Source organism: Dehalogenimonas etheniformans (assembly GCF_014672715.2).
GTDB lineage: Bacteria > Chloroflexota > Dehalococcoidia > Dehalococcoidales > Dehalococcoidaceae > Dehalogenimonas > Dehalogenimonas etheniformans.
The window spans coordinates 170,611-285,190 of record NZ_CP058566.2; the positions used below are offsets into that span (position 1 = coordinate 170,611).

116 protein-coding genes, 1 tRNA gene, 1 rRNA gene and 1 pseudogene (2 of these 119 running past the window's edge) are annotated in these 114,580 nt (G+C 52.6%); 56 read left to right on the forward strand and 63 right to left on the reverse strand.

The genetic code is table 11. The features are described 5' to 3' along the window. A protein-coding gene (gene dnaK, locus HX448_RS00930) for a molecular chaperone DnaK (protein ID WP_102331241.1) crosses the window boundary here: on the forward strand, positions 1–366 show its 3' end. Its footprint begins 1,548 nt before the window's first position; only the last 366 of its 1,914 coding nucleotides appear in the window; its start codon lies beyond the left edge, outside the window; the stop codon is at positions 364–366. Positions 367–466: 100 nt separating this feature from the next. Here dnaK and HX448_RS00935 read toward each other — a convergent pair whose 3' ends face one another. Beyond that, the gene (locus HX448_RS00935; protein WP_102331242.1) at positions 467–1,651 is read right to left on the reverse strand and encodes an aminoacetone oxidase family FAD-binding enzyme; all 1,185 of its coding nucleotides are present in this window, start codon (positions 1,649–1,651) and stop codon (positions 467–469) included. A gap of 83 nt (positions 1,652–1,734) precedes the next feature. Between HX448_RS00935 and argC the strand changes: the two genes are divergently transcribed. Further along, on the forward strand, positions 1,735–2,754 hold the full coding sequence (gene argC / locus HX448_RS00940) for an N-acetyl-gamma-glutamyl-phosphate reductase (RefSeq protein WP_102331243.1): 1,020 nt from the start codon (positions 1,735–1,737) through the stop codon (positions 2,752–2,754). A gap of 63 nt (positions 2,755–2,817) precedes the next feature. Here the strand turns inward: argC and HX448_RS00945 are convergent, their stop codons facing one another. The 10 genes from HX448_RS00945 to aroF are packed head-to-tail and all read right to left on the reverse strand — an operon-like array spanning position 2,818 to position 12,491. After that, positions 2,818–4,023, reverse strand: coding sequence for a hypothetical protein (locus tag HX448_RS00945; RefSeq protein WP_102331244.1), 1,206 nt, complete (start codon positions 4,021–4,023; stop codon positions 2,818–2,820). Between the two features lie 28 nt (positions 4,024–4,051). Beyond that, entirely contained in the window at positions 4,052–4,945 is an 894-nt protein-coding gene (locus HX448_RS00950) for a prephenate dehydrogenase (protein WP_102331245.1), read from the reverse strand. Then, entirely contained in the window at positions 4,945–6,024 is a 1,080-nt protein-coding gene (pheA, locus tag HX448_RS00955) for a prephenate dehydratase (RefSeq protein ID WP_102331246.1), read from the reverse strand. The genes HX448_RS00950 and pheA overlap by 1 nt, the downstream gene beginning before the upstream one ends. Then, positions 6,021–7,118, reverse strand: coding sequence for a chorismate synthase (aroC, locus tag HX448_RS00960; RefSeq protein WP_102331247.1), 1,098 nt, complete (start codon positions 7,116–7,118; stop codon positions 6,021–6,023). Before aroC ends, pheA begins: the two co-directional genes overlap by 4 nt. Then, positions 7,111–8,373 carry a 3-phosphoshikimate 1-carboxyvinyltransferase gene (gene aroA / locus HX448_RS00965; RefSeq protein ID WP_102331248.1) on the reverse strand — a complete coding sequence of 421 codons (1,263 nt, stop codon included), beginning with the start codon at positions 8,371–8,373 and terminating at the stop codon, positions 7,111–7,113. Before aroA ends, aroC begins: the two co-directional genes overlap by 8 nt. Next, complete coding sequence (locus tag HX448_RS00970) at positions 8,354–8,884, reverse strand: shikimate kinase (protein WP_102331249.1); 531 nt, start codon at positions 8,882–8,884, stop codon at positions 8,354–8,356. Before HX448_RS00970 ends, aroA begins: the two co-directional genes overlap by 20 nt. Beyond that, positions 8,881–9,711 carry a shikimate dehydrogenase gene (locus tag HX448_RS00975; protein ID WP_102331250.1) on the reverse strand — a complete coding sequence of 277 codons (831 nt, stop codon included), beginning with the start codon at positions 9,709–9,711 and terminating at the stop codon, positions 8,881–8,883. The genes HX448_RS00970 and HX448_RS00975 overlap by 4 nt, the downstream gene beginning before the upstream one ends. Next, positions 9,708–10,361, reverse strand: coding sequence for a type I 3-dehydroquinate dehydratase (aroD, locus tag HX448_RS00980; protein WP_102331251.1), 654 nt, complete (start codon positions 10,359–10,361; stop codon positions 9,708–9,710). Before aroD ends, HX448_RS00975 begins: the two co-directional genes overlap by 4 nt. Beyond that, a complete protein-coding gene (gene aroB / locus HX448_RS00985; RefSeq protein WP_102331252.1) occupies positions 10,361–11,437 on the reverse strand; it encodes a 3-dehydroquinate synthase in 1,077 nt (358 codons plus the stop codon). Before aroB ends, aroD begins: the two co-directional genes overlap by 1 nt. Before the next feature lie 4 nt (positions 11,438–11,441). Then, complete coding sequence (aroF, locus tag HX448_RS00990; RefSeq protein ID WP_102331253.1) at positions 11,442–12,491, reverse strand: 3-deoxy-7-phosphoheptulonate synthase; 1,050 nt, start codon at positions 12,489–12,491, stop codon at positions 11,442–11,444. 300 nt (positions 12,492–12,791) lie between these two features. On the opposite strand from aroF, the gene HX448_RS00995 reads away from it, so the two are divergent. After that, on the forward strand, positions 12,792–13,067 hold the full coding sequence (locus HX448_RS00995) for a hypothetical protein (RefSeq protein ID WP_102331254.1): 276 nt from the start codon (positions 12,792–12,794) through the stop codon (positions 13,065–13,067). On the opposite strand, the gene HX448_RS01000 is transcribed toward HX448_RS00995, so the two are convergent. Then, a complete protein-coding gene (locus HX448_RS01000) occupies positions 13,036–13,485 on the reverse strand; it encodes a type II toxin-antitoxin system VapC family toxin (RefSeq protein WP_102331255.1) in 450 nt (149 codons plus the stop codon). The two genes, HX448_RS00995 and HX448_RS01000, sit on opposite strands and share 32 nt — an antisense overlap. Before the next feature lie 3 nt (positions 13,486–13,488). Beyond that, a complete protein-coding gene (locus tag HX448_RS01005; RefSeq protein ID WP_102331256.1) occupies positions 13,489–14,412 on the reverse strand; it encodes a hypothetical protein in 924 nt (307 codons plus the stop codon). A 269-nt stretch (positions 14,413–14,681) separates the two neighbouring features. Here HX448_RS01005 and HX448_RS01010 point away from each other — a divergent pair, with 269 nt between their 5' ends. Together HX448_RS01010 and HX448_RS01015 are read left to right on the forward strand one after the other, a co-directional pair. Continuing rightward, entirely contained in the window at positions 14,682–15,518 is an 837-nt protein-coding gene (locus tag HX448_RS01010) for an IS1 family transposase (protein WP_102331257.1), read from the forward strand. A gap of 40 nt (positions 15,519–15,558) precedes the next feature. After that, positions 15,559–16,848, forward strand: a complete 1,290-nt coding sequence (locus HX448_RS01015; RefSeq protein WP_102331258.1) for a DNA methyltransferase — start codon at positions 15,559–15,561, stop codon at positions 16,846–16,848. A gap of 125 nt (positions 16,849–16,973) precedes the next feature. Here HX448_RS01015 and bfr read toward each other — a convergent pair whose 3' ends face one another. Next, positions 16,974–17,441 carry a bacterioferritin gene (gene bfr / locus HX448_RS01020; protein ID WP_102331259.1) on the reverse strand — a complete coding sequence of 156 codons (468 nt, stop codon included), beginning with the start codon at positions 17,439–17,441 and terminating at the stop codon, positions 16,974–16,976. A gap of 565 nt (positions 17,442–18,006) precedes the next feature. Here bfr and rpsL point away from each other — a divergent pair. The 37 genes from rpsL to rpsI are packed head-to-tail and all read left to right on the forward strand — an operon-like array spanning position 18,007 to position 37,813. Beyond that, positions 18,007–18,435, forward strand: a complete 429-nt coding sequence (gene rpsL, locus HX448_RS01025; RefSeq protein ID WP_076003353.1) for a 30S ribosomal protein S12 — start codon at positions 18,007–18,009, stop codon at positions 18,433–18,435. A gap of 36 nt (positions 18,436–18,471) precedes the next feature. After that, entirely contained in the window at positions 18,472–18,942 is a 471-nt protein-coding gene (gene rpsG, locus HX448_RS01030; protein ID WP_102331260.1) for a 30S ribosomal protein S7, read from the forward strand. Between the two features lie 27 nt (positions 18,943–18,969). Then, positions 18,970–21,066: an elongation factor G gene (gene fusA, locus HX448_RS01035; RefSeq protein WP_102331261.1), complete on the forward strand. Its 2,097-nt coding sequence runs from the start codon at positions 18,970–18,972 to the stop codon at positions 21,064–21,066. A 14-nt stretch (positions 21,067–21,080) separates the two neighbouring features. Next, positions 21,081–21,389 (forward strand): 30S ribosomal protein S10, encoded by a 309-nt coding sequence (gene rpsJ, locus HX448_RS01040; RefSeq protein WP_076003356.1) that lies wholly within the window; start codon positions 21,081–21,083, stop codon positions 21,387–21,389. 32 nt (positions 21,390–21,421) lie between these two features. Next, on the forward strand, positions 21,422–22,045 hold the full coding sequence (rplC, locus tag HX448_RS01045) for a 50S ribosomal protein L3 (protein WP_102331262.1): 624 nt from the start codon (positions 21,422–21,424) through the stop codon (positions 22,043–22,045). Then, positions 22,046–22,678, forward strand: coding sequence for a 50S ribosomal protein L4 (rplD, locus tag HX448_RS01050; protein ID WP_102331263.1), 633 nt, complete (start codon positions 22,046–22,048; stop codon positions 22,676–22,678). Positions 22,679–22,687: 9 nt separating this feature from the next. Next, positions 22,688–22,972 (forward strand): 50S ribosomal protein L23, encoded by a 285-nt coding sequence (locus HX448_RS01055; protein ID WP_102331264.1) that lies wholly within the window; start codon positions 22,688–22,690, stop codon positions 22,970–22,972. Positions 22,973–22,974: 2 nt separating this feature from the next. Continuing rightward, positions 22,975–23,802 carry a 50S ribosomal protein L2 gene (gene rplB, locus HX448_RS01060; protein ID WP_102331265.1) on the forward strand — a complete coding sequence of 276 codons (828 nt, stop codon included), beginning with the start codon at positions 22,975–22,977 and terminating at the stop codon, positions 23,800–23,802. 7 nt (positions 23,803–23,809) lie between these two features. Then, positions 23,810–24,109: a 30S ribosomal protein S19 gene (rpsS, locus tag HX448_RS01065; protein ID WP_102331266.1), complete on the forward strand. Its 300-nt coding sequence runs from the start codon at positions 23,810–23,812 to the stop codon at positions 24,107–24,109. Between the two features lie 3 nt (positions 24,110–24,112). Continuing rightward, complete coding sequence (gene rplV / locus HX448_RS01070; protein WP_102331267.1) at positions 24,113–24,451, forward strand: 50S ribosomal protein L22; 339 nt, start codon at positions 24,113–24,115, stop codon at positions 24,449–24,451. Next, entirely contained in the window at positions 24,451–25,332 is an 882-nt protein-coding gene (gene rpsC, locus HX448_RS01075; protein WP_102331268.1) for a 30S ribosomal protein S3, read from the forward strand. The genes rplV and rpsC overlap by 1 nt, the downstream gene beginning before the upstream one ends. A 25-nt stretch (positions 25,333–25,357) precedes the next feature. Next, positions 25,358–25,801: a 50S ribosomal protein L16 gene (gene rplP, locus HX448_RS01080; RefSeq protein ID WP_102331269.1), complete on the forward strand. Its 444-nt coding sequence runs from the start codon at positions 25,358–25,360 to the stop codon at positions 25,799–25,801. Position 25,802: 1 nt separating this feature from the next. Continuing rightward, positions 25,803–26,000 carry a 50S ribosomal protein L29 gene (gene rpmC / locus HX448_RS01085; RefSeq protein WP_102331270.1) on the forward strand — a complete coding sequence of 66 codons (198 nt, stop codon included), beginning with the start codon at positions 25,803–25,805 and terminating at the stop codon, positions 25,998–26,000. 6 nt (positions 26,001–26,006) lie between these two features. Next, on the forward strand, positions 26,007–26,297 hold the full coding sequence (rpsQ, locus tag HX448_RS01090) for a 30S ribosomal protein S17 (protein WP_102331271.1): 291 nt from the start codon (positions 26,007–26,009) through the stop codon (positions 26,295–26,297). After that, positions 26,298–26,666, forward strand: coding sequence for a 50S ribosomal protein L14 (gene rplN, locus HX448_RS01095; protein WP_102331272.1), 369 nt, complete (start codon positions 26,298–26,300; stop codon positions 26,664–26,666). It begins immediately after the preceding gene. A 6-nt stretch (positions 26,667–26,672) separates the two neighbouring features. Further along, entirely contained in the window at positions 26,673–26,984 is a 312-nt protein-coding gene (rplX, locus tag HX448_RS01100; protein WP_102331273.1) for a 50S ribosomal protein L24, read from the forward strand. Between the two features lies 1 nt (position 26,985). Further along, complete coding sequence (gene rplE / locus HX448_RS01105) at positions 26,986–27,531, forward strand: 50S ribosomal protein L5 (protein WP_102331274.1); 546 nt, start codon at positions 26,986–26,988, stop codon at positions 27,529–27,531. Between the two features lie 8 nt (positions 27,532–27,539). Further along, positions 27,540–27,725 (forward strand): type Z 30S ribosomal protein S14, encoded by a 186-nt coding sequence (locus tag HX448_RS01110; RefSeq protein WP_102331275.1) that lies wholly within the window; start codon positions 27,540–27,542, stop codon positions 27,723–27,725. 38 nt (positions 27,726–27,763) lie between these two features. After that, positions 27,764–28,156: a 30S ribosomal protein S8 gene (gene rpsH / locus HX448_RS01115; protein ID WP_102331276.1), complete on the forward strand. Its 393-nt coding sequence runs from the start codon at positions 27,764–27,766 to the stop codon at positions 28,154–28,156. 18 nt (positions 28,157–28,174) lie between these two features. Further along, a complete protein-coding gene (gene rplF, locus HX448_RS01120; protein ID WP_102331277.1) occupies positions 28,175–28,723 on the forward strand; it encodes a 50S ribosomal protein L6 in 549 nt (182 codons plus the stop codon). Beyond that, the gene (rplR, locus tag HX448_RS01125; RefSeq protein ID WP_102331278.1) at positions 28,723–29,088 is read left to right on the forward strand and encodes a 50S ribosomal protein L18; all 366 of its coding nucleotides are present in this window, start codon (positions 28,723–28,725) and stop codon (positions 29,086–29,088) included. Before rplF ends, rplR begins: the two co-directional genes overlap by 1 nt. A gap of 8 nt (positions 29,089–29,096) precedes the next feature. After that, a complete protein-coding gene (gene rpsE, locus HX448_RS01130) occupies positions 29,097–29,621 on the forward strand; it encodes a 30S ribosomal protein S5 (RefSeq protein ID WP_272868183.1) in 525 nt (174 codons plus the stop codon). Continuing rightward, positions 29,614–29,796 (forward strand): 50S ribosomal protein L30, encoded by a 183-nt coding sequence (rpmD, locus tag HX448_RS01135; protein ID WP_102331279.1) that lies wholly within the window; start codon positions 29,614–29,616, stop codon positions 29,794–29,796. Before rpsE ends, rpmD begins: the two co-directional genes overlap by 8 nt. Continuing rightward, entirely contained in the window at positions 29,796–30,239 is a 444-nt protein-coding gene (gene rplO / locus HX448_RS01140) for a 50S ribosomal protein L15 (protein WP_102331280.1), read from the forward strand. The genes rpmD and rplO overlap by 1 nt, the downstream gene beginning before the upstream one ends. Continuing rightward, positions 30,239–31,555 (forward strand): preprotein translocase subunit SecY, encoded by a 1,317-nt coding sequence (gene secY, locus HX448_RS01145; RefSeq protein WP_226846794.1) that lies wholly within the window; start codon positions 30,239–30,241, stop codon positions 31,553–31,555. Before rplO ends, secY begins: the two co-directional genes overlap by 1 nt. A 9-nt stretch (positions 31,556–31,564) precedes the next feature. Beyond that, on the forward strand, positions 31,565–32,209 hold the full coding sequence (locus HX448_RS01150; RefSeq protein WP_102331281.1) for an adenylate kinase: 645 nt from the start codon (positions 31,565–31,567) through the stop codon (positions 32,207–32,209). Then, positions 32,209–32,961 carry a type I methionyl aminopeptidase gene (gene map / locus HX448_RS01155; RefSeq protein ID WP_102331282.1) on the forward strand — a complete coding sequence of 251 codons (753 nt, stop codon included), beginning with the start codon at positions 32,209–32,211 and terminating at the stop codon, positions 32,959–32,961. Before HX448_RS01150 ends, map begins: the two co-directional genes overlap by 1 nt. Before the next feature lie 11 nt (positions 32,962–32,972). Further along, positions 32,973–33,194 (forward strand): translation initiation factor IF-1, encoded by a 222-nt coding sequence (gene infA / locus HX448_RS01160; RefSeq protein WP_058438053.1) that lies wholly within the window; start codon positions 32,973–32,975, stop codon positions 33,192–33,194. A gap of 18 nt (positions 33,195–33,212) precedes the next feature. Beyond that, positions 33,213–33,326, forward strand: a complete 114-nt coding sequence (gene rpmJ / locus HX448_RS01165; RefSeq protein ID WP_076003379.1) for a 50S ribosomal protein L36 — start codon at positions 33,213–33,215, stop codon at positions 33,324–33,326. A gap of 9 nt (positions 33,327–33,335) precedes the next feature. Next, positions 33,336–33,725: a 30S ribosomal protein S13 gene (gene rpsM / locus HX448_RS01170; protein WP_102331283.1), complete on the forward strand. Its 390-nt coding sequence runs from the start codon at positions 33,336–33,338 to the stop codon at positions 33,723–33,725. A gap of 25 nt (positions 33,726–33,750) precedes the next feature. Then, positions 33,751–34,143 carry a 30S ribosomal protein S11 gene (gene rpsK, locus HX448_RS01175; protein ID WP_102331284.1) on the forward strand — a complete coding sequence of 131 codons (393 nt, stop codon included), beginning with the start codon at positions 33,751–33,753 and terminating at the stop codon, positions 34,141–34,143. Between the two features lie 9 nt (positions 34,144–34,152). Continuing rightward, complete coding sequence (gene rpsD, locus HX448_RS01180; protein WP_102331285.1) at positions 34,153–34,776, forward strand: 30S ribosomal protein S4; 624 nt, start codon at positions 34,153–34,155, stop codon at positions 34,774–34,776. 28 nt (positions 34,777–34,804) lie between these two features. After that, positions 34,805–35,827: a DNA-directed RNA polymerase subunit alpha gene (locus tag HX448_RS01185; RefSeq protein WP_102331286.1), complete on the forward strand. Its 1,023-nt coding sequence runs from the start codon at positions 34,805–34,807 to the stop codon at positions 35,825–35,827. Positions 35,828–35,838: 11 nt separating this feature from the next. Beyond that, on the forward strand, positions 35,839–36,192 hold the full coding sequence (rplQ, locus tag HX448_RS01190; protein ID WP_102331287.1) for a 50S ribosomal protein L17: 354 nt from the start codon (positions 35,839–35,841) through the stop codon (positions 36,190–36,192). 21 nt (positions 36,193–36,213) lie between these two features. Next, positions 36,214–36,984 (forward strand): tRNA pseudouridine(38-40) synthase TruA, encoded by a 771-nt coding sequence (gene truA, locus HX448_RS01195; RefSeq protein ID WP_162485916.1) that lies wholly within the window; start codon positions 36,214–36,216, stop codon positions 36,982–36,984. Continuing rightward, a complete protein-coding gene (rplM, locus tag HX448_RS01200) occupies positions 36,971–37,399 on the forward strand; it encodes a 50S ribosomal protein L13 (RefSeq protein ID WP_102331289.1) in 429 nt (142 codons plus the stop codon). Before truA ends, rplM begins: the two co-directional genes overlap by 14 nt. Positions 37,400–37,414: 15 nt before the next feature. Then, entirely contained in the window at positions 37,415–37,813 is a 399-nt protein-coding gene (gene rpsI / locus HX448_RS01205) for a 30S ribosomal protein S9 (RefSeq protein WP_102331290.1), read from the forward strand. Positions 37,814–37,979: 166 nt separating this feature from the next. On the opposite strand, the gene HX448_RS01210 is transcribed toward rpsI, so the two are convergent. The 17 genes from HX448_RS01210 to HX448_RS01290 all read right to left on the reverse strand — a co-directional run bounded on the left by HX448_RS01210 (position 37,980) and on the right by HX448_RS01290 (position 63,275). Then, entirely contained in the window at positions 37,980–38,126 is a 147-nt protein-coding gene (locus HX448_RS01210) for a hypothetical protein (protein ID WP_190259885.1), read from the reverse strand. A 278-nt stretch (positions 38,127–38,404) separates the two neighbouring features. Continuing rightward, positions 38,405–39,949, reverse strand: coding sequence for a reductive dehalogenase (locus HX448_RS01215; RefSeq protein WP_190259886.1), 1,545 nt, complete (start codon positions 39,947–39,949; stop codon positions 38,405–38,407). A 30-nt stretch (positions 39,950–39,979) separates the two neighbouring features. Beyond that, positions 39,980–41,467: a reductive dehalogenase gene (locus HX448_RS01220; protein WP_102331292.1), complete on the reverse strand. Its 1,488-nt coding sequence runs from the start codon at positions 41,465–41,467 to the stop codon at positions 39,980–39,982. 654 nt (positions 41,468–42,121) lie between these two features. Further along, entirely contained in the window at positions 42,122–44,542 is a 2,421-nt protein-coding gene (locus tag HX448_RS01225) for a cation-translocating P-type ATPase (RefSeq protein WP_102331293.1), read from the reverse strand. 38 nt (positions 44,543–44,580) lie between these two features. Next, positions 44,581–45,651 (reverse strand): bifunctional phosphoglucose/phosphomannose isomerase, encoded by a 1,071-nt coding sequence (locus HX448_RS01230; RefSeq protein WP_102331294.1) that lies wholly within the window; start codon positions 45,649–45,651, stop codon positions 44,581–44,583. A gap of 3 nt (positions 45,652–45,654) precedes the next feature. Beyond that, a complete protein-coding gene (locus HX448_RS01235; protein ID WP_102331295.1) occupies positions 45,655–47,091 on the reverse strand; it encodes a phosphoglucomutase/phosphomannomutase family protein in 1,437 nt (478 codons plus the stop codon). A gap of 116 nt (positions 47,092–47,207) precedes the next feature. Next, on the reverse strand, positions 47,208–48,419 hold the full coding sequence (gene metK / locus HX448_RS01240) for a methionine adenosyltransferase (RefSeq protein WP_102331296.1): 1,212 nt from the start codon (positions 48,417–48,419) through the stop codon (positions 47,208–47,210). Between the two features lie 8 nt (positions 48,420–48,427). Continuing rightward, entirely contained in the window at positions 48,428–49,687 is a 1,260-nt protein-coding gene (locus tag HX448_RS01245) for an adenosylhomocysteinase (RefSeq protein WP_102331297.1), read from the reverse strand. 13 nt (positions 49,688–49,700) lie between these two features. Continuing rightward, positions 49,701–51,257 (reverse strand): bifunctional aminoglycoside phosphotransferase/ATP-binding protein, encoded by a 1,557-nt coding sequence (locus tag HX448_RS01250; RefSeq protein ID WP_102331298.1) that lies wholly within the window; start codon positions 51,255–51,257, stop codon positions 49,701–49,703. Between the two features lie 9 nt (positions 51,258–51,266). Beyond that, on the reverse strand, positions 51,267–51,704 hold the full coding sequence (locus tag HX448_RS01255) for a hypothetical protein (protein ID WP_102331299.1): 438 nt from the start codon (positions 51,702–51,704) through the stop codon (positions 51,267–51,269). Between the two features lie 39 nt (positions 51,705–51,743). Next, on the reverse strand, positions 51,744–52,769 hold the full coding sequence (locus tag HX448_RS01260) for a uroporphyrinogen decarboxylase/cobalamine-independent methonine synthase family protein (RefSeq protein WP_102331300.1): 1,026 nt from the start codon (positions 52,767–52,769) through the stop codon (positions 51,744–51,746). A 71-nt stretch (positions 52,770–52,840) separates the two neighbouring features. Beyond that, positions 52,841–53,707, reverse strand: a complete 867-nt coding sequence (gene mtnP / locus HX448_RS01265) for an S-methyl-5'-thioadenosine phosphorylase (RefSeq protein WP_102331301.1) — start codon at positions 53,705–53,707, stop codon at positions 52,841–52,843. A gap of 113 nt (positions 53,708–53,820) precedes the next feature. Continuing rightward, positions 53,821–54,822 (reverse strand): S-methyl-5-thioribose-1-phosphate isomerase, encoded by a 1,002-nt coding sequence (mtnA, locus tag HX448_RS01270; RefSeq protein ID WP_264294069.1) that lies wholly within the window; start codon positions 54,820–54,822, stop codon positions 53,821–53,823. A 123-nt stretch (positions 54,823–54,945) separates the two neighbouring features. Then, positions 54,946–55,698 carry a class I SAM-dependent methyltransferase gene (locus HX448_RS01275; protein ID WP_162485919.1) on the reverse strand — a complete coding sequence of 251 codons (753 nt, stop codon included), beginning with the start codon at positions 55,696–55,698 and terminating at the stop codon, positions 54,946–54,948. A gap of 167 nt (positions 55,699–55,865) precedes the next feature. Further along, positions 55,866–61,142, reverse strand: coding sequence for a PAS domain S-box protein (locus tag HX448_RS01280; protein WP_102331303.1), 5,277 nt, complete (start codon positions 61,140–61,142; stop codon positions 55,866–55,868). Beyond that, positions 61,142–63,028 (reverse strand): PAS domain S-box protein, encoded by a 1,887-nt coding sequence (locus tag HX448_RS01285; RefSeq protein WP_162485920.1) that lies wholly within the window; start codon positions 63,026–63,028, stop codon positions 61,142–61,144. The genes HX448_RS01280 and HX448_RS01285 overlap by 1 nt, the downstream gene beginning before the upstream one ends. Further along, positions 62,964–63,275 carry a hypothetical protein gene (locus HX448_RS01290; RefSeq protein WP_162485921.1) on the reverse strand — a complete coding sequence of 104 codons (312 nt, stop codon included), beginning with the start codon at positions 63,273–63,275 and terminating at the stop codon, positions 62,964–62,966. The genes HX448_RS01285 and HX448_RS01290 overlap by 65 nt, the downstream gene beginning before the upstream one ends. Positions 63,276–63,840: 565 nt before the next feature. Here HX448_RS01290 and HX448_RS01295 point away from each other — a divergent pair. Next, entirely contained in the window at positions 63,841–64,269 is a 429-nt protein-coding gene (locus HX448_RS01295) for an FAS1-like dehydratase domain-containing protein (protein ID WP_102331305.1), read from the forward strand. Continuing rightward, positions 64,266–64,694 carry a MaoC/PaaZ C-terminal domain-containing protein gene (locus HX448_RS01300; protein WP_102331306.1) on the forward strand — a complete coding sequence of 143 codons (429 nt, stop codon included), beginning with the start codon at positions 64,266–64,268 and terminating at the stop codon, positions 64,692–64,694. Before HX448_RS01295 ends, HX448_RS01300 begins: the two co-directional genes overlap by 4 nt. On the opposite strand, the gene HX448_RS01305 is transcribed toward HX448_RS01300, so the two are convergent. From HX448_RS01305 to HX448_RS10410, 21 genes and pseudogenes are all read right to left on the reverse strand, one after another. Further along, on the reverse strand, positions 64,691–65,218 hold the full coding sequence (locus tag HX448_RS01305) for a GNAT family N-acetyltransferase (RefSeq protein WP_102331307.1): 528 nt from the start codon (positions 65,216–65,218) through the stop codon (positions 64,691–64,693). The genes HX448_RS01300 and HX448_RS01305 overlap by 4 nt on opposite strands. Continuing rightward, complete coding sequence (locus HX448_RS01310; protein WP_102331308.1) at positions 65,208–66,236, reverse strand: HEAT repeat domain-containing protein; 1,029 nt, start codon at positions 66,234–66,236, stop codon at positions 65,208–65,210. Before HX448_RS01310 ends, HX448_RS01305 begins: the two co-directional genes overlap by 11 nt. Continuing rightward, on the reverse strand, positions 66,211–67,032 hold the full coding sequence (locus HX448_RS01315) for a PAC2 family protein (protein ID WP_226846796.1): 822 nt from the start codon (positions 67,030–67,032) through the stop codon (positions 66,211–66,213). Before HX448_RS01315 ends, HX448_RS01310 begins: the two co-directional genes overlap by 26 nt. Positions 67,033–67,104: 72 nt before the next feature. Continuing rightward, the gene (locus HX448_RS01320; protein ID WP_102331310.1) at positions 67,105–68,412 is read right to left on the reverse strand and encodes a TldD/PmbA family protein; all 1,308 of its coding nucleotides are present in this window, start codon (positions 68,410–68,412) and stop codon (positions 67,105–67,107) included. A gap of 144 nt (positions 68,413–68,556) precedes the next feature. After that, a complete protein-coding gene (locus HX448_RS01325; RefSeq protein ID WP_102331311.1) occupies positions 68,557–69,933 on the reverse strand; it encodes a TldD/PmbA family protein in 1,377 nt (458 codons plus the stop codon). A 278-nt stretch (positions 69,934–70,211) separates the two neighbouring features. Next, positions 70,212–70,487 carry a hypothetical protein gene (locus HX448_RS01330; protein ID WP_102331312.1) on the reverse strand — a complete coding sequence of 92 codons (276 nt, stop codon included), beginning with the start codon at positions 70,485–70,487 and terminating at the stop codon, positions 70,212–70,214. 157 nt (positions 70,488–70,644) lie between these two features. Continuing rightward, positions 70,645–70,887, reverse strand: coding sequence for a DMP19 family protein (locus HX448_RS10670; RefSeq protein ID WP_394573318.1), 243 nt, complete (start codon positions 70,885–70,887; stop codon positions 70,645–70,647). A 213-nt stretch (positions 70,888–71,100) separates the two neighbouring features. Beyond that, on the reverse strand, positions 71,101–72,891 hold the full coding sequence (locus tag HX448_RS01340; RefSeq protein WP_102331315.1) for an adenosylcobalamin-dependent ribonucleoside-diphosphate reductase: 1,791 nt from the start codon (positions 72,889–72,891) through the stop codon (positions 71,101–71,103). Continuing rightward, the gene (locus HX448_RS01345; protein ID WP_102331316.1) at positions 72,881–73,666 is read right to left on the reverse strand and encodes a carbon-nitrogen hydrolase family protein; all 786 of its coding nucleotides are present in this window, start codon (positions 73,664–73,666) and stop codon (positions 72,881–72,883) included. Before HX448_RS01345 ends, HX448_RS01340 begins: the two co-directional genes overlap by 11 nt. Then, on the reverse strand, positions 73,667–74,188 hold the full coding sequence (locus HX448_RS01350) for a cob(I)yrinic acid a,c-diamide adenosyltransferase (RefSeq protein ID WP_102331317.1): 522 nt from the start codon (positions 74,186–74,188) through the stop codon (positions 73,667–73,669). It abuts the gene before it with no gap. A gap of 1 nt (position 74,189) precedes the next feature. After that, positions 74,190–75,122, reverse strand: a complete 933-nt coding sequence (cbiB, locus tag HX448_RS01355; protein ID WP_162485922.1) for an adenosylcobinamide-phosphate synthase CbiB — start codon at positions 75,120–75,122, stop codon at positions 74,190–74,192. A 2-nt stretch (positions 75,123–75,124) separates the two neighbouring features. Further along, on the reverse strand, positions 75,125–75,883 hold the full coding sequence (locus tag HX448_RS01360; protein WP_102331319.1) for an adenosylcobinamide amidohydrolase: 759 nt from the start codon (positions 75,881–75,883) through the stop codon (positions 75,125–75,127). Between the two features lie 11 nt (positions 75,884–75,894). Next, positions 75,895–76,674, reverse strand: coding sequence for a radical SAM protein (locus tag HX448_RS01365; RefSeq protein WP_102331320.1), 780 nt, complete (start codon positions 76,672–76,674; stop codon positions 75,895–75,897). 265 nt (positions 76,675–76,939) lie between these two features. After that, positions 76,940–78,382, reverse strand: a complete 1,443-nt coding sequence (locus tag HX448_RS01370) for a reductive dehalogenase (protein WP_102331321.1) — start codon at positions 78,380–78,382, stop codon at positions 76,940–76,942. 183 nt (positions 78,383–78,565) lie between these two features. Continuing rightward, the gene (locus HX448_RS01375) at positions 78,566–79,327 is read right to left on the reverse strand and encodes a response regulator transcription factor (protein WP_102331322.1); all 762 of its coding nucleotides are present in this window, start codon (positions 79,325–79,327) and stop codon (positions 78,566–78,568) included. Then, on the reverse strand, positions 79,272–80,780 hold the full coding sequence (locus tag HX448_RS01380) for a sensor histidine kinase (protein ID WP_162485924.1): 1,509 nt from the start codon (positions 80,778–80,780) through the stop codon (positions 79,272–79,274). The genes HX448_RS01375 and HX448_RS01380 overlap by 56 nt, the downstream gene beginning before the upstream one ends. Positions 80,781–81,234: 454 nt before the next feature. After that, on the reverse strand, positions 81,235–82,503 hold the full coding sequence (locus HX448_RS01385; RefSeq protein ID WP_190259856.1) for an IS110 family RNA-guided transposase: 1,269 nt from the start codon (positions 82,501–82,503) through the stop codon (positions 81,235–81,237). A gap of 436 nt (positions 82,504–82,939) precedes the next feature. Next, a complete protein-coding gene (locus HX448_RS01390; RefSeq protein ID WP_190259887.1) occupies positions 82,940–84,433 on the reverse strand; it encodes a response regulator in 1,494 nt (497 codons plus the stop codon). Between the two features lie 42 nt (positions 84,434–84,475). Beyond that, positions 84,476–84,928 carry a response regulator gene (locus HX448_RS01395; protein WP_190259888.1) on the reverse strand — a complete coding sequence of 151 codons (453 nt, stop codon included), beginning with the start codon at positions 84,926–84,928 and terminating at the stop codon, positions 84,476–84,478. 6 nt (positions 84,929–84,934) lie between these two features. Further along, positions 84,935–86,266, reverse strand: a complete 1,332-nt coding sequence (locus HX448_RS01400) for a sensor histidine kinase (RefSeq protein ID WP_190259889.1) — start codon at positions 86,264–86,266, stop codon at positions 84,935–84,937. Next, positions 86,266–88,209, reverse strand: a pseudogene (locus tag HX448_RS10410) (PAS domain-containing protein); the annotation flags it as partial. The pseudogene HX448_RS10410 and the gene HX448_RS01400, both read right to left, overlap by 1 nt. Positions 88,210–88,803: 594 nt before the next feature. Here HX448_RS10410 and HX448_RS01415 point away from each other — a divergent pair. The 5 genes from HX448_RS01415 (at position 88,804) to HX448_RS01435 (ending at position 96,943) form a co-directional block, all read left to right on the forward strand. Continuing rightward, positions 88,804–90,302 (forward strand): 16S ribosomal RNA (locus tag HX448_RS01415). A 189-nt stretch (positions 90,303–90,491) separates the two neighbouring features. Beyond that, positions 90,492–90,568 (forward strand) — tRNA-Ile (locus tag HX448_RS01420). A 573-nt stretch (positions 90,569–91,141) separates the two neighbouring features. Continuing rightward, complete coding sequence (locus tag HX448_RS01425) at positions 91,142–92,692, forward strand: reductive dehalogenase (RefSeq protein WP_102331460.1); 1,551 nt, start codon at positions 91,142–91,144, stop codon at positions 92,690–92,692. 311 nt (positions 92,693–93,003) lie between these two features. After that, positions 93,004–96,279, forward strand: coding sequence for a sensor histidine kinase (locus HX448_RS01430; protein ID WP_162485817.1), 3,276 nt, complete (start codon positions 93,004–93,006; stop codon positions 96,277–96,279). Beyond that, a complete protein-coding gene (locus HX448_RS01435; protein ID WP_102331458.1) occupies positions 96,260–96,943 on the forward strand; it encodes a response regulator transcription factor in 684 nt (227 codons plus the stop codon). Before HX448_RS01430 ends, HX448_RS01435 begins: the two co-directional genes overlap by 20 nt. 448 nt (positions 96,944–97,391) lie before the next feature. On the opposite strand, the gene HX448_RS01440 is transcribed toward HX448_RS01435, so the two are convergent. The 8 genes from HX448_RS01440 to HX448_RS10675 all read right to left on the reverse strand — a co-directional run bounded on the left by HX448_RS01440 (position 97,392) and on the right by HX448_RS10675 (position 103,370). Beyond that, complete coding sequence (locus tag HX448_RS01440; protein WP_162485816.1) at positions 97,392–97,628, reverse strand: putative signal transducing protein; 237 nt, start codon at positions 97,626–97,628, stop codon at positions 97,392–97,394. Positions 97,629–97,639: 11 nt separating this feature from the next. Further along, entirely contained in the window at positions 97,640–97,855 is a 216-nt protein-coding gene (locus HX448_RS01445; RefSeq protein ID WP_102331456.1) for a hypothetical protein, read from the reverse strand. A gap of 22 nt (positions 97,856–97,877) precedes the next feature. After that, the gene (locus HX448_RS01450) at positions 97,878–98,315 is read right to left on the reverse strand and encodes a universal stress protein (protein WP_102331455.1); all 438 of its coding nucleotides are present in this window, start codon (positions 98,313–98,315) and stop codon (positions 97,878–97,880) included. A gap of 31 nt (positions 98,316–98,346) precedes the next feature. Next, positions 98,347–98,823 (reverse strand): hypothetical protein, encoded by a 477-nt coding sequence (locus HX448_RS01455; protein ID WP_102331454.1) that lies wholly within the window; start codon positions 98,821–98,823, stop codon positions 98,347–98,349. Positions 98,824–99,674: 851 nt separating this feature from the next. Further along, the gene (locus HX448_RS01460) at positions 99,675–101,177 is read right to left on the reverse strand and encodes a glutamine synthetase family protein (protein WP_102331453.1); all 1,503 of its coding nucleotides are present in this window, start codon (positions 101,175–101,177) and stop codon (positions 99,675–99,677) included. 855 nt (positions 101,178–102,032) lie between these two features. Continuing rightward, positions 102,033–102,233: a hypothetical protein gene (locus HX448_RS01465; protein WP_102331452.1), complete on the reverse strand. Its 201-nt coding sequence runs from the start codon at positions 102,231–102,233 to the stop codon at positions 102,033–102,035. A gap of 201 nt (positions 102,234–102,434) precedes the next feature. Next, a complete protein-coding gene (locus HX448_RS01470) occupies positions 102,435–102,659 on the reverse strand; it encodes a DUF2905 domain-containing protein (RefSeq protein WP_102331451.1) in 225 nt (74 codons plus the stop codon). 285 nt (positions 102,660–102,944) lie between these two features. Next, positions 102,945–103,370, reverse strand: coding sequence for a methyltransferase family protein (locus tag HX448_RS10675; RefSeq protein ID WP_226846870.1), 426 nt, complete (start codon positions 103,368–103,370; stop codon positions 102,945–102,947). Between HX448_RS10675 and HX448_RS01480 the strand changes: the two genes are divergently transcribed. The 5 genes from HX448_RS01480 to HX448_RS01500 all read left to right on the forward strand — a co-directional run bounded on the left by HX448_RS01480 (position 103,286) and on the right by HX448_RS01500 (position 110,488). Beyond that, positions 103,286–103,462, forward strand: a complete 177-nt coding sequence (locus HX448_RS01480; protein ID WP_162485797.1) for a hypothetical protein — start codon at positions 103,286–103,288, stop codon at positions 103,460–103,462. The genes HX448_RS10675 and HX448_RS01480 overlap by 85 nt on opposite strands. 430 nt (positions 103,463–103,892) lie before the next feature. Then, positions 103,893–104,333: a universal stress protein gene (locus HX448_RS01485; protein WP_102331470.1), complete on the forward strand. Its 441-nt coding sequence runs from the start codon at positions 103,893–103,895 to the stop codon at positions 104,331–104,333. Between the two features lie 152 nt (positions 104,334–104,485). Beyond that, positions 104,486–106,240, forward strand: a complete 1,755-nt coding sequence (locus tag HX448_RS01490) for a PDZ domain-containing protein (protein WP_102331449.1) — start codon at positions 104,486–104,488, stop codon at positions 106,238–106,240. A gap of 147 nt (positions 106,241–106,387) precedes the next feature. After that, positions 106,388–109,678, forward strand: a complete 3,291-nt coding sequence (locus tag HX448_RS01495) for an InlB B-repeat-containing protein (protein ID WP_162485814.1) — start codon at positions 106,388–106,390, stop codon at positions 109,676–109,678. 30 nt (positions 109,679–109,708) lie between these two features. Further along, on the forward strand, positions 109,709–110,488 hold the full coding sequence (locus HX448_RS01500) for a cell envelope integrity TolA family protein (protein WP_102331447.1): 780 nt from the start codon (positions 109,709–109,711) through the stop codon (positions 110,486–110,488). A 40-nt stretch (positions 110,489–110,528) separates the two neighbouring features. Here HX448_RS01500 and HX448_RS01505 read toward each other — a convergent pair whose 3' ends face one another. The 3 genes from HX448_RS01505 to HX448_RS01515 all read right to left on the reverse strand — a co-directional run bounded on the left by HX448_RS01505 (position 110,529) and on the right by HX448_RS01515 (position 111,997). Beyond that, positions 110,529–111,218 carry a cytochrome c biogenesis CcdA family protein gene (locus HX448_RS01505; protein ID WP_102331446.1) on the reverse strand — a complete coding sequence of 230 codons (690 nt, stop codon included), beginning with the start codon at positions 111,216–111,218 and terminating at the stop codon, positions 110,529–110,531. An 8-nt stretch (positions 111,219–111,226) separates the two neighbouring features. Further along, positions 111,227–111,724: a putative periplasmic lipoprotein gene (locus tag HX448_RS01510; RefSeq protein ID WP_102331445.1), complete on the reverse strand. Its 498-nt coding sequence runs from the start codon at positions 111,722–111,724 to the stop codon at positions 111,227–111,229. A gap of 72 nt (positions 111,725–111,796) precedes the next feature. After that, a complete protein-coding gene (locus HX448_RS01515) occupies positions 111,797–111,997 on the reverse strand; it encodes a hypothetical protein (RefSeq protein WP_102331444.1) in 201 nt (66 codons plus the stop codon). 146 nt (positions 111,998–112,143) lie between these two features. Here HX448_RS01515 and HX448_RS01520 point away from each other — a divergent pair, with 146 nt between their 5' ends. Next, positions 112,144–112,989, forward strand: coding sequence for a 4Fe-4S binding protein (locus HX448_RS01520; RefSeq protein ID WP_102331443.1), 846 nt, complete (start codon positions 112,144–112,146; stop codon positions 112,987–112,989). Between the two features lie 11 nt (positions 112,990–113,000). Next, positions 113,001–114,580 carry the 5' portion of a DNA ligase D gene (gene ligD, locus HX448_RS01525; protein WP_102331442.1) on the forward strand. Its footprint extends 550 nt past the window's final position, so the window shows 1,580 of its 2,130 coding nt (coding positions 1–1,580); the start codon lies at positions 113,001–113,003; its stop codon lies off the right edge, out of view.

Consider the following 114,580-nt stretch of genomic DNA (forward strand, 5'->3'; position numbering starts at 1 on the left):
CGAGAGGCTGAAGCCCACGCCGCCGAGGACACCGCCCGCAAAGAGCTGGCCGAAGCCAAGAACCAGGGCGATACTTTAGCCTATCAGGCTGAGAAAATGCTCAGGGACAACAAAGACAAGGTACCGGCTGATCTTAACACCGATATAACCGCAAAGGTTGAAGCGGTGAAGCAAGCTCTCCAAGGCAGCGACGCCGCCGCGATTAAGTCGGCGACACAATCCCTATCCGAAGCGATGCAAAAGCTCGGAGAGGCTGTCTATAAAGCTCAGCAGCCGCCACCCGGCCCTCAACCGCCTCCGGGTGAAGAGGGTGGCAAGAAACCCGGTGATGAAGGCACCGTCGAGGGCGAGTTCCGCGAAGTTTAGATAGAATCGAATGAATTTTTAAAAAGGGAGGGGCACAGGGCCCTCCCTTTTTTGTCACCCGATGGCAATAAATCAAAATTCGAGCCCTGGCCTTGCGGTTTTATTCCGCAGCCCCAGCTACCCAACCCGAAGCCCAGGCCCAGCCCAAATTATATCCGCCGCGCTGGCCGTTCACATCGAGAACCTCTCCAGCAAAATAGAGTCCTTTTTGAAGCTTGGATTCCAATGTGCCTTCGATCACTTCATTAACCAGGACGCCCCCGGCGGTGAATTCAGCCTCGTTCCAGCCCCGGGTAGCAGTGACCCTGAATAATCGATGCTTCAAAGATTTGACCGCTGCCTCAACCCCCTGGTCGAATAAACTATGAAAGGCAGGTCCAAACTTGTTTGGCAGTATTCCCACCAAAACATCGGCGGCATCCGGCGCCCTATTCCATCTTCGTTCCAATTGTTCCTTTAAAGAGTTCTCACTCATGAAAGGGACCATATCGATGGCGACGAAAACCTGGGTCTTTCCCTGTCTGGCTACGGCGATCGAGATCGCTTCGGAAACATCCAGGATGCACGTGCCCGAAAGACCGTACTTGGTAAAAAGAAGTTCCCCTTGAATTTCATTTCCGATTTCGCCATTGATGACGCTACGGGCGGAGGCGAAGATCTTTTGTCCCTGCAACTGATGACAAAGTGGATCCTTGATTACTAAAGGCACTACCACCGGAACGGGTTCTTCGATGGAGTGACCTAGTTGGCGGGCAAGTTCATAAATGCTACCGTCGGAACCGAATGAAGGGTAAGTCCTCCCGCCCCCGGTAACGACCAATTTTCTGGTCTTTAATGTTTCACCAGATTTCGAAACTACATTGAAGCCATCGGGCAACGTAACAATGGCGTGGCAATCGAAATTGAACTTTATTGGCACAGAAAGGCGTTTCAGCTCCAATTCAAGAACCCTGAGCACCGAAGCTGCCTGGTTAGTCCGGGGGAAAATCCGACCTTCTTGAGAATATAGTGAAAGACCTAACCTTTCGAAGAAACCTAAGATCTCAACTTTACCGAATTGTTGGAAAATGGAATCTACCAAGGGTCTTGAGGGTGAGTTGTAACGGCTAGCGTCAAGATTCTCATTCAAGAGATTGCACCGGCCGTTGCCTGTGGCAAGTATCTTCTTCCCCAATAAGGGAGTTTTTTCGAGGATAATGGCCGATTTTCCATGACTAGCGGCGCTGATTGCAGCCACGATCCCGGCAGCCCCACCTCCGATTATAGCCGTGTCGAAACTTTCCATGTTTTTATATGATAACACGTTAAATGAACGATTTTCTCAAGCAACTCGAAACACCGAAGAGGAAACTGCTATACTGAAACACCATGGCAAAAACTCGGGTCGGCATCTTAAATGTAACCGGCTATGCTGGAATAGAGTTGGCGCGTCTGCTCACCGGCCATCCGAATATCGAACTCGTCTCGGTTACTGGAAGAAGCGCCGCCGGACAAAAGATCGGCCAGGTATTTCCACACATGGCGGCGCTCGACCTCATCATTCAATCTGAGCTCAGTGACATCGATTTCGTGTTCTCAGCGTTGCCGCACCATGAAAGCGCCGACCAATTGATCCCATTTGTCAACCGTGGCACAAAGGTCATCGATGTCAGCGCTGATTTCAGGCTCAGTGATCCCACTCTTTATGAAGAATGGTATGGCTTCAAACACCCCGCCCCAGAGCTTTTGAAGAAAGCCATCTATGGCTTGCCGGAGCTCCACAGGACGGAAATCCAGCAATCAAATCTGGTAGCCAATCCGGGTTGTTATCCAACTGCTTCTATTCTGGCTCTTGCTCCGGCCTTAAATGCTGGCATCGTGAGCGGAAACGTCATCGTTGATGCAAAGAGCGGACTATCGGGCGCCGGTCGGAGCCTCAAACTCACCGGGCACTTTTGCGAGGCTGATGAGGATGTCACCGCGTATGCGATCACGTCGCACCGGCATCAACCCGAGATTTTGCAGGAATTATCCTGTCTCGATCGTGCGTTGGCGGGGCTAACTTTCACTCCGCACCTAGTACCGATGACCCGTGGAATCCTTGCCACATGTTATGCTTCGGTTAATCTGAGCATGACTGCCGCCGATGCCATGCAGATCTATAAAGATTTCTATCGGGACGAACCGTTTGTCCGCGTGACTGCGGAACCGCCACACACAAAACATACCGCGGGAACCAATATGTGCCTGATTCACGTCAATGTCGACCAGCGGAGCAATATGTTGATCGCCGTGGCTGCGATCGACAATCTTATCAAGGGAGCGGCTGGCCAGGCAGTCCAAAACATGAACCTTATGCTGGGCTTCCCGGAGGACACCGGTTTATCTAAGATCGCTCAGTTCCCTTAGATCTTCCTGGTCTTAGACAAATCCGTGGGCTCCTTGCAGTTTTATTCCGAATTGTGGTTCCGGTTATTGTAGGATTGGTGTCTGCTTGGGTGGCGGGACATCACGGCGTATTAAGATCGAACTCACGATAGCGACGACGCCGATGATTCCCCCCGCGATGTTGAAAAACAAGAACGGTCTTAATACGCTTTGGACCGTACCGGGCAACCATGTCTGAATTGCCACAGGTACAGAACCGAAATCGATCCCGGAAATTATCGAATCAGCAACAATTACAGATACAAATCCAATCGAGCCCAGGATGAACAGTATTATCCCACTAAAAAGCAGTAATTTCTCGACCCGCCGCAAAATCAACCACGACAGTCCGAACAACAGAACAATTAAAACGATCAGCCCATAAAAGGCTAACCAATAGCTGGCGACAAACGTCCTGACGTCGCCAAGCCCTGTTCTGAGATCGGCCAATCCCTGGTTTATTTCTTGCGGCGCTCCGCCGAAGAAGCTTGGATCGATATCTATCACCGCCGGCAAACTGGGAATTACCTCGACGAAAAAGAAATTGTTGAACGCTGCCTGTTTCTGGGCTGCACTCGATCCGGATAATTGGGGTGGCGGGGACCGGTTGAAGGCATCCAAAAAGGTTGAATACAAAACAACTGCCGGTTGTTCCAACGAAATTGAAACGTTAAGCGTTTGGGTCTGTCCGAGCAAATAATCATGAATAGGGGGCACGATTTCCCGTAGCGTTGATTTAATCCAGGGATCAAGTTTCACGGCGGCATCGTCGATGTAGTCCAGGAGATAGGCGAAAGTGGGGTCGACGCCCCCGTTCTTGGCGATCTCTTTCCTCACCAGTTCATCCGCCACTGCAGGCCAATCAACCTTGTCAGCGAGGGGGTAAATGAGCTCTGGATCGAGAACCGTATCCCCTATAGCACTATTAAGATCGAGGGTATCCACACGGCCAAGCACGTAATCGTAAAGTCGGTCATTGGCTTGCTTAACGGCTGATTTAATTTGCTCAGAGTAAGCGGGTAATTCAGTGTTCAAGAAAGCCCGCACCGTCTGGGGCAGGTCATTTGCTGAAGGGTCGGTGGAAATCTCTTCATTAATAATGCCGGCTATGTCCAGTCTTTCGATCTGGTCATTGATAAATCCCGGGTTGAGCGCGGTAGTGTTGACGGTTATTCCAACTCCAAGCAAAAGAACTGACAAAAAGAGCAGGATGCTGAGGAAGGCCAGACCAAGACCTTTTAGAAAACCCATACAACCCCGGGGATGAAATTGAGATAAATCACTGACGATTCTCAGTTAACCGGTAAAGATTCTGATAGGATTTCCCGAATTCGGGATTGGCTGCTTCAAGCCGCGATTTGAGCCGGCTCATCCGGTCAATGAACTCTTGACGTCGACCCCCTTTGACCATCTGAGCCCAATCTTCGGCTTTTTGTGAAAACAACTTCTCAATCTCCGGAAGCTGGGGCAGGTTCAATTGAATAGAAGCATAAAGGCTGGGATCCTCAGATAAAACGCTCTCAACCAGGGTAAGCAGTGCTTTATAAGTAATGCCGCTGGCTCCGTTCATTTCAGTCAATTTGTCCAAGTTTACCAATGCATCTGCGGTGACGATCGCGATGAAATGAGCCAAACCGAGGGAGATGGACATGAGGCAGTCGTGTTCTTCAGGGGGCATTATCCTAACATGCGCGCCTCGCTTACCAAGCCATGCGGATATCTTTTCGGCGAAATCCTTTTCAAGGTTGTCGGTCGGTGTGAGGATGAAATTTTGACTCTTGAGACTCGAGGCGCCGGGACCGAACACCGGGTGAGCGCCAAGGACCATGGAACGGGGGAAATACCGATGCATTATTTCAACGGGTTTGGTTTTTATCGAAGTGAGATCGACGATTTTATGACCCGGTCCAACAAACGGCGCAAGGCTGCGGCACACGTCCTCGAAGGCGTCTATCGGTACCGACAGGATTACTATGTCTGCTGCCGTGACTCTGTCGAATCGGTCGGTCGCAGCCACCCCGAGTTCGACGGCGGCCATAGTAAGTTTATCTTTATCGCGTCCGATGATGGTAACCGAGAATCCTTCTGACTTAACCAGGTGGGCGAACCAGGCGCCCATCTTGCCGTAACCGCCGACGATCGCAACCCGTTTTTGATTGTCTCCGGGGTTCATCAATTGCCCTCTGATTTAGCTTTGGGGTAAGAACCGAGGATTTTGAAGAAAAGGGTGTGCTCCTCAAGAGAAGGAAGGGCAAAAAGGATTTTTTCGTCCTGGCGATGTCCCTCGAAGTCGAGGTAGAAGTTATATTCCCAGGCTTTCTTGCGAGTGGGGCGGCTCTCAATCTTGGTAAGGTTGATCTTGCGTTCGGCCAAAATCCGCAGGAAATCGTAGAGCGCACCGGGTTTGTGCTTCACGGCAAAGACCACGGAGGTTTTATCATCGCCTGAAGGCGGGGCATCATGACCGCCAAGAGCGAAAAACCGGGTGAAATTGTTGGGGTTATCCATAATATCCCGGGCCAGGATTTTCATGCCGTAGATAGCCGCTGCCCGTTCCGAGGCGACGGCAGCACCATTCATAATGCCTTTTTCTTTAAGTAGCTTAACGCTGCCGGCGGTATCGCTAGTCGGGATTAGCTCAAAATGGAGCTGTCGTAGGAAATGACCGGTCTGTCCCAGCGCTTGCGGATGCGAATAGACGCGCTTGATGCCATCCAGGGTCGACCCGGGATTGCCAATGAGGCAATGATTGACCCTAAGGTTGATCTCACCGGCAACCATAAGGTCTGATTCCAGCATCAAATCGTACGAACGTGAAATGCTGCCTTCGACGGAGTTTTCGATGGGAATCATGCCGAACTGGACGTTGCCGTTTTCGACTTTCTTGAAAACGTCTTCGAGCGACTCGCACGCCGTAGCGACCGACCTTGATCCAAAGTAATCCAGGGCGGCGGCTTCGGAGTAGGCGCCGGCCTCACCCTGGAAGGCGACGCTCACTTCTTGACGCTGACGCGCTAACTTGATCACGCTGCGATAAATCTCCGTTATCTCGTCTGATGTCATGCCGCCCGCAGAGGCGATTGAAATGGCGTGATCGAGGACTTTGCGTTCGCGTCCGGGATCTATAGGGGGGGTTGAACCGGCAGCTTTTTCATGACCGATGGATTCCGCGATAGACAAACGTTCAGCCAGCATTTTGACGATGTTCTCATCGAGCTGGTCGATACGGCGACGCAGTTCATCAAGGCTCATTTCAGAATCCTCGGAATGCTTCCGGCGCGGAGAGCAAAATCTGCCAGGACGATGGCAGTCATGGATTCAGCAACCGATGCCGCCCGAGGCACGATGCAGGTATCATGACGGCCGCCGACGGCGATGGATGTCGGCTCTCTTGTCTCAAGGTCGACTGTGCGCTGTAATTTGCCGATCGATGGTGTCGGTTTCACAGCAAGTCGAGCCACCAAAGGCATGCCGCTTGAAATGCCACCCAAAATGCCGCCGTGGTTGTTGGTTGTCGTTATAACTTTGCCGTTTTTGACAGTGAAAGCGTCATTGTCTTCCGAACCTTTGAGGCGGGCGACGCTGAAACCGGCACCAAATTCGACTCCCTTTACCGCCGGAATGGCGAAGTAGGCTTTGGACAGGCACCCCTCGAGAGTGTCGAAAACCGGCTCGCCGAGACCGACCGGCAGACCCTCAGCCCTTACTTCGATGACTCCCCCAAGGGAATCATGGTCCTTTGCGGTGACCTTGATGAGGTCGATCATCTTTTCAGCGGCGATCGGATCGGCGCAGGAGACTTCGTTCGCGACCATTGCCGCCCGGATCGAGGCGATATCTTGTGGCGGACTACTCTTGACGCCGCCGATTTCGATGGTGTGAGCCACAACTTCGATGCCGATCGTTGAAAGCAATTTCCTGGCTACTGCGCCAGCCATTACGAATCCAGCAGTAATCCGCCCCGAAAATCGCCCGGAACCACGCCAATCGTTGAAACCGCCATATTTTTCGTATGCCGTAAAATCAGCGTGCCCGGGGCGGAAGACATTCTTGATCTTCTCATATTCTGAAGAATCGATGTCCCGGTTCCAGATCGCCAGACAGATGGGCGCGCCGGTGGTGAAGCCGTTGAAAAGACCTGAAAAAACCTCGACTTTATCCGCTTCACGCCGCCCAGTTGCGAGCGGGCGGTTGCGCGAGCTTTTACGCTTATCCGCTTCACGTTGAATTTCGTCGACGTGGACCGGAAGGCCAGCCGGGCAGCCGTCGATAACGATCCCGACACAATCGCCGTGGCTTTCGCCGAAGCTGGTGATCCGAAAGATTTCGCCCAGTGAATTATTCACTCAAAGTCACCTTTCCTCCGGCTCGTTTGAAATCTTCCCAGAAGCCGGGATAGGTCTTGTTAACGCAATCAGCGCCGGTTATCACCGTATCGCCACAGACTGTGGCCAACGTAGCGAAAGCCATGGCAATGCGGTGGTCACCAAAGCTGTCAATTATCGCGCCGCGAGGATAACCGCCACCGATCGTCAACCGATCAGGTTCCTCGATGATCTCAACACCCATGCGCTTCAAATTCTTAGCCACAACCGCTACCCGATCGGACTCTTTGAGGCGCGCTCGTTCGATGCCAATGAGAGAACTCCGGCCTCCCGCCACTGCCGCCAGGCATGCAACCGTCGGCAACAAATCGATTGCCTCATTGAGACCGGCTTGAAGGGGTTGGAGAGGCGATGGCGAGACAATTATCGCATCCTTCTCGACGTTCACCCGGGCGTCCATACGGCCTAAGCAGTTTAACACGAATTTGTCGGCCTGGAAACTGTTTTCGTTCAACCCTGTAACCGTCACCTTGCCGGCGATCGCGCCCAAACCGAGGAAATAAGATGCGCTCGACCAGTCGCCTTCGATATTGTAATCCGTCGGTTTATACGATTGCTGCGCAACTCGAAATTCGGAGAGTTCTTGATTGGCTTCAACACCAATACCGAAATGTGAAAGGCAGGAGAGAGTCATTTTGAGGTAGTCTTTAGATTCGGCAGGGGTGATGAGGTTGATGCTTAATCCGCGTTTCACCAAGGGCGCGGCAAACAATAGCCCGGAGATGAATTGGGAACTGATGTTGCCGGGTAGAGTGACCGTATTCGTTTTTAATCTGCCGCCGGTACCGGAGATATTGAGATGGTTATCAGTTAACTCCGAAGGAACACCCATTTGGCTGAAGACATCCAACAATGGACTCATCGGGCGAAGCGCAAGGCCAGGAGCGAAAGAGATGCGGCTGGTGCCCTCAAGCATGGCACATACAGGAGCCAGAAAACGTAAGGTGGCGGCCGACTGGCGGCAGTTCAACTTCTCGTGCAGTGGCTTGAGCAAACCCCCAGAAATGCTCCAGTGCCCCGGATTTCGTTCGATCTTTGTACCAAGTTGAGTAAGGACCTCGGCAGCGGCTTCGGTGTCATCGGAGATCAACGGATTGCTGATACGGCTTTCACCTTCAGCCAGTGCCGCGGCGAACAAAGCCCGGATGGTGTAACTTTTGGAAGGCGGGGCTGCCACGATGCCACCCGAAGCGCCTTTAGCGATGGTCGCTTTCATCTATTCCCAGCCTCTCGATAATTTCGCTAATGACGGCGGCGAAAGGGCGGTTTCCAGTTTTGACGATGAGGTCGGCTGCCGCTTGGTAAAGGGGGCAGCGAGCTTCATGGAGTTCTTCAATAATCTTGTCCCGGTCGGGGCGATTAAGTAGCGGACGCTTGCGTGAAAAGCTCAGCCGTTCCTTCAAGGCTGCGGTATCTGTTTCAAGGTATACGATAACCGAAGACAGTTTCAATCGATCGATATTAGCCTGCCTCAGGATGATACCTCCTCCGCAGGCGATGATGGCATTTTGGGCGGAGGAAGAGACATCTTTGAGTACCTCCTCCTCGACATCGCGGAAACCAGACTCGCCCTGCTCCTGGAATAGGGCTGAAATAGGCATTCTGGCACGATCCTCGATGAGCCTGTCGGTCTCGATGAACTCTCTGTTGAGACGGCGCGCCAGGCGTTTTCCGACAGTGGACTTGCCCGAACCCATGAAGCCGATTAAGGCGACATTGCCTTTCAACTCAGCGCCTCGGCGGCGGCCTGACGCATGACGTCCCGGGGCGCCGTTTTACCGGTCCAAAGTTCGAAGGCGAGGGCACCCTGTTCGACGAGCATCTCGAGGCCGCCCAGGATTTTGCATCCCGCGGCCTCGGCTTCTCTGAGCAACCGGGTTTGCCGGGGACGATACACCGTGTCGAATACGAATAGACCCTGCCGCAGAAATTGAACTGGCAAGGGTGTAGAGCCTGCATTGGGGCTCATACCCAGACTGGTAGTGTTCACCACCAGCGAGGACCCGGCCATAGCTGACCTCAGTCCCGATTCAGACAGCTCGAAGCTTGATGACTCGGTTTCCCTGGCAAGATTCACAGCAGATTCATGTGACCTGTTGATGATGGCGATGGTGGTACCCGCATCCCGCAATGCAAATACCACAGCCCGGGCCGCCCCTCCAGCACCGAGAACCACGGCCTTTTCTCCCTTAGGCTCGAAGCCACCTCGCCTGAGAGCGACAAGAAAACCCGGGGCGTCGGTATTGTAGCCGGTGAGTTTTCCGTTCTCGTTTAAGACGGTGTTCACAGCGCCGATTCGTTTGGCGTGGGGATCGGTGTTGTCCAAAAGCGGGATTACCGTCGTCTTATGCGGAATAGTGATATTTGCGCCTCTAAAGCCGAGCCCACGAACGACATTTATGGCTTCGCCCAGGGCTGCCGGCGGGACTTGGAAGGCGAGATAAATGTATTTTTGCTCCAACGCCCGGAAGGCGGCGTTCTGCATCGCAGGAGACACTGATTGGGCTACCGGGTTGCCGAGAAGAGCAATCATCCTGGTATTTTCGTCGATCATACCTTCAAATGCCTATAAATCTCTGCCAATTGAGATACTGTCAACTGCCCGGGTGCCGATGATTGGCCGGAGTCGAGGGCCGCGTAGGTAAATTCAGCTCCGCAAAGGGGCGCCATAACCCGGCTTATTACACCTGCCTCGCCCATGGCGAAGGCGACCAGACTTTTGTCTGGGAACAGGTCGTATAGTCCCAGTAAGCTGAGACTGTCATCGATGGAGTTTGCGGTGGTCACCAGCTTACAGATATCGGCGCCAGCTGCCGTCAGCCGTTTTACAAGTTGCGGCAATACTTCAGGTGACGGAGTACCATTGAAATCATGGTGTGATATCAGACAACGAGCCTTCTTCTTGACCGCGGCAATCATATCCACCACGCTGGAAGTGACCAGCTCCAGATCGACTATGGATGCTCCAAGGTCAAGAGCTTTTATAAGCGCTTCCAGACGCGAATTTTCTGAACCCTGCCATTTGCCGCCCTGGGAAGCCAGGCGGTTGGTGGCGATCCAGGGCTTGTTCAGATTTTCGGCGATGGCCGGCCAATCTTGACCAATGAGATCGATACGGACCTCAAAAAGATTGACCAGTGGCGCGGCGGTTCGAATCGCCGCCTCGTCGGGTTCGGTGATGACACCGCAAATCTTCAGTCTCATTAAGTAAGTGCCTCAACAGCCAGGTTAGGGTCAATGTCATCTCGTAGTATGACACTGCCAATACCTGCGGGGAGAATGAATTTTAACTTGCCGGCAATTTTTTTCTTGTCATGACCCATCGCTTCAACGAAAGCTCCGGGCCGGTTTACATTAAAAGTAATCGGCAATCCAGCGTCAGCTATGACCTTGGTAACGCGGTCATAGTCTTCGACGGGCAGCAAACCGAGTCGGCGTGACAATCGAGCAGCGGCGGCAATCCCAACGGCAACGGCGGCGCCGTGTTTCATTTCGAATTTGGTGATGGTCTCTATGGCGTGTCCGAAGGTATGGCCCAGGTTCAACAGATTGCGGACTCCTTCATCGCGTTCATCTTGTTCAACTATGCGAGCCTTGACCACGGCCGAATGCTCAACGATAAATGAAAGCGCCTCAGGTTCCCGGTTGAGAATTCGGGACACATCAGTTTCAAGGAAGGCGAAAAGTTCAGGGTCGGCGATGATAGCAGACTTGATGACCTCGGCGAGGCCGTTGTGTAACTCCTCCAGAGGGAGAGTCGTCAGGGTGGAGATGTCGGTAACCACCATTTTCGGCTGGTAGAAAGCTCCCGCCATGTTCTTGAGCCTGCCGACATTAACGGCCACCTTGCCGCCGATGCTGGAATCTACCTGGGCAAGCAAAGTCGTCGGCACCTGAATAAACGGCACTCCGCGCTGGTAGGTGGAGGCGACAAACCCGGCGAGGTCGCCGATGACACCGCCGCCAAGAGCTATGATTGGGGTGCCGCGTTCGGCATGCTTTTTTGAAAGGCCTTCATAAAGGTGCCCGGCGGTTACGAGCGATTTGTAGGCTTCACCCTCGGGGACAAGAATGAGTTCAGGATCGAATCCGGCCGTCCGTAGCATCCCAAGAAGACGATTGCCGTAGAGTTCGGCGATGACAGGATTGGTGACCAGCATTAACCTGCCAGTGAAACCGGCCCTGGTCAAGAGTTCCGGCAAATGCCCAAGCATGCCCGCGCCTATGTGGATAGGGTAGCTGCGGTCGCCAAGGTCAATGGTAATCTGGGGATCTGACATGGCGCTATTTTACGGCAATCCTTCTCAGCTGTCGCGCCGAAGCGATGATTTCCTTGAGTTCGGATGGATGGATCATCTGGGCGGCATCGCAGCGGGCATCTTCCGGATGATCATGCACTTCAATCATAAGGCCCGCGGCGCCGGCGGCTATCGAGGCCAGGCTCATTGAGCGGATGAGATCGCGGCGGCCGGTGGCGTGGCTGGGATCGACGATGATCGGCAGGTAAGTTTCTTTTTGGATCACCGGCACGGCGGCCAGATCGAGCATGTAGCGGGTGAAATTCTTTCCTTTGCCCATGGGCACTATGCCGCGCTCGCACAGGATGATATCTTTGTTGCCCTCAGCTGCGATATATTCGGAAAAGCATAGAAACTCTTCGATAGAAGCGCCGAAGTGGCGCTTGAACATCACCGGTAAGTTCTTACGGGCAGCGGTCTGAAGCAGATCCTGGTCGTACATGTTGCGGGCGCCGATCTGAATCATGTCCACGTATTGGCTCACCAGATCCACCTGGGCCTCGCCGCGAACCTCGGTGACCACCGGCATGCCGAACTCCCGTCCGGCATCCCTAAGCCAGGTGAGAGCCTCGATCGCTTCCTCGGTACCGGCGGAACCGAGCCCCTGGAAGGAGTGGACTGAGGAGCGGGGTTTGAAGACACCGCCCCGGAGTACCTGAGCCCCGGCGGCCTGGCACTTCTCTGCGATACGGAACAGGTCGTCCCGGTTCTCGACGGCGCATGGCCCGGCGATAAATACCGGCTCATCTCCGCCAAACTCGATCTGGCCGACCCTGACAAAGCGAGTGCCCGTCTCGCCGTAGGCGCTGGAATATTCGCGGTTGATCAGTTTATAGGGCGCTTCTATCATCCTGGCCTCCTTTACTCCGGGAAGGGCTGCCAGGTGGGTAAAGTCCGCCTTGCTCTCGTCGCCGATGAGGCCGATGATGGTGAGATAAGCCCCGCGGGAGACATCGGTGCGCAGGCCGATCTTGGCGACCTCGTCGATGACGTGCTGCACCTGCTCCGCGGTGGCATCCTTTTTCATGATGATCATTTGTTTTTGTTTCCTTTCCTGATTTCCGTTTGGATTCCCTATAAACTGAAAAATCCTCCACTTGGGAGGATTTGTGCCTTTGTTTTATTGCTGATGCTGTTACGCGACTACGGCGTACCTCCCCGACGTGCCCTGCGGGCACCAGGTAAAGTAGTAATAGGCGTAATATTTGCGAACAGACATTTCGTAGAAGATAACACGGCCCAATGGAGTTGTCAAGGAAGGCGAGGGGAAGGTAGTGTATCAGTTTGAAATCCGAAATCGTTGACGGGCTAACAGTCTAAGTGATACTCTTTAAGCATGGTTAAACGCTCAAGCAAGAAAAAGGAAACCGATTTCGCCATTACCGCTTTTAGGGTAGTCCAGCAAGCCACAGAAGGCGAGCCTGAGCCTGCTAAAGAACCGGAGCAAGCACTCACCCCTGATGGCAAAAACGCCGCCGCTGTCGCGCTAGGACGCTTAGGCGGTAAAAAGGGCGGGAAGGCTAGGGCTGAAAAGCTGACTCCTGAACAACGAAAGGAAATCGGAAGAAAAGCGGCTCAGGCTAGATGGTCTCAAAAAGAGACGGGCAAATAATATCTAAGCCATTGATATATTCATAGTGGCGTCTATTGTTGGTGGCTAAAGCACAATCGTGGAGCAGTGCCGTAGAAGCTATCCAACAATCATTATCGTGATTGTCCATTGGGTGTCCATTTCTGGCACCATCATGTTTAATCGTTGCCCATTGCTGGCACAAAGAGTAATCATACGGGAGGACAACATAATTTTTAATCGTAGCTTCCATTTGAGCTACCTTTGCTTGTCCCCAAGCCCTTAAATATGCCCAATAATATAACTCAGCTATTGTTACAAACGATATTGCCACAGTTTTATTCAATAAAAATGGCTTATAAAACTCAGCTCTTGTATCTGCTTTAAGCAAATAGGAAACAACGTCCGTATCAACTAAGATTCTTGGCTTTGTTAATTCTGAAGGCGTCGTTATTATCAACTTCTAGCTCCGAATAGAGGCTAAAAACGCGTCGATATCCTCATCCTCAGGCCACCCCCCCATAATCACTTTAAGATCACTGACCGGATAAATCCCTTGTTGAGAAGCTAGTTCATCGAACTTAACATTTTTCCAGAAAGATGAAACCGGCGAGCTAGTTCCGCCTCCGAGTGATTCTTCGACCAGTTCCAAGTCCTTGATATACAGCATCGTGATTTTACCAGTGACGACGTCGTAATTTGCTTCGCCACGTGCCTGAACGAATTTCCGAACCAAGCTCAATATCTTTTCAGCCATTTGCTCATCAAATTGGCATAGCGTAGGTTCTCCAAAAGAAGGCTCAATCCGACATCTTAACCTGTCTTCTTTGGCATCAACAGAGGTTATTCGCCCCTCTATAGTTGCAAAAGACTGCTCGAATCTATTGATTTTAGTGATAACCTGTTCCCTAACAGGTTTACTATATTGGGCTTTACGCACGCCGAAAGGACTGTGAGAATTCAGATTGACGTTCTGAATTCCCCGGTCAATTATTTTCCCGGCATCACGCAACGTAATAAGAACGCCATGATCAAATTCAACCGGTAAGGGCTTACTTTCCTCAATGGCTCCTATCCCCTTCAAAAGAATGTCTACAGCTTGCTCTCCCATATCCCAACCAGGGAATTGATGCCCGTTTCGCCGTAGGTCGAGTTCAATGGCAAAGCTACCTTTTCTAACGGACACGATTTCTAATGCGGAAAGGCTTTGGGCTGTCTTTGAAGGCCTACCACTTTTAATTGATTCCCCAGTCTGTAACCGGTTGATTATTCTATCGATTGTAAGGCTTATATTCGAGACAAAGGTGGACAAATCATCGTACAAAATTCGGCCATCGTGAATTGAGTCGCCTTCAAATTTGAATCTAAGTAAGGAATTTTCGCTCATAAAATTATTGCCCTCCCTTTTGATAGCGTGATATACTATCCGCAAAGGGAGGCACAAAGTTGTTAGCGCAGCTTTGTGTCACTTACGGCCTACAAAACACTATTTAGTTTCGACCTGACAAAATAATAGCAGAAGCTCTTTCAGGTAACAATGGCCTGAGACTGTTTCTGCTATTATTTTTTTGTATTTTAGCCAAATTGACTAAATAATGCTTGACAAAGCATATACGCTCAAGTATAATATAGTCAATTAGAATTTAGGACACGAAGATGAACAAGCTAGACCTTAACCGCCGAGTCCAGATAGTGAAAGCCCTTTGTGAGGGGAACTCGCTCAGAAGCACCGCCCGAATGACAGGCGTAGCGGTCAACACCGTGGTCAAACTGCTAACCGAGCTTGGCTCTGCTTGCTTGGATTATCAGGATAAGGTTATGCGAAATCTGACTTGCCAGAAGCTACAATGCGATGAGATTTGGAGCTTCGTTTATTCTAAGGCCAAGAATGTCCCCGCCGAACACGAAGGGCAATTCGGTTATGGCGATGTTTGGACTTTCGTAGCTATCGACGCTGACACTAAGCTAACCCCTTGCTGGCATGTAGGTGCTAGGGATGCCGAAAATGCCTGTGATTTTATCAATGATCTCAAGGGTAGGCTGGCTAACCGAGTCCAGTTAACCACCGACGGTCATAAGATGTATCTCAATGCGGTTGAAAATGCTTTCGGTTCTGAAATCGACTTTGCTCAACTAGTTAAACTCTATGGGGAGACGGTTGAGGGGCAGAGACGATATAGCCCCGCTCAGTGTACCGGAACGATTAAGACGGTTATTCAGGGCAATCCCGACGAAAGCAAAGTGTCCACCAGCTACATCGAGCGTCAGAACCTTACAATGAGAATGAGCATGAGACGGTTCACCAGGTTGACTAACGCCTTTTCAAAGAAGCTAGAGAATCACATGTACGCCCTGGCTCTTTACTTCTTTCACTACAACTTCGTCAGGACTCATAAGAGCCTTGCTAATCCTTATCCGAGAACACCGGCGATGGCGGCGGGTGTCACTAACCGGATTTGGTCTTTTGAGGACGTTATCGGGTTGCTAGGATAGCAACCCGTAGTTATAATGCGGGGCAAGTGAGGGACTTCAGATGGATACGAATGTTATTTACTGCGGCGATTGTTTAGACAAGTTGAAGGAACTCCCAAGCGACAGTGTTGACCTGATTTACATTGACCCGCCATTCAGTTCAAACCGAAGTTACGTTGCCTTTTGGGAAGAACAGGAAGTTAGGCATTTTGAGGATAGATTTGAGGATGTTCAAGCGTATCTTGATTACATGTACCCCCGTGTTAAGGAAATGTATCGCGTTTTAAAACCTACTGGTGGGTTTTTGTATCATTGTGACTGGCATGCTTCACATTACGTTAAAGGGATGCTAGACCGTGGCGACTTATTTGGATATGAAAACTTCCAGAACGAAATTATTTGGTATTACCGTGGGGCTGGTATCTCAAAAAAACGGTTTGCCCGAAGGCATGACGTAATATTCTATTACTCTAAATCTAAGGAATGGTTTTTTGACCCCGACCCTGCCCGACAGCCGTACGCTGAAGCTACTGTAGAACGATTTAAGCATCATATAGGGAATGTTAGGGAAGGGCATGATTATGGATTACAGACATTGAATCCGAAGGGCAAACATCCTTACGATGTGATAACCGATATTCAGCCCGAAGCCCCTTCAGCATTGGCAAGGCGTGGTTATCCAACTCAAAAACCAGTCCCACTAATGGATAGGTTAATCCGTTGTTGTTCTGCCGAAAACTCAATAGTCTTAGATGCTTTTTGCGGATGCGGGACTACCCTGAAGGCTGCACAGATTGCCAAGCGAAAGTGGGTAGGTATTGATATTTCCCCTACAGCATGCCGCGAAATGGCAAAGCGATTGAGGGAGGAATGCGGGTTACGTGACGGCATAGACTTTAAACTACGAAGCATGCCGATGACCGTTGAAGAACTCCGCAAATATCCCCCGCACGAGTTCCAAAACTGGGCAATTATCGCACTGGGCGGGACACCCAACAAGTCGAAGGTGAGGGATATGGGGATAGATGGCAAACTCTATCCAATCGAAAACATTAGTAAAGAGAAAAAAACAGACCAGCCATATCTAGGCGGCAAAAACCTATTTGGCGATATTGACAATTACATCCCGATTCAAGTTAAGCGTACTGACCAGGTGGGACGACCCGAAATAGACACTTTTCAGACAGCCATGAAACGAGATGGCCGAAACAGGGGAATCTTTATCGGGTTTAGTTTTAGCCGTGATGCTGAAAAAGAAATCCGCCGAATTGAGCGGGAAGATGGTTTGAAAATTGAAATGGTCACGGTTGACGAACTAGTCAGCCAACTACTGGACAAGCAATTAGGTTAATTCAAACTGATACACTACCGAGGGGAATGGTCATTCCCCTCGCCTTCGGATGCTGCCCTCTCTACATTCGACAGGCTCAGTGCAGGCTTTAGCTCCTCTCCCACCAGGGGAGAGAAAATCCGGAATTACTCGACCCGGGTGGACAGGAAGACCTGGATGCCCATCTGACCGATCTGGTCCTGGGTGGTCTCGATCTCGTCGACGTGGCCATCCTCGTCGTCGAGGATGGACTGGAGGATGTCGCGGGTGGCGTTGTCGGCGACATCGCGGGCGAGCTTTACGGCGGCATTGTAAGATTTGACCGCACCGTTCTCCAAAACGAGGTCGTTGGCGAACATCTTGGGAACGTCGGCGCCGATGGACATTTTGCGATATTCAGAGACGATCGGGATACCCTCGAGGAAGAGGATACGGCTGATCAGTTTCTCGGCGTGCTTCATCTCGGTGATAGCGCGCTTCTGGATGGCCTTGTGGAGCTTGTCGAAGCCCCAGTTTTCACACATCTCGGCGTGGACCATGTACTGGTTGGTGGCGGTGAGTTCGTCGGCCAGTAGGGAATTAAGGGTTGCAATGAGCTGGGTATCGCCTTTCATTTTTTCCTCCTTGTTATTCTGTTGTAACTCAATACTACCACCGAAAAATGCGGTTACAAACAGAGTGGCTGTCAGCTATCAGCAATCAGTCGACAGTTTACAATTAGACTTCCATATCGCTTACGGTCCTCGGGGTGGCAACCTCACCCCAACCCTCTCCGTTGGCGGAGAGGCAGTAAAAAGGAAAGGTGATTATTTGACGGTTTCGGTAAGCAGTTCGGCTCGAATTGCTTATGACCGAGATTCTTTGTCCCGATGCTGGCGGATCGCAACGATGGAGAGGGGGCGGGTTAAAAACCCGCCCCTACGCGGGGAGACGTCCTCTCCTTTAATTCCTCTCCCAGCCGCGGGAGAGGAAAGCCTTATTATTTTTGCTCGTGTCGCCCATTCGTCGGGCGCAGGATTGGGCTGTTGACAGCCCATCTCCCAAGTGATACACTAACCGATTGTTGTGGCTTTTTGCCGCAAAGGCAGATGATGCATACAAGGCAGTCTGCCAGCGGGCTTAACGAAGGATGAGCTCGTCTCGTCCTTTATTTTTGTCCGGAATTATAAGGAGCACACGATGCCGACAGTGAACCAGTTGATCCGAAAAGGGCGCCATAAGCTGACCAAGAAGGCCAAGACGCCGGCGCTGCATTACAATTTCAACGCGCTCAAGAACCGCACCTCCTACGGCGCCGGTTCGCCCCAGAAGCGCGGCGTGTGCTTACAGGTCAAGACGACCACCCCCAAGAAACCGAACTCGGCTCTGCGCAAGATCGCCCGCGTCAGGCTTTCCAACCACATGGAAGTCACGGCCTACATCGGCGGCGAAGGGCACAACCTGCAGGAGCACTCGGTAGTACTTATCCGCGGCGGCAGGGTGCCTGATTTACCGGGCGTCCGCTACCACATCGTCCGCGGCACGTTGGATACCGCCGGCGTAGCCAACCGCAAGCAGGGCCGTTCCAAATACGGCGCCAAGGTCGCCAAGGCCGCAGCCAAGAAATAAACCCCTAGAGTTTCAGGGAGGCAATTAGAAGAGAAAATGGGAAGACGCAGTTCCGGAATCAAACACCCCGCGATGCCAGACGCCAAATATAACAGCGTTATCGTCTCCAAGTTCATCAACCGAATCATGGTCGACGGCAAGCAGAACACCGCCGAGGCCGTGATCTACGGCGCCATGGAGCTGATGGCCGCTCAGGAAGGCAAAGACGCAGTGACCCTGTTAGAGGCGGCGGTCAAGAACGTGACGCCGATGATCGAAGTCAAGGCACGGCGCGTCGGCGGCGCCAACTACCAAGTGCCGATCGAAGTCCGGCCGGATCGGGCCTTTTCCCTGGCGCTCCGCTGGCTGACCAAAGCTGCGAGGAGTCGCTCCGGCAAGTCTATGGCCGAGAAGCTTTCGGCCGAACTGTCCGACGCCTCCAAGGGCCTGGGCTCCGCCGTCAAAAAGCGCGAAGAGACCCACAAGATGGCCGAGGCCAACCGCGCCTTCGCCCACTACCGCTGGTAAACATAAAGGAAACCCGAAACACTTTTTATGGCACAAGAAACTAGAACTTTCGAATTAGATAAGATACGCAATATCGGCATCATCGCCCACATCGATGCCGGCAAGACGACGACCACCGAGCGCATCCTGTACTTCACCGGCCGGACCTACAAGATAGGCAACGTCGATGAAGGCAACACGGTCATGGACTGGATGCAGCAGGAGCGCGAGCGCGGCATCACCATCACCTCCGCCGCCACCGCCTGCCACTGGCACGACTACCGGATCAACATTATCGACACCCCCGGACACGTCGACTTCACCGCCGAGGTGGAGCGGTCACTGCGCGTCCTCGACGGCGGCGTGGTCGTTTTCGACGGCGTAGCCGGAGTTGAGGCCCAGTCCGAGACGGTTTGGCGCCAGGCTAACCGCTACGGCGTGCCGCGCATCTGCTTTATCAACAAGATGGACCGCACCGGCGCCGATTTCTACCGCTGTTTAAAGATGATCGAAGACAGGTTGAAGGCCCGCCATATCCCGGTGGTTATCCCCATCGGCAGTGGGCCTGAGGGCTTTGCCGGCATTATAGATGTCATCACCGGCAAGGTTTATTCCCACGACGGCGAACAGAACGTCAACGAGATGGTGGAGATTCCATTCCCGGCCGCCGAAAAAGAGCGCTTCGAGGCTGCCCGGCACCAGATGATCGAAAAGCTGGCCGAGCTGGATGACGAGATCATGTGCGCCTATCTGGATGGCAAGGACATCCCGGAAGCGGACATCCGCGCCGGCCTTCGCCGCGTCACTCTCTCTAACAAGGGCATCCCGGTTCTGTGTGGCAGTTCTTTCCGACAGAGGGGTGTCAAGCTACTGCTGGATGCCGTGGTCAACTATTTGCCCTCTCCCCTCGATACGCCGCCGGTGGTCGGCATCGAACCCAAGGGTCAGTCCGAGGTCAACCGCGCCGTCTCCGACGAAGCGCCGTTCTCCGCCCTGGCCTTCAAGGTCGTCTCCGACCCGTTCGTCGGCCGCCTGGTCTACCTCCGGGTTTATTCCGGGACTGTCGACGCCGGCGCCGGGGTGATCAACACCACCCGGGACCAGAAAGAGCGCATCGGACGCCTGCTCGTTATGCACGCCAACGCCCGTGAAGAGATAACCAAAGCCGACACCGGCTCCATCGTCGCTTCGCTGGGACTTAAGAATACCTTCACCGGCGACACCCTGTGCGACCCGGCCCACCCGGTGCTCCTGGAGAACATCAAGTTCCCCGAACCGGTAGTGTCCATTTCCATCGAGCCCAAGACCCGCGCCGACCAGGACAAAATGGTGGACGCGCTACAGAAGCTGGCCGAGGAAGACCCGACCTTCAAGGTCACCTATAACGAAGAGACCGGCCAGAACATCATCGCCGGTATGGGCGAGCTGCACCTGGACGTTTTGGTCAGCCGCATGTTCACTGAACATAAAGTGGCGGCCAAGGTCGGCCAGCCGCGGGTAGCTTACCGCGAGACCATCACCACCGACGCCAAGGCCGAAGGCCGGTTTGTCCGCCAGTCCGGCGGTCGCGGCCAGTACGGCCACGTCAAGATCGAGGTCGTACCGAACACTGAATCGACCGATATCGAAGTCGCCGACGACATTCGCGGCGGCACGGTGCCGAAAAACTTCGTCAAGGCCGCCGCCGAAGGCATCAAGGAAGCCGCCGCCACCGGCGTCTACGCCGGGTACCCCATGGTGGGCGTCAAGGTGTCGATCTACGACGGCAGCTTCCACGAAGTCGACTCCAACGAAATGGCCTTCAAAACGGCCGGCTCGATGGCGCTCAAGGCTGCGGTGAATAAGGCCAATCCAGTGCTACTTGAGCCGATCATGAAAATGGAAGTGATGACTCCCGAGGAATACATGGGCGATATTATCGGCGACTTAAACTCCCGCCGCGGCCATATCGTCTCCATCGAGCCGCGGGGCGACACCACGGTCATCCATGCCTACGTGCCTCTAGCCGAGACCTTCGGTTATACCACCACTATCCGTGGCATCAGCAAGGGCCGCGCCACCTCGTCCATGGAATTTTATAAGTACCAGGAACTGCCGGCAAACATCGCCAAGACGGTAATGGAAGCCGCGGCAGTCGCGAAATAGGGGATATAGAAACGATGGGTAAACAAAAGATCCGCATCAAGCTCAAGGGGTTCGACCACAAGGTGCTCGACCAGTCAGCGCTGCAGATCGTCGAAGCGCTGGAGCGCACCGGCGCGGTCATCTCCGGACCGGTGCCGCTACCGACCCAAATTAAAAAGTACTCGGTTATCAGGGCTTCCTTCATCGACAAGGACTCCCAGGAGCAGTTCGAGGTCCGCACCCACAAGAGGCTTATCGACATCGTGGAAACGACCTCTAAGACCATCGACGCGCTGACCAGTCTCAATATGCCGGCTGGCGTCAGCATCGATATCAAGCTATAGGCGCTATTAGATTAACCTTTAGGAAACTAGAGATGATGAACGGTATTATCGGTAAGAAACTGGGCATGACCCAGGTCTACGGCGAAGGCGGCAAAGCAGAACCGGTAACGGTGCTTGCGGTCGGGCCGTGCACGGTCACCATGCTGAAAACAGTTGAGAAGGACGGCTACGCCGCCGCTCAATTGGGCTTCGGCACGGCCAAGAAACTGGCTAAAGCGGAGAAGGGTCACACCAAGGACCTGGGTGAATTCCGCCACCTTAGAGAGTTCCGCCTGGAAGACACTGCCGGCATCGAAGTCGGCGCCAAGATCGACGCCGGGCTGTTTGCCGACGGCGAACTGATCGATGTCACCGGCACCTCCAAGGGCAAGGGTTTTGCCGGCGGCGTCAAACGCCACGGCTTCCACGGCGGCGCCAAGACCCACGGCCAGAGTGACCGCCATCGTGCTCCCGGCTCTATCGGTTCCACGACCACACCCGGGCGCGTCTATCCGGGCACCCGGATGGCCGGGCACATGGGCCATGAGCAGGTCACCGTCCGCAGCCTCAAGGTGGTCAAGGCCGACAAAGAGAAGAACCTGCTCCTGGTGCGCGGGGCCGTCCCCGGCGCCAAGAACGGTCTCATCCTGATTAAAAAATCGAAGAAGAGCAAGTAAATGGAAATTGCCGTTTATAACACCCAGGGCCAGGTAGTCAAGAACCGGAATATCAGCGAAGCAGTGTTCGGCGTCTCGATGAACGAGGCGGTGGTGCACCAGGCGGTGGTCGCTCAAGCCGCGAATGCCAGGCAGGGCACCCAGAGCACCAAAGGCCGCAGCGAAGTGGCCGGATCATCCAAGAAGCTGTTCCGCCAGAAAGGCACCGGCGAAGCCCGTGCCGGCTCGGTCAAGAGCGGCCTGCGGCCCGGCGGCGGCATCATATTCGGACCCAAGCCGCGGGATTTCGGCAAAGCCTTGCCCAAGAAGGTCAGGCAACTGGCCATCCGCTGCCTTTTATCCGACAAATTTTCCAGCGGCGGCCTTAAGGTCATTGAAGGCTTCAATTTCGAAGCGCCCAAGACCAAAGACATGGCGGCTCTTTTGACCGCACTCGAGTGTGTGCCCTCAGCCATCGTAGCCACCTCCGGCGTGGACGAGAAGGTCGTGCTGTCGGCCCGCAACCTGCCCAAGGTCAAAACCACCCCGGCCAACCTGCTCAACGTGGCCGACCTCCTGAAGTACGACAAGTTGCTTCTCACCGAGGAAGCGCTTGCCGTGGTCGAGAAGGTCTGGGGCGGCGAGGCCGTTTAAGGAGAGGCAATGCATATTTTAGACGTATTAAAGAAGCCGCTGATCACCGAGAAGAATGCCCGGCTGCAGGAAGCCAACCAGTATGCCTTCGAGGTGTCGAGCGAAGCCACCAAGCCCCAGATCAAGGCGGCGGTGGAATCCGCGTACAAGGTGACGGTGACCGGGGTCAATGTCCTCACCGTCAAAGGCAAGGAAAAGCGCATGGGGCGCGGTTTGTACCGGGCTCCGAACTGGAAGAAAGCCCTGGTGACCCTGAAAGCGGGCGACAAGATCCAGTTCTTTGAAGGGGTATAACTATGGCACTTAAAGAATACAACCCGACTTCGGCGGGCCGCCGGCACCAGACCGGGTACTCCTTCGAGGAGATTACCAAGGCCAGGCCGGAAAAGTCGCTCATCATGACCGTCAAGCAGGACGCCGGGCGCAACAGCCAGGGCAAATTGACGGTGAGGCATCGCGGCGGCGGTGCCCGGAAGATCGTCCGGATCATCGATTTCAAACGCGAGAAGATCGGCATTCCCGGCAAGGTGGCGGCCATCGAGTACGACCCGCACCGCTCGGCGCGCATCGCCCTGATCTTCTATGTAGACGGTGCTAAGCGCTACATCCTGGCGCCCCAGGGCTTGAAGGTCGGCGAGACGATCATGACCGCCCCCGACGCTGAACTAAAGCCCGGCAATTCGCTGCCGCTGCAGAACATGCCTTCGGGCACGCTAATCCATAACATCGAACTCGAGCCGGGACGTGGCGGCAAGCTGGTTCGTTCAGCCGGCGCGGCTGCCCAGCTCATGGCCAAGGAGGGTGAGTACGCCCTGGTCCGCCTGCCCTCTGGCGAAGTGCGGCGGGTGCGCATCGAGTGCTACGCCACCGTCGGCGTCGTCGGCAATGAGGAACACCAGACGGTGTCGCTGGGTAAGGCCGGGCGCAAGCGCCACATGGGCTTCCGGCCCACGGTCAGAGGCTCGGCGATGACGCCCCGTGACCATCCGCACGGCGGCGGCGAAGGCCGCACGCCCATCGGTATGGCTGGACCGAAGACGCCCTGGGGCAAGCCGGCGCTGGGTTACAAGACCCGCGACAAATCCAAGCCTTCGAATAAACTTATCGTCAAGCGGCGGAGGTAGATAATAAATGTCACGTTCTGTTAAAAAAGGCCCTGCAGTCGAGGCCAAACTGATGAAACGGGTCGAGGAAGCAAACCGCTCCGGCAAAAAGGTACTCATCAAGACTTGGGCGCGCTGGTCAACGATACTGCCTGAGATGGTAGGCCTCAATATCGGCGTCCATGACGGCCGGCGGCATATGCCGGTGTTCATCACCGAGAACATGGTAGGCCACCGGCTGGGCGAGTTCGCCGCCACCCGAACCTTCCGCGGCCACGGTTCGGGCAAGGCTGCCGAAGCCGCGCCGGCAAAGAAACAAGGGGCATAAATTATGCAGGTTAAAGCAGTATCAATGAACACCGGGGTTCCGGCCAGCAAGGTCAGGCTGTATATCGACTTGGTGCGGGGCAAGACGGTCGCCGAGGCCCTGGCCATCCTGAAATTCGCCCCATCGCCGTCGGCGGTAAGCGTGGCCAAGACGGTCAAATCTGCCGCCGCCAATGCCGAGAACAACTACCAGCTGGAACCGTCCGCTCTTAAAGTCGTCAAGATTTTCGCCGACGGCGCACCGATGATGAAACGTCACAAGCCGCGTTCCCGCGGCCGGGCGTCGCCGATTCTGAAAAGGTCGAGCAATATCACCGTCGTCGTGGCTGACCAGGAGGTTTAATGGGACGCAAGGTTCATCCGTACGCTTTCCGCATCGGGGCTATCAAGGGCTGGAATGCCAAGTGGTACGCCGATAAGCACTTCTCGGACAATCTCCTGGAAGACCTGAAGCTGCGGCAGGGCATCAAGCAGAAATATGTCGATGCCGGCATCTCCAACATCGAGGTCGAACGCCAGGCCAACAAGGTCTCGGTGACCGTGTCCACTTCCCGGCCGGGCATCGTCATCGGCCGCGGCGGCCAGCGCGTCGACGAGATGCGCAAGTTTCTGGAAGAGCTGGCCGGCAAGAGGATCCAGCTCAACATCCACGAGATCGGCCAGCCGGAACTGGACGCCTTCCTGGTGGCCCGGTCGGTTGCCGACCAGATGGAGCGCCGCATCGCCTACCGCCGCGCCATGAAACAGGCGATGTTCCGCACCCGGCAGTCCGGGGCCAAGGGCATCAAGATCGCCTGCGCCGGGCGCCTGGGCGGCGTTGAAATCGCGCGGCGCGAAATGATGCATGATGGCCGCGTGCCGCTGCACACCATTCGGGCTGACATCGATTACGGTTTTGCCGAGGCTAAGACCGCCTTGGGCCGCATCGGAGTCAAGGTATGGATCTACCGCGGCGATATTTTGCCTGAAAATAAGGCTGAGGCCGAGGAAGCCGAAATGACCGAGATGACGCCGGCGGCGCCCGTGGTTCAGCCCGCGGCTAAGAGCGAAGCCACGGCGGCGGAGAGTCCGGCCGCCCCTGCGGCCGCCCCGGCAGCCGAAGCCAAACCGCGCAGCCGCAAGAAAGCCGAAACCGCGGTTGAGACCGCCGCCCCGGCCGCAGACGCCGCTCCGGCGCCCAAACGGCGCAGCCGCAAGGCGGAAGAGAAAACTGAAGAGGCCTAACTCCGGCCTTTATTAGAGGGATACCATGCAGCAACCAAAACGAGTCAAATACCGCAAGAGCCATAAGGGCCATCGCCACGGCGAGGCCCAGGCCGGCAACAAGATCGATTTCGGTGATTTCGGATTACAGGCCACCTCGACCGCCTGGGTTACCGCCCGGCAGATCGAAGCCGCCCGGCGCGCCATGACCCGCTATATTAAGCGCGGCGGTAAGGTGTGGATCCGCATCTTCCCCGATCACCCGGTCACCTCCAAACCGGCTGAAACCAGAATGGGTTCCGGCAAGGGAGCCCCAGACCACTGGATCGCCGTGGTCAAGCGCGGCCGGGTGCTGTTCGAAATGGGCGGCGTGGACGAAGGTACGGCCCGCGAGGCTATGAGGCTGGCGGCCTATAAGCTGCCGCTTCAGTCGAAATTCGTCGCCAAGACCGCCGAGGCGGCGGTCGCTACGACAGAGGAGGTGGCGTAACATGAAAATCGAAGAGATCAGGCACCTGTCAGCCGAGCAGATCAGGAAAGAGCTGGACGGCGCCCACCGCGAGTTCATGGAACTGCGCTTCAAACTGGCGACGAAACAACTGGTCAACCACCGGCAACTGCCGGAGGTCAAGAAGAGGATAGCCCAATTCCAGACGGTGCTCCGCGAGCGCGCGCTGGGCATAAGGTAGGATAAGATGGAACACAAACCCCAAATCAAGACGATGATCGGGCGGGTGGTATCCGACAAGATGATGAAAACGGTTATCATCGAGGTCGAGGGCCGCCGCCAGCATCCGATTTACAAGAAGGCGTACAAGGTGGTCAAGAAATTCCAGGTCCATGACGAAGCCGGGCAAGCCCATTACGGCGATGTCGTGGAAGTGGTCCCCAGCCGCCCGCTGTCACGCACCAAGCACTTCCGGGTGCTGCGCGTCCTCACCAAGGGCGAGGTAGCTGAGTCTGCCGAACTCAAGGAGATCACCTAAATGATACAGGCTTATACGCGCCTCAAGGTAGCCGATAACACCGGCGCCAAGTCTCTGATGTGCGTCAACGTCCTGGGCGGCAGCGGCAAGCGCCGCGGCCGGATCGGCGACGTTATCGTCTGCTCGGTCAAGCGCTCATCTCCGGATTCCGCGGTCAAACAGGGCACCGTGGTCAAGGCGGTTATCGTGCGCCAGGTATCGCCGCTGCGCCGATCCGACGGCTCCTACATCAAGTTCGACGACAACGCCGCTGTCATTTTAACCGATAAAAACGAACCCCGGGGCACCCGCATCTTCGGTCCCGTAGCCCGAGAGCTGCGCGACAAGAAATTTTTAAAGATCCTGTCCCTGGCGCCGGAGGTCTTATAACGAATTATGAAAATCAAAAAAGACGATAACGTACTGGTCATCGCCGGTAAAGACCGGGGTAAGACGGGCAAGGTCAGGCTGGTTTATACCGCCAAGAATCGCGTCCTGGTCGACGGCGTCAATATGGCTAAAAAGCATTCCAAGGCCCGCGGCCAGGTGAAACAAGCTGGCATCATCGAGCGCGAGGCGCCGATAGAGGCCTCCAATGTCATGCTGCTGTGCAGTAAATGCGGCAAGCCGTCCCGCCTGGGCGACCGCCGGCTGGCCGATGGCAAAAAGGTTAGAGTGTGCAAATCCTGCGGCGAGGTAATCGACTAACATGGCCGGACTTAAAGAAAAATACATTAAAGAAGCCGTGCCGAGGCTGAAACAGGCCTACGGCTACGAGAACGTCATGCAGGTGCCGCGCATCACCAAGGTGGTGCTCAACGTCGGTGTCGGCAAGGAAGCCTCCGCCAACCCCAAGGCAGTGGAGACCGCCCAGGCCGATTTGGCGTCCATCGCCGGGCAGCACCCGGTGATCACCCGCAGCAAGCGGTCCATCGCCAACTTCAAGCTCAGGGTGGGCATGCCCATCGGTCTCAAGGTAACGCTTAGAGGCGCGGCCATGTACAACTTCCTGGAGAAACTCATCAGCGTCGTGCTGCCGCGCCTCCGCGATTTCCAGGGCGTGCCGACCGACGCCTTCGACGGTCGGGGCAGTTATGCCCTGGGTCTCAAGGAACAGACGGTTTTCCCGGAGATCGATTTTTCCAAGGTCGACAAACTGCGCGGGCTGGAGGTCTGCATCGTCACCACAGCCAAGACGGACGCCGAGAGCCGGACCCTCTTAGAGGGTATCGGTATGCCGTTCGCCAAAGAATAGAGGTAACAATGGCTAAGACATCTAAAATCGTCAAATCCAAGCGGACTCCCAAGTTCAAGGTGCAGCAGCACAACCGCTGCCTTAAGTGCGGCCGGCCGCGCGGCTACATCCGCCAGTTCGGTCTGTGCCGCATCTGCTTCCGCGAGCTGGCCCTCCAGGGCCAGATCCCGGGCGTCCGGAAGTCGAGCTGGTAAATGAAAAATATGCTTAAGCAATTACAGGGGGAAGCCCGATGACTGATCCTATTGCCGATATGCTGACCCGGATTAGAAACGCCGCCATGGCCGGGCACGAGACGACGACCATCCCGGCCTCGCGCATCAAGCAGAACATTGCCAAGCTCCTAAAAGCGGAGGGTTTCATCTCCGGCTTCGAGGTTACCGGCACGAAACCCGAACGCCAGATCAAGGTGACGCTGCGCTACGACGAAAAGGGTACCCCGGCGGTGTCCGGCCTGGAGCGCGTCAGCAAGCCGGGCTTAAGGGTCTACGTCCAGCGCGGCGAGATCCCCCGCGTTTACGGCGGGCTGGGCGTGGCCGTTTTGTCCACCCCTCAGGGTGTAATGACCGGGTATCAGGCCTGGCGGGCCGGTGTCGGCGGCGAACTCCTGCTCAAAGTTTGGTAGAGTCTAGAGGATACTGAAATGTCACGAATTGGAAAATTGCCGGTGGCCGTGCCCAAAGGGGTCAAGGTCGCCATCAATGGCGACACTGTAACCGTCACCGGCCCCAAAGGCGAACTTAAAAGGACCTTCTCCCCGGAGATGGCCATCACCCAGGAAGACGGCAAGCTGGTGGTCAAGCGGCCTTCGGATGCCCAGCAGCACAAGGCCCTCCACGGTCTTTCCCGGACGCTCCTGGCCAACATGGTCAAGGGCGTCAGCGAGGGTTACGAGAAAGGCCTCGAGATCGTCGGCGTCGGCTTCAGGGCTGAGAAATCCGGCGAGACCCTGGTGCTCAGGGTCGGCTATTCCCACACCGTCGAGGTGGCCCCCGAAAAGGGCATCACCTTTACCGTCGAAACGCCGACCAAGCTCAAGGTCGTCGGCATCGACAAGGAGCGGGTAGGCCAGGTGGCGGCCGAGATCAGAGGCGTCAAAAAGCCCGATGCCTACAAGGGCAAGGGCATCCGCTATGCCGGCGAGAGAATCAAGTTGAAGCCCGGCAAAGCGGTCGGAAAGGCGGCTAAATAATGGTTAAACAGACATCCAGAGCGGCGCGGCTGATGCGCCACGAACGGCTGCGCAAAACCCTGTCGGGCACTGCGAACCGTCCCAGGTTGTGCGTCTTCCGCTCGCTGGAACATATATATGCCCAGGTTATCGATGATAAGCGCGGCGCCACCCTGACGCAGGCCTCAACCCTCGATGCCGAACTGAAGACACAGTCGGCGGACAAGAAGAAAATGGACCAGGCGGAACAGGTCGGCAAGACCATCGCCAAGCGAGCCCTGGACGCCGGGATCAAGGAAGTGGTCTTTGACCGCGGCGGCAATAAATATCACGGCCGGATCAAAGCCCTAGCCGAGGCGGCCCGTTCCGCCGGACTTTCGTTTTAGGAGCCTCTATGGTAAAAGGAATGATTTCCAAGATCGATCCCCAGGAGCTGTCGCTCAACGATAAGCTGATCTATATCAACCGGGTGACCAAGGTGGTCAAAGGCGGCAAGCGCATGGCCTTCTCCGCTCTCGTGGTCACCGGCGACGGCGCCGGGCATGTCGGCGTGGGCATGGGCAAGGCCAAGGAAGTGCCGGTGGCTATCGCCAAGGCTTCGGCCACCGCCAAAAAGCACCTGATCAAGATCGACATGAACGGCACCACCATCCATCACGAGATCCGGGTGAAATTCGGCGCCGCCGAGGTCTTCCTGAAACCGGCCGCCCCGGGCACCGGCATCATCGCCGGCGGTTCGGTCCGGGCTGTTCTGGAGACCGCCGGGGTCAAGGACATCCTGACCAAATCGCTCGGCAGCCCGAACAAGGTCAATGTCGCCCGGGCGACGATCGCCGCCCTGGCCCAGGTCCAGAACCCCAAGGACGTGCTGGCCAAACGGCGCGCCGGCGTTACCGCCGAGGAGGGCGCCAATGGCTAAGATTTCCATCACCCTGGTCAAGAGCGGCATCAAGTACAAGTTCGATCAGAAAGATACCCTGGAGTCGCTGGGTTTGAAAAGACTGCACCAGACGGTCGTCCAGGAAGACAACCAGGCCATCCGGGGCATGATCCAGAAAGTCAGGCACCTGGTGACCGTGGCGGAGGCAAAATAGTGAAAGAACATGAATTAATGCCGTCAGCCGGCGCGGCCAAAAGCCGCAAGCGGGTTGGCCGGGGCGACGCCTCGGGCCACGGCAGCTATTCCGGTCGCGGTATGAAAGGCCAGAAAGCGCGGGCCGGCGGGCGCGTCCGTCCCGGATTTGAGGGCGGCCAGAACCCGCTGATCAAAAAGCTGCCCCAGAAGCGCGGTTTCGTCAATCCCTTCCGCGTGGAATATGACGTGGTCAACGTCGCTGAGCTAAACCATTTCGAGGCCGGCACCGTGGTCACCCCGGAACTCTTGGTCTCGGCCAAGGTATTGAAATCAGCCGCCAAGCCGGTCAAGGTTCTGGCCGACGGTGAAGTCGACCGGGCGCTTACCGTCCGGGCCAACGCCTTCAGCATCGAGGCCAAGGCCAAGATCGAAGCTGCCGGCGGCAAAGTAGAGGAAATCTAATGCCGGAGAAATCGGGCCGACCCAAGCTGCTCCAGGCGATGTTCGATGCCTTCAGCCTGCCGGATCTACGGCGGCGCATCCTCATCACCCTTGGCATTTTGCTGGCTTTCCGGGTTGTCGCCCACGTGCCCATGCCGGGTGTCGATTCCGCCGCGCTGGCGAACATGATGGAATCAAATCCCATCCTGGGCATGCTCGATATTTTCTCGGGTGGCGCTCTTAAAAACTTCAGCCTGCTGGCCCTCGGGGTTTACCCCTATATCACCGCCAGCATCGTCATGACCCTCATGACGCCCATCGTGCCCGCCCTCCAGAGGCTGTCACAGGAAGGCGAGTCCGGGCGCAACAAAATCAATTTGATCACTCACTGGCTGACCGTACCCCTGGCCGCGCTGGGCGGCTGGGGCCAACTGGTCCTCATGCAGCGCGAGGGGGTGGTGGCTGCTTCCGAGCCTCTGATGACTGCCGCCATCATCATCTCGCTGACTGCCGGCACCCTGTTCCTGGTGTGGCTGGGCGAGCAGATAACCCAGTACGGCATCGGCAACGGCGTGTCCATCATCATCTTCGCCGGCATCGTCGCCGGGCTGCCGACACTTATCGGGCAGGGTTACCTGGCAAAAGACCAGTTCCTGGGTCTGGCGGCTTACCTTATTATCGCTCTGCTGATCACCATCCTCATCGTCATTTTCACCGAGGCCCACCGGCGCATACCGGTGCAGTACGCCAAAACGGTGATCAAGAGCGGCCGGATGTACCGCCAGAGCGGCGCTTCCCATATACCGCTCCGGGTCAATACCGCCGGCATGATCCCGCTTATCTTCGCCTCGGCGCTGGTCATCTTCCCGGGCACCATCGCCAGCTACTTCATGAATCCGGCGGGCTCTGACCCCAACTTCGCCAACACCATATACAACTGGTTCAACCCCAACACTGGTCTGCCGGTAGGGTTGTTCTACTGGGTGCTGTTCTTCCTGCTGACCATCGCTTTTGCCTTCTTCTATACCATGGTCGTCTTCGAGCAACAGGACCTACCGGGCACGCTGCAGAAGCAAGGCGGTTTCATCCCGGGCATCCGGCCGGGTAAGCAGACGGCCAATTACCTGAACGCGGTTATCCGCAATATCACCTGGGGCGGCGCGTTGTTCCTGGCGCTGGTGGCGGTCTTTCCGTTCATTGCAAACCAGATCACCGGGGTGCAGACGCTCCAGCTCTCCAGCTTCGGCATGCTTATCGTCGTCGGTGTGGTGCTGGACACCATGAAGCAACTGGAAGCCCAGCTGGTGATGCGCCGCTACGAAGGCTTTATCAAGTAGTGCAGTTTAATGTATAATATAGTTTTTCTGGGCGCTCCGGGCGCAGGCAAAGGGACTCAAGCCGCTGTGGTGGCCGAAAAAATGGGCATGGCCCATGTGGCTACCGGCGATCTGTTCCGCAAGCACATCGCCTCAGGCGATGAACTGGGCCGAGAGGTCAAATCGTACCTTGACAAGGGGCAACTGGTGCCCGATGAAGTGACCGTGGCCATGGTGCTCAACCGTATCGGCCAACTCTCTGCGGTTAAAGGTGTTATTCTTGACGGCTTTCCGAGGACGCTGGCACAGGCCGAAGCCCTCGACAAGGCTTTGAAGAAAACCGGCGAGAAAGTCGGTCGGGTGATCTATTTTGCAGTACCGGAGACCGAACTGGTGAAGAGGTTATCCGACCGCTGGATTTGCCGCGGCTGCCAGGCACCCTACACCGCCGCCGACCGTTCGGCTTCTGAAAAATGCCGGAAATGCGGCGGGGAGTTGTACCAGAGGACGGACGATACTCCGGAAACGGTACAGAAGCGCCTGACCGTCTACTTTAAAGAGACGGCGCCGCTTATCGAGTACTACCGCAAGGCGCGCAGCCTGGTGGAAGTGAATGGCACAGGCGAGGTCGAGGCGATCACCGGCCGCGTGGTGGCGGCGCTGAAAAAGGCTTAATGGGTATTATTTTAAAATCGGAAAGGGAAATAGCGCTGATGCGCCGGGCCGGCATAATACTGGGCACGGTGCTGCAGGAGCTTAAATTAAAACTCAGACCTGGCATGAAAACGGCGGAACTAGACACACTGGCTGACACGATGCTGCGGAAAATGGGCGCGGTCCCCTCCTTCAAGGGTTACCGCGGCTTTCCGGCGAGCGTGTGCGTCTCGATAAACGAAGAGATCGTTCACGGCATCCCCGGCGAGCGTATCCTCAAAGAGGGCGACATCGTCTCGCTGGACCTGGGCGACATCGTCGAGGGTTTCCAGGCCGATTCCGCGTTGACCGCCGGGGTAGGGCAGATCTCAAAGGAAGCGGCTGATCTTATAGCCGCCACTGAAGGCGCCCTTAATGCCGGTATCGCGGCCGCCAAACCGGGCAACCGGCTGGGCGATATCGGTTCGGCGGTGCAGAATTATGCCGAGAGCCGCGGTTACGGCGTGGTCAGAGAATACGCCGGTCACGGCATCGGCCAATCGATGCACGAAGACCCGTCGGTGCCCAACTACGGCCGGCCGGGCAACGGCATGGTGCTGCGGCGGGGCATGACCCTGGCGCTGGAGCCGATGTTGAACCTGGGCACCTGGCGCACCAAGGTCGGCGCCGATGCTTGGACGGTATCTACCGCCGACGATAAGCTGTCGGCCCACTTCGAGCACACCATCGCCATCACCGACGGCGAGGCGGAGGTACTGACGCTGGCCAGGTAGGCGGCGGAATTATGCCTAAGAAAGACGCTATCGAGGTCGAGGGTACGGTGCTGGAGGCGCTGCCCAACGCCAGTTTCAGGGTGGAACTGGCCAACGGGCACGAGGTGCTGGCCCATATCTCGGGCAAGATGCGGGTCCATTACATCAGAATACTGCCGGGCGACAGGGTTTTAGTCGAGCTTTCGCCCTATGACCTGACCCGGGGTCGGGTCACCTACCGGTTCAAGTCGTAACGGGACAAGGAGTTAGAAGTGAAAGTCAGGGCATCGGTCAAGACAAGATGCGAAAAATGTAAAATCGTGCGGCGCAACGGCGTGGTCAGGAACATCTGCACCAACGTCAAGCACAAGCAGCGCCAGGGTTAAGGAGAAAATATGGCACGTATCGCCGGTGTAGATATTCCAGAGAACAAGCAGGTGCTGTATTCCCTGCCGTACCTTTACGGCATCGGTCCGGCCCTGTCGGCGAAAATCCTGGCGCGGCTCGATATCGAGCCGACGACCAAGGTGAACGCCCTTACCGAAGAGGAACTCAACCGTCTCCGCGAGGTCGTCGACAAGGAGTTCCGGGTCGAGGGCGATCTGCGCAAGGAGATCAACCTGAATGTCAAGCGGCTGATTGACATCGGCTCCTACCGCGGCATGCGCCATCGCCGCAGCTTGCCGGTACACGGGCAACGCACTCGCACTAACGCGCGCACCCGCCGCGGTCCCAGAAAGACCGTCGCCGGTCGCGGCCAGAAGCGCGGCGCGGCTAAGAAGTAACCTACCACACTGATTAGGAGGCAAAATGGCAACCAAGAAAAGGGTTGGCGTCAAGAAAAAAGAGAAGCGTAATATACCGGTAGGCAAGGCCTACATCCAGGCGACGTTCAACAATACGATCGTCACCCTGGCCGATCCGCAGGGCAACGTCCTGGCCACCACCAGTTCCGGCAACGCCGGCTTCAAGGGCTCCCGCAAGGGCACCCCTTACGCCGCCCAGATGGCTGCTACGAACTGCGCCAAGAAGGCCATGGAAAGCGGCCTGCGCCAGATCGAGGTCTTTGTGAAAGGTCCGGGCTCGGGGCGCGAAGCGGCCATACGCTCGCTGCAGGCCGCCGGCCTGATCGTCACCGGTATCCGCGACGTGACGCCGATTCCCCACAACGGTTGCCGCCCTCCCAAGAGAAGGAGGGTGTAAGAGAGGACTATGGCTAGATATTATTTGGCAGTCTGCCGACAGTGCCGCCGCAGCGGCGAGAAACTCATGCTCAAGGGTAACAAGTGCTTTTCGCACTGTACCTTTGACAAGCGCCCCAAGCCGCCCGGACCGCAGCCCAACCGGCCGCGCCGCATGTCCGACCGCGGCACGCAGCTCCGCGAGAAGCAAAAGATCCGTTATTCTTTCGGTATGCTGGAGCGCGAGTTCCGGCGCTTCTTCGCCGAAGCCGAGCGTCAGCCCGGCGTTACCGGCGACACCCTGATGCTGCTCCTGGAACGACGGTTGGATAACGTCGTCTACCGCCTGGGACTGGCCGATTCCCGCGCCCAGGCACGGCAACTGGTGCGCCACGGTCATATTATGGTCGGCGGCAAGAATATCGATATCCCGTCATACCTGGTCAAGGAATCGGAAACCATCGCTTTCAAGGAGCAGAGTTTAAAGACCGGGTATTACAAGCGTGTCCTAGAGATCATCGAGTCCAAGGCGGTACCCCAGTGGTTGACCCTGGACCGCAAAAATCTTACCTGCAAGGTAGTCTCGCTGCCCACCACCGCCGACCTGGACCAGAAGCTGGACGCGCGGGCAGCAGTTGAGTACTACTCTCGTTAGTTTTTGGTCTGTCTAAAGGAGGTAGGCTGTGTCAGATATTGCCCAGCCCATAATTGAAACAAAAGAGGCCAGCGGCGACTACGCCCATTTTGTCGCCGAGCCACTCGATAAAGGCTTCGGCACCACCCTGGGCAATGCCCTGAGGCGGATACTGTTGTCATCTCTGCCGGGAGCCGCGGTCACCCAGGTGCGCATCGAAGGCGTGCAGCACGAGTTTTCGCCGCTGCCCAAAGCCAAAGAAGACACCATGGATTTCCTGCTGAATCTTAAAGGGCTTCGATTGAAATCCCTGGCCAATAGGCCGGGCCGGCTCATCCTCGATGTCAAAGGCAAGAAGCGGATCACCGCCGCCGACATCGAACCCTCGAACGATTTCGAAGTCGCCAATCCCGACCTGTACCTGTTGACTCTGGACGATAAGGACGCCCACCTGTATATGGAAATGGACGTCGAACTGGGCCGGGGTTACATTCTGGCCGATTCCAAAGAAAACCCGACCATCGGCACCATTCCCCAGGACGCCATCTTCAGCCCGGTGGAGAAGGTTAACTACACTACCGAGCCGGTCCACATGGGGCAGGAGACGGGCTACGAGCGCCTGCACCTCCACGTCTGGACTGACGGCACTATCTCGCCGTCCCAGGCTCTGTCCGAGTCGGCGGCGATACTGCTGAAGCAGTTCCAGCCGTTCACCTCGGTCGGCGGAGCGCCGGTGATCGTCCACGAGAAGCGGGTCGAGAAACTGGCTATTCCCGAAGAGAAGTTCAACATGCCCATCGAGCAGCTCGACCTGTCGGTGCGGTCTTTGAACTGCTTGCGCCATGCCGGCATCACCACCGTCGGCGAGGTCATGACCCGGGGCATCGACGAACTTATGGGTCTCCGGAACTTCGGCCTGAAGAGCCTGAACGAACTGGAAGAGCGGCTGCAGGTCTTCGGCCTGTCGCTGAACCCGGGCGATGGCTGCCCGCCGGAAGAAGCGCCGATCTTGGCCGAGGAAGAAGAAGAAAAGAAACCCAAGCGCAAACGCTCACAGGCGGCTGCGGAGTAAGGTGAAATAGAATGAGACACGGAAATCTTGTCAAGCGGTTCGACCGCGATAAAGGCCAGCGCGAAGCGCTGTTCCGCGGTCTGGTAACCGACCTTTTGGGTTATGAGAAGATCACGACCACCGAGCCCAGGGCCAAGGAGATCCGGCGCGTCGCCGAGAAGATGGTCACCCTGGGCAAGCGCGGCGATCTGAACGCCCGCCGCCAGGCCATGGCTTATATCTATGACGAGAAGATCGTCGAAAAACTGTTCGGCGACCTGGCCAAGCGCTACGCCGAACGAGCCGGCGGCTACACCCGGGTCATCAAGATCGGGCCGAGGCTCGGCGACCAGGCTCCCGAAGCAGTGGTGGAGCTCGTCAAGTAAGATTTACCCTTGATCGGTACGTTGGCAACCAAAGTAGCTTTAATAATTGAATATGACGGCACCAGGCTGGTGGGGTCGCAGTACCAGAGCCGGGGCGCCACGGTCCAGTCGGAACTGGAGGCGGCTATCGAAAAGCTGACCGGGGAAAAGCTCCGGGTGCTGCTTGCCAGCCGCACCGACACCGGGGTTTCAGCCCAAGGCCAGGTGGCCTGTTTCCGCGGCGCGTTGAAGCTGCCGCCGGAGCGGGTCATGGGCGGGTTGAACCGCTTCCTTCCCGATGACATCGCGGTGAAGGCGGTCTACCGGATACCGGACTCGCTGGATGTTCGTCGGGAGGCGGTCAGCCGGGAGTACGTCTACCGCATCTGGAACAGCCCGGTGCCATCGCCTTTGAACGAGCGCTTTCGCTTCCGGGTGGCAGTACCGCTGGACGAACAGGCGATGGACGCGGCAGCCAAAACGCTCGCCGGCACCCACGACCTGGCAGCCTTCGGCAGCGCGGGAGCATCTGGCAAGAGCACGGTGCGCACCGTCTATGAAGCGGGAGTTAACCGCGAGGGGCTGGAATTGTCCTTCCGGATGGTGGCCAGCTCGTTCCTGACCCACCAGATCAGGAACACCGTGGGCGCCCTGATAAAAGTGGGGCAGGGCAGGATGAGTCCCGAAGAGTTCGGGGCATTATTGGAAGTTAAAAAACCGGGATCGGCCGGTCCGGCAGCGCCGGGCAAAGGGCTGTGCCTGGTGAAGATAAACTACCTGAGAGACTTGGGAGATTACAATGAAAACATTTAGCGTCAAGGCGGGGGATATCACCCGCGAGTGGCACGTCATTGATGCCGAGGGCAAGGTCCTGGGGCAGGTGGCGGCCCAGGCGGCGGTCTGGCTGCAAGGCAAGCACAAGCCGACCTTCAGCCGGCATCTGGACACAGGCGACGGCGTCATCATCATCAACGCCGGCAAGATAACCGCCACCGGCAAGAAGGGCACCGATAAATTTTACTATCGCCACTCCGGCTACCCGGGCGGGTTCCGCAAGGAAAGCCTGAACGAAGCCCTGGAGAAGAAGCCGACCTTCCCGCTGGAGCATGCCATCCGCGGCATGCTGCCGCGCAACCGCCTTGGTTCGGCGATGTTCAAGAAACTGCGCGTCTACGCCGGCGCGGAGCACCCGCACCTGAGCCAGGCTCCGGCGAAGTCCGAAGCCTAATAGAGGGGATAAGAGATGGATACGAAAAAGAACTATTTCCAGGGTACCGGCCGCCGCAAGTCTGCAGTCGCCCAGGTCAGGCTGACGCCGGGCAAGGGCGCCATTGTCGTTGACGGCAAGCCGTTCGAAGAGATTTTCCACCGGCCGGAATATGTCCGCGCGGTGATGAAGCCGTTTGAGGTCACCGAGACCTCAGGCAAATTCAGCGTGATGATCAAGTGTTCCGGCGGCGGGATCTCCGGCCAGAGCGACGCCATCGCCATGGGCGTGTCCCGCGCTCTCATCTCCGTCGATGAGAAGAACAAAGCGGTGCTGCGCCAGAACGGCCTGCTGACCCGCGATCCCAGGACTAAAGAGCGCAAAAAGGCTGGCCTCAAACGGGCTCGCAAGGCGCCTCAGTACACCAAGCGTTAACCACCGGATTATTGGAATTGAAGAACCCGCTTTCCAAAAGGAGAGCGGGTTCTTTTGTTTGGGAGACCGAATAATACCAATAAGCCAATGTCAAATACTGCCGATAAGGCAATCCCCCCACTACAAAGACTGAATTGGGTGAAACCTCGTATCGTATTTCTTTAGATCAGCTTGACTGTTCTTTCAGGGATTTCTGGTAGGCTTTCCAACCGGGGCACCACCCGGTGTGCCATTTCCAGATCCGGCTCATAAAAGCTTTGGGGTTAGCTTCAGCCTTTTTACGCATGGAGCACTCTGCACATCTGCTTTCCATAGAAACTGACCTCCGGTTTTATAACATTATTCGGGTGTTAGATTACTCCAGGCTGGAGGGGTTTTCAATGGGTATTCGATTTAAGAATAAGATTATCACCGATACACATTCATCGGGATGTCTTTCCTATCGTGCGTAGGATTACCAATTTAAGGTTATTGCTGTTTGGCGTTCAACCTGATAATTCATTTCTAGTCTATGTCTGTCGCCAGTAGGAATACCAGAGCCGACTCAAAAGAGTCGGCTCTGGCGACTATGTACTTTGCCCGTCCGGCTCCCTATTTTCTATAACCCTTATCATATGCAACCGTTGTTGTGTCTATTCCCATTACTGGCAAAGACAAATCCCACCATTCGTCGCTCTTTTCATCCGAAGAGCCATACCCAAATGTCTCTCCCATTTTGAAGAAAAATCCGTTGAATATACTGACGTTAGCAACGGTACCTTTAATCAGATTATGAACCATAGCCGCATTGTCGACAGTAAACGTGCATTCCCCCCAACAAACCTGGCAACCCGCAATTTCATTCCCACCAACGCCTCCATTTTCATTTCGGAAGAGTCTGCAACCCACACCGTCAGACCAAAATTCTTTGGTACCGGGATTATGAATCAGGCTCTCCTTTCCCTTTATCGGAGTAATTTCCCAAGAAGGTTGTTTTTCCTGCGAGATAGAACCTGAAGGGCAAGTATTTGCGCACTTGTGGCATGAATGGCAGAAACGCCACATTCCTGCATCGACCGGCTTGGTTGGTGCCATCGGCAAGTCGGTGATGTAACTGTGTAACCTTCCAATCGCACCATATTCAGGATTCAGACAATAGAGTTGATTCCGGCTATTCTCACAGACACCGGTCAGGTTGGCGACAGCACCCTCGACAAATGGAACTGTGTTGTCAGAGCCGGCACCAATCATTTGGTAGCCCAAATACCGGAGAAAATCCCACGTACTTGCTTTGACTATATCACCGACCATATCACTTGCGTTAGCTAATCCGCCGAACGCAGGAGTACAGCGGAAGAGCTCCCTAGCCATGAGCTCCCAATTGACAAAGTAGTATAATTCCTTATTAGGGATTACGTACTTACCCCCAGATACTTCATAAGCTTTCTCGACATCCTCAAAAACAATCACACGTTTGTCAGAGTGTTTTTGGGATTTGGACACAACCTGAGTGCGCATACGTTGGTCAAGAATACCGAAGCCATTGATCGCTGAGCCGCGATACCGCATGAAAGCTGCCATCACCTTAGTGGCCTCTTCCGGTGTCCCGGTCCATTTAGGCTCACCCCTTTCCTCCGGAGTGTCGTAGTATATAGTGGTTTCTTTTTGACGATTGGTGCTCTCCATGTCGGTGTCACCCTTCCAGTTGATGTTCACCGAATTACCCGCCCAGCTTTTCCCCATATACGCAGGCCACCCGTATGTTACGTTTACCTTTCTCAGAGCTCGATTAAGATAAGAATACCCGGGAGCACCAGATTGTATCTGTTGGTTAACATATTGGTAGCCAAGTTTGTTTTGATTGTCTGCACGTTCTTGCCCCATATACATCACGCATGTAGCCTTGTTTTGCCCAGTGTGGAACGGGTTAGGACGCTTAAGCACATCCCAATCGACTTCAACAGTTGGATTATAGAAATCTCGTTCTTTCACATACCAAGGTCGTTTCTGAATATTTCCAGTATCAGCTGACAACAGCTCGTCAAGGTCGTGAAAGACTGGTCCTGACGCCGCGACAGCCGCTCCTACTCCCATGCCGGTATAACCCATGAACTTCATGAAATCTCTGCGACTCACCATGCTATGAAACTTAGACATTTGATACACCTTTCTTATTGTATTTTTCATTCATACTGGGGACCCAACTTTCATGTCGTAACCCAGAACGGGTAAATCCATATCCCAGAAATCTTCCGGATTTCTTATCCCATAGTCGAAGCTGTTCGCTAATGAGAAAAAGAAACTATTAAAAACACTGATATTAGCTATTGTACCCTTCACTACTTCATGAGCCATGGCACCTGTCCCGACAGTGAAAGTGCAATTACCGATACACTGCTTGCAGCCGTGGCCGGCTTCATTAATGTAAATCCTACAACTTGCCCCATTAGTCCAAAGAGATTTAGTACCTGGATTGTGTAGGAGATTTGGTTTACCTTCTATGAGAGGCAACTCCCATGAGGTCTCTTTTTCCTTTGAAATCGCTGAGACGGGACAAACATCCGCGCATTTGGTGCAAGTCTTGCAAAAACGCCACATGCCTGCGTCGATTGGTTTTGTAGGTGCAACCGGCAAATCGGTTAGAACACTCCACATAGAATGAGCCAAACCATATTCAGGGCTGAAACTTAAAACATCCTGGCGGCTTCTCTCCCCAATGCCACCCAATATCGTAGTCGCTCCATGCGGGAGTGGGTCGACTCCATCACTCATTACAAATCCTAGCATTTGATAACCAAGAGAGCGAAGGAAATTGTACAGTGAGGGATAGAAAATGCATCGTAATGCGTCGTGCGACCATCTTCCCTGCGAGTTCATTGAAGGCGCATTTTGATACTGGTGCCTTGCACCAGGCAATGAAAAACAAATCCAATACATTGGCTTTGAGGGGATTACTAGTTTGCGATTCGTACCACCGCTGTCATATCCTTCAGGTACGTCCTCATACACAAAAGGTGGAGAATCCGCGGCAGGTGGTGGCCAACTATCTATAAACTTATTGTTGTTGGCATCTCCGCGCTGATAAAGGTGCACCACTTTATTACGCATTCGGTCGTCAAGGTCACCATAAGCAAAAAGTGCCCCACCAAACATCCGCATAGCTACATTTAACATTTTGTTGGCTTCTTCAGGAGTACCAGTCCATTTTGGGACACCTCGTTCGGCCGGTGTTTTGGCTTTCGAAGGCATAAATAAGTTTGTTTGAGCTTGCACAGGACCGGTCCATGTCCGAACGACGTCTGGTTTGGTCAAGCTTTGACCAATCGCCAAGGTTTTCAACCCATAACCCAAGTCATTCGCCGCGATATGCTGTTTAACAGCCTCATTACCAACGGATGTTGCTGCAACAGTTCTCGCCTTACCGTAATACTGGGCTTGGACATAGCCAGTTTGGCCCGTTAATCTTGCATCGTACCGTTTTTGCATATCCCAATCTATTTCCAGTGTCGGATTGTAGAAGTCTCTTTCTTTAACATACCAAGGACGCTTCAGGTTCGCTGATGGTGCTGACAGAACCTCGTCCAAGTCATGGAACGCAGGGGCGGCACTAGCCGCGGCACCCAAGCCGGCACCCAACAATCCAAGACCTTTCATGAAATCTCTTCGACTCACCATGCTATGAAACTTTGACACTATAAACCTCCTAGATTTCGATTTTGACTCAACAAATGCAAATACTAGATAATGGGAACGTGGAAGGCCGCTAAACTCTGACCCTCATCCGGCAGTCTTTACGTTCTTCCTTTCTGGCGGCTACTTGCACTAGCCGCCGGTATTATTTTTTGCCATTGAAAACACAAAAAGGCATCAAACCTCTTGCACGGGTTTGGTGCCTTGTACTCTGGTAGGCAGCTCCCTTCCGCCCGATTGGCGGTAGCTTTTATAATGAATAGGTTATTAACTTATATCTATCTCTGACATTTATATTACTTATTGTCTTTTTGTACATCGTCTATAAGTACTAGTCCTATATTGTACTTTATGCTGATTTATTTTTGTTAATGTCTGAGATGCGCTCAAAGATAAATAAAAATTAATCTTTTTGGAGAAAAACTTGGTAGTAGTGAAGGTTATGGTTTTTGACGATGGAATCAAGTGGTCTGGGATATGCAAATCTTTCGCACGATAGGAATATCATCAGGTGTTAATTGGGATGTTTGCCCGGTATATAACCGACCATATGGGCATTCACTCCCAAAAAGATCTATAATCGGTTCTCAATCTTCGATTGAGCGCCCTCCACCAGACTTTTGGCAGTATAGTTTCGAGTTAGTTTCTACGCCGATACTTGATGATTTCTCTCCAAAATATCGCCACAAACGAAATCAAGGTTACGATTGCCAGATTGCCCAGAGAAATGTGCCCCAGCTTCAACTGGGAATTTACCGCGGGAACTGCGATCGCCAGCAGCAGGAATGCGATTGCCGCCACTCCCCAGATTACCATAATGCGGTTAGTCAGAAAGCCTATCCTGGTGAGAGGCACGTCATCGGATCTCGAAACAAAGGCTAAGAAAATGTGACCCATGATCCAGGCTGAAAAAGCGAATGTCCTGGTTTCGGCAACTGGTAAATCCATCCTGAGCGCCAACAAATAAGACGCCATTACCGCCGCAAAGAGGCTCAGTCCGGACACGGCGATCTGCCATACTAATTGCCTGTCGAACAGTTTCTTTTTTGGGTCTCGCGGCGGCCTGGTGTAAATGGTCGGTTCGCCAGGTTCAGCGACAAAAGCCGATGACGCCGCAAGGTCCATGAATAGTTCGAGCACAATAATCTGTATCGGGGCAAACGGGAACGGAATATTTACCAAAACGGGCAGGAGAAAAACCAGTACCAGCGCGGTTTTAGCTGAAAGATAATATCTGAAGCCTTTTCTCAGGTTGTCGAAAAACTTCCGACCTTCGAAAATACCGGTCGTGATCGTCACATAGTTGTCATCGGCCAGGACGGCGTCTGCTGCCTCTTTGGCGGCATCGGTGCCCCGGATCCCCATGGCGATACCGATATTCGCCGCCTTAAGGGCCAGGGTGTCGTTGATGCCATCACCGGTCACGGCCACGATTTCATCGTTTGCCTGAAGTGCATTTACCAAGCGGTACTTGTCTTCCGGAGTAGTCCGGGCAAAAACTGAAACATTTTTAACCGCCTGACGTAATTCCGGATCGTCGATGGTCCCCAGATCAGTCCCGGTCATAATCCGTCCGGATTCGATACCGACTTTTTTGGCGATGAACGCCGCCGTTTCCGGGTGATCGCCGGTGACCATGATCGTGCGTATGCCTGCCTTGGCGGCTCGTTCGATGGTGTCTTTAACCCCGGGCCGGGGCGGATCTTCGAGCGAAATCAGGCCCAGGAAATCCAGGTCGCGTTCGAGTTCAGGCCAGGAGAGATCAAGATCCGAACCGGATATGGTTTTGCTCGCCAGGCCGATGATCCGCCTGCCTCGCCCTGCTTCTCCCGCCAGGACTGCCCTGGCTTCTTGCGGGCTTTGACGGCTGGTATCGAGTACTTCCTCCGGCGCTCCCAGAACTATCAGTTCATATTGACCGTTGGACCGTCGAATCACCGATTTCGTCTTCCGGCCGTCGCCGAATGGCCGCTGCCTGACCAGTTCACCGGGTGGGTTGGCGGAGTTCAATTCCTTGGCCTTTTCCAGGATCGCTTTGTCGGTGGGGGATAAGGACATCACCGTCAGGGCACGGAAGGCGGTGGCGATGATCTGCTGTTCTGCGGATTGGGGGAATACGGCGACGACCTGCATCCGGCTCTTGGTTATTGTGCCGGTTTTGTCTGTCAGGATTATCGTGGCACTCCCGAGCACCTCGGCGGCACGCGTTCTTTTGACCAGGAAATTTTTCTTTGATAACTGATATGCACCGAGGCCAAGAATGAGGGTGACGATGATGGGACCTTCCTCTGGAATTGTTGCAAATGACAACGCCAGGCCGGTGAGAATCATCTGCTGCAAATCTTGCCCTCTGAGCAGGCCTAATATGGGGATTATGAGGCTGAAAAAAAGAGCGATCCAGACCAGATTCTTGGCCAGCGTCTTCATGGCAAGCTGAAGAGGGGTTTTCGGTTCTTTGATTTTCTGAGCAAACGCCGAAATTTTGCCCAGTCTGGTGTTTCTGCCGGTCGACTGGATCTGGAGCTGGCCTTCGCCGTAGATCACCATGGTGCCGGCACAAGCTTCATCTCCTGGATTTATCTCGATCGGTACCGATTCCCCGGTAAGCGATGACTCGTCAATCTGGATCCCGTACGACGCCACAACCTTTCCGTCTCCGCCGATTCGGGTACCCGAACTCAATACCTGGAGATCACCGGGAACCAGTAGCTCCGTTGCGACTTCAACCACCGCTCCGTCCCTGACCACCTTTGAGGTGGGTGCCGCAACTGTCGATAGAGCTGAAATCGCTTTCTTGGCCCGGTATTCGTTCCAGATCTCAACCAATACAAGGATGAGGATGATGGCGAAGATAGTCAGGGCGTCTTCCAGTTTGCCCCAGATGGAATAAAAAAATCCGACAGCGAGGAGTAGGAGAATTAGCGGTTCGGTAATTTCCTCCCTGGCGATCTCAAGGAAGCTGATACGGGCAGGTTTCGAGAATTGGTTTAACCCATACTCGCTGATTCGTGCCTGGGCTTCAGCAGTAGACAAGCCATTGTATTGGCGAATGCCCGTCATCTATTTTGATAGCTTCTCCCGATACTTTTTGGAGTTTATTACGCGCTCTCTGCCAGCCGTCCCTTCAGATAGGTGATCACCTCGACCGGCGTGGGATCGACCTCGTTTAGCATCGCCAGGTAGTAGCTTGTATAGTCTCCCATGAGAATCAGGGTCATCATCTGGGCCAACGGGGCGATGCCGCGCCCCTCGGTGAAGGTCACCCGGGCGCCGGCGCGGGCTAGAAGTTCGGCGGTTACCTGGTAGCGCTTGATGTTGCGCTCGTAGAGGTGATTGGAGCGCAGCATGACCACCTGCATTTTGGGGACAAGGTCGGCCGGAAACTGGTACCCAACGACGGCATTGTGATTGAGTTCCGGCATTGCCTGGGCGAACGCCCACTGCTTGGCGTTCTCATTCAACTGGGTTTGCCAGCGGTAGGCGACCTCTACGGCAAGATCCGAACCGTAAATGACGGGGATCCGGCCATAGAATGTGTATGCCATTTCCTTGGCCTGGTTAACCGGCAAGGCTTTAGAGGGCTCGATCTTGCGGGCGAACTGTTCGGTGACCAGGGCGGCCTCGGCGACCTCGGCCGTTTTATCGGGCGCCAGTCCCAATCGGGTGATGAAATTGAGCAGCGGGAAAACGCCCCAGGCGATGGCGGCGCGGGGCTGGGCGTCATACTTGAACACGAAGGCCGGCACGCCATTTTCCCGGGCGATGTCCAACAACTTACCACCGGTCGTGATCACCAGTTTCTTGGCTGGTGTAGCCAGCGCCTGGTTGAAGGCCGAAAGGGTTTCCTCGGTGCCGCCGGAGTAGCTGGAGGCGATAACTAGCGTACGCTCATCAACCCAGCCGGGTAAATTATATTCCCGGAGGACGGTGATCGGCGCCTTGGCCTCGTATAGCAGCAGGCGTCGCACGATGTCGCCGCCGATGGCCGATCCGCCCATGCCAAGGATGAGGACTTTGTTTACGCCTTTGTAGTCGTCCGGCAGCTCGAAGTTGATAGCCGCCTGCCAGGCGTCAAGGATTATGGTGGGCAGTTCACGGATGCGTTTGCCCATGCCGGAGGGGTCGTACTTAGCGTAAGTGGCTTCATCATCGAGCATTACTTCGTTCATAGATCAGACTCCTGCGATTTTTTTCCCGGTTTCAAGGAGCCGGTCGACCATTTGGGGCGAATCCGCTTCGGCGTAAATGCGGAGCAGCGGTTCGGTGCCGGAGGCGCGGAAAAGCAGCCATGAGCCGTCTGATAGGGTGAATCGCCAGCCGTCCAGGGTGTCTCGTTTGACATCCTGACCTTCCAGAGTAGCCGGGTTGGCCTGCTTCAGCCGATTCAAGATGGCATCCCGGTCTGTGGCGTCGAATTCGACGTCGATCCGCCGGTAATGGTGCTCGCCGACCTTGTTGTAAAGCCATTTCAGCAGTTCCGAGGGTTTCTTGCCGGTTTTGGCCATAAAGTCCAGGAAATACAGCCCGGCGATGATGGCATCGCGCTCCAGGACGTGGTTGCGGAAGCCGTAGCCGCCGCTTTCCTCGCCGCCCAGGATGGCGTTTTCCCTCTCCATGATCGGAGCGACGTATTTGAAACCCACCGGCGTCTCGAAAACAGGGACTCCGTACAGCTTGCCAAGCTTGGGCAGCATCGAAGAGGTGGTAATCGTTTTGACGATGGCGCCTGGCTCGCCTCGGGTTTCGAGGAGGTAGAGGGCCAGGAGAGACATCACTTGCAGTTGGGTCAGAAAAACGCCGTGCTCGTCAACGATGCCGATGCGATCGGAATCGCCGTCAGTGGCCAGACCGACATCCGCTTTATCGGCGACAACTTTCGCTTCGAGTTCCTTAAGGTTTATATCGATGGGTTCCGGCTGGCGCATTCCGGGAAAAACGGGATTTCGTTCGGCTTTGATCTCTACCAGGTCGTATTTTATACCGAGCAGTTGGCGGAAAATGCCCGCCCCTGCGCCGTGCATCGAATCGACAACTATTTTGAAACTGGTTTTCCGCAGCAAGGGAATATCGACCAGTGTACCCAGGTGTTCAAGATATGGAGGGACCAATTCGGCGATGACCAACAACCCCTTCTTAGCCGCTTCTTCGGCGGCCATCCTCGATGGGACGAAATCGGAGGCGACGATGTCTTTGAGGTGTTGTTCGATCCGCGATATCGTCTCGGTCGGGGCGGAAGAACCAGTGTCAGATTTAACCTTGAAGCCGTTCCAGATGCCCGGATTGTGGGAGGCTGTGATTACCACGCCGCCGCCGTATCTCCGGTGGAGGACGGTCCAACTGACGACAGGCGTGGGCAAAGCGCAGGCGGAGAGGGTGACCTTGATGCCGGCGGCATTAAGTATGGCTGCTGCCTCGCGAGCGAACTCTTCCGATAAAAACCTGGTGTCGTAACCGATGACTACGCCACGTTTGCCCAGGCCGGTCTCGGTCAGGTAACGCGCATAGGCAGCGGCGCAGACTGCGACGTTGTCGAAGGTGAAATCGCGGGCGATGAGGCCGCGCCAGCCATCAGTACCGAACTTGATGGCCGCTGCAGGGTTTGAATTCATGGTGAGCTCCTCTATTCGGTAGGTTCGACCTATTCTAACAACAAGAAACGTTCTCAACTAATGAAAAGCAGGGACACAGTTGAATCTGTGTCCCTGCCTCGTCCCGAAATGCGCGATTATTTCTTGGCATGGGCCGCCAGGGCGGCTTTGAGCGCTTCAACTTTATCCAGGCGTTCCCAGGGCAGGTCGATGTCGGTCCGGCCAAAGTGGCCGTAGGCTGCAGTCTGGCGGTAAATCGGCCGCCGGAGTTCGAGGTGCTCGATGATGGCTTCCGGCCTAAGGTCGAAGTTCTTGGACACCAAGTCCATCAATTGCTCCTGTGAGATCTTGCAGGTACCGTACGTTTCCAGGGACACGGAAAGCGGCTGGGCGCGGCCGATGGTGTAGGAGATTTGCATCTCGACCTGGTCGGCGATGCCGGCACCGACGATGTTCTTGGAGACGTAGCGCGCCATGTAGGCGGCGGAGCGGTCGACCTTGGTGGGATCCTTGCCGGAGAAAGCGCCGCCGCCGTGGCGGGCGATGCCGCCGTAGGTGTCGACGAGAATCTTGCGGCCGGTGAAGCCTGTATCGGAGGCCGGGCCGCCGATGATGAAGCGGCCGGTGGTGTTGACGAAATAGTTGGTGTTGTCGTCCAAAAGCTTGGCCGGGATGATCGGCTTGATGACTTCCCGGACGATATCATCGTGGATCTTGGACTGAAGCACATCGTCATGCTGGGCGGCAATGACCACCGTCTCGATCCTCTTGGGTTTGCCCAGGTGGTACTCCACAGTGACCTGGCTCTTGCCATCCGGCCGGAGGTAAGGCAGTACGCCCTGTTTTCTGACCGTGGCGAGTTGCCGGCACAGCCGGTGGGACAGGGCGATGGGCAGGGGCATCAGTTCGGGGGTGTCGTTGCAGGCAAAGCCGACCATCATGCCCTGGTCGCCGGCACCTACGGCATCCATCGGATCGGTCGACCCGGCTTTGGCTTCCATCGACTGGCCGACGCCGAATGCGATATCCGGAGACTGCTTGTTGATCGAAACGAGAACGCCGCAGGACTGGTAGTCAAAACCGTACTGGGGCTTGGTATAGCCGATCTCCTTGATGGTGCGGCGCACGACTTCGGGGATCTCGACATAGGTCTTGGTGGTGATCTCGCCCAGGACGAAGACAAGCCCGTTGGTTACGGCGGTCTCGCAGGCGACGCGGCCATAGGGGTCGTGGGCTAAGATGGCGTCCAATACCGCGTCGGAGATCTGGTCGCATATCTTATCCGGGTGACCTTCGGTGACTGACTCCGAAGTGAACATGTACTTATCGGAATCTTGGCAACTGAGCATATATCCTCCTAAGTTCCTTCCTGCCAGCTTGACAGGTATTTTTGCTGTTCCGGGGTCAAAACATCGATTGTTACGCCCAGGCTTTTCAGCTTGAGCGCGGCGACATTGCCGTCGATGTCAGCCGGCATCGAATAGACGCCGGGGGACAACTTGCCGCGGTTTTTGACCAGATATTCCAGGCCGAGAGCCTGGTTGGCGAAGCTCATGTCCATGACCGAGGCCGGATGGCCTTCGGCGGCGGCGAGGTTGATCAGGCGGCCTTCGCCCAGTAGGTAAATCTTCCTGCCGTCAGCCATGATGAATTCCTCGACGAAGGGCTTCACCGTACGCTTCGATTTGGCAGTGGTTTCAAGTGCGGGGATGTCGATCTCGACGTTGAAATGGCCGGAGTTGGCTAGTATCGCGCCGTTTTTCATCACCGCAAAATCGGCAGCGCCAATAACGTGCTTATCCCCGGTGACGGTAATGAACACATCGCCCACTTTGGCGGCCTCGTTCATCGGCATGACGGCGAAGCCGTCCATGACCGCTTCCAGAGCCCTGACAGGCTCCACCTCGGTGACGATGACATAAGCCCCCATCCCCCGGGCGCGCAGGGCAACGCCGTGACCGCACCAGCCGTAACCGGCAACGACCACCTTCTTGCCTGCCCATAGGATGTTGGTGGCGCGGGTAATGCCGTCGAAGGTGCTCTGGCCGGTGCCGTAGCGGTTATCGAAGAGATACTTGGTCTTGGCGTCATTGACGGCGATCAGGGGATATTTCAGTTCCCCGGCGGCGGCCATGGCGCGAAGCCGGATGACGCCTGTGGTCGTTTCCTCCGTACCTCCGATGACATCCTTGAGCAGTTCGGTGCGCTTGGTGTGGAGGGTGGTCACCAGGTCAGCGCCGTCATCGACGGTCAGCTGCGGCTTGTGGTCAATCGCAGAAATGATGTGCTTGTAATAAGTCTTGTCGTCCTCGCCTTTGATGGCGTGGGTGGGGATGCCGCCGGCAGCCAGCGCCGCGGCGACGTCATCCTGTGTAGACAGGGGATTCGATCCGCACAGCACCAGGTCGGCGCCGCCCGCTTTCAGAGTGAGAGCCAAGTTGGCCGTCTCTGAGGTGACATGGAGGCAGGCGGCGATGCGGAAGCCCTGGAACGGCTTCTCTTTCTTAAATCGCTCGGCGATGAGTGCAAGAACCGGCATTTCCCGGCCGGCCCAGGCAATCCGTTCATTGCCTAGCCCCGCCAGCGATGGATCTTTGATATCCGAGGTAACTGCCATTTTTTACCTTTCTTCAGGTCAGGTTATCGATGATGTTTCGAACGTTATCCGAAATTGGACGCAATGCGTCAATTATAACATGATTCGGCCCGATTTGAATCTCGGTCACCGGTTCTGCCTTCGATTTTTGGCTCAGGTAGACCTGCCAGGTGCCGTCGGACACCCCGGCTATCCGTCTTTCAAGCCGATGTCTCAGTTCATCTTCATCGAGGCGGCATTCGAGGACGATGAAGTCGGCGCCATTCCTCCGGGCAATATCGGCTGCCTTCATGCGTTGTTCTTTCGACAGGAAAGTGGCGTCAACGATAGCCGAATCCTTCGATTTAAGGGCTCCCTCTGCCATCATCAGAATGGACTGATACGTCTTCTCAGTCATTTCCCGCGAGTAAAGCCCGGCGTCGATACCCTCCCCTGAACGTTGAATTAATGGCAGTCCCGCCAACGTTTTTCTGGTAACATCGGATGAAATGTAAACGAGTCCCAGGTGCTTCGCTAACTCGGTTGCGACAGCCGATTTGCCGCTGCCGGTATAGCCAGACATGATGACGAGAATTGGTTTTTGCCTTGTATACGCTAATTCCAGATCGAAATATCCCCTAGCCTTGGCCAACTCCTCGGCCTTCTCGGCTTCAGGTACAAATGGATCATCCAGTTTGAAACAAGCCACCTTGGCGCGGATATGAGCGCGGTAAGCTTGATAAAAGCGCAAGAGTTCGCACAAGCCGGTATCGCCGCTCTTTTTGACATATTCATCGATGAAAATCCGCCGCAAATCCGCCCGGCCGTAGTGATCGAGGTCCATTGACAGGAAAGCAACCTCCGAGGCGGTATCGCCGTATCGAAAGCGGTCGTTGAACTCGATACAGTCAAAGATGCAAATGCCGTGATCCTGGAAACAGATATGCGCGGAATGGAGGTCGCCGTGGCAGTCCCTTATGCGTCTTCTTTCCACCCGGCTGACGAAAAGGGCCGCGTGCTTATCGAGAAAAGTATCGAAACACTCCTTAAGTTTATCGAATTGGGACTGGCTTAAAGCCCGCCCGATGTACGGCTGGCTCTGCTCGAAATTTTCCTCTACGTTCCGCCTGATTCCGTCTGTTTCGCCGAATCGGGCGATCTCGCCGTTGGTGTCGGCCATGTCGTGGAAATTGGCGACTGTCCTGGCCACGGATTCAAGCATCTCCGGCTTGACATCGCCGGTCTTCAAGCGGAGGTCCAGCATCCCCTCCGCCGGCAATTGTTTCATCTTGACCGCGTAATCGATGATCTCGCCTTCGCCCCGGAGTCGGATCCTATCGTCTTTCCTGGTGACCGGGATAACACCTAAATAGGTGTCGGGGCATAGCCGCCGGTTGAGCGAGACTTCTTTATCGGAATACAGCTTGCGTTTTTCGAGTGTGGTGTAGTCGACATAGCCCAGGTTGACCGGTTTCCTGATCTTGTAGGCGTGCCTGCCGGTAAGCAGCACAAAGGACATCTGCGTCTGGAGGAGTTTGACCTCAGAAGGCGCGTCGTCCGGATACTGAGCCGGATCCAGCAATGCTTGGATGACCTCGGGAAGCTGGGCCATGAACTGAGGCTATTCCGCCTTTGGCGGCTTGGCCGCGGCTGGTTTGGCGGCCTTGGGTTTTTCTTCCGCCGGCGCTTCAGCCTTGGGCTTATGGCCGGCTCTGGGCTTGGTTTCGGCAGCTTCGGGAGCCTTGGCTTCTGCCTTCACCTTGGGTTCGGAGGCGGGTTTGGCCGCCGGTTTAGCCACCGGTTTCGCCCGGGCTTTAGGTTCTTCCGCTTTCACGGCAGCTTCAGCCAATGTCGGTTTGGGTGTTATTTTTTTAGGGGTCGCCTTGGGAAGAGGGGCTTTAACCAGGGGTGAAGGCGTCTCTACAATTTCGTATTTTGTCCGGCCTGGCACCATGCCCGTGCGGACATGGGTTGGGGGCAGGGCTGCTCTGGCACGTTCCTTCAGGATCTCTTTGCGCTTTTTGTGTTTCGCTTGGGCGACGCGGCTTTTCTTGTTCATACAGGATAGCCCTCCTTCAAGATCGATTAAGGTATACGCCTAGAGATATCGGCTCCTCATTTTGGCTGTCAGTTCGACCATGATTTCCAGCAATTTTTCGGCGGCATCCTCACTCATATAGGCCATGCCGCAACTGGGGGTGATCAGGCTCTGTCGCAGGATGGTCCGAAAATCGAGTCCGTCCCGGGTGAAGGGAGTGATTGCCTCTTCCAGCCGGTCCTTCAGGCTCGATGCCGTCTCTTCCTCGACGCCTTTATTGGTATTGGGCACGATGCCCCACGCCACCGCCCCGCCCCGCTGGACGAACTGGCGGATGCCATCGGGGTAGAGCGCCAATGAGTTGGCATAGTTGTAGGCATCGAAACTGATGATGTCGGTGGATGTGTCGGTCAGCAATGTCCAGTCGGTATTGCCGCAGCAGTGAACGCCTTTGACGCCCTTGACCGCCCCCAGCACCTCGGTCAAAAGTGACTGGATTTTTTCTTTTGAAAGGGGTAGATAAGCTGAGCCATAGCTGGTCAAAGCCGGTTCATCGATGAATATGACGGTGTTGGGCGAAATCTCCCGGAGGATTGCCTCCTGCCAGGTCACCTTGAGGGATAGCATTTTGGCGGCGGCTTCGGCTAGGACATCGTCGTAGACGATTGGGGTGTCCAGTTCGTCCTTGACCGATAGTCCCCAGCTGACCGGACCTTCTACCTGCCCCTTAACGCCCATGGGGTGTTCTGGATGATTTGTCCGAAAGGCATAGAAACCTGCGGCGGAATCCTCGCTGATGGCGTACTTGGCGGCGTCCCCCGTGATATAGGCGCCGTAGAGTGCTTCCAGTTCATGTTCCCAGCCATCGGGGTGGCTCGCCGAAACGCCTTCCTCGGTAATGCCGACACCCGGGAAACCCTCGGCATATTGGGCGGTCATGAGTTCACGGAAGGAGCGCATCGGCAATTGCGGCCAGGCCGGAAGCTCCGTCAGGTAACGGGAGATGATCTTGCACGCCTTTACCGGATCACGATGGGGCATGCTGCCGATGATGGTTGGCATTAAATTGAATTCGGTTTTTGGCATCTATGCTCCAGAAATGTACTACCTATTAAATCATAAAAGGGCTACTATTGATAACCTTATCGCGGGCTGGCTTACTTGATGTATTTGCCGATGATCAATTCAAGGTGTTGCATGCGATCTGCGGGTATAGCCTTGGGGTCAGTCACAATGGCGTTCTGCAAAGCGGTCGAGCAGGCGCACTTTCTCATATCGGGGAGTCGGCCGACAGCCAGCTTCACTATCTTCTTGGAAAGTTCCATGTTAGCGCGGAGGGTTGAAATGATCATGTCCACGGTGACCGGCGTCTCTTCCTCGTGCCAGGAGTCATAATCCGTCGAGCAGGCAATGATGCCGTAACAGATCTCGGCTTCGCGCGCTAGCTTAGCCTCCGGCAGGGCGGTCATGCCAATGACGTCGGCGCCCCAGCTCTTGTGCAACCTGGATTCCGCCCGGGTGGAAAAAGCCGGACCTTCCATCACAACGTAAGTGCCCCCGTCATGCACCGTTGCTCCCGCCTCTTTGGCGCAGTCATAAAGCAGTTTTCGCATTTCGGGACAGAAGGGCTCCGCAAAACCGATGTGGGCGACGACGCCGTCCCCGAAGAAAGTGTTGGCCCGCTGGCTGGTGCGATCGATCAACTGGTCGGGAATGAGCAGGTGGCCTGGGGCGACCGATTTTTTAAAGCTGCCGACGGAGTTGATCGCGATAATGTGCTCCACTCCGAGAGATTTCAGGGCCCAGATGTTGGCGCGCACCGGGATCTCGGTCGGCATGATCCTGTGACCGCGGCCGTGCCGCGGCAGGAAGGCGACGCGGGCCCCTTCGAGGATTCCGGTAACGATGGTATCGCTGGGTTTGCCGTAGGGAGTACCGACGTCCATCTCCTTGATATCGGTGAGCCCTTCGACGTTGTAAAGCCCGGTACCGCCGATGACAGCCACTTTAACGGTGTCGGCCATGTCAACAATCCTTTCCTAATTGGGTCTTTGCGAGTCCCGACGAAATCGGGACCGTAGCAATCGGCCACGAATTGTTCACCGAAAACAAAAAAATCCAAATTCGTTATTCAGTTTTAAGGCTTTGAGATTCCTTTTTCGGTGATGAACCCGGTAATGTACCTCGCCGGGGTCACGTCGAAAGCCGGGTTGAACACCTCGATGCCTTCGGGAGCGGTCCTCTTGCCGTAGAGATGGGTGACCTCGTCGGGCGAGCGTTCTTCGATGACGATCTCGTCGCCCTTGTCGATTCTTTCGTCGAACGTCGTAGAAGGCGCGGCGATGTAGAAAGGGACGCCGTTTTCGTGGGCCAGGACGGCGATGGAGTAGGTGCCGATCTTATTGGCCGTATCGCCGTTTTTGGCGATCCTGTCGGCGCCGACAACGACCATATCCACCCGCGCCTGTTTCATAAAGTGTCCCGCCATTGAATCCGTGATCAACCGGAAAGGGACATGCTCGCGTTTCAGTTCCCAGGCGGTGAGGCGGGCGCCCTGGCAGAGGGGCCGGGTTTCCGTCGCCAGCACTTCGATTTTCTTCCCCTGGTGGAAAGCTTCGATGATGACGCCGAGGGCGGTACCGCTGCCGGTGGTGGCCAGCGGTCCGGTATTACAATGGGTCAGGATGGTGTCGCCGTCTTTGATCAGAGTCGCCCCGTTTTGGGCGATGCGGAGGGTTGAGTCGATCTCGGCGTCATGGATTTTCTCAGCCTCTGCCACCAGGTATTCCCTGGCTGAAATGACATCTGAGGCCCTACCGACTGCGGTGTCCATCTGCTCAACAGCCATGAACAGGTTTCGGGCGGTAGGACGGGTCGCCGCGATCTCGTCAGATACGAGTTTATATTCCTTGCGGAAGTCCTCTAGGTCCTGTGTTTCGATCTGTTGGGCACCGAGGGCGATGCCGTAGGCAGCAGCTACGCCGATAGCCGGAGCGCCGCGCACCTTGAGGCTCCTGATCGCCTCCGCTACCTGGTGGACGTCGGCAAGTTCTAGGTAGATCTCGTGCTGGGGCAGCCGCGTCTGATCGATTATCATCAGGCGGTCGCCGAGCCATTCGACAGGTTTGATCGCGGTCAATATCAGCCCTCGGGATGAATAATGCTCAATTATAGCAGACCAGAATGCCGATTTGTGGAGATTTTTAGCGGATCAAAAAGACGGGAACAGCCGGTCCGGAGCCCGTCCTTTCGAGCATGCGGGCTATATCTCGCCGATGTAGCTCTGGGTGGTGGTTGAAAGGAGCACCGTACCGTCAACGGCATATTTGGCGAAAATATCTTTGAGGCTCTGGATAAAAGTGGCGTAGTTTTTATCACCCCTGGTTGGAGCGTACGAAGTTGAGAGGGAATAACCGAGCAGTGTTTCCAGGTCGATCAGACGGTCGTTGGGGAAAACACGATACTCGTATTGCCCGTTCTTGAAGAACATCCGGTAGGCCAGCGTTTCCGTCGAGCCGCCGCCGGAGCCGATATAGTCAAGGCAGAATTGCTTGACGATCTTCTCGTACTCTTTTCCGAAAGGAGTGTTGATGTCCCTGACGTTCCACACCAGCGCCACCTTGCTACCCGGTTTCAGTATGCGGTTGAACTCCCGCCGGGCCTCTTCCAGCTTGAACCAGTGGAATGACTGTGCCGCGGTGATGAAATCTAAACTAGCATCGGGGAGGGTGGTGGCCTCGGCGGTGCCGTTGACCACGGCGATATTTCGCGCGTCCTTGCAGTATTCCTGCGCGGCCAGGCGCATTTGATGGTTGGGTTCCACGGCGTATACCCGGCTGACTCTCCGGGCAAGCAGTCTGGATAGGATTCCGGTGCCCGCGCCGATGTCAGCAACGATCGAACGGGCATTGAAGCCGGCCTCGTTTACCAGGTAATCCAGGTAGGTTTCAGGGTACGAGGGGCGATATTTGACATAATATGCGACCCGGTTGGTAAAACGTTCGGCGTTGTTCAACACTCTAACCGATCCGTCGTTGTGAGGAACGAAGAGACGTAGCAATCTGCGGTTGGTGCATTAGGGTACACAAGACAAACATTTCCCATTTTTACGAAAAATACTTGCACCCCGTTCCGAGGAAAACTTCGGGGGGAATACCCCGCCACTAGGAACGACGCGCTATTTTACGGTGTTTGTAAGGGCAATGTGAAATAGAATGTAGACCCTTTGCCCAATTTGGAGTCAACCCAGATTTTGCCGCCGTGAGCCTCCGTAAGGATACGGCACACCCGAAGTCCCAGGCCGGTACCCTGGATGGCTCCTTTGACCTCGAAACCGAGCCTCTCGAAAGGCTGGAACAACCGGTTCAGGTTCTCCTCTGAGATGCCGATGCCTTGATCGGATATGCCAATGCGGAGGAAATTGCCCTGGATATCGGCAAAGACCCTGACCTCCCCTCCGGCAGGGGAGTATTTAATGGCGTTTTCCACCAGGTTGTAGAAAATGCGCTCAAGCCGGAGCGGGTCCGCCTGGATTTTGGGCAGACTCTTGGGAAAATCGCACTTCAGGACATGTAGATCGGACTTTCTTTTCATGGACTCGGCAACTTTGCAGGCGATGTCACCAGCGTCCAGCAGCTTTTTCCGGAGTTCAAGGCGGCGGCTTTGGTGGCGTGAAAGCTCCAACAGGTTGTCCACGATGCTGGCTAGTATATCGGCGTGGTTGACGGCGTCCAGGAACAGATCGGTCTTAACTTTTTCGGGTATGCCCGGCATGGCGGCAGTAGACAATGCGCCGATAACCACGGTGATCGGAGTTTTGAGTTCGTGAGAGATCATGCCAACGAACTCATCCTTCATCCGTTCCGCGTTCTTGCGCTCCGTGATGTCCATAATTGAAGCGATATTATAGGCGCTATCGCCGATGGTTACCTTTTCCACCGCCGCCAGCACCGTAATCAGCCGGCCATCTTTTCTTCGCACGGTATGTTCATTCAGGGCCTTGCCGGATTCGTCTAGGGCCTTGATCACTGATATGCGCTCGACAGGATTGGTGAACATGTTCAGTTCGAGCGAAGTGTGGCCGATTAATTCATCGCGTGAATACCCGGTAATTCGCAAGAAAGCTTCGTTTACCTGCGTCCATTGCCCCTCGGGTAAACGGGCTATGGTCATGCCGGCCGGGCTGGCGTAAAAAGATTTAAAGAAACGCTCCTCACTTTTCAAGAGAGCTTCCTCAGCGCGTTTGCGTTGAATTGCTACCGACACCTGGTCGGCCACCATGCGCATCATCTCAAGTTCGGTATCGGTGAATTTCGGCCGGGTCCGGGTGCCAAAGGACAGGGTACCCACGGTTTCATCACCCTGCTGGAGAGGATGGCAGGCATAAACCTGGACACCGAATGAACGGACTAAATCCGCGCGGATGTCGGTATTGTGTTGGATATCCTCCGAAATAATTCTACAGCCGTCTCTGGCGACGCAACCGCAAATGGCAGACCCGATTTCCAGCCAGGTGATATCTTTTGCCACACCTTCCGGAATGCCGGAATAGGCGTTGAGCCGGAGCCTGCCGGATTCAGCATCAACGATGAAATTGAAGAAGACATCACAATCCAGGTGCTTCATCACCCGTTCGGCCACCGGTTGGATGATCGTTACCGGGTCGTCGGTTTTAAGCAGCATGGCGTTGGCATCCGCCAGTATTTGGGCGCGTTCCCGGCTCTTTAAAAGGGAGTCCTCGCTCTGCTTACGGTCGGTAATGTCAGTGATCATGCTCATGGTGCCGGCGAATTTTCCGCCTGAATCAAATATGGGACTAGCATTGATGGTCACCCATAATATCGATCCGTTTTTATGTAACAGTTGGTATTCGTAAGACTCGTCGGCTCCATGCTTCCTACGCTCAATTCTTGCATCGGACTTTGACCGTTCTTTTTCGGGGACCAGTTCTTGCCATTTTTTAGCCATCATCTCGGCGATGGTATAGCCTAACATATCGGCCATCTTGTGATTGACATAGGTCGTCCTTCGTTGGTGGTCCACCATCCAGATACCTTCATTTGAGGTTTCGACGATGCCGCGATATTTTTCTTCGCTTTCCCGGAGTGCATTCTCGATAAGCTTGCGCTCGGTGGTGTCGCGTAAAATTCCCTGCAGTCTGCCGTCGGGCAACTGGCGGCCCACCAGTTCGCCTATGAAAGTCGTCCCGTCTTTGCGTCGGAATTTCCACTCGTTTCTAAGTATGGCGCCGTTGGCAAGTGAAGAAATTTGGTAGGGGAGACGCGGCAATTCCTCAGGTGCCAGAAGATCGATGAGCGTCAAACTGCAAAGTTCCTCCGGGGTGTAGCCGAACATCGCGGCTCCGGCGGCATTTACGTCGACATAGTGCCCATGTGTGTCGGCGACGAAGATGCCGTCTATCATCTGTTCGACCAGGTTGCGATAACGTGTTTCGCTTTGTTGCAATGCTTCTTCGGCTTTCTTGCTCTCGGTAATATCGCGTACAATAGCTACCGACCCAATAATGTTGCCGTGAACATCTTTCACAGGAGCTGCGTTTACCTGGCGGTATCGAAGGTCTCCCGAGGCTGGAGTACGTATAATCTCTTCCTGCCCTCTGACTGTTTCGCCTTTTAGGGCGCGCAGGGGCGGAGCCTCGTCCACAGGGCGGGGACTACCGTCAGGCCGATACACTTCCAGGCTTTTGGCTAGAGACTCTACATCTATCTGGTTTTTTCCAGAAATGGGGCCGAACTCGCGGACAGCCGATGGATTCGCCAGTGTGAAATTCTTGTTCATATCGGCAAACCAAACCTCGTCTGGAATGCTGTTTACCACAGATGCCAGCCTATCTTTTTCCCGCTGGATGGATTTCATTAACTCGCTCACTTGTGCTTCTGTTTTCTTGCGATCGGTGATGATTTGGGTCGCCACGGCGATGCCATCCGGTATGGCCGTAACCGTAGCGTGGAACCATTGGTCAACCCCGTCGGCGTTGTAGCGGTCTTCAAATTGCTCGGGCTTACCGGTCTCAGCAACCCTTTCATAAATTTTGAAAAAATTGGTTTGCGGGAAAGTTGGAAAGATTTCGGTCATGCATCGGCCTATGAGTTCCTCGGGCTTTCGCCCGGTGAGTTTTGCCGATTGAGCATTTTGATAAACGTAAACGAAATCGACAATTTCACCATGTTCGTCCTTGAAGGGTTTGAGAATGGTGAAGCGATCCAGTGAGTTATCCTGTACCGCCCGGAAACGCTCCTCGCTTTCTTTAAGGGCAATTTCGGCTTTTTTTCGTTTTGTGATATCGGTGTGCATTCCAAGAAATCCGGTGAGATTGCCGGTATCAGCTTTAAGTGATGCGATGCTGGTAAGGGTCCAAAGCTCCGCTCCGTCTTTCTTGCGGAGCCTGAGTTCAGATACGAAATTGTTCGGCTGCTTTGTGTTATCTCGGGCATTTTCAGCAGCTTTTTTATCATCGTCAAACATGAAATCGGTAACGCGTTTGCCGATTAGTTCTTCCTTGTCATATCCCAATAGTTCCGCCATGCGGTTGTTTACGTATGTGATTGTTCCGTCGGGGGCGTGTGTTGCTATGCCCTCCTGGGCGGTTTCGATGAGACTGCGGTAACGTTCTTCGCTGCTTCTCAGCGCCTCCTCGGCGTTATTGCGTTCGGTGGCGTCTATACCGACGGATAGAAATCCTTTCAATTTGCAGTCCAAGCCGTAAATACCCGAGTTTGTCCATTCCAACCATACCCGGCGTCCATCTTTGCAAATGTTTTCGTTGGCATTTATGTGGAAAGCATCGGGATTTGTGGCGATTTGGCCGACCATCCTGGCCAGGTCGCGGCCCGTTGTTTCCATTGCCGGAACGATTGTCCCCACAGCCGGCTTGCCTAGCAATTCCTCCTTGGAGTAGCCGAAGAATTCCAGTGCCCTCGCGTTGGCGAAGGTAATATTACCGGTCAGGTCGAGGCGGAGGATGATGGAGGTGGTATTCTCGACAACGCTGCGATAGCTGTCCTCGCTTTCCCTGAGTGCCGCCTCGGCTCGTCCCTTCGATTCCTTGGCGATAATCGTTTCCAGAGCATATGATACGTCGGCTGACAACGATTCGAAGAGGGCGGTAGCCTCTGGGTCGAATGCGTCGGATTCCGAACCGTAAACCGTTAGTACTGCTATCGCATTACTATTCACCCGCAACGGGAACGCAGCTGAGGAGCCCAAGCCGTATTCTTGGGCTTTAGAACGCCACAACGACATTGTTGGGTTGGACTCGAAATTGACATTGACCACCGACTGGTTATCCCGGATGGCCGTTCCTGTGGGGCCTTTACTAAGTGCGCCGTGAACCTCAATTCGTATGTCGTGTAGGTAGTTTGTTGCCGACCCCGAGGAAGATTTCGGGATAACCTTTTCATCTGCGACTTCACCGATCCACGCAAGCGGGTAATGGCCGTCCTCGGTTATGATGCGGCAGACTTCATCGAACAAATCTTGCTTGTCGGAGGTCCGCACGATCGTTTCATTGACCTTGCTCAAGACGGAGTGAATCTCGGTCAGCCGTCTGATCCTGATCTCTGCTTGTTTGCGTTCCGTAATGTCGCGCGCGTAGAGGTTGACATAGCCTTCCTCCGACACCGGGGCGAGAACGAAGTCATAGAAGTGGCCGCCGAACTCAAGTTCAATTTGCTTATGCTTTCCAGCTGCCAGAGTTTCCGCAATAATTGCCCTGATTTCACCAGATAGGGGATCTCCCCTCGATACTCCCCAACAACTCAAGATATATGAACTCGCTGAATTGGCGTACTCGAGCACCCCCTCCGCGGTGACCCGCAATACAGGATTGGGATTCTCCATCGGGAAACGGGATAGGGCCAATATTTCCGATTCAGCTTCGCGATGTTCCTGAATTTCCTTTTTCAATTTATCGTTGATTTCGTCTGCCTGCCGCCGCGCGTCGATGGCGTCTTCCATCAGGTTGATTGCCGCCCGCCGGGCGTCTCGTAGAGCGACAACGGCAGAATCCTGTTCTGCTAATTTGCGCCGCTGGAGTTCCCAGCGGGTGACGTCCTCGATTCGGTGCATAATGGCTGTAACTTCCCCCTCGGCACCGAAAATCGGGGAATTGGTGGTATCCCACCAGCGGGTTTCAAACTGCCCCTTTGCGTCTGGTATTTCATGCTCGGTAATTCCAATTGAATCCGGAGCACGGAGACCGATCACTCTTTCAAAAGATGAGCGCACTTTGTCGCCGGCTTTACTCGCCGGGTCGGCGATGTTACCGGGGAAAACTTCAAGAAATCCTTTGCCGACGATGTCATCACGTTTGGTCTGCGTTGCCGAGAGGTATTTATCGGTGACCGCCAGGATGGTGAATTTTGGTGGATCAGCAGCCAGAACCAGGAAACGGCCGGGTGCAACATCGAACAGTTTTAGGAGGTCGAAGCCGGAGCTCATTATTTGTCCTCCTCGGGGTTGAGCATATAACGGGGCGGTTGGCCGGTGGCGACATAATACCGGTTGATCTCTTTCTTCAGCTCGATCATGCGGAGTTCACGCCCGACTGCGGCGCGGTTGATGCGCTCCAGTTCAGCGTAGCTTTCACGGAGTGAATCCTCAGCTTGTTTAAACTCGGTGATGTCCTCTCCGATGACGGTGATGCCTTCGACTGACGGGAAAGCGGTCATGCGGTACCAAGCCTGGGTATACTTCCCCTGAATATCGAAGCGCCTGATCTCCTGTTTCTCCATGGTCGCGCGGAAATTGTCCTCGAAGATGGTGCCGATGTGCTTTGGAAACATCGTCCAGATGTTATTGCCGACAAAATCCGATGGTTCTTTTCCGATCTTGTCTGTGAACTGCTTATTGGCGTAGGTAAAATTCCAGTCACGGTCAAGGACGTAAAAATCATCGGTGATGCTGTCGAGAATCTCGGCGTTTTTCTGATTACTGGCAGCCAGGGCTTGTTCCACTCTTTTCAATTTGGTTATATCGGTTTGGGTCCCGATCATGCCGACAAATTTTCCGTCTACGGTGATGGGAGTGAAATCCCGAATGGCTGTTTGGCCGTTGCTCAGTTCGAATTGCTCACCGGTCACGGATTGTTTGTTAGCCAGGATCTCGATAATCCGCGCTTCGGCCTGGTCTGGATTTTTGAACGCAGGCCTAGCCATAGCCAAAAGTTCTGCCGTTGTTATCCCCTTAAGTGCGTCAGGTGACATCGTGAGTCCGTAAGCGTCGCAAAACGCCTGGTTAACAAATTCCACCTTGCCGTCCATCGTCATCAGGAGAACGCCGGCGTACATGCTGCCTAACATCGTATAGAAGCGCTCCAGGGTTGATTGGAGCAAAGCCTCAGCTTGTTTGCGTTCGGAGATGTCGTGCCCGATAACCAGGGCGGTGCAGGGTTTTTCCTTGGAAAAGGCTACATTTAGAACAATATCAATTAATTTGCCGTCTTTCTTATTAAATCGATATGACACTTCTGTTTCGAGTTGTTGGCCGGCAACGCGGCGCTTGATCCTCTCCGCGAACTTTTTTTGGCTTTCCTCGTCTAACAGGCTCATGGGATTCATGCTGAAAAGCTCTTCACGTGAGTATCCTGTTAGTGCGCACATGGCTTCATTGACGCTGATAAATTTCGGACCATTAAGATCAATTTCGTAAATCCCCGTCGGTGCATATTTGACCAGCGCGAGGGCTTTGGCCTCGGATTCTCTCAGGGCTTGTTCAACCTTCTTGCGCTCGTTAATTTCCTGTTCGAGTTTCAATGCGTTCTCTTGGAGATCCTGGTTGGTGGCGCGGAGTTCTTCTTCTGCCTCGGTTCGTCTGGTGATTTCTCTCTCGAGGTCCGATTTAGATGCAGTGATCGTTTTGAGGTTGGCCGCCATTTTATTGAATGAGCGGGCTAGGTCACTAATTTCATCGTCGTACTTAGTCGGGATGCTGTAACCGAGGTTACCGCTGCCTACGAATCTGACCCCAGCCTGGAGGTCAGCCATCGAGCTCAGGGTGCGCCGATAAACCAGAAAATAATTGGCGATAAAATATCCTATCGCAAGGATCAAAATGGTGACCGTTAGAAAGATTTCTCTCTGCTGAACTGAATCCCCATTCCGTTCGAGCAAAGCCGCAAGAGTTGAGGAGTTAGAGGTCATGTCCTGGATTGGTCCCTGGAGTTGCTGCCACGAATTTGCGATTAGGATCAGATAAGCCGGATCGGATGCGACTGAGGTTTCTATGATTCCGGCGATATCCTCAAATGTGACGTAAATAGAATCAGCCGCCGCTCGTGTATTTGCAACAAGTGCCAGTGCATTGGGGGTCCGTAACGGCCATGGCATTGATGTCATCTGAGATATCGGTGTATTTTGATTCCCAGTCGTTGCGCTGCTGCTTAGTGGGATTAAATAGGTAGTTACTTGTCAACGTACTCAGACTGGCAACGCTGGTTTCGATACGGGATGCGATTTCGTTCTGTCGCTCAAACCGGTTTTGCTCCGAATCAGCGACAAAGAAAGAGCCGGCGACGATCAACAATACAATGCTGAATAACACTAGACTGAGTAAGAACTGGGTCCTGATTTTCATATGAGTGGTGTCTTAGGACTGAATGGAGGTAAATAGACATTTGCCGGGGTGGGGTTTTCAGGTGACATTATCTTGCCTGTGACATTGGATAGGTTGATCACGCGTCTTAACCTCAGACGTTTATTCCAGGGCTAAAGCAGACGCCCAATGTGATATCTTATGATAACATATCTTTTCTTGAACATAATAAAAGATCATTCGGAAATAGAAGTTATGGGTATCCTAACGCGTGGATTATGGGTTTGGGTTGTCGTAAAAATATTTCTTGAAAACGGCACCAAAAACGACACGAAACGCTTGACAACTACATCGTACAGGTGTGCTATAAATACCGCCAATGCTTCATAAAACACCTTCTGTCTCTCTTAGCGAAGCGAAGAATCTCAACGTCGCACTATCCCGATATCACTATCTGTCGAACCGACCTCGGAATTGTTTCGGAAGCAGCACCGGCATTTCCTCAAATCTGAACGTAAAATCCCAGTCGTTTCAGTCGTTTTTCACAATAATGAGAGTTCAAAATAAACATACTGCTTTGACAGCAATTCAGAGGTTCAGATAATCTATGGGCGTCATGGAACGCATACCCATTCTGGAACTTAAGAATAAAACCGGCTACGAACTGCCAATCCTCACATTTGAGATCGATCGGACTCTCATATCTCGTTTCACCGCTGCCGTTGGCGATGGTTCACCGCGATGGCAGACCGAAGCGCCGCCATCGCTCATCCCAGCGCTGGGATTCGACAGGGTCTACGAACTCCTTGCTTCGTCAGACGAGGTCGCGGTGCTCCACGGCGCCACCGAGGTGGAGTTTTTCCAGTCAGTCGCCCTCGGCGATACCGTGACCATGAAGGCCAGGATCGCCTCGGCCCGTGAACGGGTCTCCGGCGGCAAGACCACCGTTTTCGTCAACGTCGATGCTTCTTATTCAAATCAACTCAACGAACCGGTGGCAGTCTGCCGCCAGACGGCGATAGTGACCTCAAAATGATCAATACCCCATTTTTTGAATATGTCCCGATAGGAGCGGAAATCCCGACTCTGGAGAAATTACCCACTCCGAGGCAACTGGTGATGTATGCCGGGGCTTCAGGAGATTATAACCCCATCCACTATGATCGCGCCGCCGCCGCTGCCAAGGGGTTACCGGGCATAGTTGTCCACGGTCAACTGGTATCGGCCTGCCTGATGCAGATGCTGACGGACTGGCTGGGTTCGGCGGGTGTGCTTAGAAAATATTCCGTGAGCTACAAAGCGATGACTTTCCCCGGCGAAAAGCTGTTACTCAAAGGAACAATCTCGAAGAAATCGGAAACCGGCGATGGGCTGGTCACTCTCTCGATCTGGGCTGAGAACCCGAGGGGGGAAAAGACAGTCACGGGAACAGCCACGGTGCAACTGCCCCGGATAGCCTAGGCTTTTTGCCCCTTCAACCAATCTTCGCGGTTGATTTCCATACGTAGGAAACGATGTCCGTCCTCTTCAAAGGTCTCGATTGGCTGAAAACCTGCTCTGAAAAAGGATTTTTGTGCCCGAACGTTATCTTCGAGCGTCCGCAAGGTTAGCTTCTTAAGTCCAGTGCAGCTGAAAACATATTCCACAAAGTGTTTCATCGCCGCGGTGCCGTAACCTTTGCCCCAATAGTCCTTGCGGGCGATATTGATGCCGACTTCAGCCGCGGCGCCGCCGTGATTGATGTTATGGCAGGCGCAATCACCAATGGAAACACCTTCCTCCGTCTCAATGGCGAAATGAAGCCGTCCCGGCCAGACATTCTTGAGGACGTGGGCGTATTCCTCCTTGAATTCGATGAAAGTGACGTCCAAAGGTTCCTTGGCGTGGAGCCGGGCGAATTCGGGGTCAGTTTGCCATTCGTAGTCTTGCCTGGCATCATCGAGCCGTTTAGGCCGGAGGTTGACCCGCGGCAGCTCAGCCGGCATAGGTCTCTTCGTCCCACTCGGCGCCTTCCTCGGGTTCTTCAGACTCAGGCTGGATAAGAGGAGCTTCGATCTCGCCGGACAGCAGGCGTGAAGTATTGGAAATGTCTTCCAGCGACTCGGTGGCCATTTCGCGGACAGCCTCGTTTTCGCTGTGGGTGAGTTCTTCGAGTTGTCTCTTAGCGTCACGACCGCCAACCTTGCCGAGGGCGGTGATGGCGGCCATCCTGACTTCAGCGTCATCATCTTCGGTGAGGCGGATAAGCTGAGGCACTCCCCGCTCGTCCTCATATTCCCCGAGGGCTACTGCAGCTTCATAACGGAGTTCAGGGAGTTCACTGACCGTTTCATCAAGCAGGGTCTCCAACCAGGATGGGGCAAGGTTGCGACTGGCGGCAAAGAGAGCTGATGCCCGCAATCCAGGGTCGTCGGAATCATAGGCATCGGTGATGGCTTCACGGACCTCAGGACGAGAAAGGTATGACGCAGCCTCCAACGCCCGGCGGCGCACGTCGATATCTTCGCCGGAATCTTCAAAAACCGAGAGCAGAGATTTAGATAGAGTCTCGGCGGCCTCGGGGCTGAGTTTACCGTACTCCGCAAGCATGGAGAACCGTCCGAGTGCTTCAGCGGCGGCAGCGCGAACACCGGCATCAGGGTCGGACTGCATCATGGGCATCAGCTTGCGGATAAGAGACGGATCCTCGTTTTCCCAGAGTCCCTGGATCGCGGCAGTCCTTACGACGGGAGTATCGTCGTCGAGCATCATTCGATACAGTGAGGAAAAATCCAGATTGGCATCATCTTCCGCCAACTCGACCATTCGCCCCAACAGGTGCGCCTTGCGTTCGGCCGGAACCTCAGGCCAATAACGCCTGAACGTCACCCTTTCCTCAGGTTCGGCCAATGAGAGCGCGGCGATATCCGAACTGGTTAATTTTTCATCTTTCTCGACGAGCTTTTTGATCACGCTCTCGAAAGAGGGTTCTTCGGGGCTAGTTCGGCGAGTTGGGGTTGTCATCTTCTTCGTCCTCCTCTTCCTCAGGTCCGCCGCGCTCCCAAATGGGTTCGGTAAAATAATCGATGTAGTCGCCCATAGCCTCGGCGGCCATTTCCTTGAGACGGCCGGCGGCTTCGGTAGCCTGTTCCCGGAGTTCGGCGAGGTCGACATCGACATCCAGGATCTTGAGCATTGTTTCGGCGATCGAAAGCGCGGCGATGGGGTTGGGAAAGCGCGAGGCATACTGCGGGACTTCACCGAGGAGGCAAATAGCGTCGATCTGCCGCTCCTTAGCGACGCCCAGGAGCAAACCGTTCAGGCCTGAAATCTGGAGATCGCCGCCCATAACCAGGCCGCGGGCTTTGAGATCCGTCAGGAGTGGTTCGCGGGTGGCGGCGCCCCAGACTTTGGGCTGCTCAGAGTGGTGGATGCGGGTGAGGGCAGCGGCGCAGGTATAGAGCCGTTTAACGCCGAACCGTTCGGCCACGTCGATGACGGTGTGAGCCATCTCATAGGTCTTGGAGGCGGGCTGGTCGTCGCCGATGAAGATTATCAAATCTTTCTTGCCGGGGCTGTTCTTCCAGTAGAAGAAGCGGCTCTCCGGAAACTGTGGCGACTCGACGACGTTGTCCCGCACCAGGACGCCGATGGGATCGAAGAAGTAGGGGGCAACGACCTCGGCCAGGGGCTTGGGATTGAGCTTGTGGGCGAGGTAGCTCCCCGCAATCATGGCGACGTTGGCGATGCCCGGCCAGGCGGCGATCATGTTGGGCTCGTGGAGCTTGGGTCGAGCGTGGATTTTTACCAGGCTTCTCAAATTAAGTAGTCCTCTTTATAAAAATACTACCAACAAATTCTGATGTAAAAACGACTGAAACGACTCCGTTCGTCATTTTGCCGCAACCGGGACAGCGGGGCAGAAGATCGACGGGGTGAAGACGCCGCCCTGCCAGCGGGCATCGGAGGCGAGGGTGATATTCGATAATAGCTTGTAAACGTTGCCCGCCACCACAGTGTCCTTTATCCGGCCGACGATTTTGCCGTTTTCAACTTTATAACCCAAAAGAACGTTACCTGAGAAATCGCCGCCGAGGACGTTGCCTTGCTCGGCGCCCATCAGGTATTCCACGACAAGGCCTTCTTTAATATCGGCTAGCAGTGAATCGAAAGAAACCGTGCCCGGGTTTACCACCAGTGCGTTAATGGATGGCGATGGCGCCCCGCCGCGGCCACGGCTGCCGTTGCCGGTGCTTTGCTTGCCGGCTTTGGCGGCGGTCTTCAGGTCGTAGTAGAAATTGGCAACCCGGCCGTCCTCGATAAGAGGCGTGCGACGGCTCGGCACCCCCTCATCGTCGCAGGGGTGAGATGTGGGGCGCATGGGGATGGTGGCGTCGTCGTAGATCGATAACTTCTTGTCGAAGGCGACCTCACCGAGCCGCTTGGCCAGCGGCGATGCCCCTTCGAGCACCAGTTTGCCGTTGAAAGCTGAAGCCAGGGCCGGGATGAAAGCGCTGGCGACGCCGGATGGTGTGAAGATAACCGGCAGATCGCCGGATCGGACTGTCACGTTCTTGTTCGCCCGCTCGAGTTGGGTGAGGGTGTTTTGAATCACTTCGTCCGGATTGTCGATGACGTGGCAATCGTCGAGATCATCGCCCACGAAGAGCATGTCGGTGCCGCGGACCCACGTGCCCTGGACGCCGAAACCCATGACCGTCTTGCGGTAGCGGGTATCTACACCTCGCGAGTTCATCACCCTGGCGGACACCTGAGCCGTTTCCACGCCGCCGTCGCACAGCACATCGGGGTACCGGGAGGTGACGGCAGCGATCATCTTCTCGCCGAGTTCCACCATTTTGGAGGTCGGTACCTTGAGGACGGCTTCGTCGAAGGTGTTGACCTCGGTATAGGCGGTAGACGAAGGGAGTTCGAAATCCACGACCTGGCCGAATTTCGCTGTCTCGACAGCCATTTCAAGGAGTTTTTCGTTGTCGTCGGGTCGGGTCGAAACGGCAAAGCCCAGCCTGCCGTCCTTGATGATGCGGAGGGCGACGCTGGAACTCTGGCGGGTCTGCAAAGACTTGAGGCGGTTGGCCTCGAAGTGGACCGGCGTTTCTTCACTGTCGACGATGAACAGGTCGGCCTGCTGGGCGACCCTGGCCGCTTTATCGAGAAGTTGTTCGAAGGTGTAGTTCATATCAATACTCTTCCGTTAGTCACTTTTATCGTTAGGAGGAGATTACCCCTCTCCTTTAATTCCTCTCCCACAAGGGGCGAGGAAAACAATTTTACCCTCACCATCTTATCCTCTCCCGCAAGGGGCGAGGGAGGTTGGATGATGTTAGCGGCCTCCGATCAGGCATTTTTGAATGCGGATGTGTGGCGAGCCGTTGGAGACGGGCAAGGGAGACTGGCCGCCTTTGCCGCAGCCGCCGCCCTGGTTCATGTCGAGGTCATTGCCGATCGCGTCGATGCGCTTCAACGTCTCGAATACGTTACCGGACAATACCACTGGCCTCAGCAGTTCCTCGACCATACCGTTCCGGATCATGAACGCCTCGCCGGCGGAAAATGTGAACATCTCCATCGAGGTGGTGCCGCCGTACCAATTGCGGGCATAGATGCCTTCTTTGATATCGGCGATCATGGCATTGAAGGAAACGTCGCGGGGTTCGATGAAGGTGTTGCCCATGCGCACGATAGGCGGGTGGCGGAAGGAGATGGCACGGGCGTTGCCGGATGGTTTTTCGCCCATTTTGGCGGCGGTCTCGCGGGAATGCAGCCGCCCGGTGAGTTTGCCCTCGGTGATGAGATGCACCCGCTGTCCCGGCGTGCCTTCGTCGTCGTAGGCGTAGGAGCCGCGCAGGTTGTCAAGGGTGGCATCATCGATAATGTTCAAATGCTTGCCGCCGAACTCGCGGCCGAGGACCATGACCTCTTTAAGCTGGGGGTTCTCGTAGATGTGGTCAGCCTCGGACAGATGACCGAAGGCCTCGTGGACGAAAACGCCGGCCAGCACGGGATCGAGGACGACGGTGTACTCGCCGCCTTTGGCTTGAGGCGCCTTGAGCAAACCGACAGCGCGCTCGGCGGTCTCGGTGACCTTGGAATGCAGGCTTTTGATCTCATTGAAATCGCCGCGGGAACCCATCGAGATGCCGGACTGCTGCACTTCGCCATTGCCGGCGGCCACGGCGTTGACGCGAAGGGTGACGTCGGCGCGTTCCTGGCGGATCAGCGACCCGTCGGAATTGACCAGGATGTAGCGTCGGACGGAGTCGCCGTAACCGATGGTCGTCGTCTGAAGACCGGAAACGGCCCAAAGAGCCTGGTTGTACTCATCGAGGAGGGCTTTTTTATCCGAAAGGCTGACTCGCCGGGGGTCGTGTTTGGCGTCGATTTTGACATCGGCATTGGCTTGGGGAACAGGCAAAAACTCGCTCTTTCCCTTGCCGGCCAGCCGGGCCTGCGTCACCGCTTGTTCGATGCGTTTTTCGATATTCTCGAGAGAATTGAAGGTGACGAAACCCCAGCCGCCGTTGACCAGGGCGCGCACGTTGCCGCCGGCGTCCCGGCTGCGGGTGGCGGTCTCGAGTTCACGGCCTCGATAACTGATAGCGGAGGCCTCGGCTTCTTCGAGATGGACCTCGATATGGTCGGCGCGGTAGGCTTTCAGCTTGCCGGAAAGGTGTTCGGCTATGGCGTCAATGTTAGGCATATTCATTCCTTAATGGGGATACTTAAAGTGTAACTAGGGTATGGCGGAGTGTCAATCAAGCGGGCAACTTTTTGCCCGCCAAATCCTAAATCCTAATATCTAAACTCTAAACAAATCCAAATATCAAAGCACCAAATCCAAAACTCTTATCTGCAATTGTACGGGCACTATTTTTTGATATTTCCCGAAACGACACGATTGAAATCGTTGATCATCACGATTGACTTGTTTGGCGCGGACAATTCATTCAATCCGTTCATTTCAATTAAATTGAGCTATCAGAGGTCAGCTTTCACCGCGTGTAAGGCAATCCGGCTCAGCCGGATTGTTTTATTGAATTTCCACTTTTGACGTATTTTTACGAAAACGACTCGGATTTCAGGTTCATTTTCGGTCAAAACGACTCTCCAGTTGTTGAAACAATGGCCGTCTTCAATCGTGAAAAACGGAGTTGGGCGAATTGTTTCGCCGAGGTTCTTGCGGAAAACAATGTTTCGGCTGGCCTGGGGCGGGGAGTTGGGGCGGTTGGTTGGTACATAAGTGCTATATGACATAGCAGGTATTATAGCACGGACGTTCCTTGGGGATGTCAAGTGTTTCGTGTCGTTTTTGGCGCCTTTTTCAGAAAATATATTTTGAGGGAAATAGAGGCGTTGTGCCGGTTTGTGGTCTATCTGGACGTGGTTTAGATCGAGTCCGCATACTCTTCGATTAAGTCAATAAGTTCAGGTTGGATTTCGTAGAACAACGAGTCCAACTCGTCCATTTTGGACTCATAGTCTTTGTCGTCAGAGACTCCTTTTTTTGTATCTCGATAGCACGAGGGAAAATATCGACAAAGGCATCAACTTGCACCAATTTAAGCGCAGTTAGAACTTCTTGCTGATCAACATCATTTGCGTTTTTAAAATATTGCTTGTGCCCACCATTCATGACTTCATTATAGTAAAGCAAGGCGAGTTCACTGGCCTTCCATGCGGAAAGCTTTTGTTTTGATCGTGCGACGCGAGTTTCTGTGCTTTAGGATTAGCTTGAGAGAGGTACTTTTCGTAGCCCGGGTGGTTCCTCATCAGTTGCCCGAATAGAGCTGCAGTTATGAGGGAGATGATGACACCCGCCAACACCAGCTTTGAACGATTTACCTTCCAGAAGCTCTTTGAGTTCGCCTCAGGCATGGTCAATTCTTCTCAAGGAGTTGAAGTAACCACTTACCAGTTCATCTCCTACGCTGCCGTTACAAAACGGCTGATTTGACCTACTGCAATCACGATATACAGTAATCCCCTTCAAACCCAGTCGATAAGCTAGATGCAAAATATCAAGCACATCTTGCTGGCTTGCATGCTGAGGAAGGTTGACCGTTTTGGAGACGGCAGAATCCGTATGTTCTTGAAATGCCGCCTGCATTCTGACATGCCACTCGGGAGACACGGTATGGGCGTTAATAAATACACCTTTGAGATCCTCACTGACTTCTGGCATTAAAGGCAGGTCATTGTTGTGAACCAGCCGTTGAACCAGCTGGCAGGAAAATATGCCAGCCTGTTCAAAAGCGTCTTTAAAATGAGGGTTGATATCGAGAAGATGGTGTTCACCATGAAAAGCGTTCCTAATGAACGCCATGGCGAAAGCAGGCTCAATACCTGAAGTGCAACCTGCGATCAGTGAAATGGTCCCCGTTGGCGCTATCGTGGTGCAGGTCGCATTCCGCATTGGCTCACCAGTGTCGTTGTATCCCGGGTAAAGTCCTCTTTCTAAGGCTAGTTCTCTCGAAGTTTCATGGGCTTCTCGATTAATGTATTTCATCACTCGTCTTGCTACATCTAAGGCTTTAGTTGAGTCATATGGAATCCTCATCTGCAGCAGCAAGTCGGCAAAACCCATTATTCCCAAGCCGACTTTCCGCGTGCGAAGCGTTGCACGTTCCATCACTGGACTAGGATATCGGGTCAAATCGATACAATTATCCAGGAAGCGAATTGCCGATCTGACAACTTTTCCAAGTTTATCAAAATCGATCTCAGCACGGTCGCCATCGATAAAAAGCATACGGCTTAAGTTTATCGAGCCCAGGTGGCAAAATTCGTTCGGCAGTAGCGGTTGCTCCCCACAACCGCTGACATGATCTAAATCACCGTGTTGAGGCGTCGGATTGTCGCGGTTCACTCGATCCAAAAAGATAACCCCTGGATCGCCAGTTTTCCAGGAAAGATCAGCTATTTTTTTTAAGACGAAACCAGCATTTAACAAGCCCACTGTTCTCCCCGAGACTGGATGAACCAGTGGATAGTTCTCTTCTGTCTTGACTCGTTCCATGAAGTCGTCAGTTAGACCGATGCAGGTGAAGAAGTTGGCAAAGGTGGATGGATCCTGTTTAGCCTGGATAAATTCCATGATATCGGGATGATCCACGCGCAACATTGCCGAGTTGCAGCCGCGACGGATGCCGCCCTGACGAATATTCAGAGTTGCTCGCGACAATATGTCCAAAAGTCCTAATGGGCCAAAAGCCACACCCTGTCGGTCACCAACACTATCACTTCTTGGGCGGATACTCGAAAAGTTGAAGCCGATACCGCTGCCGCCTTTATGGACCAGAGCGGCGTACTTCACGGTATCGAACACTGATTCCAGCGTGTCCTGGATCGGCAGGACCATCGTTCCGGCCAGTTGGCCGTGCCCGGTTCCGGCATTAAGAAGCGTAGGCGAATTAGGCAAAAATTCAAGACTAGCCATTAGGCGATAAAAATCATCGATAACTGCCTCGACATCAGCCTGACGATCATATTTACATTCGATGGAGGCAACGGCTTTGGCGACCCTCCGAAACATGTCATCTGGATTTTCAGAAATTTCGCCAATCTCGTTTCTTCTCAAATAGCGTTTCTCTAACACAAGTTTTGAGTTCGAAGTAAGTCTGGGCTCGAAGACAATGGGTACGGTAGTATTAATTGCCATTATTGATGCCTTTCGATCCAAATAAATGTATTACTTCGAACTGTTCTGAGGTCGGTCGCATCGATGCTAGATCCCAATCAAAAAGTAAAACCGCTGGATCGCCCGCATAAGAGAAAACAGGTTGCCCACCTATAATTACTGTGCTCTCGCCCTTGGTCCAATCGACGTTTCGTTCAATACCGGTTCGGTTGCATGCCCATAACGGCAAGTCTGTCTCGATTGAAAGTTTTTTCCAATATTCCATCGGTGGGAACCTATGGCCCCAGGCAGCATTGACAATCAGAAGTTCAGCGTCTTTTTTGGCGAGTGAGACCCCATGTTGAGTATTCAGTGTATCGGCGCAAATCAAGATACCAATTTTTTTGCCTGACACTCTGACGGGCTCAGTCTCCCGACCCGGAGAAGACCATTTCTCTTCGGCGCCGGGATGGACCTCGATCTTACGGTGTTTACCAGCTATACGTCCTTTGTCGATAGCAAAAACCGTGTTATAACATTTGCCTGAAGAAGCATCGCGCTCGGGATATGACAAGAAGATTAAAATATCAAACTCCCAGCTTAGAGCCACGATTTTTGTCATCCATTCATCCGGCTGAGGCATTATCCAATCGGAACCAACAATATCCTGGAAGAAATAACCGGGGATGCATAGCTCAGGTGTGAGAATTATCGTTGCTCCGAGTCTTGCCACCGACCGTATGAGTTCTTCTACCAATATCCTATTGGCTTCGATTGCGCCTGGCTCAGGATCCATATGAAGCATGGCGACTTTCATCTAGAAATCGATCCCTTTTCTGGCAGAAAGTCCCAGATCAAACGGGTGACGAATGTTCTTAAGTTCAGCGACATAATCCGCTTTTTCAATTATTCTATCAGGGGCGTATCTGCCTGTCAGGACCAGTTCAACGCCCTTTGGTTTGTTATCAATGAGCTTTAAAACCTCACCAATGTCCACGATTTCCCAGGACGTGGCGGTGTTCAATTCGTCCAGGATAATGACATCATATTTGCCGCTTTCCATAGCATTTCTTGCGGCTTTGAGAGCCTGTTCGCTCAGGTTCAGGTCCTCCGGGGAAATATCTTCGGGGCTGAGGAAATTTGGGCGCCCAAACGCTTGAAAATCTATCCCCAACTTCTTCAATGAAGCGTATTCTCCATATTTGTGTGGTCCTTTCATGAAAAAGACGATAAAGCATTTTAGACCATAACCAGAAGCTCGAAGGGCTGTTCCAAGGGCGGCTGATGTTTTACCCCTTCCATCGCCGGTGAAGACCTGTACTTTGCCTTCTAATTCCATTTCATCCTCTAATAAAAAGAACTGCCGTAAGTACACAAATACTCGCAATTATCCAGAGACTAACACTCCAGATGAACAGCCCAATGGCTCGGTCGATCGCCGAAAAGTCTGGGTCAATCGGTGGGTCTATGCCGATTGAATAGTGGCCACGTTTGGCAAGTGTTACCCCGAGAGCGCCTGCTGCCGCGGTCATAGGCCAGCCACCGTTTGGGCCGGGTGTCAGGGAGTGTTGGGTGAGCATGGTGGTCCATGATTTTCGAAAATCGAGGTTGCGGAATTTAGCTCCTAGCACAATTGCTAGCCCTGTCAGCCTTGCCGGAACGAAGTTCACTAGGTCATCAAGTCTTGCGGCAAACTTGCCGAGGTATTCGAACTTCCCCCGATATCCGATCATATTGTCCAGAGTATTGATCACCCTGTGAGCGACTGCTCCGGGAACCCCAAAAATTAGGAAATAAAAGAATGGTGCGACCACAAAGTCGGAGGCATTTTCAGCAATAGAACGGACACTTGAAGAGATGATGTCTTTATTAGATATTGAGCCGTTTCCCTTTACAGTATCAAATAGTCCTCTCATGTTTTGAGGAACTGGTCGTCCATTTTGAATGATCTCCTTGGTACGTCTCGCAACCTTCCATTGTTCCCTAATACAAAAGGTCGATTTGAATATGAGAATACCGACTAGCACAAAAAGCCATCTATTCGTATCTTTGCACCAGGTCATCAACCAGAACACCGCTAGACTAATAGTTATTGTCAAAAGGCTTACCAGAGCGCCGTATACTAGTTGCCCGATCGGTTTTAGCTGGAACCCGGGTTTGATCAAAGCATCAATTAAACGACCAGCCCATACAGTAGGGTGTAGGGAAGTGGGATATTCTCCTATCAATAGGTCAAGAAGAACAGCTCCGACCAAAATTAAGATCAGTTCCAACTTTAGAATCCTCTTGAATTCCTGATTGCCTGAATGGTTGAAGAAGTGACTGTTCTTGCCATCATCTCACCTAACTTGGTGTGGCCGCCGACGTAGGTGTATTTGTATTCGGTCCCCGAGACGATTGTTATCTGGTCGGTGCCGGTGCCTGTGGCCATGAGATTGGGAGCGTAAGCGCTCCGGATATCGAGTTCCTGTAGGGCGACATTCTTGGCTTCGGTGATAGTGATAAACGATGATGCTAATGCCGGAGGCTCGAGGATAGCATTGGTTAGTACGATATTGTTGATAGTGCCGATCTTCTCGAACTTTCCGTTCCTCTCAATCCCAGAAGCTTTATCTACGCCAACCCTCATTGCATTAGTTTTAACACCGGCGGTCGTGAAGCATATGACCCAAAATTCGTCGTAAATTTCTTCGTGCCAGGCTACCTTTTCCTGGTTGACGCCTGTAGACATAAAAGCGATGTCTTCGATTGTCCTACCAAGTTCAGAAAGCACATCTTTCATTATCTGACCATATGTGTCCTGCCAGCTGTGTGATTCATCATGCATAAAGTCCCAAAGACCTCTTGGAACGTGGCAATTACAAATTACATCGGTTTCTATATATCCATGCCTTGTGGAGAGAACCGGTTGCTTCCGGGGGAGGGTAATGGCGAGTGTATCAGTCGGTGTTCCTAAGGCCTGATGGTAGACAACATCTGCGGTTACACCATGAAAAGTACCAATCGGTTTTCTAGTGGTTTTCGGCTCAGCCAATCTTCTTCTCCTTAGTAAAGTCTAATGACTTCATACATGAGATCTTTTTTCTCAAGTTTCGATTCGGTTTGTTGCGTACAGGTCACATTTACCAGATGTTTTTTCGCGACAGTGACCGCTTCGATCATTTCGTCCGGCGTAGCTCGGCGCCAAGGATTCTCAGCACCCGATTCAAAATATGCATCAATGCGATACGGAATGTTCGGATCGATCATAGCGACAAATGCTGCAATCTTCTCGGTTTCATCCAAATCGATCATCCCGGGAATAAAGACGCTTTCCGCTCTAAGTTTCTTGCCTTGTTGATATACTTTACAGAAATTACCTAGCACATTTCTGTTTGAATGCTCGGTATAAGCTCGGTACACATCAGGGGTCACCGCCTTCAAGCTCATAACAATTTCATCAGTGTTTGTTAGATCCGGCAGTTTAACCCCATTGGTATTTAGTGTGATGTAACAACCGAACTCATCTTTCAATGCCTTTGTGATATCAGAATAGGAAGGATCTATCGAAGCTTCCTGTCCTTCGAAAAGCACTTCTTTAATTGGGACTTTTTTCAGAATCGTGGCGAGTTCGTCAAGCAACAGGAATTGTTCCGGGGATTTTGGTTTCGGCAGTTTAGGATCCCGCAAGACGACATCGAGATTCTCCTCCAAAGCCATGCAGTTAATCTCTTTATTGCAAAGACAACCCTGACATTTGAGGTTACAACCCCAGTGAAAAAGATAAGCCTTTGATATCGCTGGAGCATAAGCCACATGGTAGACCTTTGTTTTTATAGCTACCATAGTTTCCAAAATTCCTCCCAAAAAGAGAGCCCCCTCCGAAAGCAGGAGGGGGCTAACAATATTAACACCGTTCCAACCTTCAGTAACCACCAGAAGGTGTAATTCCTGAAACCGGCGCTTTGCTGGCTCGTGGTTTCCCACACACAGTAGGCGGTACTGCGCCGGATTCTCACCGGCTTTCTGTTCCTTTACCCGATTTGATATGCGGGTGTTTCAGGCGTAATTAATTGTTAAAGGGCGATCGATGTTCCAATTAGGTAACTAATTACCTGTAGAACACATCATTTTCGTAATGAATACCATTAACAGGCAACGGAGTAGTCCACCATTCTTCCGTTTTATCTTCTGGCCTCAGACCATAACCAAACGACTTATCTGCAGCTATAAAGAAAGAGTTTAGCAAACTGGTTTTGGCGAGGGTAACTTTGACCATCTCGTGGACAGTCGAAAGAGCATCTTTGCTGAAGACACATGTCGCTTGGCACATGCCACAATAGGTGTCGCTTTCCTGCCAATACCTGTTGCACTTGTGATGGTTAAAGTACCAGGTTTTAAGACCTGGGTTATTGAACAATTCCGGTTTGACAAGATCATAAGCCTGAGTGATCTCCCACGATGGCTCAGTTTCACCCTGAAGCGCCTTCGAAGGGCATACATCTGAACATTTTTTGCAGGTATAGCAGAATTTTCTAGATCCGAAATCAACCGGTTTCATCGGAGCAATCGGAATATCAACAATGTTCATAGTCGATTGACGTATCATCGGACCCCACTCGGGAGTAATCAAGTGCTGCATGCGGCCTTGTTCACCTAGACCGGACATCACGCCCCATCCTACAATGGGTCCGTTGCCCTGGATATTCTGCCTTATCGTTGTGTAACCAAGTACCTGAAGGAAACACATCAAACGCCATTGGGTAATATCGCAGTTGTCATAAGCCGTTCCGGCGCCACCATCGGAAAGGTAGCCTACTCGGGCGGAAGCATCAAGCGATTGCCGAATTGTGTGTACTACTGCATAGCGTGAAGAACTGGGAACTATTACCTTCTTTGCTGTGGCATCATAAGTCGGTTTCGGAGCTTCTTCAAAAACGATATCCGGATTCGGAGCTTGCGGCATTTGTCCCCAAATCATTTTTTTTGTAGTTTCATTAATTTCAGCAAAGCCAACAGACGAGCCCCCGCAATAACGTAGTAACTGGGTTAACATGATAGACGCTTCTTCCGGGGTACCAGTCCATTTTGGGACACCAAGTACTGTCGGAGTCGGGATTAACGGCCATCCTTCCACCATCTCTTTTACGAGGGTGGCTTGAGACATGCGCCAGCGGACACCACCCCAACCTGCCAGCTTCATGGCATTGTCGCGAAGAGTAAAACCAGGGACGTCGTTTTGGGTCATGTTCTTTTGGTAGTCGGCTTTTGTCTTAGCTTGGATGGCAGCGGCCTCTTCTTTACTGAGATGAGAAGCGAAGTTGTTATATTTACCTTTCTGGAAGCGCTGCATTTTCTGCCAATCGATTTCAACGGTTGGTTCATCGACTTCGGTAACAAACCATGGATTTTTGTATATGTTGCCGGATGACAATAATTCATCAAGGTCATGAAATTTGGGTTGGATCGCTGCTGCCGCCCCAATACCGGCGGTCGCGATCCCAATGGCTTTCATGAAATCACGCCGAGACAATGTCGAATGTGCTCTTACCACCTTTGTACTCCTTTCATGCGGGTTTTATGCCGAAACCAGATCCCTAGTGATAAATAGTAACATGAAAGTTCTAAAAAGATACTAAAAAACCGGCATGGCCTCTAAATAATATCTAAACAAGATTTAATCAGGAATCCAAAGAGCATCACTTTTGGCCAAAATCCTTCGAACCTTGAGGATCAGTTATGGATTTTGGTGATCGGAGGAGTTGGATATAAAAACCCTATACATGTAGCCGATGCCGGGGACGGTCTCAATAATTCTCGGATTAGCAGGATCCTTCTCAATCTTCGCACGGAGCTTGCCGATAAAGACGTGAAGGTACTGTCGTTCGTTGATATACTCGTTACCCCAGACCTTAGCCAGTAGGTTATCTTGAGTGATTACCTTATCTGCATTGAACACCAGTTCTTTTAACAGCATATACTCAGTGGGAGTGAGTCGAATTTCATTACTTTCGACGTAAATGCGCCTCTTTGCTGGGTCAAGTCTAACCGGCCCAGCCTGCACCGGTAATGATGGGGCAGCATCTAATGCCTTGAACCGTCGTAGTACTGCATGGACCCTGGCGATGAGTTCTTCGATACCGAATGGTTTTGTGAGGTAGTCATCAGCGCCGATGTTGAGGCAAGTGACTTTATCGCTCAATTCCCCCCGGGCTGAGAGGACGAGAATCGGAACTTGGGTCCATTTACGCAGGTTACGAATAACATCATATCCATCGATGCCTGGCATCATTATGTCCAGAATAACCAGTTCAGGTAGTTCCTCCTCCATAACAATTAGCGCTTGGGAGCCGTTTGAAGCAGTCAAGACGTCCCAACCTTCCATCTTAAGGTTGGCGCGCAGGAACTTAATGATCACTGGGTCATCATCAACGATTAAAACTTTAGTGCCCATCAATCGAAGCACCTGAAGGGATCCTAAACCAAAAGGTGGAGCCATGACCCAGTTCCGAACAATAACCAATTGAACCTTGATGGGCTTCAACAATAGCGCGGCAGATCGCAAGACCAAGGCCCGTACCATTGACACCCCTCGTGCCCCGATGCAATTGGTAAAATCGATCGAATACTCGTTCTCCTACTTCAGCTGGGATGCCACAGCCAGAGTCGCTGACCGTGAAAACCACAGAGCCGTCGCCATGGGTAACTTTGAGATTGATCTCAGTCCGATTCAGTGAGAAACGAACGGAGTTCTCAATCAAGTTCACGAGAACTTGGCCGATGCGGGTGATATCAACAAAAAGTTGTGGTAGCCTGGGTTCGATTGAAACTGAGAAGTGGTGTGCGCAGCAGAGGTTGTCTATTTCACTTTGAATTGAACTCACAATTTCTTCAGGCCGGAACCAATCCGGAGACATAGTCAGGCTGCCTGACTCTAGCCTAGTCATATCTAGCAGATCACCAATGAGACGGGCCAATCGGTCGGCTTCGCGGTTTATGCTTTCAAGGAAGTCTCGTTCATCTGTAGGATCCCAACACACATCTTTCCGCAAAAGTGAGGTGACCAACCCCTTGATGGCAGTCAGTGGTGTTCGCAATTCGTGCGAGACCATCGATAGAAGCTCGGTTTTCAGTCGCTCGGACTCACGAAATGACCTAGCTTCGCTTTGGGCTTTTTCAGCTTCAACAAGTGCTTGTTTGTACTCAGTGATATCGAGAAGGGATGCAATCGTCATCGGTGTACCGATTAGTGTATCCGAGTTTATTAGAATATTGTGTCGGTTGTTGAACCGGTCGATCCAAACAAACTCATAGGTCGATGGATTGTGACGTTCAGGGTGTGCTTTGCGTTCGTCCGAACTTTCTTTCATCCGCTCTAAGTCTTCCGGTGCGACAAACTCAGTCCAACTGCGCTTACCCTCGAGTTGTTCTTTTTCATAACCTGCAAGGTTTGCAAACTTGGTATTGACCAACATAAGCCGGCGGTTGACATCGTCGATCGCCATTGCTGTGCCTGTAGTTTCGAATATTGTGCGATATAAATTCTCAGAATAACGAATCTTTTCTTCGACCCTCCGCCTTTCAGTGACATCACGACTTATGCTCAGCCAATAGGCTCGCCCTTCAATATTAGTAATACCAGCAAAAAATTCAACAGGGCAAATGCTACCGTCCGGCCTCTGAAATTCAACTTCGACGCTCGAACCCATGCCTTGCGATGTCAATTGGCGGAAATACCTCTCAGCTTCGTCCTGTTTTTCTTTCGGACGAAGTTGCCACACGAACATATTCTGCAACTCATTTAACCGGTACCCAGTCTGGCGTTGGTATTCGGGATTAGCATCGATAATCTTGCCACTTCCTGCGTCGATAAGAACAATGCCATCCCGGACCTCATTAAAGATGAACCTGTACCATTCGTTTAGGCAATTAGATGTTGGTGTATGCGTCATTGGCATCTCTCAGAGAGAGGTGACTAATTATAACAAAAACAATAACCGATGATACATCAAAAGAGTCTGGCTTTCATGAGGATGTTGGAGATTAGGGGCTAGTTAACAACTCACATTGTCATATGGGCAATTTTTCTTTTGGACGTAGGGAGTCACTTCGTCGTTTGGTCATTCCCTTATTTGCACAACATACTATATTCGATAAGGTCAATAGCTCCTTTTAGGTTTTTTGTTATTTCCACACCGGTGGGCAGATCCCAGCCTCTGGTTTCCTGGCTCCCAACTTAGCTTTTAGATACGGGCTCGTCCGCAAAAGCGAAGGCCCATCATACCTCATGCGGGGTTGGCCAGGAGGGCAGGGGCACCATGTTGTGTACACGGGTTAGCTTGATATAAGCTCCCAAAATCTGACACCGGTGTCTCCCTGCCCACCTGATGTTAAGGAATAATCCTCCTAGCTGGCCACCGACACCAATTGAGGTGACCCGTAAAACGTCTGGTTTTTCACCATCGAAAAAGCTAAACGTAAGAGCTTGTTTAAAGCAGCACCGACGATTTCCCTACCGCACAGCGGATTTTCGTGGATCGGTCGTTCCCTTCTCTTTTTCGCCCACTCACGAAAATCGGCATTGAAACGTAGCATCGGGATAACAGAAGTCCAAGCGCAGTATCGTAAGACCGGGCGCCCCTGCTTGCTCATCGGAGTATGGGCGCTCTTCTTTCCAGCTGATTCTGACTCAGTTGGATTGCTACCCGCCATCTTTATCATCTGTTTTGCGGTCCGATATGCCTTGAAGCAGCCCAGTTCCGCGATTAGGCCAGCAACGGCGATGTAACTGAGGCCGGTGATCGACAGCAGATATTTACCCTCTTCGGTTTGGTCAACGAGTCTGGTTAGTGTTTGGTCTATTTCTTTGATGTGTTTTTTAATTAATTCGAGCTTTTCCACTAGAAAGCCCATCTCGGAGACCACTGATCGAGCCCCGGATGAAATGCCTATGGTCATCTTCGCTGCTTCATGAAGGTCCGCCAGCTTTCTACGCATTAACCGGTGTCCATGGTAATTGGCTTCTACTTTGGCAATGAAATTCTCAATGTCCATGCCAGCAACGTCCCATGGTGTAAGACAACACGACAAAACGCCTTGCGCCGTAACCGCACATGGATCTTTGAAGACATGAACGAATTCCGGAAACACTCCGTCCAGAAGACCCTTTATGAGGTTTGTTATCCTGGTCCGCTCCTTGACCAACCGCCGATAAGCGTTATGAGAGGAACGTAGGTCTGCATATACGCCTTGGGGGAGACCGCTTTCGACGAACTCACCGGTGCACAGGAGTTGAGCTGCAACCTCGCTGTCCCGGTAATCATTCTTCCTGTGGTTCAAATCCTTCCCTTCGCGCCTTCGCTTCAATGTGTATTGATTGATGAAACGAAATGGAATACCTTTCGCATCGAGGTAATAGGCGATATTCCGCCAGTAATGGCCACCTGTTTCGATCGCGAACATTACGCCGCGGCAATCTGCCCGAACCATTTCAGTCCTGACACGGCGTAGTAACAATTCAAACCCTTCCATTGCATTTTCAAACTTGAACTTGTCACGAATGGTGAAGTCTTGTGTAATGGCGACTGCAGCATGTTTGCTTTTATGGGGGTCGATTCCGATCACGAGGTAACCCTCAGGGACTTGCCGAACTTTCCTGGCAGCGGTATTCTGCATTTTGATAGCTCCTCCTATTTAGATTCGGTGTTTGGGAGACCACCGTTTCTATTTTAGCCGGAGCTATCTCTTACTGTTAGCCAATATACTAATCTCTGCAAATGTGTGATCAAAGCTAGATGACTTCTTTTCTTGATTCACCTTGCTATGCTGAAAGTAAACGGAAGTATTGCCACGTTGACTAAGCCATTCGTGTCGTTTTTTGGTACCTTTTTAAAAAATACATCTTGAGGGAAACGAGTCGCCCGTTTTGAACAGGTAATTCAGCTCACGTGGTATATAGGTTTCTCTTCAGCCAACAAAAATTAGGAAAGTGACATCCTTTTCAATCCCATAACTGGAACTGAGAATAGAGGGGAACCGTTGGATGCTCACGATATTTATAATTCATCTTTAGGAATTTTGGGATGGTTGACGTCATCTTGTTGATTATTGATCATAAAGGAATGGATACTGACACGCGCGTCCCGTTGCCAGGGGCTGATTCGAAGTTGAACGTTCCGCCCACTAGTCCTGTTCTTTCTTTCATTGCTGAAAGGCCGGTCGAGTTAACGGCTACAAGCTTGGCCACATCAACCCCACATCCCTTGTCCTCTACGCTAAATTCAATAGATTTGCCAGGTCTTTGGACGTTTACCCAGGCTTCCTTGGTTCCGGAATGGCGCATTATATTGGTGAGAGCCTCTTGAATAATCCGATAAGCTGTGATTCGGCTATTTGGAGTCAATACTCCAATCTCGCTGTGATCGAAATGGACCTCGAGACCGGCCTGGCTGTGAAGTTGTTTGAAAAGTGCCTCAAGTGAATTCACCAGCCCAAGTTCGTCCAAGGATCCAGGTCGCAGGGAGAGGGACATATTTCTGACCTGACCTATTAATTTTGAAATGCCTTCGATTGCTTCCCTAACAAATGGCCTTGCTTCATCGGAAGTTATTCTTGCTATGCGATCTAATAACAACTTCAAAACTGTCAAGTTCTGACCAACTTCATCATGGAGTTCCTTAGCAATGGCACGCCGTTCCTCTTCTTGAACTTTTAACAAACGATTTGATAGCGAGCGCAGCGATTCTTCTGCCTTCGACCTAAGTTCCAACTGCTCCTTGAGTTCATTGTAAGCTGTCTCTAACTCACTGGTCCGGGCTTTAACTCGATTTTCTAATTCAACATTCAAATGCTGAAGCGCTTGCTCAGCCTGCTTACGCTCATTGATGTCTTTGACGATATGGACACTGCCTGTGCAATTACCAGATTGATCCAAGGTTGGAAGAGTAGTCGCTTCGATATAAATGCCAAGGTTGGGTTCGAAAAATTCCTCGTGAGCTGCCTGGCAGGTATTTACCGTCCTTGAATGGGGACAAAAAACCGGCGCTGTGAGAGAGTTATGGACAATTTCATAACAATGTCGGCCGACAGCAGCTTCATGTTTCAGTTTAAACGTATTTGTGAAAGCTTTGTTGGCTCGAATGATACGATGGTTCCGATCAAGGAGGATAATGATATCAGTGATCGAATCGAACGTGGATTGCCATTCCCTGGCGGCGGCGTTGATGGCTTCTTCCGATTTCTTCCGCTCGACCGCATAAAATAAGACGCGACGTAACAGCCCAGAATCGGCTTGACCTTTCACAAGATAATCTTGGGCACCAAAATGAATCGCACGGGATCCTAGGTCTTCATCCGAGATAGACGTAAGTACCACAATGGGCAGAGCCGGGAATTTCGCACGCAATGCTTTGAGCGTTTCTAAGCCGGTACTATCCGGCACATTCAGATCTATCAGTGCAACATCCACTTCATGATTCTTGAGAAAGCCGATCGCTTTTTCCAGAAGTTCTGCCGCGCCCTCCAAGGTTATCCCAGGAACATCTTTGAAATATTCCTTGATAAGGCGGACGTCACCCGGATTGTCTTCAAGAAGAAATACTTTCATGTGCGAACTCTTTTCTTGGTCAACTAATAATTGACAGTGGCTTCAGCACGCTGTTTTTGGCGGTAACCTGACAATGGTCAGCCAAAAGTCTTCGATCGATTTGGTGATAGTGAGAAACTGGTTGAAGTCCAGGGGTTTGGTGACGTAGCAGTTAGCGTGTAACTGGTACGCCCGGCAAATATCCTCATCGGCCTTAGAGATAGTCAAAACAACTACAGGAATCGACTTAAGATCATCATCAGCCTTAATTTCAGCCAAAACTTCGCGCCCGCTTTTGCGTGGAAGATTAAGGTCCAACAGGATGAGGTCCGGACGAGGTGCTTGCGCGTACTTCCCGGAGCGCCGCACAAAATCAATAGCCTCAACACCGTCTTCGACAACCCAGAGGTTGTTCCGGATCTTGCTGTCCTTTAACGCCTCCCGGGTCAGGCGGGCGTCACCCGGATTGTCCTCCACTAGCAAGATGTCTACGGGCTTTGGTGTGTTGGTATCCATTTGTTTCTATCCTTTCTTTGGCGCAATGGGCAAAATAAAACGAAAGACCGAGCCCCCTTCGGGAACGGATCCCACCCAAATTCGTCCGCCGTGCCGCTCAACAATGCGTTTGCAGATAGCCAAACCGATCCCAGTGCCGGGATACTTGGACCTGGTGTGCAGCCGTTGGAATATTAAGAAGATCCTCTCTCGGTACTCGGGAGCGATGCCGATACCGTTATCCTGGACCGAACAGACACATTCGTTGCCGCGGATTTCTGCCGAAATGTGGACCCTTGGAACATCATCACCACGGAACTTGATGGCGTTGTCGATCAGGTTTTGGAAAACTTGCGACAGTTGGCCGGCATCGCCGTATACCATCGGCAGAGCGTCATGGGTGATGATGACGCCGCTATCGGAGACCAGCATCTTGAGGTTGTCCAGGGCCTGATTCAGAATGCTTTCGAGAGGGGTTGGTTCAAAAGTGCCACCCCTGGTACCAACCCGGGAATAAGCCAGGAGGTCATTGATCAGGCGTTGCATCCGGTTAGCCCCGTCGGCGGCATAGTGGATGAACTCGTCGGCGTCAGCATCAAGTTTGCCCTGGTATCGTTTACCCAAGAGTTGCACGTAACTTGAAACCATGCGGAGCGGTTCCTGGAGGTCGTGGGAGGCGATATAGGCGAACTGCTCCAGCTCAGCGTTGGAGCGGGCCAGCTCTTCGGTCCGGCTCTTGATGGCCTCTTCCGCCAATTTCCGTTCGGAGATATCCATGCCGACACCGATCAGGCACTCTTTGCCATCGAGCACGACCAGTCTGCCAGTAAAATAATAAGGGGTCCTGCGGCCATCCCGGGAAACAAAATTAGCTTCAGCCGTAGATTGTCCTTTTTCAAAGACTTCACCGATCCTTTGTTCAATGAGCGTCCTGTCTTCACCCTCAAAAAATTCAAGGACGGTTTTTGATGGCATTTCCTCAGCGGTGACCCCAGTGACCAGTTCCCAGTTTTTATTCCACTTGAGGAATTTGCCCTGGGTGTCGAAGAGATAGAAAACTCCCGGGAGGCTTTCAATGGTGGTGTCGGAAATGTTTTTTTCGCGTGTCAGCTCAGCGGTGCGCTCGATTACCCGTTCTTCGAGGACATCACGGGATTGTTGAAGTTCTTCGTTCGATACGTTCAGGTCTTCCAGGATGTTGAGCAGCGCCTTTGAAGTATCATGCATCTGCTCCTTCTCAGCGTCGAAATCCTCCAAGATGTTCAACACTGCCCGCTGGGTGTCCTCGAGACGGACGTTGTCCGAATCGGCGGTCAGTCTATTCCTAGGGTCGGGGAAAACTTCCGATTGGTGAGACACTATCGTTGTCGTTTGAGTTCCTCAATCTCTTTTTTAAGCTCGATCATCTTGAGTTCACGGCCAACGGTGAGACGCTGGAACCGTTCAAGCTCGGCGAGCCTTTCCAGTTCCTTGGTGCGCTGCTCCGCAACCTGGGCTTCGGCCTGGCGCTGAGCGGTGATATCGCGAGCTGCAGCAAAGACACCCAATACCTTTCCTGAAATGTCCTTGTAGACTGAGGCATTATAAAGAACATCGGTAAGCGTCCCGTTGGAATTGCGAATGGTAAGAGGATAGTCCGTTACCGATCCGAGGGCAAATACCTGCTGGTAACCTTCCCGGGCTTTTTGCGGCTCGGTGAAATAGTTGGAGAAATCTGTGCCAATCAACCGATCGCGGTTGACGCCGGTGACCTTGATTGTCGCCTCATTCACGTCGGTGATCTTACCTTCCGGTGAGATAGTCACCAGGGGATCGAGCGACGCTTCAATCAGGCTTCGCGCATACTGAGAAGCCTGTTTCTGGGCGGTGACGTCCCGGGCGGCGGCGAAAATGCCGATGACTTTACCAGCGCTATCCTTGTAGACGGAAGCGTTGTACAACACGTCGGTCAATTGTCCATCACGATGACGAATGGTGAGCGGATAGTCAGTGACGAAACCTTTGGCAAATACCTGGAGATAACCTTCACGGGCTTTTTCAGGCTCTGTAAAGTAGTTGGAGAAATCGGTGCCGATGAGTTTCTCCCTGGGGATGCCGGTGACTTTTATGGTCGCTTCATTCACATCAGTGATCTTACCGTCAGGAGAAATGGTCACCAGCGGATCGAGCGATGATTCAATCAGGCTCCTGGCGTAGTGAGAAGCCTGTCGCAGTTGTTCTTCAGCACGCTTCTTTTCCGAGATATCATTACTCATTAGAAGGTAGCCGATTGGATGACCAAAGGCATCGTTACGCCGGGTGACCACAACGCTGGCCATGAAACGGGTACCGTCTTTTCTGACGCGCTGGAATTCGCCTTCGGCCAGGCCTTTGTCGTAAGCATCTAACAATAGACGATCGACGGCGCCTGAAGCGATATCTTCCGGTGTATGAAGAATGCTTGAGTCTCTGCCGATGATCTCTTCCGCCGTGTAGCCGTAATTGCGCGTGGCGCCTTCATTCCAGGACAGAATCCGATGGTTAAGGTCCTTACCGATAATGGAATACTTAGTCGAGCTTTGCAGGATGTTGTCAAGAAAATTCTTAGTCTCAACAAAATCCCTGGTAACAGCTTTAGAGTCGGTGACATCACGGGCGGCAGCAAAGACGCCCAGGACATTGCCACCCACGTCCTTGTAAACAGAAGCGTTGTAGAGAACATCGATCAACCTGCCGTCCTTATTGCGGATGGTCAGCGGATAGTCGGTCACCGACCCCTTGGCGAATACCTGCTTGTAGCCTTCACGCGCTTTCTCCGGTTCGGTGAAGTAGTTGGAGAAATCCGTGCCGATGAGTTTTTCCCTGGCTACGCCGGTGGCTTTTATGGTTGCTTCATTCACATCGGTGATCTTGCCGCTGGGAGAAATGGTAACGAGAGGGTCAAGGGAAGCTTCAATTAAGCTGCGGGCATACTGGGAGGCTTGTTTCTGGGCGGTAACGTCGCGAGCGGCGGCGAACACACCTATTACGGTTCCCCGCACGTCTTTGTAAACGCTGGCGTTGTAAAGGACATCGGTGAGTTGACCGTTCTGGTGGCGGATAGTTAGGGGATAGTCAGTCACTGAACCTTTGGCGAATACCTGCCGATAGCCCTCGCGAGCTTTTTCAGGCGCGGTAAAATAGTTTGAAAAATCCGTGCCAATTAGTTTGTCCCTTTCCATTCCGGTGACTTTGATCGTGGCTTCGTTGACATCGGTAATCTTGCCGGTGGCGGAGATGGTAACAAGAGGGTCGAGGCTGGCTTCGATTAGACTTCGGGCGTAGGCGGCGGCAGACTGGATTTCCTTTGAAGATTCTGGGCTCGAGGAAGACTTTGTGGGCTTAACCATCACGTCTCCTTTAACTGAATACGGACCAGATAACGTAGAGTAATATTACGAATGATTACATAATAGTCCAACGTGTAAGGTTGAGCAAACTATCAACAATGCCAAATTCAGCCCGCAACCTGCATATGCTCTACAGAGATAGAGTATCCTTAGGCCACTATGAATGACATCATCAGCGACGACTTCTCCACCCTGAAGGCTCCTCGCAAAGACGGCTAAGTTGGGCGGGTCTGCGACCTACCGACAATGCGACTAATGGGATCGTGGTGGGTTCCACTATGCTGCACCCACCCTACAAACCCTACAGACTTGCCTTGATTCGGACGTCCACAACATTTTTTGAGTTTACCTTTGTTTGAAAAATCGGTATTACGATTGGCTGAACGTGAGCCGTGACAGGCTCCGGACCCTTGACACGGACTTGCCAGCTATGATATTATCTCTCTTTGTCAGCAATTGACGTAGCACCTTAACAACTGGATAGCGGAAGGAAAAGCCAATTTTATTGCAGCGTAAATTCGTTTAAATAGCCTGGAGAGTTTGATCCTGGCTCAGGATGAACGCTAGCGGCGCGCCTTATGCATGCAAGTCGTACGGTTTATCGCAAGATAGACAGTGGCAAACGGGTGAGTAATAGTTAGGTAACCTGCCTTTAAGTGGGGGATAACACTTCGAAAGAAGTGCTAATACCGCATGTGGTGCTCTTTCATAAGAAGGATCACTAAAACCGCAAGGTGCTTGAAGAGGGGCCTGATTCCGATTAGCTAGTTGGTGAGGTAACGGCCCACCAAGGCTGGGATCGGTAGCTGGTCTGAGAGGATGGTCAGCCACACTGGGACTGAGACACGGCCCAGACTCCTACGGGAGGCAGCAGCAAGGAATCTTGGGCAATGGGCGAAAGCCTGACCCAGCGACGCCGCGTGAGGGATGAAGGCCTTCGGGTTGTAAACCTCTTTTCTCAGGGAAGAATAATGACGGTACCTGAGGAATAAGTCTCGGCTAACTACGTGCCAGCAGCCGCGGTAATACGTAGGAGGCGAGCGTTATCCGGATTTATTGGGCGTAAAGTGGGCGTAGGTGGTCTTTCAAGTCGGATGTGAAATCTCCTGGCTTAACTGGGAGGGGTCATCCGATACTGTTGGACTTGAGTACAGCAGGGGAAAATGGAATTCCCGGTGTAGTGGTGAAATGCGTAGATATCGGGAGGAACACCAGAGGCGAAGGCGATTTTCCAGGCTGAAACTGACACTGAGGCCCGAAAGCGTGGGGAGCGAACAGGATTAGATACCCTGGTAGTCCACGCCTTAAACTATGGGTACTAGGTATAGGGAGTATCGACCCTTTCTGTGCCGAAGCTAACGCTTTAAGTACCCCGCCTGGGGAGTACGGTCGCAAGACTAAAACTCAAAGGAATTGACGGGGGCCCGCACAAGCAGCGGAGCGTGTGGTTTAATTCGATGCTACACGAAGAACCTCACCAGGGCTTGACATGTTAGAAGTAATGAACTGAAAAGGGAATGACCTGTTAAATCAGGAGCTATCACAGGTGCTGCATGGCTGTCGTCAGCTCGTGTCGTGAGATGTATGGTTAAGTCCTGCAACGAGCGCAACCCTTATTGCCAGTTATATTCTCTGGCGATACTGCCTCGCAAAACGGGGAGGAAGGTGGGGATGACGTCAAGTCAGCATGGCCTTTATGCCCTGGGCTACACACACGCTACAATGGACGGTACAATGGGTTGCCACCGGGCGACCGGGAGCTAATCTCCAAAACCGTCCTCAGTTCGGATCGCAGGCTGAAACCCGCCTGCGTGAAGTCGGAGTTGCTAGTAAACGCGTGTCAGCATAGCGCGTTGAATACGTTCTCGGGCCTTGTACACACCGCCCGTCACGTCATGAAAGCTGGTAACACCTGAAGTCGATAGGCTAACCCGCAAGGGGGGCAGTCGCCCAAGGTGGGACTGGTGATTGGGACGAAGTCGTAACAAGGTAGCCGTAGCGGAAGCTGCGGCTGGATCACCTCCTTTCTAGGGAGCCTTTCCCGATTTATCGGGAACACTCCTAGGTCGGTCTCCGGCGCAAGCCGGGGTTTGATTGGCCTATTTTTCCTTCCGCTATCCAGAGGTTAAGGTGAAATTGTTTTAAGACGATTTAACCCCGGCGCTTGATTTTAACGCGCATCGTGGGTTAGAATTACCTTCGCTTGTTTCACCCCCGGGCCATTAGCTCAGCTGGTTAGAGCGCGGTCCTGATAAGACCGAGGTCCTTGGTTCGAGACCAAGATGGCCCACCATTAAAGACTACTCCACACTTAAAATGTGAAGTATTTCTTGAGTTAGACTGTTAATAGAAGAGGCAGATGAGATTCTCATCTGCCTCTTCTATATTTCGTATTCGAATTCATCGGTGAAGTTTTTCCTCGCCAGGCGTCACAAGTAACAAAAGCAGAGATTATGACTCGGATGGGGAGACGGGGGAGAGGAAAACTCTCTCTGAACCGCGGGAGCTTTTGTACTGGCTTACAACTGGTGAAACAGAGAGGTTTTTGAAGCCTCCATGTTTCTAATAAGCATTGTTCTCCTCATAGCGCCGGACTGCGACGGAAAAATGAGGCATTTGTTAGACTGGCTTAACTCAGACAGGGCTCGCGAGCATCGATCTCGGACCGAAGCTGATACTTTATTGCTAGAGAGTTGAATGGGTGCGGAAAACATTTGAGGCTGGCATCGGGTGAGTATATTGAAAGCCAGATTAATTATCCTTAATCGTTAATAAAAACACTGTAACGGACAAACACATATTGTTAGGCTAATTGAAACATCTGGATGCCATAATCCTTATAAAGAATTGAAGGAGGAAAGCATCCATGTCTATTTTTCACAACACAGTAAGTCGCCGTGATTTCATGAAAGGAATTGGATTGACTGGCGCGGGAATTGGCGGGGCGATGACACTGTCCGCACCGATATTTCATGATCTTGATGAGGCAGCATCGTCCAACCCGTCGGTGAAGCGTGCCTGGTGGGTAAAAGAACGAGCATTTGATGATCCCACGGTCGAGATTGACTGGTCAATGATGCAGCGTCACAGTGTCCGTGAAACTATGTGGTATTACTCGTCATTTGCACGATATATTGGTGGTGCGTCCAAAGTTAAAGAAGTTGTTGGCCAGGGGAATCAATTGAAGGCTAAAAGATTAGCCGAAAACGCGCCTGGCTGTGATTTGATTTCTACATCATTAAGTGGTAGTTCGGGACTTTACAATAACTCCCAAAACTATTATCAGGCGGCAGGGACGAGCCAAGGTTGGGGAGGCGGTAAAAGCTTCGTAGGTCAAACAACCATAAAAAGACCCAGCGATCAAGGCTTACCAAAGTGGGAAGGTACCCCTGAACAAAACATGCGCATAATACGTGCTGCGTTACGTTTCTATGGAGCTCCGGCTTTTGGTGTTTGTGAATATAGCGGCAACATAAAGTCAAAATTAACACAGCTGTATGACGGTGGCGCAGCTTCAATGAACATGGCATACATCGATCCTGCTGTCCCAATTAAGGCAATTGATTCCAGACCCTACGTGTTCGAAGATGTCGATTGGGCTTATGAGACAAAGGAAAAGCTCGTTATTCCGGATAAAAAACAATACTGGGTCGTGACCGTCGTTCAGCCTCAAAGCCGCCAGATGTTCCGCCAAGGCCGGGGCGTGCTGAGAGTCGCAGCCAACGGTGCTAGGTACAGTCTTCAATCGGTTTGGCAAACTAAAATTCAAGGATTCCTCCGAGGAATTGGATACGAAGGACTTGGGTACCCGACAAGAGCATATGGCCCTATCCCCTCGATGGCAGGAGCGATTCTGGATGGAATGGCTGAAATGGCCAGAAACAATAATGTCGCCGTTAATCCAGACTACGGACCGACGGCTGGATATTTTAGCTTCTTAACCGATTTACCCTTAACTCCCACACCACCGATCGACGCTGGAATGTGGCGTTTTTGCCAAACATGTAAGGTCTGTGCCGATGCGTGCCCCAGTCAGGCAATTTCCCAAGATAATCAGCCTACTTGGGAAATTACTCCAAGTAAAAAAGCCCCTACCTTGTCACCAGCCTATTCATGTCCGGGAAGAAAATCGTTCTGGACAGATGTAGTCGCCTGCCGGGAGTTCGGCTTTTTAGATAGTTGCGGCAGTTGTCACGGCGTTTGTACCTTTAACACGGATAACGCAGCAAGTATCCACCAATTTGTTAGAGCCACTGTTGCCACAACTGGGTTGTTTAACGGCTTCATGTCGAACATGCATCCGACGTTCGGTCTCGGATTAACACCCGAAGAGGATTGGGGTAAGTGGTGGGATATGTCGTTACCAGCTTACGCGTTCGACACATCTGTAGGGGTAACCGATGGTGGCTTCAATTAAGCTTTCTAGAATCTGTTAGACCAAGCGGTTCTTTCAAGCACACGGGGAAGATCCTTAAAATTCTTCCCCGTGTGCCACTTTATCGAAGATCAATGATCAGACAAACCTAAATCTACTTCCACTTAACCGATACGAGGCTTGAGTTTCCCAATATCAGTATAAAGTCCAATGGTGATTAATACTTTAGGACGATTCTTTTTTACGACCCCGTAGTATTATATATGGCTGTCTAACAGGCCAACATCAGTTCTCAGTTAAATCTAAAAATGGACTGTTAGATTGAAATGCATGATGAGACAATATCCGAACTTATGACGAAGATCAGATTTCCTATTCTGACCGCTCTCGCAATTGGATTGTTGATGATAGGAATCATACCTATCGACAAAGTCATTGCACAGGATTACGCATATTTCGAACATCTGTCAATAGAACAAGGATTGTCACAGAGCTCAGGACTTTCGCTATTACAGGATGAGCAGGGATTTATCTGGTTTGGAACTAAAGATGGTTTAAACCGATTTGATGGAGTATCTTTTAGGGTTTTCAGAAACGATCCTCTGGATCCTAAATCCATTTCTGACAATTATATCAATTCTATTGTCGAAGATTCATATGGAACAATCTGGGCTGGAACGCTAAATGGTGGTTTAAACCTTTTTAACAAAATTGATTCAACTTTTGTAAGTTACAAACATTTGGATTCTGATCCTAATACGATCATCAGCAATCTAGTAAGGGTGGTTAAAGCAGATGCTGAAGGTTTCTTGTGGATCGGGACGCCAGTAGGGCTTGATCGGTTCGATCCAAAAACGCAGAAATTCACCCATTTTGTTTCCAATCCGATGGAGGATAATTCCCTAATCGACAATTACATATGGGCGCTTCTTCTTGATTCCAAAGGCAATCTGTGGATCGGTACGGAAGCTGGTTTGGACAGATATAACATCGCAACAAATGCGTTTACCCATTACTTGTGGTCGCCAGGCAGTGATAATGGGCTTTCAGGAACCACAATCCGGGCACTCTTTGAAGACAGTTCTGGCCAAATTTGGATTTCGACAAGTAATGGATTGGATGTGTTGAACACGGTTGAAGAAAGTTGGAAACATTTCACTAATGAACCTGAAAATGCCGCAAGCGTATCGAATAACCGAATTCGGGCGATAACCGAAGACCTTGAGGGTAACATCTGGGTCGGCACAACCTATGGCTTGAACAAATATGATAAAAAGACAAATTCATTCATCCGATTTTTCAATGATCCCGGGAATATAGATAGCCTAAGTAACGATGTGATTTGGTCACTGTTGGTGGATCGATCGGGAATTGTTTGGATTGGCACTTTAAACGGAGGCGTCGAAAAGTATATCCCTAGCAAACAGGCATTCTTGTGCCTGAGGAACAATCCCGGGAACCAGAATAGTCTGAGCAATAACGTTGTCAAAGCGATTTTCCAAGACAGTAAAGGTGTTTTTTGGTTCGGAACTTTAGGGGGAATCAATTCCTATAATCCTAAAACCAGTCAGATCATCAAATATGCCTACGATCCCAAGAAACCTCTTGGTTTACCGAATGATTCCATTAAAACGATTATTGAAGATAAGAAGGGGTCGTTGTGGATTGGGACAACTGGAGGATTGGCCAAATTGGATCCTCAATCGGGAGACTTTCGGGTTTGGGTTCGTGAAAAAGACAACCCTAATAGTCTCAGCGATGATGTCATATGGTCATTATATTTCGATGGCGCCAACAATTTATGGATTGGGACTAATAGTGGTTTAGACAGATTTGACCCGAGCACTGAGACAATTGAAAGATTTGGGCAAACCATTGGAATCCCATCGACTACCATATATACAATTATCGAGAAAAACGGATACTTACTGATTGGCACTGGATCGGGCATATTTGAATTCTCCCTGAACAAAGGTATTTCACATCATTACATTTCCTCCGAAAGTAACACATCAAGTTTGAGTTCAAACATAATAAGGCATATCTTCAAATCTAAATCAGGCGAAATATGGATTGCAACCCATAATGGGATCGATAAGTTTGACACGGATGCCGGTACTTTCATTCGTTACATCGGATACCGAGAGAGCCAGTTTGGCGTCGTGTATGGAATTCTTGAAGATAACTCAGGGGCTCTTTGGTTTAGTGGTAATAATGGACTTTATCGAATGGATCCTCGTGGCCAGAATATACGACATTATGATGTTTCTGACGGTTTGCAGAGCAATGAATTCAGTGAGGGTGCTTTCTATAAGGATAATAATGGATGGTTATTATTTGGAGGAATCAATGGTTTAAACTGGTTTGATCCGGCCATGTTGGAGGTTCAAAACAAAGCTCCCGAACTTGTTATTACCGGTATAAATACCATTACGGGGACATTGAAACTCTCTGAGCCAGCCCATGACGCGAGAACTATTTCACTCAACTACAAGAACAATTCATTAGTTATTGATTTCGCCGCTCTTGAATATATTTCTCCAACCAAGACAACCTATTCTTTTAAACTTGATGGATTTGATAGCGAATGGCGAACTCAAAATTTTGACCAAAGAAGTGTTTCGTACACCAACCTGCCAAAAGGAACTTTCACCTTTTTCCTCCGAGCGTCACAAATTGATGGCGAATGGGAAACCGAGACTCTCTCTTTGACTATTAAGGTCGCTCCACCTTTTTGGAATACCTGGTGGTTTTACATTTTGTCAGCAGTTGCAGCCGCGTTTTTTACTCTTTCGATAATAAGGCTGAGGGTTGCCAGTGTTACTCGACAAAAAGAAAGACTGGAGATACTGGTAGATAGGAGAACGGTCCAACTCAAAGAAGAGGTTGAAAAACACAAGATTACAGAGTCTAAATTGAGCGAAGAGATCGAAGACCGTGTGAAATATACCAGGGCTCTGGTGCACGAACTTAAAACACCACTGACTTCCCTTTCGATCTCCAGTGAGTTACTTGCTGACGTAGCGCAAACTGAGCCCTATTACAGCCTGTCTAAAGTGATCGACCGTGCAGTCAACAGGCTTGATAAGAGGTGCGCTGAATTACTGGATCTGGCAAAAGGCGAGAGTGGCGTTCTCAAAGTTAATAAACAAGAACTTGATCCCAATATATTCTTCGAAAATTTATACAATGATCTCGTTCCTGTGGCATCCAACAAAGGGATTGCGTTCGATTATGAGCACGATGATAGTATGCCCATAATGTCGATTGATCCAGAGCGAATAGGGGAGGTAGTGTTAAACCTTGTTGATAATGCGCTGAAATTTACTCCCGAAGGCGGTAAAGTGACTCTCGATGTCAGGTCTGAGGGAAATGGGGTTATAGTATCCGTGACAGACACTGGTAGTGGCATTGATCCCGAGATTCTCCCTCATTTGTTTGAACCAAAATATCAGACCAAAAATCACAACAAAGGTGACGGGCTTGGATTAGGTTTGGTGCTGTCAAGGATGTTTGTTGAACTTCATGGAGGTCGGTTAACTGTTTCCAGTGTACCCGAGAAGGGCAGCACATTCAGATTTAATTTGCCTGGGAATGGAGGCAACATCCATGAAAGTCCTAATTATTGAAGATGATTCCGGGATCGTTGACTCACTAAACCTGCTGTTCAAAATGCGATGGCCTGAAGTCGAATTCAAGATCACCAGTAAAGGCGAAACAGGATTACTTGCAGTTGAACAGTGGAATCCCGATCTGACAGTGTTGGATTTGGGTTTGCCTGACATCGATGGACTAGAGGTGCTCAAGAGAATTCGGTTATTTTCATTGACACCGGTAATTATTCTCACTGCTCGGGGTGACGAATACGATATCGTCCGAGGTTTGGAATTGGGTGCTGATGACTATATAGTAAAACCGTTTAAACAATTGGAATTCCTCGCACGAGCAAAAACAGTCTTGCGTCACCAAGGTATCGCTCCAGTTGATGCGGTGTACGCAAAAGGACCATTTAAGCTGACGCCGGCAACTCACAAACTTTATTTTGATAACCGGGAAATAATTTTGACTAAAAGTGAGTGTATAATTTTCCTAAAACTTCTGGAAAATGCTAATTCTGTTGTAACGCAAGGAGCCCTTTCTCGTGTTCTATGGGGTGATGACCTCCCAGAATCAGTTGAAGCAATCAGAGTTTACATCAGCCGGATTCGACAAAAAATCGAACAAAATGACCCGGAACTTGCCTATATTTCTACCAAACCGGGCATCGGGTATTCATTGAACCTATCGAGATGAAGGTTGGTTCGAATGGTTCGAGATGTCATAAGTTGATAGTGCGAACGACATTGGAAACAAGGTATGCCTTCCCACAGCTCTTAGTCGTCTGTAGAACCGGGCTTAGCTAACGCTGATTTACGAACAAATCATGCTTAAAAGGATGGTAGATTCGCGCCATCAGCCTCATTCTAATCATGGTGGAGACGGGGGAGAGTCGGGGTCTCTCCGAAACGCGACGGAGCATGAATTGGTTAAGAACCACAACAGACCGACGCAGATTTAATTGGTTAAGTACTGGACGGACCGAGAGCTTCAATCCGGACCGTTAGAGTCGGACCAAACCTGAAACAGGGGAATTATTGAATTTGGTTAAAATTAGCGCAGCTAAGAGGGGACAAAAGGTTAGTCTCTCGTCTTTCGTTCATACTATCTTGGTCGGGTTTTTTGTTTGACCAAATTGATTTAGCTATGGTGTAGGTCTCATCTCAGTTTTTAAGACTTGTTTAGCTTCATCCTCGAATGATTTGGGTACCAGGATTTTCACTTCTCCGAGACCATCGATATTGATGCCGATGACCCTGCCTGCACTTTCGTACTCGAGGAGAACCGGTATGCCCGCGCTTTCTAGGCGTGATTTGGTGACGCTAGCTCTTAGTTCGCCCTGAACGATAGCAACCACAGAGAAATTTTCGTGGTATTTCATTGCATTCATAGCTACCTTATAGTGATGACCTGAATGGTTCGAGTATCGCTATATTGCCACTTCTTGGCAGAAGGGCAGATCTTTTCAGCACCGAATTCAATGGCTATAATCAAGTCTTCGATTTTTAGCTCAGGTTCGGCATAGGCAAAATTTTCTTGGTCCCAAACCAAGACTCTGGTATCTCCAGGGTACTTCTGTAATAATTTGATTAATTCAGAAGCTTTCATCTTTCCTCTCGATGGCGCGGGATTAACTCGGCTTGATGACCAGCAAAGGAAGTCCTGCTTTCTGGAGTACGTAATCAGCCACACTACCCATCAGCAGTATGCCCAGACCCCCATGGCCATGGGTGGCCAGGGCGATGAGGTCGAGTGAACCGACCGTCTGGGCATAATTGACGATGGAAAAACCAACAGGTGTGGTGTTCAAGACAACGCATCCAACCTTGATACCTTTCTTCCTCAGTGAATCCGCAACGCATTCAAGGTAGAGCCTGGCATCAGCTTCGGCCATCTGAAGTAATTCTAGGTATGTTGTGGGGTGGTTCTGTGATTCCTTGCCTGAGAACGTTACAACCTGTATTAATTCGACATTGCTCTTGAAGGCTACAGCCTGTGCTTCGACATAAGGGAGAATCTGTTCAGCGAGCTTCGACCCATCTAAACAAACGAGGATTTTGTTATACATACTTACCTCTCAATTCGATTAAATAGGCTGTTCAGGCATGATGGCTCGTTTTGTGCCTGAGATAGATGGTGGTGATTGCGCTAAATATAAATAGGGCGAACAGAGCGTAGATGACGATATTTCCGAGTTCGCCGCCCCAGTTTGTAGCTTCATCTAAAGCCGAACCTACGATAAAGATCACAACAACGGCGGCAGGAGACGCGCCCGTCAAGATTAACGATGTTCTGAGCCATCCTTGCATGTCACTGCGCCAAGGAAGAAGCACAAGTGTAATGCCTAGCACTATGAAAGACACGAATAGTAGGGCATAGATGGGGCCGAAGAATAACTCGTTAATCCCAGGTACAAACCCGAGCATACTGACGGCGGAAATTGCTACCAGAGCCCAGAAAACACCCCAGATGCTCTTCGTATTGAACAGCCACTTACTAAAGCCACCGATTTTGCCGTGAAATGGCAGGACGAAGAGGATCAATAGAATGATAATTAGAAAAAGGAGCATTTGCATAGCAATAGTCACTCCTCTAGCTCGGTCCTAATCAATTATACTCCCGATGGATAGAACCCAATCTTAGGTATTTTCCTCGGAGAGTCGGACTCTCTCTGAAACGCGACGGATAGTTGATTGGTTAAGAACCGGACATCGAGAGCATAGTGCTCTCGGCCTTTTGCTAGTCGTGCTACTTTAAAAAAGGGACGAAACCGGAAACATTGGCGGAGACCGATGCATTATTGCAAAAGATGAGAGACTGTTACTAATAATTGCACGGTATATTGAGGTTAGGTAAGGGAAATGCATCTTGTTTTGATGGATTAATCAGCCCAAAATAAAAGTATGGCACCCAGAGGAATATGCCCCAAATGCGGTGTTGAAGTGTATGGTTGGTGTTTGTCCTTACCCCGGCACCAGACATGTACAACCTGTGGGGTAGGTTACATCATCACTGAACCAGGCCAGTTCGTTGCAAGAGGGTATTCTCCTTTCCAGGCTCCGGAAGCAAGAGGAGCTAAAAGTCGAGTCGACCCAAATTTACCACTTAAAATAAATGAATCCCCTTGACCTTGTTTAAGTGGGTTAAATATCGAATGTCTGAAGAGGAATTAGTTCAGGATTAAAAAAACGAGAGGCATCAACAACCTCTCGTTTGCTTTTAGGCTCGCTAACGTCGAAAGGGGAGAGTCGGACTCTGCCTGAAACGCGACGGAACTGCTGAACTGGGTCTAAACTGGTGAAACAGAGAGGCTTTAAAAAACCTCTCTGTTTCTCTTAAACACAGTCATTCTTGGAGTGCTGAATGGTCTTTGAACCAGTCGTTGATATTGGCAAGCGCTAAAAACGACCTAAACAGCGACTTTACATTATATATGAATATACTGGTCAACCAATTTCTGAATTTCGTCGCCTTTGCCATAGAAACGTTCACTCAGGTCTTTATCTTCATAGCGTTTGAGCATCTTAGATAGGCCGTCAATTACCGATGCAGGGAAGATTCCATCTTTTTCATAAATACCCCGGTCTTTGAGCAAGCAATCCGCGGCATCCCAGCAGGATGTTGGCAATTGCGGTAAATTACTTTGGATCTCTTTATTAGCCGAAGCAAAAATATTGACATCAACATAAAGTTTCTTAGCCAGGTCCAAGGCATTTTCAAGCTCTAGTCCGTGCTGGACGGCCACTACCAGGCCAGCCATCAGCAGATGGATGTTGGCCGAGCCATCGGGTGAGCGGAATTCTACGGTTTGATTATTGCTGAAATTCCGTGCAGTCGCATTTTCGTTAGGATTGGCTTCAGCCGCCATATCGTTCGAATGCAGCCACCCCAGCGGCACCCGCACCAAACTAGAGCGGTTACGGTCGCCCCAGCAGACATTGGTAGGAGCTTCTTGATGCGGTACCAAACGCAAAAATGATAGAGGGATAGTATTACCGAAGGCGGTCAATGAAGGCGCAAGCTTCAAATAACCGGCAATCACCTTTCGGGCGAAATCATTCAGCCGGCCTCCGTCAACCAGCATGTTCTGATCGCCTTTCATCACCCGGGTGTGGACGTGCATACCCGAACCGGCATGACCAACGAGTATCTTGGGCGCAAAAGTTACGGTAACATTATTACGCTTACCCAGCATACGCAGTATCCATTTGGCTACCACCAACTGGTCGGCGGCATCCTCGACATTAACCGGTGAAAACTCGATTTCGTTCTGTTCCATTTCATGATCGTCAGATGAAATATGTCCGACTTCAGAGTGACCGTATTTGATCTTGCCGCCCGATTGGGCAATCAAGTTCATAGCCTCGTATCTTAAAGTTTCCCATTTACAGAACGGGGCGGACTCCTGGTAGCCTCGTTGAGCAACGGTAGGATAGAGATGCTGGTGCGGAGCAATCACGTAGTATTCCAGCTCTCCCATGGCTTCGAACCGCATTCCGGTTTTAGCGTTCAGATTGTCCTTGGCTTTTTTCAAAATATTTTCAGGAGCGCTTTCTAGCCTTTTGCCTTCCTTCGTAAAATAGGTGCATAGAATGTCGATAGCTGGAACCGCGGAGAAAGGGTTGACGAAGGCGGTCTTGTATCGGGGGACGACATAGAGGTCGCTCGACGCGGAATCGATGTAAGAAAACAGGCTAGAACCGTCTACACGCTCGCCGGAGGACAGAATTTGGTCCAATTGTTCCCGAGTGTTGATTATGAAGTTCAAATTTTTGAGTCGTCCGTCGCCGCCCAGGTGCCGAAAATTGACGGAGGCAATATTGTTTTCTTCGATGTATTTTATGATGTCACGTTTGGAGAAATCCTCTGGAGCCTTATCTAAATAGCTGGCCAGTCTGTTCGCATTAAGATTTGCTGGTTTTTGAGTCATTTGAGACACTACTGATTCCTCTCCTAAATTTGACTTGTCCCGTAACTACGTACGTCATAGGCCTCTCCGATTACAATGCTTCTTCTATTTTCGAATCAATACTTTTTGCATCGATTATTGATACTGATTTAGTTAGTCACTGTAGTCAGAGACCAATCCCGTAATATAAAAAGGGATTATACAAGATTCTGGAAAAATTCGCTGGGTAAAATGTCTCTTGAAATATTGGCGAATGCCGGCTATCTTCAGGGAATCGGTGTATCTGAGTTTTGACCTGCCACAAATGGGCAGTAGTTTTTAGCTAGTTCGGACGATCGCAGCAATCCTTTTGGAGTATTATAGCTGTAACTGCTCTAATTACAATAGCCAGGCAGAGCTAGTACCTGGCTATTTTGTTAACTTCGCCCGTAAAAGGGTCTGAACTGTCTGAAATGTTTTCAATTCGCGACAGTGGTAATAACTTCGGAAAAATCGTGCTAAAAGCAACCGGGCGACTGATACCATGATTAGGGCCGGATTACTTTTGTCTAATAACTTCTTCTACTATTTCTGTTGAATCGACCGTTTTTCTGCTGGAAGAATTGTCGCCATAATGCCAAAGTCACCCTTCAGGTCTATCTCCCAGGTGGCATCAACCAAGAAACATTCAAAGATCTATGTAATAAATGAGCCCTTGGGATCTTCTCCCAAAGGCTCTCTTGGGTTTCTGGTGGAGACGAGGAGAGTCGGACTCTTTCCGAAACACGAAACTTACTGAACTGGATTAAAGCCAGAGACGCCGAAAGGCTATAGGAGGCTCAACGCGTTTTGTAGATCGTCGTCCTCCTTGAAAGGGACAGTCGGGCTCTGTGAAATCTAAATTGGACTTCGAAATTCTTGGATGGCAATATTGGGAACCGCTGATCCTTGGTGATGATTGTGGACGATTCTTATCTTTCTACCTCGGTATCCATCGATAAAATCCCTTGGCTTTTTGGGCAGTTTATAAGTTAGTAATTTTTTTAAAGGAAAATTCTCCATCATAAGCTCGATATAATATCCTCTTGTGATTTCCATAGTGCCTCATTTTGTTCAAGAGTTAATATCCGGTTCCATTGTTTGAGGATTGTCAGTCTTTGTAAATCCCCCATTAGTAACAATCAACATATACTTTGGTCTCCGAAACCGAAAACGATTGGATTGGCTAAATGTCAAACGGACCGAGTGAGTGAAGCTCGGTCCGTTCGTCATCACCTGATCGTTAAAATAATCTTGAAGTTACTTGAACAGTCTGATAATCAGGTTAGCGATAGCTGTAAGCACTAGGCTAATAATGATGACAGAGGCTAAAGGTACAAATATCGTGGAATCTCCGATGTGGAAAGTGAAGTCACCCGGAAGTTTGCCGAAGCCAAACTTACCTGAAACGGCCATGACGATACCGATAACGACAATACCTATCCCTAGAACGATGAGCCATTTACCCATCTGGCTAAAATCCATGGGTATATTATAGCTTCAAGCTCAAATACAAGGCCAAACAGGAATCAACCAAGCCTTAACTCATGGTTGAAGGAGTCGGACTCTGCCGGAAACACGGGAGATCATGGAGGCTGTGACATGGAAACGAGCGAGGGGCTGGTGAATCACCCTCGGGGTGTCACTGAAGGAAGTTCCATTTTGTGAAAAACTTGCCGCATTATAAGAGGCGGATCGTCAGTCCCTCACAGATTGCCCAAGTAGGAGGCTAGGTATAGATGCCTACGAAAGAGTTGAGCTTTTCCCGTATTAGAAGAAAAACAAGTAACGGGGTACTTGGACAGCATATTCTTTATATTTAGTGCCAAACACATCTATTAGGTGCTCTTCTTCGGACAAAACCATCAGATGGAAAACAATTATACTAGCTACTACCCAGGCGATCGAATGAAAAGAGGGAAATTGCACGCTTATCCCTATGACCATGAACCACCCACCAACGATTTGTGGATTCCTTGATATGTTATAGACACTGGATCGAACCAGACTACTCGTTTCTAAACCGAAAGCTTTTTTCAATCCAAATGACAGCATGGTTCCGAAAGAAAGGACACAACCCATGCTAACGATGATTGCACCGAATACTCTGGATGACGAAGTTAGTTGTTGATAAAACCATGGCCAATCGGGAGGTAAAAACGAAAATGGCAGGGCGAAAAGCAAACCGAAAATCAACACTTGAAGTACAGAGGAAAGAGGGTCAACTTTTTATATCGTTGATAGTCATGACGGACTATGACTCTGAAAATGACGAAACCATCAACTAATAACAACACTAGTAGTCCCAGGGAAATGGCAGCATGCAATTGACCTGCTTTCATTGATATTACCCAGGTATTAGTATGGACTAAGCCTCCCTGAAGTGACCAAAAACCCGGACTGCTTAATGTAGTTAACCACCATGCATTTTGGTATCGCCAAGCATACGTGGTGCGGCCATCGTTGGTCTTGACCTGCGCAACTGCTTGCTTGATTCAATTGGGGAGTTCGGGTGGGTGGTCTTCCACAAGTGTATTATAACTATCGGGGAATACAATGCAAGGCTAGGCCGATTCTCCTGCCTAGCCTTAGGGGCATCCTATGAACTGGAGAAATAAATTCGAGAAACCTGCGACAAGGCTAGAATCAGAATTTGACAAAAATGTATTGAAAGGTCCAAGACGGACCTCAAAAATATCAAAAAAAGGACTATTGGAAATGTACAAAAAGATCCTCGTACCTCTAGATGGGTCCAAGACTGCGGAGGGTGTACTCCCACACGCAAAGGCTCTTGCGTATTCAGAAGGCGCAGAAATCATCCTACTTAATGTTGCCGCAAATCCCGCCCAATCCTTCGCTTTTGAAGACCCCGCAATTGCTGGGGCGACGGTCGACCAAGAGGAGGAACAAGCGGGCAAGTACATGGAGGCAATTTTGGGACAGTTGCGAGCCGCCGGAATGAAGGTGACGTCTCTGATTCGGGAAGGCGGGGCTGCTAATATGATTCTCAAAACGTCGGAAGACCTTGGAGTCGATGTGATAGCCATGTCTACTCATGGAAGGTCTGGTATCGCACATTGGCTGATTGGGAGCACGGCTGAGCGGGTTGTCCGCCACTCCAAAATACCGGTACTGTTGATCAGACCTCAAGTGACTTAAATGGAGAATAAGTTGAAGCCGTGCCGAGAATTTCAGCACGGCTTTTGTTTCTCTAAAGGGAGAATCGGGCCCACTTGGTCTCCTCTCACAATGATCTGAATTGATCACCGCTTCACAACGGCGCCGATAATGCGGAAAGATTTTCGCTCGTCATGAATTTTCCCGGATTGAACGTAAGTCTTTGTCGGGTGAAGGTCAGTTTGGATGCCGCCTGGATCCTGATCATCCCCTTGATGTTTTGGGGGATCGTCCATATCTACGTGCCGTTGATAGAATCGACCTCAAACACCCAGAGCTGGATAATCGCCGGCGCCATCATTGTCCTTGTTTTGGCTTCGCTTCTGTTACATGTCGCGGCGCACGTCCTTGCTACAAAGCTCCTGGGCGGGGACTTACCGGACAAAATCCCGATTTACCTAATAGCTGAACCGGCACAAGTTTGGCCGGCTGCCGGAAGTTACGGACGGGAGGCTATTTCTGCCGTTTCGGGACCGATAGCGCAAGTGTTGTTGGCGGTCGCCGCTTTTCTGGTCTGGAACCAGCAGATCAATTCTTCTGTAAACGCGGTCGCTTTATTCCTGGTGTTTTTCAACCTTTTTATCGCGGTATTCAATTTTATCCCGGCTTTTCCACTCGACGGCGGACGACTGCTAAGGGCGATCTTCTGGGGGTTTCTGGACAAACCGGCTCGTGGTACCTGGCTGGCCACATGGGCGGGCTTCTGGCTGATCATTGCCATTACCTTTTGGGGGATAGTTCTCATATCTCAGCAAGCCCGGCTGGAGTTGCAGGCGGGGCTCATCGCCTTTTCCCAAGCCGCTTTAATGGCAATTTCATCCGTCGCAGTCAAAGCCCCGTCCCCGCCCTTCCCCGAAGAAGAAGTTACTCAAAAGCGTGGGCGCGGAACGTCTTTCGGACTCGCGGCTCTATCGATTTTACCCTTGGCAGCTATTACGGTTGGTTTGATGCCGATCAATTACGGGCTTTACGCGCCCGGAGTAACCGCGCGGGTGGAACCGATGGTCCGGGTCCAGGCTGAGTACAGTCACTTTTCAAACGGGAGCCTGATGCTCACGTCTGTCATCCCCCAGGCGCCGATAATATTTGCGGAGTGGGTGTGGGGCCATTTTGATAATTCTGTTAGGCTGGCGCCGGAAGAAGAGATTTTCCCGCCGAACGAATCGGTCCAATCACAGGCCGAAGAGGGACACCACATGCTCATCGACAGCCAGACCACGGCGACTGTGGTCGGGCTGCGGCTCGCCGGGTACCCGGTTATCGCTACAAGCGATGGTGTTTACGTCGAATCCATCCTGTCAGGCAGCCCGGCCGATACCGTACTCAAGGAGGGCGACGTGATAACAGGACTGAACCAGCAACCGGTTAACTCCATCAGCGACCTCCAAAACCTGATGCGTGGTCAAAAGGAGGGCGCTGAAATCCGGTTGACGGTTCTCCGCAAAGGTGAGACGCTCGAGGTGATGGTTGGGACGCTGCCGCCTGCGATTGTTGGTGGTCCGGTGCGCATCGGGATCGGCGGCGAGACAAACCTAACCGGTTTTACTCTACCGTTCCCCGTGGAAATAACACCGGGAAAAATTATCGGCGGACCTTCGGCAGGGCTGATGTTCACGCTGGCGGTTTACGATCGCGTTACTCCAGACGACCTGACCAAGGGATACCGGATAGCGGGAACGGGCACGATCGACATCGACGGAAACGTAGGCGCCATAGGCGGCGTCCAGCAGAAGGTAGCGGCGGCGGAGAGGGCGGGCGCTAGGTACTTTCTAACCCCAATGGAAAATTTCGCGGACGCGTCAAAAGCGGCAAAGAACATCATTGTGGTTCCGGTTAAATCCGCCCAGGACGCTATCGATTTTTTGAACAGTTTACCTCCGGCAGGATGATCAAACGGTCAACCTCGACATGGGTAAATCTGAATATTCCATCCAAGCTAAAAACGATTAAAAATAATTGTTGTCAAACGATTAACTCAGGAGTATGATTCTTCGAAAGTAAACGTAGAGGGGCGATGCCGGGAGATGTAGTTGGGCATGAAAAATCGTCCCTTTCAATTAATCACCAGTTTCATCAAACTCCTTTGTGTCGTCCTTGTCTGCTTTTCATTTTTCAATCCCGCGCAATTATTTGCTGACAGGCAGTTCACTATTACGCCAAGCGCCGGAACCGGCGGCATAATCACTCCCCCGAACCCACAGAACGTTCCCGAGGGGAATAGCAAATCGTTCACCATCACGCCGAACCCAGGGTATCATATCGCGGATGTGTTGGTGGACGGCGCCTCAGTCGGGGCGGTGGCTCTGTACACGTTTACTAATGTCACCTCCGACCACACCATTGCAGCCAGTTTTGCTCCAGACACTCAACCGAGTTTTACCATCGTCGCAAGCGCAGGCATCGGGGGCGTCATCGAACCATCCGCAACGGTCACGGTTACCTTCGGCGGGACCCAGGTTTTTACCATTACATCCGACATCGGATATCATATCGCTGATGTACTGGTGGACGGAGCTTCGGTAGGCGCGCTGACGTCGTACACCTTCACAAACGTTATCGCCGACCACAGCATCGCCGCCAGCTTTGCGGTGAACACCTACACTCTCAGCTATGCTGCCGGTCCCGGCGGCTCGGTCAACGGCACGACGCCGCAGACGGTGAACCATGGAGGGAGCGGAAGTACAGTTACAGCGGTGCCCGATATCGGGTACCATTTTGTGACCTGGAGCGACGGGATTCTTTCAGCAAGCAGGGCAGAAACAAATGTATTCGCGGACCTCTCAGTGAGCGCCAGTTTTGCCCCGGATTTGCCCCAAAACCTTACCATCACCGCCACCGCCGGTAACCACGGTACCATCGATCCGTCCGGCGTGGTGAGCGTGCCTTCGGGAGGGAGCCAGTCCTTCACGGCCACTCCCGATCCCGGTTACCATGTTGCGGACATGCTTATCGACGGAGCTTCGGTCGGAGCGCTGTCGTCATACACGTTCACGAATGTCGTCGCTGACCATACGATCACGGTCAGCTTCGAAACAGACAGTCCGCAAACCTTTACGATAACGGCCGGCGCCGGCGCCGGCGGCACCATCAATCCTTCCGGAGCCGTAGCCGTCGTCTCGGGCGGAAGCCAGGATTTCATTGTGAGTCCGGATTCAGGCTACCACATAGCAGATATCCTGGTCGACGGCGCTTCGGTCGGGACGACGGCTTCATATACTTTCACCAACGTCACCGGCGACCACAGCATCGCCGCCAGCTTTGCGATTAACACTTACACGTTGACTTATACCGCCGACGTTCACGGCAGTATTAACGGCGTCTCGCCCCAGACGGTAAATTACAACGGCAACGGTGATCCCGTCACCGCGGTGCCTGATGTTGGATACCATTTTGTCAGCTGGAGCGACGGGATACTGACCGCAAGCCGTACCGACATCAATGTCACCGCCGATATCTCGGCGAATGCCAGTTTTGCCGCCGATATTCACACCGTGACCTTCGATCCCCAAGGAGGCTCCCTTGTCGTCCCACAGATGGTCGGGCACGGCGGGTTGGCAGCATTGCCCGTTCCTCCGACAAAGCCTACCTTCACCTTCGGCGGCTGGTATAAGGAAGCACTGTGCACCAATTCCTGGAATTTCGGTACCGACGCGGTCATTGCCGATATTACCCTGTACGCCCGGTGGATGCTTAACTCTTATACCGTGACATTCGATTCACAGGGAGGCTCCGCGGTCATTTCTCAATCGGTTGCCCATGGCGGGCAGGTAATATTGCCGTCTCCACCCGCAAGGGACAACTACACCTTCTCCGGCTGGTACAGGGAAGCCTCCTGCGTTACTATTTGGAATTTCGGCACCGACACAGTGACCGGCAACGTCACCCTGTATGCCAAGTGGGCCGAATTAAGCGGGGATGGCGGCGGTGGAGGGGGTTTTGGATCGCAGGTTATCGCCATAGGATTATCAGGGACATCCCCGGTCATGGACGGCAACGGGAAAGCTATCGCGCCCGGCAGTGTCGAAACCTCTGACGGACAACTGAAACTCGATATCGCTGTGGGCGTGTCCATATGGAATGCCGCCGGAGCAGCCCAGTCCTTCCTTTCGGCTGCTCCTCTGGACACGTCGCCTCCAAGCCCGCCGCAGAATACTTTGATTTTAGCGTATGAAATGGGACCTGACGGTGTCACATTCACACCGGCGATCTCAATGACCTTTCATTATGCAGATGCCCAGGTGCCGCCCGGCACGCTCGAGTCGGAAATGGCTATCGCCTGGTGGGATGGGGTGGAGTGGGTCATGCTCACGGGCAAGGTCGATACCGATGCAAATACGGTCACCGCCCAGGTGAGCCATTTCACCAGTTTTGCCCTGTTTTCTCCGGCGCCAGTTCAAGCGCCTCCAACGCTCAAGATCAACACGCCAATTACGGGGACATCGTTCGACCTGGGAAGCGTCACTCTATCGGCTTTCGTCGGCAATTTGAGGCTGACTACGGGCGAACATAGCAACGTACCGGGAGAAGGAAGAGTCATTTATTACCTGGACGTAAGTATTCCGATTGTTCAGGGCGTATCAGCACTTACGGCGCCGGGAACCTATGCTGAGGGAACGTCTGAATCATTTACCTGGAACAACATCGCTCCGGGCGCGCACACGCTCGGCGTTCAACTGGTCCAGAACGACGGCACGCCTTTTAATCCGCCGATCGTCGCAGTAACGACGGTAAATATCGTTGCCCAGCCGACCTCAACGACGCCGCAGTCGCCAAACATCGTGATACCGGGAGGCAGCAGCCCTGACTCTTCGGGCGGCTTTAATCCGGTCATCATGGCCGGACTGTTGCTGCCGGTTTCAATTGTGGCGATATTTTTGATGTCGCGGAGGAGATCAATGCAGCCTCGAACGGCCGCCACTCAAACGGCCGAGTCTCCGTTACCGACCAGTCAGACCCAACGGGTCACAATGGCGGAATTCGTCGCGTCTCCGGCGCTTGGATCGCCGTCAAATAGCCTGAGCAAGCCGGGACCTCCCAAGAAGGAACGACAGAGGGCGACCTCAAGCCCCAACGACGAGGCCGGAGAGTACATCATCCGTCTGCATAACACCTCCTCTGGCGCTTTAGCGGCCATACGTGACTACATCCAGCATACCCCCGAGATCAAGCTGCTGACACTAAACAATTGTTATTCGGATGTTCAATTGTGTATAAATGTCGGAAGCGATATCGCCTTGGTGGCTTCCCTGTCTAAAATGTTAGTGAACTGCACCGTAAAAAGAGAGGGGCGAATCATCCTGGTGAACGGCAAGGACAAAGCCGGATAAATACGTAAATAATATTTTGAGGTGGTTTAGATGGAAAATTTGACTGAAAATCCAAGATTATTCTCGCCGGACCTGCCGTCCGTCATCGAGAAGGTCAGCGAAAACCTGAGCAGGGTGATCGAAGAAGAGGGCGAGCGCATCCGTCAAAAGGTCGGGATGGAATCAGCCCCGATCATCGCGCGGGCGAGGCAGGAATATAAGGAATTGATGTTCCACTTCATGGCGGAACAGGCCGAAACGGTCAGGCAGGAAGCGGCAATGACCTCAATAGACATCGTCGCCAAGGCGATGGAAGAAAAAGAACGCATCATTAACGACGCCAGGAAACAGGCCCAGATGCAGATCGATTCAATGGTCGCCCTGGAACGCGAGAGGGCGGAAAAGGAAATCTCCGACCACGTGGCGCTTTCCAAACACAATGCCGATTACGCGGCTGAAGAATATAAACAGATAGCCAGGGAGAGGGCTGACCATGAGTGTATACGGCTCATCGCCGAGGCCCAGGATAAGGCAGAGAACCTGATTATCGAATCGCACGAGCGCGCCAAGCGGCAGGCTTCGGAGGTGGCTAAGGCTGAGGTTAAGCGCCTCCTCGAAGCCGCTAGGAAAGAAGCGTCAGGCATCGTCGAAGAAGCCAGGCAAAGGGCGGAAAGCGAGTCGCGCGCGCGCCTGGAGAGAGCCAGCGTCGAAGCCAAGGCTCTGGCATCGAAAGTTGCGAACGAGGCATTGAAAGAAGCGCTCACGAAGCTGGGGACCAAACTCAAGGAATCGTTCGACAAGACGATTTCGGATCCCGATGTGACTGAATGAGAAGGGTATTATTCCCGACTGTCGAATAATCCGCAGGGATTTAAGCCGCCAATAAATTAAGTTTACCCAGGATTATGAGGATCCCCACGCCTATCAACGCTACGCCGCCGGCGATATAAAACCAGATGGTGAACCGGTTCAAACGGCGAAGCGCAGGTACCAGGGTGCCCGCCGCCAGTCCGATGGCTAAAAACGGTATGCCCAAGCCCAGGGAATAGACGGCTAACAGAGAACTGCCCTGCCAGGCGGTTTCGCTGGACATCGAGAGTGTCAGGATGCTGGCAAGGATGGGGCTGACGCAGGGAGTCCAGGCGACGGTGAATACAGCTCCGGTCAAAAACGACCTCAGGTAGCCTCTGCGGCTGATCCGGAGATTCACCCTTTTTTCGAAATTAAGGTGTGGGAAACGTGCCGCTGCCAGCATATAAAGGCCAAACAGCACCAGAAGGATTCCCGAGATGTAGCGGACGGCGGCCGAGAACGGATTGATGATCGTGCCGGTGAAGGCGGCGAGGGCTCCGAGAGCCGAAAATATCACGCTGAAACCCGCAACAAAGCTCAACGAATGAAGAAAGAAACTAGAGCGATCGATACCCCCGGCTTTATCGGGGTCCAAAAATTCCGGACCGGCTAGCGACGCCAGGTAGACCGGAACCATGGGCAGCACGCACGGGGAAAGGAAAGACAACACTCCGCCACCCAGCGCTGCCCAAAAATCCACGTTCGTCATTGTATGATTTATGATTTAGCGCTGAGAGTCGCCTGGAGTATCTCACCGTTAGAAGCCTTCAGGTAGACCACCGCCTTGATGGTGGTTGCCGTCCCGGAGTAGGCAGAGCTTATGTTGAACTGACGGGATTCGCCTGGCGCAAGGTTAACGGCGGAGACCGGGGCGGGGATATCACGCACCGTATAGTAGTGCTCGTCGAACCCCAGGTCTTCGAACAACACGACATAGAACTTAGCGTTGGTTACGGCAGCAGCGCTTATGTTCGTAACAGTAGCGGTCACGGTGATGCCGCCCCCGGTTTTCATCGTCGAAACAATGGCTACAGCGGGCGGTTTAGCTAATTCCCGCTCGATAACGACCCTCTGTTGGGCGTAACTGGAATCGGTGCCACCCATGACCAAGTTGCCGCCGTTGAAATACATCGAAGGAAAGCCGCGCACGTTGTATTCCGTGGCCTTGGATTCTGTAGCTGGGGTGGCGTATTTGTCGCCGGAGTGGTACTGCAAGACCAGGAGCTTGCCGGGGCCTAGTTCCGAGGCGTTTTTTTCAATCGCTCGCGACGCGAACGGGCAGTAGCCTCACCAGTCCCCGGTGAACATCTCCGCCAGAACGATCCTCGTTTGGACTTGCAATGACGAAGAAGGGGGATTCGTAGCTCCAGAGTTCTGGCTCGGGGATTTCGAACTTTGCAGGGAGTCGCCGCAGCCGACTGACACGGCCATGGCGGTGAGAATTCCGATCAAAGAGGCAATCCATCCAATGGGAAATCCGCGTTTCATAAAAGCCTCCTGCGAACGGTTCGGCTGTTTCAGCATACTCCCTGCGAGGGTTTATTGTCACTACCTGCGGCAAGACCAGTGGCGGATGCTGCTCTTAAACATAAATGCTTCTTTTATCTCGCCAGTGTTTCTGCGAAAATGGGTCTATGTGTGAGTTCTGTCATCAACATGGAGAAGGCAAACGCTGGTATCTCCAGGCCAGGAACTACTCCGAAGACCTGATGAGCGATATTCAGCGCCGGGAGTTCATCGTCGATTTCATCAAGCACCCGGAACGGTCGGCCAACGGCATAGAGAAGCTGGGCAAATTAAAGACATTGCCGGGATTCGTCCAATCGGTCGTCAACCCATACGTAACGAACCGACAGATGAAGACTCACTTCGGACAGGTGGTGCCGATCGAGGAATGCGAGAAGATCTTCGATTCGCTGGGTTCCATCGTCAGGATAGCTTGCTATTGCCGCCACAGCACCCTTGGCAAGGAACACCGGTATTGCTATTGCCTGAGCATGGCTCCGAACGGGGGGATGATGGCGGACCTTATCCGGCAGGTCGATGTTTCCTACCTAACCGGCCCCGATACATCTGGGCTCGAGGTTCTGACAAAACAACAGGCGATTACCAGTTTGAGACAGCATGAAAAAGAAGGACTGTGCCACACCGTGTGGACCTTTGTGACGCCGTTTATCGGCGCGATCTGCAACTGCGACCGGACGGATTGTCTGGCGATGAGGGCGACGGTCGGCTACGGTTTCCCGATAATGTTCAGGTCGGAGTTCATAGCCGAAATAAAACCTAGCCGGTGCACCGGCTGCCGCAGGTGCATGCAGGTCTGCCAGTTCGGCGCCATCAGTTACAGCGCGGGGGAACGGAAATCCAGAATCGACCTGACCCGATGTTACGGCTGCGGAATCTGCCGTTCTTCGTGTGAAAATGACGCCATCGTTCTTCAAAGCCGAGCTTTGCACCCGGTTGCCAGTAAACTCTGGTGATAGGAGACGACATGCCTCCTGCGAAACGGAAGCGTAAACCTGATCCGCTACCAACCGAGATGCCGGATGGGGCGGTAGAGGCTCCGGTGCCCCGGTCCATCTCCCCGATGCTGGCCCAGCTCGGCAGAGAACCGCCCCAGGGCGACGAATGGATCTTCGAACCCAAGCTGGACGGCTTCCGCACACTGGCTTTCATCGACAGCGGCAAGGTCACACTCCGGTCGCGTAACGACACCGATATGTCCCGTTATTTCCCGGCAATCGTCACAGGATTATCCAACCTGAAACATCCCAGCGTTATTTTCGACGGCGAAATCGTCGCTATTGATGAAAAAGGCAAGACTTGTTTTCAATGCCTGCAGCAGCTCGTCGGCCTGCCGCACCAGCACACCGGCAAGCAGTTCAACACAGTCTATTACATTTTCGATGTCCTGTATCTCGATGGCTTCGATCTGACGGGTGTCGCATGGGACAACCGGCACGCGATTCTAAAACGGGTCTTCAATCCCGGGCCGAATCTGAAGTTGGTGTCCGATTTCGAGGGCGACGGCGCCAAGATTTTCCAAGCCTCAGTCGACGCCGGTATGGAGGGCATCGTCGCCAAGATGAGAAAGGGGATATATCTGGCGGGCAAACGCTCATCCGAATGGATCAAGGTCAAGCATACTCAAAGCGAAGAATTTGTCATCGGCGGCTTCGCCAGGGGTTACGGCAAGAGATCGGAAAATTTTGCCTCTCTATTGCTGGGGTATTATGACAAAGGCAAACTGATCTACGCCGGAAGCGTCGGTACCGGATTTGATGGTTCGACTCTAAGGGAAATCGAAGCCAGGCTGAAGCCGCTGGTCACTGATAAGCCGCCTTTCTCGGCAACTTTTGAGTACGCCGAGGGGGTGACCTGGGTGAAACCCAGACTGGTTGCCGAGGTGAAGTTTGCCGAGTGGACGCCTGGAGGATTGCTCCGCCACGCCGTGTTTCTGCGCCTCCGAGGAGACAAAGCCGCCAAGGATATAATCCGTTCCCAGGTAGAGGCGCCTTCTCCGTTTTCGGGATCCAGCACCGTCGAACTAAGCGGATCGACGCGGCAGATACTCGAGGCGCTGCAAAATCTGGACGATGATGTTCGGGTCAAATCCGAAAATCACGAAGTATCCCTGACCCGGATGAACAAGGTGCTCTGGCCCGAGTACCGCGGTCGTAAGGCGCTGACCAAGCGCGATTATATCCGGTACCTCGTCGAGGTTGCGCCTTACATTTTACCTCACCTTAAAGACAGGCCCCTCACTCTAACCCGGTACCCGAACGGCATTCTGGAAGACCGGTTCTACCAGAAACACTGGGAAACGGAACTGCCAAAGTTTGTCGAGACAGTCAGCATCTTTTCAAAGGAAAACGACGCCTTTCAGGACTACCTTCTTTGCAACAACCTGGCCACCATGATCTGGTTGGGGCAGTTGGCGGACCTTGAAATCCATACTTGGTACTCGCGGGTCGGGGAGAGGCCTGACAGGCCGGATATCTCCGGATACAGAGGAAGCCCGGACCATCTGGGCGACTATTTAGCAGGTATACCGGATTTTGTGGTTTTCGA

What these genes read in the sequence shown, in the direction of transcription:
- rplX (WP_102331273.1), top strand. Translation starts at nt 26,673, where the DNA reads ATGAAAATCAAAAAAGACGATAACGTACTGGTCATCGCCGGTAAAGAC.
- HX448_RS01440 (WP_162485816.1), bottom strand. Translation starts at nt 97,628, where the DNA reads ATGAAATACCACGAAAATTTCTCTGTGGTTGCTATCGTTCAGGGCGAA.
- HX448_RS01005 (WP_102331256.1), bottom strand. Translation starts at nt 14,412, where the DNA reads ATGAGCGAAAATTCCTTACTTAGATTCAAATTTGAAGGCGACTCAATT.
- rplP (WP_102331269.1), top strand. Translation starts at nt 25,358, where the DNA reads ATGCAGCAACCAAAACGAGTCAAATACCGCAAGAGCCATAAGGGCCAT.
- rplB (WP_102331265.1), top strand. Translation starts at nt 22,975, where the DNA reads ATGGCACTTAAAGAATACAACCCGACTTCGGCGGGCCGCCGGCACCAG.
- argC (WP_102331243.1), top strand. Translation starts at nt 1,735, where the DNA reads ATGGCAAAAACTCGGGTCGGCATCTTAAATGTAACCGGCTATGCTGGA.
- HX448_RS01340 (WP_102331315.1), bottom strand. Translation starts at nt 72,891, where the DNA reads ATGGCAATTAATACTACCGTACCCATTGTCTTCGAGCCCAGACTTACT.
- HX448_RS01430 (WP_162485817.1), top strand. Translation starts at nt 93,004, where the DNA reads ATGACGAAGATCAGATTTCCTATTCTGACCGCTCTCGCAATTGGATTG.
- HX448_RS01235 (WP_102331295.1), bottom strand. Translation starts at nt 47,091, where the DNA reads ATGAATTCAAACCCTGCAGCGGCCATCAAGTTCGGTACTGATGGCTGG.
- fusA (WP_102331261.1), top strand. Translation starts at nt 18,970, where the DNA reads ATGGCACAAGAAACTAGAACTTTCGAATTAGATAAGATACGCAATATC.
- HX448_RS01380 (WP_162485924.1), bottom strand. Translation starts at nt 80,780, where the DNA reads ATGACGCATACACCAACATCTAATTGCCTAAACGAATGGTACAGGTTC.
- HX448_RS01300 (WP_102331306.1), top strand. Translation starts at nt 64,266, where the DNA reads ATGATCAATACCCCATTTTTTGAATATGTCCCGATAGGAGCGGAAATC.
- aroB (WP_102331252.1), bottom strand. Translation starts at nt 11,437, where the DNA reads ATGTCAGATCCCCAGATTACCATTGACCTTGGCGACCGCAGCTACCCT.
- HX448_RS01445 (WP_102331456.1), bottom strand. Translation starts at nt 97,855, where the DNA reads ATGAAAGCTTCTGAATTAATCAAATTATTACAGAAGTACCCTGGAGAT.
- rpsK (WP_102331284.1), top strand. Translation starts at nt 33,751, where the DNA reads ATGGCAACCAAGAAAAGGGTTGGCGTCAAGAAAAAAGAGAAGCGTAAT.
- HX448_RS01010 (WP_102331257.1), top strand. Translation starts at nt 14,682, where the DNA reads ATGAACAAGCTAGACCTTAACCGCCGAGTCCAGATAGTGAAAGCCCTT.
- rplN (WP_102331272.1), top strand. Translation starts at nt 26,298, where the DNA reads ATGATACAGGCTTATACGCGCCTCAAGGTAGCCGATAACACCGGCGCC.
- HX448_RS01365 (WP_102331320.1), bottom strand. Translation starts at nt 76,674, where the DNA reads ATGGTAGCTATAAAAACAAAGGTCTACCATGTGGCTTATGCTCCAGCG.
- rpsL (WP_076003353.1), top strand. Translation starts at nt 18,007, where the DNA reads ATGCCGACAGTGAACCAGTTGATCCGAAAAGGGCGCCATAAGCTGACC.
- HX448_RS01495 (WP_162485814.1), top strand. Translation starts at nt 106,388, where the DNA reads ATGAAAAATCGTCCCTTTCAATTAATCACCAGTTTCATCAAACTCCTT.
- HX448_RS01385 (WP_190259856.1), bottom strand. Translation starts at nt 82,503, where the DNA reads ATGCAGAATACCGCTGCCAGGAAAGTTCGGCAAGTCCCTGAGGGTTAC.
- rpsD (WP_102331285.1), top strand. Translation starts at nt 34,153, where the DNA reads ATGGCTAGATATTATTTGGCAGTCTGCCGACAGTGCCGCCGCAGCGGC.
- rpmD (WP_102331279.1), top strand. Translation starts at nt 29,614, where the DNA reads ATGGCTAAGATTTCCATCACCCTGGTCAAGAGCGGCATCAAGTACAAG.
- rpsH (WP_102331276.1), top strand. Translation starts at nt 27,764, where the DNA reads ATGACTGATCCTATTGCCGATATGCTGACCCGGATTAGAAACGCCGCC.
- rpsQ (WP_102331271.1), top strand. Translation starts at nt 26,007, where the DNA reads ATGGAACACAAACCCCAAATCAAGACGATGATCGGGCGGGTGGTATCC.
- HX448_RS01255 (WP_102331299.1), bottom strand. Translation starts at nt 51,704, where the DNA reads ATGAACAAGAAAAGCCGCGTCGCCCAAGCGAAACACAAAAAGCGCAAA.
- HX448_RS01350 (WP_102331317.1), bottom strand. Translation starts at nt 74,188, where the DNA reads ATGGAATTAGAAGGCAAAGTACAGGTCTTCACCGGCGATGGAAGGGGT.
- rpsE (WP_272868183.1), top strand. Translation starts at nt 29,097, where the DNA reads ATGGTAAAAGGAATGATTTCCAAGATCGATCCCCAGGAGCTGTCGCTC.
- metK (WP_102331296.1), bottom strand. Translation starts at nt 48,419, where the DNA reads ATGCTCAGTTGCCAAGATTCCGATAAGTACATGTTCACTTCGGAGTCA.
- infA (WP_058438053.1), top strand. Translation starts at nt 32,973, where the DNA reads ATGCCTAAGAAAGACGCTATCGAGGTCGAGGGTACGGTGCTGGAGGCG.
- pheA (WP_102331246.1), bottom strand. Translation starts at nt 6,024, where the DNA reads ATGAGCCTTGATGAACTGCGTCGCCGTATCGACCAGCTCGATGAGAAC.
- rpsI (WP_102331290.1), top strand. Translation starts at nt 37,415, where the DNA reads ATGGATACGAAAAAGAACTATTTCCAGGGTACCGGCCGCCGCAAGTCT.
- rpsM (WP_102331283.1), top strand. Translation starts at nt 33,336, where the DNA reads ATGGCACGTATCGCCGGTGTAGATATTCCAGAGAACAAGCAGGTGCTG.
- HX448_RS01500 (WP_102331447.1), top strand. Translation starts at nt 109,709, where the DNA reads ATGGAAAATTTGACTGAAAATCCAAGATTATTCTCGCCGGACCTGCCG.
- rplV (WP_102331267.1), top strand. Translation starts at nt 24,113, where the DNA reads ATGCAGGTTAAAGCAGTATCAATGAACACCGGGGTTCCGGCCAGCAAG.
- aroA (WP_102331248.1), bottom strand. Translation starts at nt 8,373, where the DNA reads ATGAAAGCGACCATCGCTAAAGGCGCTTCGGGTGGCATCGTGGCAGCC.
- HX448_RS01220 (WP_102331292.1), bottom strand. Translation starts at nt 41,467, where the DNA reads ATGGTGAGTCGAAGAGATTTCATGAAAGGTCTTGGATTGTTGGGTGCC.
- rplR (WP_102331278.1), top strand. Translation starts at nt 28,723, where the DNA reads ATGGTTAAACAGACATCCAGAGCGGCGCGGCTGATGCGCCACGAACGG.
- HX448_RS01225 (WP_102331293.1), bottom strand. Translation starts at nt 44,542, where the DNA reads ATGACGGGCATTCGCCAATACAATGGCTTGTCTACTGCTGAAGCCCAG.
- HX448_RS01310 (WP_102331308.1), bottom strand. Translation starts at nt 66,236, where the DNA reads ATGACAACCCCAACTCGCCGAACTAGCCCCGAAGAACCCTCTTTCGAG.
- rpsC (WP_102331268.1), top strand. Translation starts at nt 24,451, where the DNA reads ATGGGACGCAAGGTTCATCCGTACGCTTTCCGCATCGGGGCTATCAAG.
- HX448_RS01015 (WP_102331258.1), top strand. Translation starts at nt 15,559, where the DNA reads ATGGATACGAATGTTATTTACTGCGGCGATTGTTTAGACAAGTTGAAG.
- HX448_RS01290 (WP_162485921.1), bottom strand. Translation starts at nt 63,275, where the DNA reads ATGAAAATCAGGACCCAGTTCTTACTCAGTCTAGTGTTATTCAGCATT.
- bfr (WP_102331259.1), bottom strand. Translation starts at nt 17,441, where the DNA reads ATGAAAGGCGATACCCAGCTCATTGCAACCCTTAATTCCCTACTGGCC.
- HX448_RS01425 (WP_102331460.1), top strand. Translation starts at nt 91,142, where the DNA reads ATGTCTATTTTTCACAACACAGTAAGTCGCCGTGATTTCATGAAAGGA.
- HX448_RS01345 (WP_102331316.1), bottom strand. Translation starts at nt 73,666, where the DNA reads ATGAAAGTCGCCATGCTTCATATGGATCCTGAGCCAGGCGCAATCGAA.
- secY (WP_226846794.1), top strand. Translation starts at nt 30,239, where the DNA reads ATGCCGGAGAAATCGGGCCGACCCAAGCTGCTCCAGGCGATGTTCGAT.
- HX448_RS01435 (WP_102331458.1), top strand. Translation starts at nt 96,260, where the DNA reads ATGAAAGTCCTAATTATTGAAGATGATTCCGGGATCGTTGACTCACTA.
- HX448_RS01280 (WP_102331303.1), bottom strand. Translation starts at nt 61,142, where the DNA reads ATGAGCTCCGGCTTCGACCTCCTAAAACTGTTCGATGTTGCACCCGGC.
- rplM (WP_102331289.1), top strand. Translation starts at nt 36,971, where the DNA reads ATGAAAACATTTAGCGTCAAGGCGGGGGATATCACCCGCGAGTGGCAC.
- HX448_RS00935 (WP_102331242.1), bottom strand. Translation starts at nt 1,651, where the DNA reads ATGGAAAGTTTCGACACGGCTATAATCGGAGGTGGGGCTGCCGGGATC.
- HX448_RS00975 (WP_102331250.1), bottom strand. Translation starts at nt 9,711, where the DNA reads ATGATCGACGAAAATACCAGGATGATTGCTCTTCTCGGCAACCCGGTA.
- HX448_RS01295 (WP_102331305.1), top strand. Translation starts at nt 63,841, where the DNA reads ATGGGCGTCATGGAACGCATACCCATTCTGGAACTTAAGAATAAAACC.
- HX448_RS01515 (WP_102331444.1), bottom strand. Translation starts at nt 111,997, where the DNA reads ATGAAACGCGGATTTCCCATTGGATGGATTGCCTCTTTGATCGGAATT.
- HX448_RS01485 (WP_102331470.1), top strand. Translation starts at nt 103,893, where the DNA reads ATGTACAAAAAGATCCTCGTACCTCTAGATGGGTCCAAGACTGCGGAG.
- map (WP_102331282.1), top strand. Translation starts at nt 32,209, where the DNA reads ATGGGTATTATTTTAAAATCGGAAAGGGAAATAGCGCTGATGCGCCGG.
- HX448_RS01455 (WP_102331454.1), bottom strand. Translation starts at nt 98,823, where the DNA reads ATGCAAATGCTCCTTTTTCTAATTATCATTCTATTGATCCTCTTCGTC.
- HX448_RS01320 (WP_102331310.1), bottom strand. Translation starts at nt 68,412, where the DNA reads ATGAACTACACCTTCGAACAACTTCTCGATAAAGCGGCCAGGGTCGCC.
- rplQ (WP_102331287.1), top strand. Translation starts at nt 35,839, where the DNA reads ATGAGACACGGAAATCTTGTCAAGCGGTTCGACCGCGATAAAGGCCAG.
- HX448_RS01210 (WP_190259885.1), bottom strand. Translation starts at nt 38,126, where the DNA reads ATGGAAAGCAGATGTGCAGAGTGCTCCATGCGTAAAAAGGCTGAAGCT.
- HX448_RS01505 (WP_102331446.1), bottom strand. Translation starts at nt 111,218, where the DNA reads ATGACGAACGTGGATTTTTGGGCAGCGCTGGGTGGCGGAGTGTTGTCT.
- rplC (WP_102331262.1), top strand. Translation starts at nt 21,422, where the DNA reads ATGATGAACGGTATTATCGGTAAGAAACTGGGCATGACCCAGGTCTAC.
- HX448_RS01215 (WP_190259886.1), bottom strand. Translation starts at nt 39,949, where the DNA reads ATGTCTAAGTTTCATAGCATGGTGAGTCGCAGAGATTTCATGAAGTTC.
- rplD (WP_102331263.1), top strand. Translation starts at nt 22,046, where the DNA reads ATGGAAATTGCCGTTTATAACACCCAGGGCCAGGTAGTCAAGAACCGG.
- HX448_RS00995 (WP_102331254.1), top strand. Translation starts at nt 12,792, where the DNA reads ATGGTTAAACGCTCAAGCAAGAAAAAGGAAACCGATTTCGCCATTACC.
- HX448_RS01470 (WP_102331451.1), bottom strand. Translation starts at nt 102,659, where the DNA reads ATGGATTTTAGCCAGATGGGTAAATGGCTCATCGTTCTAGGGATAGGT.
- HX448_RS01250 (WP_102331298.1), bottom strand. Translation starts at nt 51,257, where the DNA reads ATGGCCCAGCTTCCCGAGGTCATCCAAGCATTGCTGGATCCGGCTCAG.
- HX448_RS01330 (WP_102331312.1), bottom strand. Translation starts at nt 70,487, where the DNA reads ATGTCATATAGCACTTATGTACCAACCAACCGCCCCAACTCCCCGCCC.
- HX448_RS01305 (WP_102331307.1), bottom strand. Translation starts at nt 65,218, where the DNA reads ATGCCGGCTGAGCTGCCGCGGGTCAACCTCCGGCCTAAACGGCTCGAT.
- HX448_RS01450 (WP_102331455.1), bottom strand. Translation starts at nt 98,315, where the DNA reads ATGTATAACAAAATCCTCGTTTGTTTAGATGGGTCGAAGCTCGCTGAA.
- rpsG (WP_102331260.1), top strand. Translation starts at nt 18,472, where the DNA reads ATGGGAAGACGCAGTTCCGGAATCAAACACCCCGCGATGCCAGACGCC.
- HX448_RS01230 (WP_102331294.1), bottom strand. Translation starts at nt 45,651, where the DNA reads ATGAACGAAGTAATGCTCGATGATGAAGCCACTTACGCTAAGTACGAC.
- HX448_RS01260 (WP_102331300.1), bottom strand. Translation starts at nt 52,769, where the DNA reads ATGCCAAAAACCGAATTCAATTTAATGCCAACCATCATCGGCAGCATG.
- HX448_RS01055 (WP_102331264.1), top strand. Translation starts at nt 22,688, where the DNA reads ATGCATATTTTAGACGTATTAAAGAAGCCGCTGATCACCGAGAAGAAT.
- HX448_RS01395 (WP_190259888.1), bottom strand. Translation starts at nt 84,928, where the DNA reads ATGGATACCAACACACCAAAGCCCGTAGACATCTTGCTAGTGGAGGAC.
- HX448_RS01480 (WP_162485797.1), top strand. Translation starts at nt 103,286, where the DNA reads ATGACGAAGTTAGTTGTTGATAAAACCATGGCCAATCGGGAGGTAAAA.
- rplF (WP_102331277.1), top strand. Translation starts at nt 28,175, where the DNA reads ATGTCACGAATTGGAAAATTGCCGGTGGCCGTGCCCAAAGGGGTCAAG.
- HX448_RS00950 (WP_102331245.1), bottom strand. Translation starts at nt 4,945, where the DNA reads ATGAACCCCGGAGACAATCAAAAACGGGTTGCGATCGTCGGCGGTTAC.
- HX448_RS01390 (WP_190259887.1), bottom strand. Translation starts at nt 84,433, where the DNA reads ATGAAAGTATTTCTTCTTGAAGACAATCCGGGTGACGTCCGCCTTATC.
- rpmC (WP_102331270.1), top strand. Translation starts at nt 25,803, where the DNA reads ATGAAAATCGAAGAGATCAGGCACCTGTCAGCCGAGCAGATCAGGAAA.
- aroF (WP_102331253.1), bottom strand. Translation starts at nt 12,491, where the DNA reads ATGATCATCATGAAAAAGGATGCCACCGCGGAGCAGGTGCAGCACGTC.
- HX448_RS00945 (WP_102331244.1), bottom strand. Translation starts at nt 4,023, where the DNA reads ATGGGTTTTCTAAAAGGTCTTGGTCTGGCCTTCCTCAGCATCCTGCTC.
- HX448_RS01460 (WP_102331453.1), bottom strand. Translation starts at nt 101,177, where the DNA reads ATGACTCAAAAACCAGCAAATCTTAATGCGAACAGACTGGCCAGCTAT.
- rpsS (WP_102331266.1), top strand. Translation starts at nt 23,810, where the DNA reads ATGTCACGTTCTGTTAAAAAAGGCCCTGCAGTCGAGGCCAAACTGATG.
- HX448_RS01325 (WP_102331311.1), bottom strand. Translation starts at nt 69,933, where the DNA reads ATGCCTAACATTGACGCCATAGCCGAACACCTTTCCGGCAAGCTGAAA.
- rplE (WP_102331274.1), top strand. Translation starts at nt 26,986, where the DNA reads ATGGCCGGACTTAAAGAAAAATACATTAAAGAAGCCGTGCCGAGGCTG.
- HX448_RS01520 (WP_102331443.1), top strand. Translation starts at nt 112,144, where the DNA reads ATGTGTGAGTTCTGTCATCAACATGGAGAAGGCAAACGCTGGTATCTC.
- rpsJ (WP_076003356.1), top strand. Translation starts at nt 21,081, where the DNA reads ATGGGTAAACAAAAGATCCGCATCAAGCTCAAGGGGTTCGACCACAAG.
- HX448_RS01245 (WP_102331297.1), bottom strand. Translation starts at nt 49,687, where the DNA reads ATGGCAGTTACCTCGGATATCAAAGATCCATCGCTGGCGGGGCTAGGC.
- aroD (WP_102331251.1), bottom strand. Translation starts at nt 10,361, where the DNA reads ATGAGACTGAAGATTTGCGGTGTCATCACCGAACCCGACGAGGCGGCG.
- HX448_RS01110 (WP_102331275.1), top strand. Translation starts at nt 27,540, where the DNA reads ATGGCTAAGACATCTAAAATCGTCAAATCCAAGCGGACTCCCAAGTTC.
- mtnP (WP_102331301.1), bottom strand. Translation starts at nt 53,707, where the DNA reads ATGGCCGACACCGTTAAAGTGGCTGTCATCGGCGGTACCGGGCTTTAC.
- HX448_RS01285 (WP_162485920.1), bottom strand. Translation starts at nt 63,028, where the DNA reads ATGCCATGGCCGTTACGGACCCCCAATGCACTGGCACTTGTTGCAAAT.
- HX448_RS01375 (WP_102331322.1), bottom strand. Translation starts at nt 79,327, where the DNA reads ATGGCTCCACCTTTTGGTTTAGGATCCCTTCAGGTGCTTCGATTGATG.
- HX448_RS01465 (WP_102331452.1), bottom strand. Translation starts at nt 102,233, where the DNA reads ATGGAAATCACAAGAGGATATTATATCGAGCTTATGATGGAGAATTTT.
- HX448_RS01150 (WP_102331281.1), top strand. Translation starts at nt 31,565, where the DNA reads ATGTATAATATAGTTTTTCTGGGCGCTCCGGGCGCAGGCAAAGGGACT.
- HX448_RS01490 (WP_102331449.1), top strand. Translation starts at nt 104,486, where the DNA reads ATGAATTTTCCCGGATTGAACGTAAGTCTTTGTCGGGTGAAGGTCAGT.